The following is a 113632-nucleotide window of genomic DNA, read 5'->3' on the forward strand; positions in this document are numbered from 1 at the left end:
ATTGGGGTGTCGCCAAGCGGTAAGGCACTGGTTTCTGATACCAGCATTCCGGGGTTCGAATCCCTGCACCCCAGCCAAATTGCATAATAAAGCCCGCTTTTGCGGGCTTTATTGTTTCTGTCTGTTGCAGATCATCTTTCAATAGCCGCACACTTACCACACAGCATCGACATATCAAAAAACGCCTCTACACCCTGAACATTAAAATTCAAGAAATAGAATGTCCCTATATCCAGAGGCGCCAGATTTCAACGCGTTTCATCCTCTACGCAGATCCACCCATTATTTCGTTGTCATTACAGCCCTAATGCATAACGCAGCGCTTGACGTTTTAACACGCCGGAATGCTCTGCAGCGATCAACCCAAGGTTACGTATAAATTTAAGCGGTGGCAGATGATTGCTAAAGGCGAAATAGAATAGATCCATGCCGCTTTGCATCAACAAATTATCGTTGCGTCGTTGTCGTTGATAACGTAACAGCACGCGTTCAGAGGCCCAATCTTCTGCCTGACTACGCGATTCGCTCAACACATCAATTAAGGCGTCAATATCGCGATAACCAAGGTTTACGCCCTGTCCTGCCAGAGGATTAATGGTATGTGCTGCATCACCCACCAATGCTAACCCCGGTAGAACATAGCGAGAAGCATGACGGCGAACCAGCGGAAAACCGCCCGCAGCGTGCGCTTTAAAGCGGCCTAAACGCGCAGGGAAATGGGCAGCAATCTCTTTTTCTAGCTGTGGCAGTGCCATCGTCTGTAGTTGACGAATGCGCGTTGGCGAGTCATACCAAACCAGCGAAGCATGATTACCATAGAGCGGCAAAAAAGCACGTGGGCCTTGCGGAGTAAAGTGCTGCCATGTTGTATCGCCTGCGGGGTGTTCACAAGTTACACCAATCAATAAACATGACTGCGCATAACTCCAGCCATGAATACCAATGCCCGCCATCTGCCGCACCTGAGAATTGGCACCATCTGCCCCCACCACCAGACGCGCATGTAAAGTTTGGCCATTATCGAGATTCAGCCGCCAGCCGCCGTTTTCTTGTTGTAGATTTTCTAACGTTGCCGGTGAGATCAGCGTAACCTCCAGCTGCTGCATCCGCTCCCATAAAGCCCGCTGCAAAACACCGTTTTCCACCATAAAACCTAATTCTGGCAATCCCAGCGACACCGCATCAAAATTGACCTGCGCGGTTTGCCATTCCCAGGTTTCTAACTTGCGATACGGCGCACAGCGCATGGCCTCAATACGTGACCAGACATCAAGCTGCTTTAGCATGGCTACAGAAGAAGAACCAATGGCAGAAATACGAATATCAGGCTCGCTGTCAGCCACAAACGGTGCCGGCTCCGCGCGCTCAATCACTGCTACGCGAAATTTTTCCAGCGCCAATCCGCAAGCCAGTGCTGCTCCGACCATGCCACCGCCGACCACCACGACATCAAACTGATTATCCTGCATTGCTCATATCCTTTTACTTTTCTCCGCCAGCTTCAGCAGCGAGCGGGACCGATTAAGCAAAGTGTACCGGAAAAAATCCGGCACGATCAGAAAAGCCCTTAGGCTGGTCACAACAGCATCAAAGCATTACAATACGCGCCCTGCACTTCACTGCTCTGAATCAATGGCTAGTTCGATGACAAAAAAACTGCATATCAAAACCTGGGGATGTCAGATGAATGAGTACGATTCATCTAAGATGTCTGACCTGCTGAACAGTACGCATGGCTACACGCTGACTGAGGAAGCTGAAGAGGCGGATATCCTGCTGCTTAACACCTGCTCTATCCGAGAGAAAGCGCAGGAGAAGGTTTTCCACCAGTTGGGCCGCTGGAAAAAGTTAAAAGAGCGCAACCCTGATTTGATCATCGGCGTCGGCGGTTGCGTAGCGTCACAGGAAGGGGATCATATTCGCCAGCGCGCGCCTTGCGTGGATATCGTATTTGGTCCACAAACCCTGCATCGCCTGCCAGAAATGATTAACACCGTACGCGGAAGCAAAAGCCCGGTTGTTGATATCAGCTTTCCTGAAATTGAGAAATTTGATCGTCTGCCAGAACCGCGTGCAGAAGGCCCAACCGCCTTCGTTTCCATCATGGAAGGCTGCAATAAATATTGTACTTTCTGTGTGGTGCCTTATACCCGCGGCGAGGAAGTAAGCCGTCCGAGCGACGACATTTTGTTGGAAATTGCCCAACTGGCTGCGCAAGGTGTTCGCGAAGTCAACCTGCTGGGTCAAAATGTTAACGCCTATCGTGGCGCAGCCTTTGATGGTGATGTCTGCACTTTTGCAGAGTTATTGCGTCTGGTTGCTGCTATCGACGGCATTGACCGTATTCGCTTCACCACCAGCCATCCCATCGAATTTACCGATGACATCATCGAGGTTTATCGCGATACACCGGAACTGGTGAGCTTCCTGCATTTGCCGGTGCAAAGCGGTGCTGATCGTATTCTGACACTGATGAAACGTGCGCATACCGCACTGGAGTACAAAGCGATTATCCGTAAGCTGCGCGCGGCACGCCCGGAGATTGAGATTAGCTCTGACTTTATCATCGGCTTCCCTGGCGAAACGCAGCAGGACTTCGAGCAGACCATGAAGCTGATTGGCGACATCAACTTCGACATGAGCTATAGCTTTATTTATTCTGCACGTCCCGGCACGCCAGCAGCGGACTTGCCCGATGACGTCAGCGAAGAAGAGAAAAAGCAGCGTCTGTGGATTCTGCAAGATCGTATTAACCAGCAGGCACTGGCTATCAGCCGCCGTATGCTGGGCAGCGTGCAACGCATTCTGGTTGAAGGCATCTCGCGTAAGAACGTGATGGAACTGACGGGACGCACTGAAAACAACCGCGTGGTTAACTTCGAATGCTCGCCAGAGATGATAGGCAAATTTGTCGATGTCGAGATTGTCGACGTCTATACCAATTCGCTGCGTGGCAAACTGGTCCGCACTGAGGATGAGATGGGTCTACGCGTTGTTGAAAGCCCGGCGTCGGTCATTGCGCGTACGCGTAAAGAGAACGAAATCGGCGTAGGTACTTTCCAGCCTTGATCCCTGCTTTACTTTGCGGCAGCGCGCGCAGTGCTGCCGCCAAATTCAGTTTGTTGCACTTGGTTTCTGAAAGAGCCGCCCAAATATCTTTTCTGAAGCTTGCGTCCAGGCTTTACGACATAAATAATTTCGTTATGGCGCATTCGTTTAAGCCAAACGGTGCGTCAAACCCCCATTTCAACTGGCCCTCAGTGACCCAAAGGATTCGTTTGAATATCGAAACTCGTGAAATCGCCCTTGAACCGGCCGATAACCGCCGTCTGATGAGCCTGTGTGGTCCATTTGATGACAATATTAAACAACTGGAACGTCGTTTGGGCATTGAAATCAATCGCCGTGACAATGCCTTCAAGTTAGTTGGACGCGCGCTGTGCGTGAACGCGGCGGCAGATATCCTTAAAACGCTCTACGTTGACACGGCCCCCGTTCGCGGTGATATCCCCGATATCGAGCCAGAAAAAATTCACCTGGCGATCAAAGAGAGTCGTGTACTGGAACAAACCGCAGAAAGCGTGCCTGATTTTGGCAAAGCGGTGAACATCAAAACGAAACGTGGCGTCATTAAGCCGCGTACGCCTAATCAGGCGCAGTACATCGCGAATATCCTCGACCATGACATCACCTTCGGTGTCGGCCCGGCGGGTACCGGTAAAACCTATCTGGCGGTGGCTGCGGCAGTTGACGCGCTGGAGCGTCAGGAAATCCGTCGTATTCTGCTGACGCGCCCCGCCGTGGAAGCGGGTGAAAAACTGGGTTTTCTGCCAGGCGATCTCAGCCAAAAAGTCGATCCTTACCTGCGCCCTCTTTATGACGCGCTGTTTGAGATGCTGGGCTTTGAACGCGTTGAAAAGCTGATGGAGCGCAACGTTATCGAAGTCGCGCCGCTGGCTTACATGCGTGGCCGTACGCTCAATGATGCGTTCATCATCCTGGATGAGAGCCAGAACACCACCATCGAACAGATGAAAATGTTCCTGACGCGTATCGGCTTTAATTCAAAAGCGGTGATTACCGGCGACGTCACGCAGATAGACTTGCCGCGTCACACCAAATCTGGCCTGCGCCACGCAATTGAGGTGCTTTCAGAAGTGGAAGAGATCAGTTTCAACTTCTTCCATAGCGAAGACGTTGTCCGTCATCCCGTGGTCGCACGCATCGTTGTCGCCTATGAAGCCTGGGAAGAAGCCGATCAAAAACGTCGCGATCAACAGGCTGAAGAGCGTAAACGTGAAGCGCTGGCGGCGCATGTTGCCGCGCAGGAGAGCAAATGAGTTCGGTAATCCTTGATCTTCAACTCGCCTGCGAGCACACCACGGGCTTGCCGGAAGAAGTACAGTTCCAGCGTTGGCTGGAAGCGGCGGTTATGCCCTTTCAACCAGAAAGTGAAGTCACTATTCGTCTGGTTGATGAAGCAGAAAGTCATGAGCTTAATCTGACTTATCGCGGTAAAGATAAGCCGACCAATGTGCTGTCATTTCCGTTTGAAGCCCCACCCGGTATTGAATTGCCGCTGCTTGGCGATCTGATCATTTGTCGTCAGGTTGTCGAGCAAGAGGCTGCTGAACAAGGCAAAACTGTTGAAGCGCATTGGGCGCATATGGTGGTACACGGTACGCTGCATTTGCTGGGCTATGACCACATTGAAGACGAAGAAGCCGAAGAAATGGAAGGAATCGAGACCGAGATAATGCTTGCTCTTGGGTATCCCGATCCGTACATTTCGGAGAAAGAAGACGCTTGAGCCTTTGGTTCAGGTCATCCTGCTGTTAGCACTAACGCTGACAGTTTTATTTTCTTATCAGAGAGCTCGACAAAAACCGCCATGAGCGATGACCATTCTCAAAACAGCGATGCACCCAGTAGTAAAAAGGGATTTTTTTCCCTGTTGATCAACCAACTGTTTCACGGTGAACCAAAAAGCCGTGACGAACTGCTGGAGCTGATCCGCGATTCCAATCATAAAGACCTGATCGATCAGGATACCCGCGACATGCTCGAAGGTGTATTGGACATTGCAGAACAGCGCGTGCGTGACATCATGATTCCACGCTCGCAAATGATCACTCTCAAACGCAATCAGAACCTCGAAGAGTGCCTTGAGCTCATTATCGAATCCGCGCATTCGCGTTTTCCAGTAATCAGCGAAGACAAAGATCATGTCGAAGGCATCTTAATGGCAAAAGATTTGCTGCCATTTATGAGCAGTGAATCAGAACCGTTCAGCATGGAAAAAGTGCTGCGTCCTGCGGTTGTGGTGCCTGAGAGTAAGCGCGTTGACCGCATGCTGAAAGAATTTCGCTCGCAGCGTTATCACATGGCGATTGTCATCGATGAGTTTGGTGGTGTTTCAGGTTTAGTCACCATTGAAGACATTCTTGAGTTGATCGTGGGTGAGATTGAAGACGAGTATGACGAAGAAGAAGATCGTGATATTCGCCAGCTAAACCGTCAAACCTTCACTGTGCGTGCATTGACGCCAATAGAAGATTTTAACGAGGTGTTTGCCACGCAGTTCAGCGATGATGAAGTCGACACCATCGGTGGACTGGTGATGCAGGGATTCGGCCACCTTCCCGCACGTGGGGAAAGTATTGACATTGATGGTTACCATTTCAAAGTCGCGATGGCTGACAGCCGCCGTATCATCCAGGTTCACGTAACAATTCCGGAAAATTCGCCGCTACCTCACTTGGATGACGAATAAGTTTATGGTTTTAGCCTCTCTCTACTCGCGTCAGCGGGTACGCCTTCTGCTGGCTTTAATTATGGGTGCCTTTGGCACCCTCGCCTTTTCCCCTTATGATTTTTGGCCTGCTGCGCTGCTTTCGCTGTGTGGCCTGCAGCTCCTGACGCTCAATCGAACCAGCCCGCAGGCTACAGTCATCGGCTTCGTTTGGGGTTTTGGTCTGTTTGGTAGCGGCATAAACTGGGTTTACGTCAGCATCGCGACCTTTGGTGGCATGCCAGGACCGGTGAATATTTTCTTGGTGGTTCTGCTGGCCGCCTATTTAGCTATCTACCCCGCATTATTTGCAGGTTTGCTCAATCGATTTTGGCCGCGCGCTACATTGTGGCGTCTGGCGCTAGCCGCACCAGCATTGTGGCAAATCACTGAGTTCTTACGCGGTTGGGTGCTAACTGGCTTCCCTTGGCTGCAATTTGGTTACAGCCAGATTGATGGTCCGCTGAAAGGGCTTGCTCCGCTGGCCGGGGTAGAAACGCTGACCTTCCTGCTGATGATTATTGCTGGCCTGCTGGTGCATGCTCTGCAACAACGCAGCGGTAAAAGCCTGATTGCCGGCTTGATATTACTGGCACTGCCTTGGCCTCTACGCTACATCCAGTGGGTTCAACCGCTGCCTCAGCGCAGCGTTGAAGTGGCTTTAGTACAAGGTAATATCCCGCAGTCGATGAAGTGGGATCCTCAGCAATTACTGAATACGCTACGCGTTTACACCAGCCTGAGTCAGCCGCTGATGGGCAAAGCGCCGATCATTATTTGGCCTGAGTCTGCTATCACTGATTTAGAAAGCAACCAGCAAGCGTTTTTGCGTTCACTTGATGATGAATTACACCAGCGTGGCAGCGCATTGATTACCGGCATCGTTGATTCACGTCTGGAGCAGAACCGCTACCACGACTACAACACAGTAATCGCGTTGGGTGGAGAACAGCCTTATAACTACTTCAGCGCCAATCGTTATCAAAAAAACCATTTGGTTCCCTTTGGCGAATTCGTGCCGCTGGCTGATTTACTCCGCCCGCTAGCGCCGTTCTTTGATCTGCCAATGTCCTCTTTCAGTCGCGGTGCCTATATTCAACCGCAACTGAGCGTGGCGGGCTACCACCTTACTAGCGCGATTTGCTATGAAATTGTGCTGGGCGAACAGGTACGCGCCAATTTACGTCCCGATACTGATTTCCTGTTAACGGTATCGAATGACGCATGGTTTGGGCACTCAATCGGCCCGTGGCAGCATTTCCAGATGGCGCGAATGCGTGCACTGGAATTAGGCCGCCCGCTGTTACGTAGCACCAATAATGGCGTGACCGCAGTAGTGAATGCCAATGGCGATGTTGAGAAGATGCTGTCGCAGTTTACCCGCGGCGTATTAACTGAAAAAGTCACGCCCACTACCGGTGAAACACCTTATGCACGCGCTGGCGTTTGGCCAGTCTGGATATTAACGGCCTTAGCGGCGCTTATTGCTGTTATCTGCCGTCGGCGTTAGGTTTATCTCAACGCAAAACGGCGAAGGCTCCTTCGCCGTTTTTTCTTCTCATAATCTCTGTATCCCACCTCTTTTCGTCACCCTCCGCTACCAACGTCTCTGCATCCTCATCTACTCGATCGCGCTTTCTGGCACGATGATTGCTATTTAACTCAGGAGTTTTCGCAGACATACCATTTGATGACGCGTTGTCAGGCCGTCTGCACCAAAAGAAATCAATCCCGCGCACCGCTATCGCGCATGGATGTGTTTTTGCCTTTTTTTGGTGCGAATCGCCTCGCAAAAAAGAAACTTTTTTGTTTCATCACGTTAACAATCCGCTATGTTAGTGACTATTCTGAGCGCGCTTGCGCTGTGGGATGACCAGAAAAGCAGCAGAAAATACACACAACATCATAATCAGCACAGGATAAATTCTGTGCAATTTCCATACGAAGGAGTTGGAACATGCAGATACGCAAAGTGGCATTATCTCTTCTGCTGTTAAGCGCAGCAGCTGGAGCGGCCCAAGCGGAAGATCTCAGCGGCACCCTGAAAAAGATTAATGATAATGATGTCATTGTCGTCGGGCACCGTGAATCATCAGTTCCCTTTTCTTACTATGACAACCAGCAAAAAGTCGTCGGTTATTCTCAGGCTTATTCCAACGCCATTGTAGAAGCCATCAAAGCGAAGCTGAACAAGCCTGACCTGCAGGTCAAAATGATCCCTATCACTTCACAAAACCGTATCCCTCTGTTACAGAACGGGACTTACGATTTTGAGTGTGGATCAACCACCAACAACCTTGAGCGTCAGAAACAGGCCGCCTTCTCCGATACCATTTTTGTGATCGGCACGCGCCTGCTGGTGAAAAAAGGCGGTCCGATTAAAGATTTCACCGACCTCAAAGGCAAAACTGTGGTCGTGACATCCGGTACGACTTCTGAAGTTCTGCTGCATAAGCTGAACGATGAGAAGAAAATGGAAATGCGCATTATCAGCGCTAAAGATCACGGTGATTCTTTCCGCACGCTGGAAACCGGTCGCGCTGTGGCCTTCATGATGGACGATGCACTACTGGCAGGCGAACGTGCAAAAGCGAAGAAACCTGATAACTGGGAAATTTTAGGCACGCCGCAATCGAAAGAAGCTTATGGCTGCATGCTGCGTAAAGAAGATCCACAGTTCAAAACCTTGGTGGATGACACTATCGTTAAAGCGCAGTCTTCTGGTCAGGCAGAAAAATGGTTTGATACCTGGTTCAAGCAGCCGATCCCACCAAAGAATTTGAACATGAACTTTGCGTTGTCTGATGACATGAAAGCCCTGTTTAAAGAGCCTAACGACAAGGCACTGAATTAACAATGATAACAAGGGCAGCCGCGCTGCCCTCTCGATTGCTGAAACCGCGGCATGGACAGACAAACCTGTAACAGGTCGTTCCCCTGAAACAGGCAGTAAAAGCCGTTCATCAATCTTCAGGGTAGCTTAGCTACCCTTTTTTACCGGAGCTCGTTATGGGTATCGATTGGAACTGGGGCATTTTTCTCGAACAGGCCCCGTTCGGTAACACGACCTACCTTGGCTGGCTGTGGTCCGGTTTTCAGGTGACGATCGCCGTCTCCTGTTGTGCCTGGATTATCGCCTTCTGTGTAGGATCATTTTTCGGCATTCTGCGCACTGTACCCAATCGTCTGTTGTCGACCATTGGTACGTGCTACGTGGAACTGTTTCGTAATATCCCGCTCATCGTTCAGTTTTTCTTCTGGTACTTGGTGGCACCGGAACTGGTGGGTGAAAACTTAGGGATGTGGTTTAAAGCCGAGCTGGATCCCAACATTCAATTTTTCATCTCCTCTACGATCTGTCTTGGCCTGTTTACCGCGGCCCGCGTCTGCGAGCAGGTACGAGCGGCGATTCAGTCGCTGCCAAGCGGACAAAAAAATGCCGGTTTGGCGATGGGGCTAACCCTGCCGCAAACCTATCGTTATGTGTTACTGCCGAATGCGTATCGCGTGATTGTGCCGCCGATGACATCGGAAATGCTTAACCTGGTGAAAAACTCTGCTATCGCTTCGACCATTGGCTTGGTAGATATGGCTGCACAGGCGGGCAAACTGCTCGACTATTCCGCACACGCTTATGAATCCTTTACGGCTATTACGCTGGCCTACGTGGCGATTAACCTGGTGATCATGCTGTTGATGAGTTTTGTAGAGCGCAAAGTGCGTCTGCCTGGCAATGTAGGAGGGAAATAATGTACGAATTTGACTGGAGCTCCATTGCTCCCAGCCTGCCCTACCTGCTAAACGGTTTGGTTATCACGTTCAAAATCACTCTCACCGCGGTGATCTTCGGCATTATCTGGGGCACCTTGCTGGCAGTAATGCGTTTATCTACTTTCAAGCCCATCAGCTGGTTCGCCAAACTTTACGTCAACCTGTTCCGCTCAGTGCCGTTGGTGATGGTGCTGCTGTGGTTTTATCTGGTGGTGCCGAGCTTCTTACAGCAGGTTCTGGGAATATCGCCGAAAACCGATATTCGCCTGATTTCGGCAATGGTGGCTTTTTCACTGTTCGAAGCCGCTTATTATTCAGAAATTATCCGTGCCGGGATCATCAGTATCTCACGCGGCCAGGGTAATGCGGCGTTGGCGCTGGGCATGACGCAATGGCAGTCGATGAAACTTATCATCCTGCCGCAGGCGTTCCGCGCCATGGTACCGCTGCTGCTGACGCAAGGTATCGTGCTGTTTCAGGATACGTCGTTGGTCTATGTCTTGAGCCTGGCTGACTTCTTCCGTACCGCTTCTACCATTGGTGAGCGTGACGGTACCCAGGTTGAAATGGTTCTGTTTGCCGGTCTGGTTTACTTCGTTATCAGCCTGAGCGCGTCGTTGTTGGTCAGTTATCTAAAAAGAAAAAGGACGGTTTAAATGATTAACCTGAAAAATGTTTCTAAGTGGTATGGTCACTTTCAGGTGCTGACCGACTGCTCAACCGAAGTGAAAACCGGTGAAGTGGTGGTGGTCTGTGGACCGTCCGGTTCTGGTAAATCAACCTTGATCAAAACCGTCAATGGACTGGAGCCGATTCAGCAAGGCAACATCACGGTGAGCGGAACCGAAGTAAACAACAAGAAAACTAACCTGGCCAAGTTACGCAGCCAGATCGGCATGGTGTTTCAAAACTTCGAACTCTTTCCGCATCTCAGCATCATCGATAATTTGGTGCTGGCACAAGTCAAAGTCTTGAAACGTGACAAAGCCGCAGCGCGTGATAAAGGCCTAAAGCTGTTGACTCGCGTCGGATTGGCAGCACATGCACAAAAATTTCCAGGCCAGCTTTCTGGTGGTCAACAGCAGCGTGTGGCGATTGCCCGCGCGCTCTGCATGGATCCCATTGCCATGCTGTTTGACGAACCGACCTCAGCGCTCGATCCTGAAATGATCAATGAAGTGCTGGACGTGATGGTCGAACTGGCACAGGAAGGCATGACAATGATGGTGGTAACCCACGAAATGGGCTTTGCGCGTAAAGTGGCTAACCGCGTGATCTTTATGGATGAAGGTAAAATTATCGAAGACACCAATAAAGATGACTTCTTTAACAATCCGCAATCCGATCGCGCTAAAGACTTCCTCGCTAAAATCCTGCACTAAAAAACAGGCGGGCTGTGAGGCCCGCCTGTTTTATCAAACATTTAAATTAAGGTTCAAACGGCTGGCGTTGAAACTGATCGTGCCCGCATTCCGGGCAACGTGACAAGGTTTCGGGGGTGTAAATTGCCCGTGTAAACTGGCACTTTTCACACACCAGATTTCCTAACCCCACCACTTCACCACTTTGATATACGCCATGGTGATGCAGATCCTGAAACACCTCCCGCCACTCCAGCTGGCTCTTATCGGTGATGTCAGCCAACTCTTTCCACACGCTTTCACGAATCACTCGCATAAACACTGAATCACCTAACGGCTCCTCAACTTCAGCATAGCTGCGTGCAAACTCTTCTAAATCTCGCCGAACCGATGAAAGCGCCTGATCGACTTCACCAACGCTGAGGTCACTGCTGGCGAGCAACTGGCTACGCCGTTCCGCAACCAGCGTATCAACGTCACGATCGCCATGGCGAAGGCGCTCGGTCAAAACCGCTAACGACTCGCGATATTCCTGAGCCACTTTGTTCATTTAATTCTCCTTTATGCGCTCAATGCCTGCACTAAGTTTAGACGTTTTGGCATATTTGCCGTGTCGTCTGAGGGACGAATGACAAAAGGGTGAAGGCTCAGGCGCTTTAAGCAGAAATCACGCCAGCGAAAGTGGGAAGTGTTGTTGATACGCGGCCTTATGGGTATGCTATGCGGATCTTAAAGTAAGCAAAGTGTTATTCATTAAGGACCACAGGCAGCCATGCAAGAGCAATACCGCCCGGAAGAGATTGAATCCCGCGTGCAGCAGCACTGGGATGAAAACGAAACGTTTAAAGTGACTGAGCAGGAAGGTAAAGAGAAATATTATTGCCTCTCCATGTTGCCCTATCCTTCTGGCCGCCTACACATGGGTCACGTTCGTAACTACACCATCGGCGACGTAATCGCGCGTTATCAGCGTATGCTCGGCAAAAACGTGTTACAGCCGATTGGCTGGGATGCGTTTGGTCTGCCTGCAGAAGGTGCAGCGGTAAAAAATAACACCGCACCTGCGCCGTGGACTTACGACAACATCGCCTACATGAAAAACCAGTTAAAACTGCTGGGCTTTGGTTATGACTGGAGCCGTGAGCTAGCGACCTGCCAGCCAGAATATTATCGCTGGGAACAGTGGTTCTTCACCAAGCTGTACGAAAAAGGCCTGGTTTATAAAAAAACGTCGGCGGTGAACTGGTGCCCGAACGACCAAACAGTGCTGGCAAACGAGCAGGTTATTGATGGCTGCTGCTGGCGCTGTGACACCAAAGTTGAGCGCAAAGAAATTCCGCAGTGGTTCGTGAAGATCACCGACTACGCTGAAGAATTACTGAACGATTTGGATACGCTGGAAGATTGGCCTGAGCAGGTCAAAACCATGCAGCGTAACTGGATTGGCCGTTCGGAAGGTGTAGAAATCACTTTTGACGTGGCTAACAGTGAAGAAAAAGTCACCGTCTACACCACGCGTCCAGACACCTTTATCGGTGCAACTTACGTAGCGGTTGCCGCAGGTCACCCTTTAGCCACTCAAGCCTCCGTGAATAACCCGGCTCTGGCTGACTTTATCGCCGAATGTCGCAACACCAAAGTGGCTGAAGCCGATATGGCGACCATGGAGAAAAAAGGCATGGCTACCGGCCTGTCTGTTATCCATCCGCTGACGGGTGAGTCCCTTCCAGTATGGGTCGCTAACTTCGTGCTGATGGAATACGGCACCGGTGCGGTCATGGCCGTTCCGGGTCACGATCAGCGCGACTGGGAATTTGCGACCAAGTACGATTTGCAAATCAAGCCGGTTATCCTGAACCTTGATGGCAGCGAGCCTGACGTCAGCGCGGCAGCGATGACTGAAAAAGGCACGCTGTTCAATTCCGGTGAATTTAGCGGTCTGGATCATGCTGCCGGTTTCAATGCCATTGCTGAAGCGTTAGCAGCGAAAGGCGTTGGCGTACGCAAAGTAAACTATCGTCTGCGTGACTGGGGCGTTTCTCGTCAACGTTACTGGGGTGCGCCGATCCCAATGGTAACGCTGGAAGATGGCACCGTGATGCCAACGCCAGAAGATCAGCTGCCCGTGATTTTGCCGGAAGATGTCGTCATGGATGGCATCACCAGCCCAATCAAAGCCGACCCAGAGTGGGCAAAAACCACGGTAAACGGCCAACCTGCGCTGCGCGAAACCGACACGTTTGACACCTTCATGGAATCGTCGTGGTACTACGCACGTTATACCTGCGCTAACTACAACGAAGGCATGCTGGACCCGGCTGCTGCAAACTACTGGCTGCCGGTTGATCAGTATGTGGGTGGTATCGAACACGCCATCATGCACCTGATGTATTTCCGCTTCTTCCACAAATTGCTGCGCGATGCTGGCTTGGTTAACTCGAACGAACCGGCTAAACGCCTGCTGTGTCAAGGCATGGTACTGGCAGATGCGTTCTACTATTTGGGCGTCAATGGCGAGCGCAACTGGGTTTCTCCGGTTGATGTCACCGTTGAGCGTGATGAGAAAGGCCGCATTACTCAGGCTGTTGACAATCAGGGCCGCGAAGTGATTTACGCTGGCATGAGCAAAATGTCGAAGTCAAAAAACAACGGCATTGATCCCCAGCTGATGGTTGAGCGCTATGGTGCGGATACCGTGCGTCTGTTCATGATGTTTGCTTCGCCAGCAGAAATGACACTGGAATGGCAGGAATCAGGCGTCGAAGGTGCTAACCGCTTCCTGAAGCGTGTGTGGAAACTGGTGTTTGATCACACGCAAAAAGGTGCCACTGTGGCGCTGGATGTGGCCAGCCTGGACGATGATCAGAAAGCGCTGCGTCGCGATCTGCATAAAACCATCGCCAAGGTCGCCGATGACATTGGTCGCCGTCAGACGTTTAACACGGCGATCGCGGCTATCATGGAATTGATGAACAAACTGGCGCGCGCGCCGCAGGAGAGCGAACAAGATCGCGCCCTGATGCACGAAGCGCTGCTGGCGGTTACACGTCTGCTTTATCCTTTCACTCCGCATGCGTGCTACGTTCTGTGGCAAACGCTGGGTGGCGAAGGCTCGATTGATGATGCAGTTTGGCCAGTAGCCGATGAAGCGGCAATGGTTGAAGATTCACTGTTAGTCGTGGTCCAGGTAAACGGTAAAGTGCGTGGTAAAATCACCGTTCCAGCCGATTCAACTCAGGAGCAAGTTCAGGCACGCGCTGCGCAAGAACATTTGGTGGCGAAGTACCTTGACGGCGTGACTATTCGTAAAGTGATTTATGTACCGGGCAAACTGCTTAACCTGGTCGTAGGTTAAGTTCAGGAGGAACTGTGCGACATCCGATTATCAGGCTGTTTGTCACGCTGGCGGTGTTGATCACCGCTGGCTGTGGTTTTCATCCACGCGGCACCACGCAGGTGCCGTCTGAGTTGAAAACGCTGATTGTTAACTCTGGCGATCCTTATGGTCCGCTGACACGTACAGTGCGTCAGCAGCTGCGCCTTAATAACGTCAATATTGTTCAGGACACTAAGCAGAACCGCATCGATATCCCCACGCTGCGTCTTGGCGGAGAAAGGCAAGGTCGTGACACCGCTTCGGTATTTATCAGCGGCACCACCGCAGAATATCAGTTGGTGATGACGGTAACTGCGCAGGTCCTGTTGCCGGGTAAAGGCATCTATCCCATCAGCACCACGGTTTATCGCTCCTTCTTTGATAATCCGAATGCGGCGCTGGCAAAAGATGCCGAGCAGGACTTGATCGTTCAGGAGATGCGTCAACGTGCTGCAGAGCAGTTGGTGCGTAAGCTGCTTACCGTGCATGCTGCGCAAATCAACAACAAAGAGACATTACCTGAATCGTCCATTCCGGTGCCGGGTGAAGATTCAGCGGAAGTGCCCTCTTCCTCTGCTACCAGTTTGCAATGATCAGGATTTATCCTGAACAACTCAGCGCGCAGCTTCGTGAGGGGCTGCGCGCCTGTTATTTGTTAGCCGGTAACGAACCTTTGTTGTTGCAGGAGAGTGCCGATGCCATCCGCGTCACCGCGAATGCGCAAGGCTTTGAAGAGCATTTCAGCTTCACGCTGGATGCTCACACCGACTGGGACAGTTTGTTTGTCAGCTGCCAGTCGCTCAGCCTGTTTGCACAACGCCAAACCCTGACGCTACACTTTCCCGAAAATGGCCCCAATGCGGCGATGGCAGAGCAACTACTCAAGCTGTCTGGCCTGCTGCATGCTGATATTCTGTTGATTTGCCGTCTGGCAAAACTGACCAAAGCTCAGGAAAACAGCGCCTGGTTCAAAGCGTTGTCGGCGCACGCTGTGTTAGTACCCTGTCAGACGCCAGAGCAGGCGCAGCTGCCACGTTGGGTTGTTAACCGTGCTAAAGCGATGCAGTTAAACATCGATGACGCGGCCGTGCAGCTGCTGTGTTACTGCTATGAAGGTAATTTGCTGGCGCTGGCACAAGCGCTGGAGCGTTTATCGCTGCAGTGGCCCGACGGCAAACTCACTTTGCCGCGCGTTGAAGAAGCCGTAAGCGATGCCGCACATTTTACCCCTTTTCACTGGGTGGATGCTTTGCTGGCGGGTAAAAGCCGCCGCGCCCTGCATATCCTTCATCAGTTAGAAAAAGAAGATAGCGAAGCGGTAATTTTAATGCGCACGCTGCAACGCGATCTGCTGACATTACTGCACTTGCAGCGCCATCAGACGCAACAGCCGCTGCGCACGCTGATGGATCAACAACGCATCTGGCAAAATCGTCGCGCTTTGTTTACCGAAGCACTACAAAGACTGGATGCTGTCCGTTTACAGCGCGCCATTCATTTGCTGGCACAGATCGAGATAACCTTAAAGCAAGATTATGGTCAGCCTGTTTGGCCACAGCTCGAAACGTTGTCGTTATTGATTTCCAGCCGCGCCTTTCCAACGAGTTTTGCTCATGTCTGAACTACACGCGCTGTTTGGTGGCACCTTTGACCCGATTCACTTTGGCCATTTGCGCCCTGTTGAAGCGTTGGCGCAACAAGTTGGATTAAAACGCATTACCTTGTTACCCAATAACGTGCCGCCACATCGTCCTCAGCCAGAAGCGAGTGCCGCACAGCGCGTTGATATGCTGCGTTGCGCTACCGAAACGCTTCCGCTGTTTGAGATTGATACGCGCGAACTGCAACGTGAAACGCCATCGTGGACCGTCGCGACGCTAGAAACCCTGCGCGCTGAGCGTGGCCAACAGCAGCCGCTGGGTTTTATTATTGGCCAGGATTCTTTGCTTACGCTGGCAAAATGGCATCGCTGGCAAGATTTGTTGTCATTGTGTCACCTGCTGGTCTGTAAACGCCCTGGCTATGCCACTGAAATGGATTCGCCCGAGATGCAGGCGTGGCTTGATGACCATATCACGCAGGATGTTCAGCAACTGCATCAACGGGCAGCAGGGTGTATCTGGCTGGCTGAAACGCCGTTGTATAATATTTCCGCTACTGAAATCCGTCAGCGCCGCCATCAGAACCTCGCTTGTGATGATCTTCTGCCTGCCGCCGTTATTGCCTATATCGACCGCGCTGGCTTATATCGCGACTGATTTCCCCATGCTATACTGCGCCGCTTGATTTTTGGCTGCGTCATTCCGTACATCATTTAGTCTGTGCATCATTTATTCTGAGCACTATCCGGGCTTTCAGCCGGTCCACCATCACCAGTTTTGAGGGGAACCTTTTGCAAGGTAAAGCACTCCAAGAGTTCGTTATCGATAAAATCGATGATATTAAAGGCCAGGACATCATTGCACTTGATGTGCAAGGTAAATCCAGCATCACCGATTGCATGATTATCTGCACCGGCACCTCGACACGTCATGTCTCTTCGATTGCCGAGCACGTTGCGCAGGAATCTCGCGCAGCGGGTATGGCGCCGCTGTCGGTTGAAGGTAAAAATGCTTCCGATTGGGTCATTGTTGATCTGGGTGAAGTTATTGTGCACATCATGCAGGAAGAGAGTCGCCAGTTGTATGAACTGGAAAAACTCTGGAGCTAACGCGTGAAACTGCAGCTCGTTGCCGTTGGCACCAAAATGCCCGACTGGGTGCAGACCGGTTTCATGGAATATCTGCGTCGCTTTCCCAAAGATATGCCGCTGGAATTGATTGAGGTTCAGGCGGGTAAGCGTGGGAAAAATGCTGACATCAAACGCATTCTTGAAAAAGAAGGTGAAGCGATGTTGGCGGCGGTCGGCAAAGGCAATCGCATTGTTACGCTGGATATCCCCGGACATCCGTGGGAAACGCCACAATTAGCGCAGCAGCTGGAGCGCTGGAAGCAGGATGGACGTGATGTCAGCCTGCTGATTGGCGGCCCGGAAGGTTTAGCGCCCGCCTGCAAAGCTGCGGCCGAGCAGAGTTGGTCGCTTTCAGCATTGACGCTACCCCATCCGCTGGTGCGCGTGCTGGTTGCTGAAAGTCTTTATCGTGCATGGAGCATTACGGCAAATCACCCTTATCATCGTGAATGACCGATAAGCCCACATCAGACCTTACAAGTAGCGGATGAAATTACAAAGCAACGCCTTTCGCGATTATAGCGCCGAACAGAAACTCTTTGTCCGCCGGGCGTTGATCGCTTTCGTCGGTATTTTAGTGCTTTCCTCCGTGCTGGTGGTCAACCTGTACCACCTGCAGATTTTACGTTTCGACGATTACCGTACCCGCTCAAACGAAAACCGCATCAAACTGGTGCCGGTTGCGCCCAGTCGCGGCATCATCTATGACCGCAACGGTACGCCGCTGGCGTCGAACCGCACTATTTATCAGGCTGAGTTAGTACCAGAAAAGGTCGATGATCTTAAACAGACGTTAGAAAATTTACGTCCGGTGCTCGATCTCAGCGACGAAGATCTTGAAGCCTTTGAAAAAGAGCGCAAGCGCTCACGACGCTTTACCTCAATTCCGGTTAAAACCGGCCTGAATGATATTCAGGTTGCCCGCTTTGCTGTTAATCAATATCGCTTTCCCGGCGTCGAAGTTAAAGGCTACCAACGTCGCTACTATCCTTTTGGTCAGACGCTGACGCACGTTGTGGGTTACGTGTCGAAGATCAACGATCGCGATGTCGCTCGCCTTGATAAAGAAGGTAAATGGCCAAACTACGCAGCGACTCATGATATCGGCAAGTTGGGCATCGAAAACTTCTATGAAGATCTGCTGCACGGTAAGACAGGTTATGAAGAAGTTGAAGTAAACAACCGCGGCCGCGTGATTCGTCAGCTGCATGAGGAGTCGCCACAGGCGGGCCGCGACATCTATCTCACCATCGATCTTAAACTGCAGCAGTATATTGAAACGCTGCTGGCGGGAAGCCGTGCGGCGGTCGTGGTTAGCGATCCGCGTACCGGCGAAATATTGGCGATGGTATCAACGCCAAGCTATGACCCGAACCTGTTTGTTGATGGCATCTCGTCAAAAGATTATCGCGCCTTGTTGGCCGATGAAAACCGTCCGCTCTACAACCGTGCGATACAAGCGGCTTACCCGCCAGCGTCAACCGTTAAACCCTATGTCGCCGTCTCTGCCTTAAGTGCCGGTGTGATCAATCGTAATACCAGCCTGTTCGATCCAGGCTGGTGGCAACTTCCCGGTTCTGAAAAGCGTTACCGCGACTGGAAAAAATGGGGACATGGCCGCCTCAATGTGACCAAATCGTTGGAAGAATCCGCCGATACCTTTTTCTATCAGGTCGCTTATGACATGGGTATTGACCGCCTTTCCGAATGGATGAACAAGTTTGGTTATGGTCATCGCACCGGTATTGACCTTCCACAGGAAAGCGCGGGCAACATGCCGACGCGCGAATGGAAACAGAAGCGCTTTAAAAAACCGTGGTATCAAGGCGATACCATTCCTGTTGGTATTGGTCAGGGATACTGGACGGCCACGCCCTTGCAGATGAATAAAGCGATGATGATCCTGATTAACGATGGCGAGATTAAAGTGCCGCATATGCTGCGCGCCACACGCGAAGGCCGTACGATAGTGCCTTACCGTCAGGCACCCTCGGCCCCTATTGGTGATATCCATTCAGGTTATTGGGAAATTGCTAAAGATGGCATGTATGGTGTTGCCAATCGCCCAAACGGTACTGCACACAAAAGCTTCGCGGATGCACCTTACAAAATCGCGGCCAAATCAGGTACGGCGCAGGTATTCGGTTTGAAAGAGAACGAAACGTATAACGCGCATAAAATTGCCGAACGCTTACGTGATCACAAATTGATGACAGCCTTTGCCCCCTACGACAAACCACGCGTTGCCGTGACGATCATTCTGGAAAACGGCGGCGCTGGCCCGGCGGTCGGTACCGTGATGCGCCAGATTCTGGATCACATTATGTTAGGTGATAACAATACTGTCCTGCCGGACGCAGCGCCCACGCCGCCCGGCTATGAAGGTGAATAATCATGTCCATGAACGATAGTCCGCAAAAAAGATCGATCTGGACGCGTATCCATATCGATCCATTGTTTATGTTAGTTATTTTAGGTCTGCTGACCTACAGCGCCATCGTTATCTGGAGTGCCAGCGGGCAAGATCCTGGCATGATGGAGCGTAAAATTGGCCAGATTGTCATGGGCCTGGTAATCATGATCGTCCTGGCGCAGGTTCCACCGCGGGTTTATGAAGGCTGGGCGCCCTATCTCTATATTATTTGCGTCATCTTACTGATAGCAGTCGATGCTTTTGGTCAAATCAGTAAAGGTGCGCAACGCTGGCTGGATCTGGGCGTGGTGCGTTTTCAGCCCTCGGAAATCGCCAAAATTGCTGTACCGCTGATGGTGGCGCGTTTTATCAACCGCGACGTCTGCCCGCCTACACTGAAAAATACCGGCATCGCCTTGATTCTAATCTTTGTGCCTACGCTATTGGTCGCGGCACAGCCTGACCTTGGCACCTCAATTCTGGTGGCGGCATCAGGTTTATTTGTTCTGTTCTTATCCGGTATGAGCTGGAAATTAATTGGCGTCGCAGTATTGCTGGTGGCTGCTTTCATACCTATTTTGTGGTTCTTCCTGATGCATGACTATCAGCGCGACCGCGTGATGATGTTGCTTGATCCCGAGAGTGACCCGCTGGGAGCCGGCTATCATATAATCCAGTCCAAAATCGCCATTGGTTCTGGTGGCCTGCGTGGCAAAGGCTGGCTGGAAGGTACGCAATCACAACTCGAATTCTTACCCGAACGTCATACTGACTTCATCTTTGCGGTGCTGGCAGAAGAGTTAGGCCTTGTTGGCGTGCTGGCTTTGCTGGCGCTTTATTTGTTGTTGATCATGCGCGGTTTGATTATCGCAGCACGTGCGCAAACCACGTTTGGCCGCGTGATGGCGGGTGGTTTAATGCTGATTTTATTCGTTTATGTTTTCGTTAACATTGGCATGGTTAGTGGTATCTTACCGGTGGTTGGCGTTCCGTTGCCGTTGGTCAGTTATGGCGGCTCTGCGCTGATCGTACTTATGGCGGGATTCGGCATTGTGATGTCGATCCATACTCACCGAAAAATGTTATCTAAAAGTGTTTAAGAGGCTGCAGATGCGTAAGGATTGGCTTGGCGTTGCACTGGCATCAATGATTTTGGCTGCCTGTTCCACCCCGGAACCGCAAAATAGTGCGCCGCCGCAACCGGCTTATAATGGCCCGGTGGTTGAAATTCCTGGTGTGGAACCGCGTTATGAGCCCGTCAATCCCGGCACCAACCAGGATTACAGCGTCAATGGCAAAACCTACCGCATCAACCAAAATCCTCAGAATTTCAGCGAGGTTGGTATAGCGGCCTGGTACGGTGATGAAGCAAAAGGCAATCGTACGGCAACGGGCGAAAGCTACGATCCCGATGCCTTAACGGCAGCGCATCCAACCCTGCCGCTGCCAAGCTATGTTCGTGTGACCAATATCGCCAATGGTCGTCAAATCGTGGTACGCGTTAACGATCGTGGTCCCTATACGCCAGGTCGCGTTATTGACTTGTCGCGTGCCGCAGGAGATCGCCTCAACATTTCCAACAATTCTCGCGTACGCGTTGACTACATTAACGTGGCACCAGATGGCACTCTTTCGGGACCCGGCACCATCGGTACCGTTGTCGCTAAGCAAAGCTACTCACTTCCTGCTCGCCCTGATTTGAGCGGCGGATCGGTGATGAACGGCGGCAGCGCAGCGCAATCAGAACCCGCTCCGCAAAACGTTGAGGCTATCAGCAACAGCACATTGCAAAGCAGCGATAATATGGGCGCACCGGTTCAAAGCAGCGGCTTTCTTGGCGCCCCTCAACCGCTAGCCAATGGCGTACTGGAGGGCAGCGAGCCGCAGCCCGCTCCAGTAATCGCGACCGCTGCCGCAGCATCTGCTGCCAGCCCTGCCTCATCCAGTAACAGCGCGCATCCGGTGGTCGGCTATGTTGTACAAGTCGGTGCATTAAACGATCCCGCTCGGGCGCAGCAAATGCAAAAAAGCTTAAGCCAGCGCTTTGGCGTGCCCGGCGCCGTTGAAGCTTCAGGCAACGTTTATCGTGTGCAACTTGGCGGGTTTAAAACCCGCGCTGAAGCAGCTGCGTTACAACAGCGATTAAATACCGAGGCACAAATTACGTCGTTCATTACCAGCGCGCGTCACGAAATGTGATGTAAATCACCTTAGTCGTAACGTCTGCTAACAACCCATTCATTAAGCCAGATGCCTGTAAATCAGGCATTTGTTATGATGAGTTATCTTTTTAAACCTTAAAACCACGGATGTTGTAGTCCTATACATGAACACGCTGAAATCATCTCGTTTGCTGAAACGCCTGACAGTGGGATCACTGATCGCTTTCTCTCTCAGCCATGCCGCTATTGCTGATGATGTTAATCTCAAGACTATGATTCCGGGCGTACCGGACATTGATGCCGAAGCTTATGTGCTCATCGATTACCATTCAGGTAAGGTGTTAGCCGAAAAGAATGCTGATGCGCGTCGCGATCCCGCCAGTCTGACCAAAATGATGACCAGCTATGTGATTGGACAAGCGGTTAAATCTGGCAAAATCCATCAGGACGATATTGTTACTGTGGGTCAGGATGCCTGGGCAACCGGTAATCCCGTGTTTAAAGGCTCTTCGTTGATGTTCCTAAAGCCTGGCGATCGTGTTCCGGTTTCACAGCTGACGCGCGGCATTGTGCTGCAATCAGGTAACGATGCTTGTGTGGCGATGGCCGATTACGTTGCCGGTAGCCAGGATGCGTTCGTTAACCTGATGAACAACTACGTAAAAGCCATCGGCCTGACAAACACCCATTTCCAGACGGTTCACGGTTTGGATGCGGAAGGTCAATACAGTTCAGCACGCGATATGGCGAAGATTGGTCAAGCACTGATCCGCGATGTGCCAGATGAATACGCGGTTTATAAAGAAAAAGAATTTACCTTCAACAATATCCGTCAGATGAACCGTAATGGTCTGCTTTGGGACACTAACCTGAATGTTGATGGGATCAAAACCGGTCATACCAACGCAGCGGGCTATAACCTTGTCGCTTCTGCTACCGAAGGCCAGATGCGTTTGATCTCTGCCGTAATGGGTGGACATACCTATAAAGGTCGTGAAACCGAAAGCAAAAAGTTGCTGACATGGGGCTTCCGTTTCTTTGAAACCGTCGCGCCACTGAAAGCAGGTAAAGAGTTTGCTTCCGAGCCGGTGTGGTTTGGTAACAGCGATCGTGTTCAGCTGGGCGTAGATAAAGATGCCTACCTGACCATTCCACGTGGACGGATGAAAGATCTGAAAGCCAGCTATGTGCTGAACAATACTGAGCTGCACGCACCGCTGCAGAAAAATCAGGTTGTGGGTAGCATTAACTTCCAGCTGGACGGTAAAACCATCGATCAGCGCCCGCTGGTGGTGTTAAACGAAATCACTGAAGGTGGATTCTTCAGCCGTATCGTGGACTACATCAAACTGATGTTCCATCACTGGTTCGGCTAATCTCTGCGGGCGATTGAAAAGTCGCCACAGCGCCCCCATATCACGTTATTATGATGCTCCCGCTCAGGCGGGAGCCTTTTTTATGCACCGGAGTCAATATGAAAACCAAACTGAATGAACTGCTCGAATTTCCTACCCCATTTACCTATAAAGTAATGGGCTTGGCACAACCGGAGCTGGTTGATCAAGTGGTTGAAGTGGTGCAGCGCCATGCGCCCGGCGACTATTCTCCCGAAGTGAAGCCGAGCAGCAAGGGCAACTATCACTCCGTCAATATTACTATTACCGCCACGCACATTGAGCAGGTGGAAAAGCTGTACGAAGAGCTGGGCAAGATCGAAATCGTTCGTATGGTGCTGTAAATGATAACGTCGGCAAAGGGAGTTGGTCTTACTGTTTGCCGACGTTATACTCAGCCTTTCCCCCTTTAGCGGACCCGCGTTTTGTCAGTCGAAACTCTTCTTGTTCGCCAGTTAGGTCTTTGCAACTGGCAATCCACTTCTGAAGCTATGCATCACTATACCGATCAACGTGACGGCAGCAGCCGCGACGAGATTTGGCTGGTGGAGCATGATCCGGTTTTCACGCAAGGTCAGGCAGGCAAAGCGGAACATGTTTTAATGCCAGGCGATATTCCTGTAGTACAAAGCGATCGCGGCGGTCAGGTCACCTATCACGGTCCCGGCCAACAGGTGATGTATGTGCTGATTGACATCAAGCGACGTAAAATTGGCGTCCGCCAACTGGTTACGGCCCTGGAAGAAACAGTGATTGCAACACTCATGCACTTTGGCGTTGAAGCGCGCGCGCGCGCCGATGCACCTGGCGTCTATGTTGGTGATGAAAAAATCTGCTCGCTGGGTTTACGCATTCGCAAAGGCTGCTCATTCCATGGTCTGGCGCTTAATGTCGCCATGGATTTATCGCCTTTTTTGCGTATCAATCCTTGCGGTTATGCAGGAATGAGCATGACGCAACTGCAACATTTTAATCGTGACGTAAGCGTTATCGAGGTTCAACCTTTGCTAGTAGCGGCATTTGCCCGCCTGTTGAATTATGAAAACGTTGAGTGGCAGACTGAGCCAAACCCAGTAATGCGTTAACTGTGAATGCGTATTTACAAATATGTAACGTTTCAACGCTCAGGATGGCTGCTTCCCGGCCAATCAGATGATATAATTTTTGCACTTTTTTCAAATAAAGTTGAAAGCACCCTTCTCGATGTGTGAGAAAGCTTTCAAATCGCAATCCGACCGGAACCTGCAGATTTTATGAGTAAACCAATTCAGATGGAACGCGGCGTCAAATATCGTGACGCAGATAAAATGGCGTTGATCCCAGTTAAGACTGTGACCACCGAACGGCAAGAGATGTTGCGTAAGCCGGAATGGATGAAAATCAAGTTGCCTGCGGATTCCAGTCGTATCCAGGGCATTAAAGCGGCAATGCGTAAAAACGGTTTACACTCGGTCTGCGAAGAGGCGTCATGCCCTAACCTCGCCGAATGTTTTAACCACGGTACGGCAACCTTTATGATCCTTGGTGCCATCTGTACCCGTCGCTGCCCATTCTGCGATGTTGCTCATGGCCGCCCTAACGCGCCTGATGCTAACGAACCCGGTAAGCTGGCACAAACCATTGCTGACATGGCGCTGCGTTATGTGGTGATCACTTCCGTTGACCGCGACGATTTGCGTGATGGTGGCGCTCAACATTTTGCCGATTGCATCAGCGCTATTCGTGAAAAAAGTCCTACCATCAAAATCGAAACTCTGGTGCCTGACTTCCGTGGCCGTATGGATCGTGCGCTGGAAATTCTGACTGCAACGCCGCCAGATGTTTTTAACCACAATCTGGAAAACGTACCGCGCGTTTACCGTCAGGTGCGTCCGGGTGCTAACTACGACTGGTCGCTCAAACTGCTGGAGCGTTTTAAAGAAGCGCATCCAACTGTTCCGACCAAATCAGGATTGATGGTCGGGTTAGGCGAGACCAACGCTGAAATTGTGGAAGTGATGCGCGATTTGCGTCGCCATGGCGTGACTATGCTTACGCTGGGTCAATATTTGCAGCCTAGTCGCCATCATTTGCCGGTTCAACGTTATGTCAGCCCGGCAGAATTTGATGAGATGAAAGAAGAAGCGATGGCGATGGGCTTTACGCATGCCGCCTGTGGTCCTTTTGTTCGTTCTTCTTATCATGCCGATATGCAGGCTAAAGGCCTGGAAGTTAAGTAACGCTATACAGGTCGTGCCACCTGGTACGGCCTGATTATCCCCTGCCCTTAATCTCTTCAACTAATCTGTCGCTTTATCCGCTGAGGCTATAAGCCATTTTGTCATTTTAATCCTCAGCTGCTTTTATAGGTCAGATTATGGAACCTCATTCCACCCCTTCAGCGTTTCCAGATTGGTTCATACCGGACGATACTGATCACCTGGCTAGCGATATGTTGTCTGGCGGTTCAGACGAAAATCTTGATGCCATAAAAATTCGAACTGCGCCTGTTAATACAACTAACCCTAACCTTACAGCTCACGCGAGTTGCGGCATGGCAGCGCTGGCTACTGCGCTTCATATTGAACAGCGCTATGCTGTTGAGCTAAGCCTCAAGACGCAGACTTCTCCATTAGCGCCTGCCGCGACGACACTCCCTTTATCACTTTATCCTACCGCTGAATTCGTCAACGCCCATGCCTTATCAAATTCAGCATCAGTTTCACAGTCAGAATGGAAGAGTTGCTCTGCTGCTGAAATTGAGCCTCATTCGTCGCTTGCCGCTTTTGAGCCTGAAATGCTTAACCTCATCGGGTCCAGTTTGCTGGAAGTCCCCACACCGCTAAGCGATGTCTACAGTCATCCGATACAAAACACAGAACGTTATCAGCAAACAGTTAAGGATAATGCGAAGGATCAATCTGATGATGAGATAACACAGCCAAACCTGACGTTTGATGGCAGTTCAGAAGCTGATGCATTAATGGACATCTTTCTCAACAGCATATTGGAGGGAAGTACCGTAACAGATGCACAAGTTCACTGGATTTCCGAGCAACCTGAAAATTGGGGAGAAGGATTATATCAACTAAACGCACTGCAGAGCTCAACATCAACGCTTGCGCCGGTGAGCGGTCAATACATGTTTGAAGCGGTAACCGCCCTGTTTTCTGAAGATTTATTAATTCCAGAAGATGAATTTATTTTACTGCAATCTGAGATCGAGCAGGGCTTTACATTACCCGTTGAGGATTTGGAAATTGATCTTTCGGAGATTGTCGACACGCTACCGCTAACGCTAAGTGAGACCGGTTTTGCCTGGGATCGGGTTAGGCCGGTTGACGTTGATCTCGAACTCAACTCAGTGGTCAGCCTGCATTAAAAAACAAAAACCAGACTGATTAAGTCTGGTTTTCTCTCTTCCATCAGAAATAAAAAGTAACATTTATTGTCAACTGACGTTGATTTACTCTTTATGTGATACGCGTTCTGCTGGAATTTCTTCAGCTGTGTTCTTAGTTGCGCTGGAGTCATCATCTTTCATGGCTTTTTTGAAGCCTTTGATTGCGGATCCCAGATCGCCACCCAGTGAACGTAACTTATTGGTGCCAAAGAGCAGTACGATAAGCGCACCGATGATCAGCAGTTTGGCAATACTGATACCTTCCATAATTAACTTTTAAACCTTAGCGAAAAACGGTGAATCTTATTTAGGCGCAGTTTCTCAATCACCTCAACTGCAATCTGTAACAGAGTAAGATCGCTTTGCGCGAAATCGATTGAATCTACCCTAATCATAAACGCTTAAATAAAACGACTTAAAAAAGCCTGCGTTCGTGGATGCTGCGGATTCGCAATGACCTCATCCGGTGTTCCTTGCTCTACCACCACCCCACCATCCATGAACACCACACGATCGGCTGCTTCGCGTGCAAAACCAATTTCGTGCGTGACCACAATCATGGTTAAGCCTTGATCGGCCAGCGTGCGCATTGTGGCCAGCACTTCACCCACTAATTCAGGATCCAGCGCCGAAGTCGGTTCATCAAATAGCATTAAGGTCGGCTTAATCGCTAATGCGCGAGCAATGGCGACACGCTGTTGCTGTCCACCAGAAAGGTGTCGCGGCCAGGCATCCGCTTTGTCGCTCAACCCCACCGTTGCCAGCAGCTCTTTAGCATGCGCTAACGCTGCCTGACGGGGAAATTTATGCACACCAATCGGCGCTTCAATGATGTTTTGCAGCACTGTCATATGGGGGTAGAGATTGAACTGCTGAAACACCATGCCAATTTTCTGCCGTTGCTGGGCAATTTTTCGCGGTGACAAACGATGTAACACGCTGCGTTTTAGCTCATAACCAATCTGCTGATCGCCGACCATAATCGAGCCGCCGTTCATATCTTCCAGATGATTAATGCAGCGTAAAAAAGTAGATTTCCCCGACCCTGATGGGCCAAGAATAACCACCACTTCACCGGGATAGACATCAAGGTCGATGCCTTTGAGCACTTCATTGTCGCCATAACTTTTCTGCACGTTTCGCGCGCTGACTAAAGGTTCAGCTGTTTTCATACGTCCTCCTTACGCACCAACGACGTATTGGCAAATGGCGTAGCGGCACGTTTGGCCGTAACCGCCACGCGTTTCGTACCACGCGCGTAGTAGCGTTCAATAGCGGACTGTCCCACATTGAGAATTGAGGTGATGAGCAGATACCAAATTACCGCCACCATCAGCATTGGAATAATTTCGAAGGTGCGGTTGTAGACGGCCTGCACGGAATAAAGCAGATCGCCCATCGCGATAACGCTCACCAACGAAGTGGCTTTGATCATACTGATGAGCTGGTTGCCAGTAGGTGGAATGATGGAACGCATCGCCTGTGGAATAATAATGCGGCGCAGTGCACGCGCTCGACTCATCCCAAAGGCCTGAGTGGTTTCTACCTGACCGTTGTCGACCGAGAGCAGGCCAGCACGAATCACTTCCGCCATATAAGCCGCTTCATTCAACGCCAGTCCCGCAATTGCTGCCGTCAGCGGTGTGATGAGATCATTGGTATTCCAGCTGGCAAAAGTGATGTCGGTCCAGGGCACAGTAATCGATAAGGTCGGGAACAGCGTCGACAGGTTGTACCAAAAAATGAGTTGCACCAACAGCGGCGTACCCCGGAAGAACCAGATATAGAGACCGGAAAGACCGCTCAGTAATTTATTCTCTGACAAACGCCAGACCGCCAGAATTAAACCCAACAGGGTGCCGAGAATCATCGACACCACCGTGAGTCCGAGCGTGACCTGCAACCCTTTCAAGACTGTGCCTTCCGTGAACCATTGCAGCACCACTTTCCATTCGAAATTGGGATTGGTCGCTACCAGCCACATCAGGTTCGAGCCAATAACCAGCACCACAATCCAGGAGACCCAGCGTCCATATGAGGGCGCACTGTGGGCAAAAGCCACGTCGCGCTGTTGCACGTTGGCCTTGTCCATGGCTCGTGAATCGTTGGTGTGTAAACTCATTTAGCCGCCCCTTTCGCCAGATTAACGCCCGGTTCAGTAATCATGTTGCCGTCCAACTTCCACTTTTTCATGATTGCTGCATAAGTACCGTTTTGATACAGCGCTTTGTAACCATCCAGTACAACTTTACCCAGTTGAGAGTTTTTCGGCACAACGGTGCCCTGGAAGATATCGCCAAAACCATTTTTCTGACCTGTGCCTGCGAGTTCAAGCTGACCATTCGCCTGTTCAACAAAATAAGTCAGCGGCGCTTGTGAAGAGAAAAAGGCATCAGAGCGCTTAGAACGTACCGCCAAAATAGAGGAGGGTTGGTCGGTAAAGGATTGCACAGTGACCGCCGGTTTACCGGCAGCGGTACAAGCGGCAGATTGCTTACGAATAACTTGTTCGGCAGAGCCGGCAGCCATAACCGCAATCCGCTTGCCGCAGGTGTCGTCCAGACTATTAATTTTTGACGGATTGCCTTTTTGAACGCCAAAAACCACAAACTCTTGCACGTAATCGATAAAGTCGACTTTTTGCTGGCGGTCTGGATAATCGCCTACCGGACCGATTGCTAACTGATAGCGTCCCGAATTAATCCCAGCCAATACGCCTGATAAACCACTGACCGTTGCATGTTCAATTTTAACGCCCAGCAGCTGGCTGAGCGCTGTGGTTAAGTCAGCGGATGCGCCATCCATTGAGTGTGGGCCATTGACGATTTCATACGGAGGAAAGGAGCCGTTGTTAACTGAAATCATTTTCCCGGCTGTTTTGATCTCTTCTGGCAGACGATCGTGCAGTGCCTGATCCACTTTTTGAACCGCAATGGCATCAGCAGCATGGGCTAAAGATGCAGTCATACCTAAAGCCAGCGTGAGTGCGGTCGCTATCTTTTTCATTATTTTCCCCAATGCTGTCAGTGTGTTTTTAGTTCTGGTCGTGCAAAACGACGATTTTCAAGGACCGGTAAAACGCTGCGAGCGTACGCGATCCGCTGCGGATCGAGATCGGCAAACACCAACGCGGTGGATTCCGGCGCTTTTGCAATCGCGACGCCGAGCGGATCAATCACCAGGCTATTGCCAATATTGCGTGGTCCACATTCTCCCACCGCGACCATGTAGCAGGTGTTTTCCAGTGCCCGCGCGGTAGTGAGTAATTCCCAGTGCATCTCTTTCAGCGGCCCTTTGACCCAGGCGGCAGGCAGTACCAGCACATCGGCACCATCCAGCACCAGACGGCGCGCCAGCTCCGGGAAACGCACGTCATAACAGGTCATTAATCCCACCTTCATACCCGCCACCTCGACTAAGGGTGGAATGACATGGCCGGGATTAACGCGCTGTGATTCTTGCATGGCAAAGGCGTCATAAAGATGCAGCTTTTCGTAAGCAGCAATGATTTCACCATTGCGAATGGCGATCAGGACGTTGAGCGCCTTTTGCTCTTGCGTTGGCACATGGACACTCATCATCGTGGTGAGGTCGTTACCTTTACTGGCTGCCAAGAGTTGGGTTAAAAATGGGCCATCCAGCGGCTGCGCAGCTTTCAGAACTAAATCGGGATCGGCGATATCACGCGCCAATACGCCTTCAGGCAGTACCAGTAGATGCGCGCCACCCGCTAAGGACCGGCTCATTAAATCAAGGCAAATATCCGCGTTATCCTGCCATTCACGGCTAACGGCAAATTGCCCCATCGCGACTTTCATCATCATTCCCCCTTACCTGCCACCGGGAATAGAAGCTCCGGCGTCAGCAATGTTTTGGTCAGACCTTGTTGATACAGCTCATTGGCAAAGTCCGTGATCATCTTCTTGTTAACGGTAAAACCGTTTTCATTCCAGTTGGCTGGCAATTCCTGCGCGGTACGTCGCAAATCGTCCAGTAACCACGGCGTGGTGTCGGCATACTTTTCGCGCTTTTGCATCCAGACGTGATAGGAACGGGTAATGAGGTCACTCAACGCCTGAGGCAGCCAAGGATGCTGCTCCGCCAGCGCGGGTTTCATTGCCAAAATATGGATGCCTGGCACATATCCAACACGATTAAAGTAATCAAGCTCGGCCTGATAAAAATCGGTTTGCAGTTGACGTAAACCCGATTCCGCCAGGAAAAAACCTTCTGGCATGAAGGGGGTAAACACAGCATCCAGCTCACCCGCTTTCAGCAACTCAATCAGTGGGCGCTCTTCTGGCGCAGGTTCGATACGGCCCGGGCGGCCAAATCCTGCCAAACGGTCAACAATCGGATGGTCGGCAGTTAATCGACCGGCAAACCAATAAGCATCATCAATTTCCACTCCCGCTTCACGCAGCACTGTGCGCGTCCAGGTGTTACCTGAATCTTGCCAACCCGTAACACCAATTCTCTTTCCTTTTAGCTGTGCTGGCGAAGTGAGCGGACTTGCGGTGGTGGTGATAATGCAGCGCTGGCGAAAGCCACGCATCAAAAAGTGCGGCAGGCCAAGCAGCGAGTGATCACCTTTCGCCCGGCCTTGCGCGTAACGGCTAAAGGAGACTTCGCCTGCGTCGTAATCAGGGCTGGTTGCAATGTCATTCACTAGCGTCCCGACGCGGTCAATTTTTAAATCAAAGCCTTCCGGCTTGATGTCGCCAAGTGCCAGCGGCGTAAAATAGTCCCAGTCACGTACCGCTAGTCTGATGGTAAGCCTTTCCATTTTTTCCCCGTCTCTGCCAATGCAGTTGAGCTGCGATGATTTAATCACCAAATAGTGCTTGAATTTGATACTAGATCTGGAACACTATCCTGAACAATCTTTTCTTTGTTACTGAACAAATTATTTTCTTATGACGCAAACCGTAGATCTTCACTGGCTAAGTAGCCAAATTAATGATGCTTCCGTAAAAGGCATTGCGCTGGCTGCCTCCACGCTAATACGTGACGGCCAAATTGCGATTGGCATGCAGATGCCGTCGGTACGCGACTTAGCGGAAGTGTTAGGCGTAAGCCCAGCAACCGTTTCAGCTGCCTGGGCGCAGTTAAAGAAGCAGAAAGTGCTGGCAGGTAAAGGCCGAAGTGGCGTTTGGGTGAGTGGAAATAACGTAACGCCTCGCCCTATTCGCTTTGAGAAAATTGGTAACTATGGCGATAACATTCAAGCTGACCTGGCAATGGCATCGCCTGATACCGCTTTGCTGCCTGATTTATCGTCCGCTTTACAGGCGGCACTTAACTCTCCACAGCTCAACAGCTACTATCGTGAAGCCATTTCGCCGCAGTTGCTCAGCGCGATTCAACCTCGCTGGCCTTATCCGGCAGAAGCTTATTTAGCGACCGATGGTGGTTTTGATGCGATGAATTTAGTGGTGCAAACGCTGGTTTCGCCTGGCGATCGGGTCATCATTGAGGATCCGACAGCGACACGCTTGCTGGATATGCTCGACAACGTTGGCGCTGAAATCCTGCCTCTTGCTTGTGACAGCGAAGGCCCGTTGCCAGAGGTGCTAACAACATTGCTAGAGAAGTCGCCGGTGATGGTGATTTATCAACCGCGCACGCATTCAGCGACAGGGCACAATATCAGCCGCGGGCGTCGTCAGGCGTTGGCAGATGTATTAGCAACCAGCTCGACGCTGATTATCGAAGATGACGGCATTGGCGATCTTTCCGTGGAATCTGCCTGGAGCCTGGGGGAAGTTTTTCCCGACCGCACGATACACGTACGCTCATTCTCCAAAGCGTATGGGCCAGATTTAAGGTTGGCGGTGCTTTCTGCTACATCAAATATGGTCAAACGCATTCAGGCCTGGCGTAATTTTGGCGTTAGCTGGACCAGCCGTATTTTGCAGGATGCCGTTGCGTGGATGCTGGAGGACGCGGCGACTCAACAGCACATTAACGTCGCCCGGGAAACTTACCGCCAACGGCGGGAGAAACTCTTGCTGGCTTTAGCGAATCGTGGATTAGTACTTGAAGCGCGGGATGGATTGAGTATTTATATTCCCGTACTCTCAGAACAATTTGCGATGATCACCTTGGCGGCACGCGGTATCGCTGTGCTGCCAGGCGAACGCTGCCGCTTGGGCAACACGCAGTTTATTCGCGTCAGTATTGCCTGTATGAACGAGCAACAGTTGGAAATGATCGCCAATGCGCTGGTGATTGCTGCCGGACATGAAATCAGTTTGGGCGTAAACCTTTGACATGATAACTCGGCGATTCTTCGTAGCCTTCTCGCGCATAAAACTGATTAGCTTTTAATCGTGATACGTGACAATGCACTTCCATGCGGTCACAACCGCGTTGTGACGCCATGGCTTCAGCGTGCTGAATAAGCTGCTGACCGACACCTTTACTGCGCTCACCTTCAGCAATGCAGAAATAACTGATACGCGCAAAATCACCGGCCAACGCCAGCTGTGGAATAAAATGCATCGACAAAAAGCCCAGCACCTGCGTGCCATGCTCTGCAACTAAAAGCATTTCATTCGGATGCGTGATGAGCTGAGCAAGGCGCTGGTCGATAAAACTCTCCGTTCCGCCGTAGCCTAGCTCCGCTAACAACGCGCTCAATGCGAAACTGTCCTTTGCCTGTGCCTGACGTATATTCATTCTCTCTCCTGAATGGGGTAATTCCTGTCGTTCTGTTATATAGCGTTGAGAATGAAAAATCTGCAAGTAACGCTTGTTATGATTATGTTACGAGAACTATTTGTGACTGACACCGCAGAATGTGCGCCGTCATCCGTAAGCCATTAAATTTGCATCTTCAACGCACCTGATGCCGGTTCGTGGAAAAAGAGTGATTCAGTCACCAAGATCGGGCATTGCTACGGTGGTGGGCAGGAGGGCTAGAGGAATATCAATGCATGGCAATTGAGGAATAACAGGCATAAAAAAACCCGCCAATTGGCGGGTTTTTAGAATTCTGACTGTTAACTTACAGACTGATAACGTTAGCAGCAGATGGGCCTTTCGCGCCGTCGGTGATTTCAAACTCAACGCGCTGACCTTCAGCCAGAGTTTTGAAGCCGTTGCTCTGGATTGCAGAGAAGTGTACGAATACATCTTTGCTGCCATCTTCAGGAGTAATGAAACCGAATCCTTTAGATTCATTAAACCACTTAACGTTACCTTTGATCTTAGACATCTAATATTACCTTTACATGAAAAATGGACACTAAACTGTGTCGGCGTCTAGTACAGCAATTGCAGAGAGATTTGTCCAGCTTGAATTGATGGAAAAGTGATAAATATCGACATTCTTTAGATGCGTCACACTTTATGTTTCTTTCGCTTGCCTAAAATGCCCAACGTAGCCAGGCAAAATAGACATTTCCATTGTTATAAGTGCCCGGAATGTAAGTCATTTGAAAACTCAATGCGCCATAACCTATTGAACCCAAGGGTAATAGCCCAGGAACGGGGAAGTAATTCCAGTTATCTCGCGCTGTGGCTCCCACAGTAAAACCTACGCCCCAGTGGAATGACTGATTTTCTAACGGTCGCCAGGTCGCTTCCCAACCGTATCCACCGATCGGCTCCCATTTATTGAAAGAATCCTTAAAGGCCATGAGATACAGGCCATGCCAGTTCCCCTTTTCGTCATAACGAGAAACGCCGCCACCCGCGCCCCATGGATGTTCGTTATAGCGATCAATATGTTCCTCATCGTAGGTCCAGCGGTTATGCCAGGTTATCGCTGGCACATAGACATCCACGCTGTCTGGCTGCTGCCAGGTCTGTTGCACATTATGATAAGGTTTCCCAACCTGACTGCACTCCCTGAAGCAACGTTGCGGCCTGAAGTGAGAATGAGAGCATGAGTGCTGGAACAAGAGGCCAGATCACGAGAAGACAATACCTGTTCACTGCTTTTTCCTGCCGATTTTTTAAATGGCGAGTTCTAAACCCAGTGTTGAAGCCAAGCGGGCATCTTAATGAGGCGCTCCAAACTGGAGATAAACATGAAGTCGATTTTAAGAAATTGTGCCGCAGAAAGAGGTGAGACACCGCCAGGAACTTTCGCATCTGGTCACATTAAATGCGAAAACAGGCCATTGATGGCGAGATTATCCGCAAACAGCTAAAAAACATGATCCTTATCAATGAAAAGGATTTTTGCGGAGCTTGAATCGCTCAAAATACAGCTACGAAACAGGAAAATATTCTTAGATTCAATGCGCTAAAAGAAATGATCGCAACGTGTTATAAATTAGAAAATCTTAACTATTTTTGATGTGTTTTTGATAAGATTGGTCTTATTCAATTCCAGGAAGGAGGCGAAGATGCCATGGTGATGAAAATTCGCTGCACTGCATGTGGCAGCGCAAAGTTTACCTTTATTGATTGCAAAGCAAGTTTGAAACCTTTCCACGGCGCCTGCTGTGCATACTGTAAGAAACATCTTGCGGTAAAAGATTTGTTACCTGTAACGCGTAACAGCCCCCTCTCGCCCTGTTCACCCGTATGTCAAAACAGAGATTCAGGCAATTGAGAGGAAGTTCGGGCACCCGGTAAGGTGCCCGCTTTATTAGAAAATGAGTTTGAACACCCCTGTCAGCGTTAACAGCCCAACGATAAAAATGATGGCGATGACCCACAAAATTATTTTCATTTCCCTCTCCCTTACCTAATAAAAAAGCCTTTCCTGTAAACAGTATAGGTGAAAATTTTACCTTTGCTGCTTCGCTCTCAAAGACCAACTCTGCCCCGTTAAGCCGCTTAGTGTCCATTTTTTTTCTGCGAGACAGGTCGCAAGATAATCATTATTTCTGGGACACCGCTTCGTTTAGCGAAGCAGGGCCAGCTAAAATTTAAGCGGCAAAGGCAGGCCAGAATTGTGATGAATTTGAAATCAGTAACAAGGAGATCTTATGAGCACGATTAATACCAGCATGGGTCGCTATAGTCTTAAGGCTAAAAATAGCGGCGATCACATCAAGGGTTCTTTCGCTATCAATGATGAAGGCGGTACTCAACTTACCTTGCAAGAGTTTGATGAACCCTATTTAGACGATGTGGTAAATAACGTGATTTATCCTGTCACGGGTGGTAACCGCGAAATAGCGCGTGCACTGCGCGAACAGATGGTGAAAGCCGGTTTCGAACAACCCCATTAATCCTCAAAACTTTGGGCCGCATTTTGCGGCCCTGCTCTTAAAAAGCCCCTTGATATCTAACCAACACTTGCCGCTGGCCTACCTTTCACTGCAGGATGAAAACCCTTCATAAAAAGGAGATTAGCGTGAGTCAATTGCATCGTATTAATGCCAGTCGATTACATCAGTTTGTTCAGGCGATTTGGCTTTATGCCGGCAGCACAACAGAAGAAGCTGGCTTGGTTGCCGATCATTTAGTTGCTGCGAACCTGGCAGGACACGACTCCCACGGCGTAGGTATGATCCCCAGCTACATGGCGTCGTTGGCACAAGGTCATTTGCAGCTTAATCAGCGCCCAACGCTGACCAAAGACGCTGGTGCGGTGTTGACGCTGCATGCCAATCAGGGCTTTGGTCAGGTTGCCGCTTGGGAAGCAATGAAATTGGGCATTGAACGTGCTCAGAAATTAGGGATTGCCGCGGTCGGTTTACATCATTCACATCATATTGGTCGTATTGGTCACTGGGCAGAACAGTGTGCAGCAGCGGGTTTGGTCTCGTTCCACTTCGTTAACGTTATGGGCGATCCCATGGTGGCACCCTTTGGTGGCAGCGATCGCCGTTTTGGTACTAACCCATTTTGCGCCATTTTTCCAAGACAAAATGCTAAACCGCTGCTGCTTGATTTCGCTACCAGCGGTATTGCTTATGGCAAAACGCGGGTTGCCTGGAATAAAGGCATTGAGGTCGCGCCAGGTTATCTGATTGATCACCAAGGCCATGCCACCACGCAACCAGGCGTAATGCATCAACAGCCGTTTGGCTCTTTACTGCCTTTTGGCCTGCATAAGGGTTATGCATTAGCGGCAATGTGCGAGATTCTCGGTGGCGCGTTATCGGGTGGGCGCACCACTCACGATGCCACAGTGCAGAGCAACAGTGACGCCATCTTTAACTGCATGACCACCATTATCCTTGATCCTGCTGCTTTTGACGCGCCAGCGATGCAAGAAGAAGCCGAAGCTTTTATCGAATGGGTAAAACGCTCACCGAAAAGTGGTGATGAGGATATTCAGGTGCCAGGTGAATGGGAAGAAGCGAATCGCGAAGCGCGCGATCGTTTAGGCATTCCGTTAGATGCCACCAGCTGGCAGCAGATTTGTCAGGCAGCGGCACAGGCTGGCATGCCAGATGAAGAGCTAAACGCGTTCCGTTTGTTGGCGGTATAAGGTAAAACCGCCGCGACACGTTGTCACGGCGGTGTTTGCTTATAGGGCGTAAGAGAGCAGTAAGCAGCCGATCAAACCACATACGGAGATAATGGTTTCCAGCGCTGACCATGAACGAATCGTTTCGCCAATCGTCAGGTTAAAATACTCTTTAAACAGCCAGAATCCTGGGTCGTTTACGTGCGAGAAGATCACGCTACCGGAACCGACGGCAATCACCATAAGCTCCGGGCTGGCGCCACTGCTAACAATCAAGGGTGCCACAATCCCGCCAGCAGTAATTGCCGCCACGGTGGCAGAACCCAACGCAATACGTAACACCGCAGCAATCGACCAGGCCATGAAAATAGGTGACAGGTTGGTTTGGTTCATCATGTTGGCGATATATTTATCTACGCCGCTGTCAACCAATACCTGCTTGAATGCCCCGCCGCCGCCGATGATCAACAGCATCATTGCGATGATTTTGATCGAATCTGTCAGCGTATCCATCACCTCTTCCATGCTACGACCGCGGTTCAGGCCGAAGGTGAAGATAGCGATCAATACCGCGATCAGCGTTGCCATGACCGGATCGCCGAAGAATTCGGCGTAAGGCAGCAGTACATGCCCTTTTGGCAGTAGCATTTCCGCCACCGCACGCAAAGCCATCAACACCACTGGAATCAGCGCAGTCCAAACGCTCACGCCAAAACTTGGCATCTCCGCTTCAGTAAAGGTTTTAGGGTTGTAAAAGCTTTCTGGGATGGGTTTATCAATTTTCTTCAGGAAGCGCGCATACACCGGCCCCGCCAGAATAACGGTTGGGATCCCCAACAAGGTGCCGAACAGCAGCGTTTTACCCATATCAGCGTCAAACAGGGTCGCGATAGCGGTTGGGCCAGGGTGTGGAGGCAAAAAGCCGTGCGTAACAGAAAGTGCAGCAGCCATTGGCACACCGACGTACAGCAGCGGCACACGCGCCGATGCGGCAACACTGAACACCAACGGCAACATCAGGACGAAACCAACTTCGTAAAACAGCGCAAAACCCACAGTGAAACCGGTCAGCACCAGCGCCCATTGAATATACTTGACGCCAAACTTCTTAATCAACGTCGTCGCAATGCGCTGGGCGCCACCACAATCGGCCAACAGTTTACCGAGCATGGCACCAAAACCCATGATCAGCGCCAAACTGCCCAGTGTTCCGCCCACACCGGTTTTAATTGAAGTAATAACTTTATTGACCGGCATGCCCTGCATCACACCGACCGCCAGCGCTACCAGAATCAGCGCGATGAAACCATTGAGTTTGAAGCGGATCATAAGCAGTAGCAGTAACGCAACGCCGATCGCCACGTAAAGTAATGGCATAATTTTTCTCCACCATGCGCACTGACGAGCTGGCTCAGTGCTGGTTTGTTATCGTGGTCCCCAAAGGGTGACAGAACTTAACGTCTGTAAGATGTTTTAACACCTCGACAAACGCTGTTACCGATAACATGTTAAGGGTAACATCGCGATGAAAGCATCACCCTCTCGATAGTGAATTTCTGTTTTGCGAAGGTGATCAACTTTTTGCCAACGCGTTATCAGAAAGTTTGCAGAGGCCAGCGGCGCGCTTTTAGTTACACTCAAATCTTAGCGAAAACTTAAAAGGATGCGCAGGTGAGTGAGAATTTGAGTGAGCTGTATAGCAATCAACGAACTCTGTTTGGCCGTGGAAGCATTGATAAACTGGTGCCGCTGTTAGCGCTACAGCAGCAGCCGACCCTGCTGTTTTGTGGTCAATCATTTCTGCAAAGCCCAGCTTATGCCCGGCTAAAGTCAACGTTGAACGATCACATCATCGGCTATGAAATTGTGCGAAATGAAGCGTCGCCCGCTGATATTGATGCCTGGGTCACACGTTGGCGTGGCCATGTCGATCGCGTTGTAGCCATCGGGGGCGGCAGCGTGCTTGATGCCGCTAAGGCATTTAGTGCGATGATGCAGCATCCGCTGCCGACGGCGCGTTATTTAGAGAAAGTCGGCGACAGCGCCGTTCAGCCAGTTACCTTGCCGATGATTGCGGTGCCGACTACAGCCGGAACCGGCAGCGAAGTGACGCAGAATGCGGTCGTGACCGATCAACACGATATTCAGGTGAAAGCCTCACTGCGCCATCCGGTCTTTGTGCCTCAGGTTGCGATTCTCGATCCCGATCTGTTAAAAAATGCTCCCGATAAAGTCCTGGCAACTTGCGGCATTGACGCCTTTACCCATCTGTTTGAAGCGTATTTATCAAATAAAGGGAATCTGTTTACCCGCCAGCTGGCGTTAACGGGCTTAAAGCAGTTTGTTCAGGCGTGGCCCCAATTAAATCGTGACGATGCAGAAGGTGATAAAGCGCGTGAAGCGATGATGATGTCTTCATGGTTAGGCGGTGTTAGCTTGAGCAGCGCTGGTTTAGGTGTGATTCACGGTATCGCCTGAGAGCTAGGTGCACTCAAGCCTTTTCATCATGGCGAAGTTTGTGGGCGGCTGCTGTTTCCGTTTCTTGAGGTTTTGGCAGAAAGCCACCACATTGAGCAACAACAGTTAATGACAGCGCTTCATGCTCAGCTGTTTAGTGAAACCACGGACTCTCCGGCTCGTTACTTGAAAAACTGGCTGCAGCAGCAGGCGATCACACCATTTTGGCAAGATGGCCCTGCACTAACGCATCAGGAGGTAGAGTGGATTGTGGCGCGCGCCAACAGCAAAAATTCCTTGGTGGATTACAGCAAAGATGAGATGCGATCCATGATTGTGCAGGCATGGCCGATGCTTTGAAGCAAAGCTGGGCAGGCTTGAATCTTGCTCAGTGATAACCCACCCTTTTAAATACTGAACTCACCTGCGCCAGCTTCATCACCTGGCGCCTGAATATTGTCCGGCAATCCGCGTGTTAATTTCCTTCGCCGCCATCGCGCTGCGCCACTGCACACACTAACGAAGCGCCGCGCCCCTCCAGCTTGAGCCTATCGCTTCTACCGCGGCGTTTAACCCCGATATGATAATTTAAAAGTTGATAATGTCATTTTTGAATATCGGTAAAGCAAAGGATAAATCCAGTCAACGCGAAGGTGTAGGTGTAAAAGGTGCCTCGCCCGCTAGCATGTGCTCAATCACCTGCAATACGCCCTGCTCGTTGTTGTGCGGAGCCAGGTAGCGTGCGCTCTCTTTCACCCGCTGCGGCGCATTTTCCATCGCAAAACTGAATGCAGATTGCTTAAGCATTTCCAGGTCGTTGCCGCCATCGCCAAAAGCCAGCACTTCGTCATGCGAAATGCCCCAGCGTTTCGCCAGCAAATCGAGACCGTGCGCTTTATGGTTGCCCGGAACGATTAAATCAACAGAGCCATGCCCGCTGGAGGTCGCTGCCGCCGCGCCTTGATGTAAGCGCGTAATATCAGCCATCAAAGGTTCGACGTAATCATCAGAGAGGTTAAGTGCAAATTTGAACAGCTTGTCATCTTGTACTTCATCGAGGCTGCCGATCTTTTTCAGCCGATGGCAGTAATGACGCATTTTCGCTAGCCATTTTTCATCGGTTTCATCGAAATAATAAGCGCTGTTGCGGCCGCAGAGCAGATAGCGCAAACCCGGATAATGGCCGTTTTGCAGCGTATCGATCACCGCGTTAATGTCGCTGCGAGAAAAGGCGCCGCAAAAAAGCTCCTCATCACGATCGATGATCCATGCGCCATTTTCAGCCACAAATGCAATTTCACTGGCGATGTCAGGAAAGAAAGATTTGAGCTGGTAATACTGATTGCCGCTGGCGACGACAAATTTTATGTTGCGGGCTTTGAGTTGGTGATAAAGGGCGAGAAAGCGAGGCGAGTTGTACTGTTTTTTATCATCAAGAAAGGTGCCGTCCATATCAACCGCAACCATTTTAACCATCGTCATCATGACTCCTTAAAAAGGGAACCTCAGAATGAAGTGTCAGAATAGCCTGGTGAGAAGGAAGCGGAAAGAAGCACGGATGGCCGTAGCCATCCGTGAGGGAAATTAATGGAACGCGTTGCTCAGGATCAGTGAGGTAATCACACCAGTAGCCGCAGCGATCAGCACATAGTTACCGTCAATATAGGCCCAGTGTTCACCGCGTGGCGGCTCACGTAAACCGCGGTCATGCCAGTCATTCACGCGATAATGGTCGCCACGATATTCGTATGGCACTGAGTGACCGCGACGGAAGTCGTGGCCATTCCAGGCGAAGTGATCGCGATCATTACCGCGATCGCCATGATGGTCAACACGAGAGCCGCCACGATTGTCATGATCGCCGCGAGGGCCGCCCTGGTTGTGATGATTATCATGGCCCGCACCGCGTCCGCGGTCGTCATGACGGTCGCCACCGCCCTGCTTTTTCTGCCACGGTTGCCCATGATGATCGCCCGGGCCATCAGCCCAAGACGCGCTTGAAAACAGTGTGCTGCATGCTAAAAGTGATGCGATAAACGTTAATGTTGTTTTTTTCATGGTACTACCTCCAATGGCAACGGCTGATGTATCGCCGTTGAGATGACTATTATCCATATGGAGGGTGTTCAGCATCTCCAAAAGTCTTAAAGATCGGTAACTTACACACTATTACGCTGCCTTATCGATTCCTTAACGATTGTCATAACTTTTGATACAGATGGCGCTGAAAGTTTATTTAGCAAAGCAGACTTTCAGGCATTTAAATAACCCAGAATAAATAAGAACTTTCTGATGAAATAGCGTTAAAAAAACCAATACCTGAAATGTAACTTTTGAAGAATGAAAATAACGGCATAATGCGGGGAGAGTAAAGGTGAATAAAAACCCGATCGAAAACGATCGGGGATTAAATATCCACACCAACCAAACGGGGTAAAACCCTTACATTTTATTAAGGGAAAACTGAAGCACACAACACCACATCACTAGTGCCGCAGCGCAAGAATAGCATCTCCAGCACAGCGAATGGGTGAAAAATTGTCATGTTATACAAAATAATTTTCACTTATTAACTCAGCCGTAAATAAACATTTCCAAAAAAGATAAAATCCATAATAAGGACAAAAATTACTTTCGTAACTCAACAGAAATAGGTCTGTGCTCTGACCAGATAGCGATAAAAATTAAATCAAGACTGCCCTGATAAATATAAAAACAGGAATAAATAAAAAAACGCATGTCTCACAGCTTATATCTCATAAAACATACCGGTTCCCCGGTATAGCCGTTCTGTACTGCTGTTAAGGCACCTCAGTTAAGCATTACTCATTATTCGTTCCCTCACTCACATGCTAATAACTGAACGCTGTAACCAGCAGATAAATCAACGCTAGCGAGAACGGTTTTGATTAAGACTTCAGGAAACATTAAAGAGAAAATTTTGATCAGCGCCTGTTTGATCGGCTTCCGTGTGCGTTACAACGGCAGCGATAAAGCGCTGGTGCTGGATACCCTCGATCGCTGGCAGCGAGAAAATCGTTTAGTCGTTCACTGCCCCGAACTGGCAGCCGGTTTAGCAACGCCACGTTTACCGGCTGAAATTGTTGGCGGCTCAGGTGAGGATGTATTAGCCGGGCGGGCGATGATTGTAGAAAGCGATGGCAGCGATGTCACACAACCCTATTTACTTGGGGCATGGCTGGCGCTAAAAACGGCTCAGGATGCGGGTTGCCGCTTTGCCCTACTCAGCGATGGCAGCCCAACCTGCGGCAGCCAGAGAATTTACGATGGATCTTTCAGCGGTCAGCAGCATCCCGGCGCTGGCGTGGCGGCAACACTTCTTCGTCAGCACGGCATTACTGTTTTTGCCGAGCATCAGGCAGGTGAATTGGTATCTCATCTTGAACAACTCGCAGACCAGCGTATTGCAATCCGATTGAAGTAAAAAGAAGTTAAAAAAATGCGCCGGATTAAGCGCCGCATAGCGGCGCTAAACGTTTAACGTACCAGTGAGAAGAAAATCGCTGAAATTGCGATCAGACCAATCAGTACCACAAACACATTGCTGATCTTACCGCTGTATTTGCGCATTGCCGGGACTTTCTGGATGGCATACATCGGCATCAGAAACAGAATCACCGCAATGATCGGCCCGCCAAGCGTTTCAATCATGCTGAGTATATTGGGATCAAGTGTCGCCACCAGCCAGGTGGTAAGCAGCATAAACAGTGAAGTCAGGCGATTCAGCGTGTTCGGCGCGACCGATTTCCCCTGGCTGCGCAGCGCTTTGTTCACCAGCCCATTAAAGCCTTCACGCGCGCCCAAATAGTGCCCCAGGAACGATTTAGTAATGGCAACTATCGCGATAATGGGGCCGAGCCAGGCAATAACCGGTACGTGGAAGTGGTTGGCAAGGTAAGAAAGAATGGTGATGTTCTGCGCTTTTGCTGCATGCAAATCGTCTGGCGACAGGCTCAGTACACAGCTGAAAACAAAAAACATTACCGTCACAACCATCAACAGATGCGAATACGCCAGAATGCGTGAACATTTTTTCTCCGCCTCCTCGCCATACTCTTCACGCTTCGCCACGGCAAAAGAAGAGATGATGGGCGAATGATTAAAAGAAAACACCATCACCGGAATTGCCAGCCACAGCGTCATCCATAAACCGTTTCCGCTGCTCTGATTCACTTCCATCGTTTGCAACGCCGCACCGTGCCAGTGAGGAATCAGATAGCACGCCATTAACATTAAAACGGCCACGAAGGGATAGACCAACACGCTCATTGCCTTAACGATCATCTGCTCACCGAAGCGCACAATGGTCATCATGCCCATAATCAGCACCAGCGACAGCAGCACACGCGGCGGTGCAACCCACCCCAACTGGTTAACGATCAGGCTCTCAACCGTATTGGTAATGGCCACGCTGTACATCAATAAAATGGGATAGATTGCAAAGAAATAGAGCAGCGTAATGACATTTCCCGCGCCCGTACCGAAATGCTCTTCCACCACTTCAGTGATGTCGCCCGAAGGATTTTTGCCTGAAAGGACAAAGCGTGTTAGCGCACGGTGTGCAAAAAAAGTCAGGGGAAAGGCGAGAATCGCCATAATGATTAACGGAAGCAACCCACCAACGCCTGCGTTGATTGGCAAGAACAACACGCCGGCACCAATCGCGGTGCCGTACAATCCCAACATCCACATGGTGTCGGTTTTCTGCCAACCTTTTTCCGTTGACGTCTCAAGGGCACCCAGCGTGCCGGTTTGCGTGTTTTTCATCTGGTGATCCAATAAACGTGCAATCAACGCCGCTGCGTTTTGCGACTGCAAAATTAACGTCCACTTGCTGCTCTGCCCTGCTTCACAAGGATGAGCACAAGCGCGATGTGCCGGTGAGATCAATGACAACGGGCGCAACTTCAAGAAAATCCGCTGCCTTTGCGTTCAGGTGGTCAACAGGGACGAAGCCCCGTAAAACGCGTCTCCACCCTTTAAAACGTAATCGATTGCGCGGCATCTTTTTACACTACTTGACGGTTTAACATCAAGTTCAGCGGCAACTTAAGCGTTAAACGCGGTAGAAACGGGCAAATTTTGCACGACGTGCACTTTCTTAGCGGGTGGCTGGCAACTGTTCATGTTGTGATTTAAACCGGCCAAAATACTGGCACTCCCATTGTTGCGATGATTGTCGACCTGCTGGCGCATACCTTATCGCGCTTGGTTAGAGGTGCCCCGAACGTTTAACTGCCTGTAAATTTTCCTGCCGTCGTGACGTAATCTTTGCCAGACTTTAAACAGTCCCGTTGAATTGATTTGCACTGTTTTGAACGGCTTAACAGGAGTTAAAACATGAAAATTGCTTGCCTGGGTTGGGGATCGCTGATTTGGAAGCCTGACGTATTGCCACTTGCAGGAAACTGGCAAGCAGACGGCCCCTTGATGCAGATTGAATTTTGTCGCATCGGCGATGGCGGTGAATTAGCCACTGCGATCTGCCAGAATGCCGACCCGATTCCCGTCTTCTGGGCCTGGATGTCGACATCGTCACTTGCATTAGCCTGCAAATCACTGCGCAAGCGCGAAGGCATTCCAGACGACCGTGTGGATGGCTTAGGCATGATGTTGATCGGTGATAAAGCCGAGGGAGGAATAGAGAAATGGGCACGCAGCAAGGGCATTGAAGCCTTGATCTGGACTGGCCTGCCCGCGCGCGTGGATTTTACTGAAGGGCGCATACCCAGCGTTGAGGAGGTACTCAACTACCTTCAACAGCTGTCTGGCGATAAACGCGCCCACGCGCGAAGTTACATTGAGCAGGTCCCGGCGCAAATCGATACGCCTTACCGACGAGCCATTGCCGATACGCTTGGCTGGCAACACGCAAACCCTCAGATTCCGGCGATCACGCCAGTAAATGACGACAAAAACAGCCAATCCGCTTAAATCCTACGCTTATGCCATTTGGCCGCTCGGCTTACTTAAATTGAGCTAGCTACACTTCAATGCAGGTTGAATAACCTGGCGGAAATGTATTCTGCATTCCCCACCCTGAGTCATTCTGATATTGCCGCAACGGTGTTCCTCTTGAATAGACGGCAATTCACTGATCAAAGGAGTCGAACAGATGAAAGCATTAACCTACCATGGCCCACATAAAGTCAGCGTTGATAACGTGCCCGATCCAGGGCTTGAAGCCGCTGATGACATTATTCTGCGCGTGACTGCCACAGCAATCTGCGGTTCAGACCTGCACCTATACCGCGGCAAAATTCCCGGAACCGATCACGGCGATATTTTTGGCCATGAGTTTATGGGGGAAGTTGTGGAAACCGGTAGCGGCGTCACGGCCGTCGCTAAAGGCGATCGCGTTGTCATCCCTTTTGTCATCGCCTGTGGCGACTGCTTTTTCTGCCATCTGCATCAATATGCTGCGTGCGAAAACACCAACAGCGGCAGAGGCGCGATAATCAATCGTAAAAAAATTACGCCACCCGCTGCGCTGTTTGGTTACAGCAAACTGTATGGTGGCGTGCCGGGAGGCCAGGCCGAATATGTCCGCGTCCCTAAAGCCAACGCCGGGCCGTTTAAAGTGCCGGAGACTTTATCGGATGAAAAGGTGCTGTTCCTTTCCGATATCCTGCCTACTGCCTGGCAAGCCGTGAAAAATGCCGAAATCAAAAAAGGCTCAAGCGTAGCGATTTTTGGTGCGGGCCCAGTCGGCTTATTGAGTGCGGCTTGCGCCCGACTGGAAGGTGCCGAGCAGATTTTTATGGTCGATCATAATGATTATCGACTGACATTTGCGCGGGAACGTTACGGTGTAATCCCGATTAACTTCGACAAAAACGACGATCCTGCCGCCTTTATCATTGAAAACAGTGCCGGCAATCGGGGTGTCGATGCGGTTATTGATGCCGTTGGCTTTGAGGCTAAAGGCAGCTTGACTGAAACCGTACTCACCAATTTAAAACTGGAAGGCAGCAGCGGCAAAGCGTTGCGTCAGTGCATTGCCGCAGTACGTCGAGGTGGCATTGTCAGCGTACCGGGCGTCTACGCTGGATTCATTCACGGCTTTCTGTTTGGTGATGCGTTCGATAAAGGGCTTACCTTTAAAATGGGCCAGACGCATGTCCATGCTTACCTGCCAGATCTGTTGAATTTAATCGAGCAAGGGCATTTGACCCCGGAAGAGATCGTTACCCATCACATGCCGCTGGAGGACGCTGCACGCGGTTATGAGATTTTTGAGAAGCGCAAAGAGGATTGCCGCAAAGTGATTCTGGTACCGGGCATGGCAGCCACGCAAGCCACGCTGTAATTCCCAAGGGGCGGCTTATTTTGTCGCCCCGCCTACCTTTTAGTTCTCGACCTGCCTCACGCCCACGCTTCGACCTGCCTGTACATTGCTGCTGCAAAAACCTATGTTTATTCTCTTCAACACTTTGCAGGAACAGGCAGCGTGAACATCAATCAATATGGACAGCAAATCGGATGGGCCCTGCCTGACTGGCAACCCGTAGCAAAACCTCTTCGTCAGGCGATTGTAGGGAATTACTGCCTTTTGGCGCCGCTTGACCCTGAGCACAGTGAAGCGCTGTATCAGGCTTTTTCGTTGGCGGAAGATGATCGTGACTGGACCTGGTTGAGTACTAACAAACCCAACTCCGTTGAAGAGTTGAGGTTTTGGGTAATCGATAAAGTCGATAATCTGGAATTAGTGCCCTTTACGGTAGTAGATAAAACAACGCAGCGCCCAGTAGGCGTGGTGTGCTTTGCCAATATTGAGGTGGATAACGGTGCGATTGAGATAGGTCATGTCACCTGGTCGCCCCTGATGCAGCGCAATGTTATCGGGACAGAAGCCCTGTATTTGCTGCTGAAGACGGTCTTTTCTCTGGGCTACCGCCGCGTAGCCTGGCGCTGTGACTCGACCAATCTGGCTTCGCGTCGTGCTGCTGAAAGGCTAGGGTTTACTTTTGAGGGACGCTTTCGCCAGACGATGACGCGCAAACAGCGCAATCGGGATACCGACTGGTTATCAATGATTGACAGTGAATGGCCGCGTATCAATCAGGCGCTATCCGGCTGGCTGGCAGAGAATAATTTTGATGGCGAAGGCCAGCAAAAGAAAAAGTTAGTCACCTTTTTCTGACACGCTAACCTCGCCGTTATTCACTAATGCAGACGGCGAGTTCTTAGCGCAACCGACCATAACGTCTCTTTGCAGCGCGAACAGGTTCTGCTCTGCCCCTTTTCTATCTCTTCCGTCTGCCCGCAATGGGTGCACGCGTACAAAGCCGTGAAAGGGATCTGCGCAAAATCCTGCCGATGTTCCGGTGGCAACACGCTGAGTCCTGCACGCATTTCATCATCATCATAAAAATAAATGCTGAGTTGCCCATCGACCTCAATCAGCGCCAGTCGTACCTGACCGAGATGTTCTACCCCATCCTGACGCAGTTCCATAAAAAACTCATCTTCAGAAATATTGAGCTTGTCGAGACTTTCAAGAACATACAGGCCTTCTTTGATCAGCGTGACAACATCGCCCTGTATCCACTTAGAGAAGCGCACGCTACGCGCAGTGAGAAACGTGGTGAAGCGGTATAAGGCCAGCATCACGATAAACACTAAAACCACCGGCAATACCGGCACATCATCATAAAAAGTGACATCACCGGACGCCGATCCCAGCGTCAAAATCACTACCAGCTCAAACAGTGACAGCTGACGCACGCCCCTTCTTCCCGATACCTTAAGAAAGGTAAACACCACGACATAAGCCAGTAATACGCGCACCACCACTTCAAACAAAAACGTAGCCGGTTGGTCGTTGAGCAAAAATCGATGCCAGTCGAATGAAAGCATATAAAACATCCTGAGTGATGAGAGGTGAGCCCACTGAGCGACACCTTTCCCTGCATGCCTGATTATTTAGGCCATACCATAATCAAGCCGGTTTAAAGTTGCAAAAGAGAGTGGGAGCGGCATTTAAAGCGGAGCGCGTGTTATTAATCCTGAGATCGTATTAAACCGAAAAGGATCTTCTTCCGTTAAAAACAGATCTTGCCCCCTTCCTCTTAAAGTCTAATGTTTACAAAGAGATTTCCTGTTAAAGACCGGAACCACTTTACCGCTTTGCTTTTTCTTTTTTACTTCAATAGTTTGCTTAAAAATCGTGCTTACCTATACTTTCCAGTAAGGTTTCCTTTTTCATTTGAAATGTATGAGAAACCTATACAAATCAAAACCTCGATAGCGTTAGCGCTTCTCCCGCTATCTTCTGTTTGCCTGGGATGCATTTTCTTGCCCGCACAAACGTTCATCGTTTTTCGCATGGATCGTCTGACAAATCAGAAGGGTTAGGCCAGCCAGTCTGCATCGTATTTCTCTTCTTACCTGACTCGTCCTCCGACGACATGTCAGCGAGAGGCTTTTGCTCTTTTTTTTGTACAGGAGATGCAATGACGCCATTTTCCAGTTTTTGGCTGGCCGGCTATGAAGGTGCCGATCACGTTAATCCGCACGGTGAAGCATTGGCAATGAACCATATCAATGCTCATCAGGCGCGCTGCGCAGAGGATTACGCCGCACTCAAGCCCTTTGCAATCAACACGGCACGCGAAAGTGTCGGTTGGCGACTGTGTGAACGCGATGACAGCTATGACTTTTCATCCGTGGCGCAGCGTATGGCGATGGCAAAACAGCACGGCATTCAACTGAGCTGGACAATTTGTCATTACGGTTGGCCATCCAATGTCAGCCTGTTCGATGCTGACTTTATTCCGCGCTTCGCCGCTTTCTGCGGAGCGCTGGCGGGTTTTCTTGCGCCTTGGTATGACGACGCGCCGGTTTATTCCCCCATCAACGAAATCTCTTTTCTGAGTTGGGGTATTTCGGTTGGTCTGTTCGCGTTGCCCGATATTCCTCAAGAGGATCGGGCCGATGCCGCCAAGCAACAGTTGGTGCGCGCCACGCTGGCAGCGTGTGACGCGATCTGGCAGGCCGATCCGCGCGCGCGAATTTTGCACTGCGATCCGCTGATTCACATTGTGCCTGAAGATGAAAGCGAGGCCAGCCAGCAACAGGCGGAGAGCATGTGTGAGACGCAATATCAGGCATGGGACATGTTGAGCGGCAAGCGCAATCCCGAACTGGGGGGGGATCCACGCTATTTGGATCTCGTGGGCGTCAATTACTACCACGACAATCAATGGGAAAACACCAGCAACCGCCGACTTTATTGGCACTTGGGTGACGCACAGCGCAAACCGCTGAATGAGATGCTCTCACATGTATATCAACGCTATCGACGCCCTTTGCTGTTAGCGGAAACCAGCCACGTCGGCAGCGGACGCGGTGCGTGGATTTTACAAGTCAGCGCGCAAGTCGCGCAGGCGCAGTTGTCAGGCGTTGAGCTGCTCGGCATCTGCCTTTATCCCATCATCGACCGACCGCTGTGGGAAGATCCTGGCTTCTGGACCCGAAGTGGACTTTGGGATCTTGATCGACTCGGCCCCGATCCCTTTGCGCGCCAACTGCAGCAACCTTACGCCAGCGCCCTTCGCCAGGCACAGCATGCCTTACAAGCTCTTACCTTCTCTACCCAGCACGATCAGGAGAACACTATGAAACAACCGGTTTTAATTGTATTCAGTCATTTACGGTGGGGATTTGTCTTCCAACGGCCACAGCATTTGCTGACGCGTCTGGCACGCTATTACCGCGTGTTATTTGTTGAAGAACCGCTGTATCAGGCAGGCCCGGCAGGATTGAAACAGAGCGCCCCCGCCGCAAACATTACCGTAATCCAGCCGCATACGGATATTGAGGCACCCGGTTTTCACGATAGCCAAATCGCGCCGTTGCAACTGCTGCTGGCAAGTTTGCTGGAAGAGAATGAGCGCCCGCTGGTGTGGTTTTACACGCCGATGGCACTGCCGTTGTTGACGCCCTTCAAGCCCGCGCTGGTGATTTATGACTGCATGGATGAACTTTCCGCCTTTCATCAAGCTCCGCGCCAATTGCAGCAGCGCGAATCTGCGTTGTTAACGCGCGCTGATTTAGTTTTTACCGGCGGCACCAGTTTGTATGAAGCGAAAAAAGACAAACATCCGCAGGTACACTGTTTTCCCAGCAGCGTTGATGCAATCCATTTTGAGCAAGCGCTGGATCGCAGCAATCATCATCCTTTGCATGATGACGTTCCGCCATTGCGCCTTGGCTACTATGGCGTGCTGGATGAGCGTATCGATTTGCCGCTGATTGCCGCGCTGGCGGATAGCCATCCTGAATGGCAAATCGTGATGGTTGGGCCGGTGGTTAAAATCGATCCGGCCAATTTGCCACAGCGGCCCAATATTCACTGGCTTGGTCAGCAGCCTTATCAGGCGCTGCCGCAGTTCCTTGCGGGTTGGGATGTTTGCCTGATGCCCTTTGCCATCAATGCATCGACTCGCTATATCTCACCGACCAAAGTGCTGGAATACATGGCGGCGCAACTGCCGATTGTCAGCACCGCCATTGTCGACGTGGCACGTCATTATGCCGATTTGGTTGCGGTGGCGCATAACCCTGCGGAATTTATCCAGGCTTGTGAAGCGGCGTTGCAGCTCCCGTCTGATGAGCGATTGACGCTGGCAAAAAAAATGCAGGCAAAGGTAGCCGCCACCTCTTGGGATCGTACCGCAGAGCAGATCCACGCACTGATGCAGCAGGCGCTGATACAGGAGAACGATGCCGCGCAGCGCAGCGGTGAACCCACAGAAAACGATTCGGCAGTGCGCTGGTTAACGCCACCCACTGAAGAGTCTGAAGCGGTGCCCTGCCTGATTATTGGTGCCGGGCCGACCGGCCTGAGCGCGGGTTATCATTACGGTGAAGGCGCAGTTGTGCTGGAAAAAAATGCGTCACCCGGTGGGTGGTGCCGTTCAATTGAAGACAACGGTTTTACCTTCGATTACGCCGGGCACATTATGTTTTCGCAAGATCCTTATGTCCTGCAACTTTATGAAATGTTGCTAGGCGATAACTTACATTGGCAAGAACGCGAAGCCTGGGTTTACAACGACGGGATTTATACGCGTTACCCTTTCCAGTCAGCACTGTATGGCTTGCCTGCCGACGTGGTGAAAGAGTGTATTTTGGGCGCCATTGATGCCCGTTACGGTGAGACGGAAGCGCGCACTGTGCCGCTGGATGTGGCGCGTCAGCGCCGTGATTGTTGTGCTGACGGCGCGATACCCGATGGCGATTCCTGTGCAGTTGAAGGCGAAGAAAGCGCTGAGAATTTCGAGCAGTTTATTATGCGCACTTGGGGAAAAGGCATTGCCCGCCATTTTGCCCTGCCTTACAACAAAAAGCTCTGGAAGGTGCCGCTTTCCGAGATGGAAACCTCCTGGCTTGGCGGTCGCGTGCCATTACCGGATTTAGCACAAATCATTGATGGTGCAATCCAACCACTGGCGAAACCGGTTGGGCCGAATGCGCGTTTTGGCTATCCGCTACACGGCGGTTTTCAGGCGTTGATGTCAGGCTTTTTACCGCATCTGAAATGTACGCTGGAAACCGATGCGGCGCTGGTGAAAATCCTGCCACAGGCGCATATCGCCATGCTGGCGGATGGGCGTCATTACCGTTATGAACAGTTGATCAGCACCATGCCGTTGCCGGAATTGATCAAAATAATGGGTGATGAAGTCCCTGAAAATGTGCAGCTTGCTGCCAAAAAACTACGATACGTCTCGGTACGCTGTGTGAATTTAGGCATTGATCGCGCCAACCTGACTGAAAAGCACTGGATTTACTATCCGGGTGACACGCTGTTCCATCGTATTTTTGTCCAAGGCAATGCCAGCCCGCACTGCAATTCACCCGGCGGATTTGGCCTGACATGTGAAATGACCTACAGCAAAGAGAAGCCACTCATGCTGCAAGGTGACGCACTGATTGAACGCTGCCGTGAAGACTGCATCAAAGTGGGCATGATTCGTCCTGAAGATGCGATTATCTCTGCCACTCAGGTAGATATGCCTTATGCGTATGTGGTTTACGATCATGCTCGACAGGCGAATGTGGCCCTGATTCGCCAATGGCTGCTTACTCAGGATATTCATCTGTCGGGACGCTACAGCGAGTGGGAATATTACAATTCTGACCACGCTTTTCTTGCCGGAAAACGTGCAGCTGAAAACGTGAAAATGCAGCTGCCATCGCAAAGTACTCGCGTATAAATAACGGAATATAAATCGAGCCAGCTCATCAGAGCTGGCTTTTTTATAGACGACAGCCTGGCTTTAGGCCACGGCGGGTAGGCATTTAGTGGTTTTTAAACTTTCTAACTGATTTAGCCGCACATCCGCTTTTTTAGTGGCGGAATGTTTAGCCAACCCATTTCCCAAACCAAAGTCACCAATAAACCCCAGCACCGTCAGCACATCGAAACGGCCCGTTTCGCTGATTTCACTCTGTACGCTGTGGGCTTTAACGATTTCCTGTTCAACGGCTTTGCAATCAAAGGCGGTGGTTTCTTCTGTCGTCACCGCAGGTGCTTGCGGATATTGTTTGGTCGCGCAGCCCACCAGCATCATGGCGACGACGATTAGCCTCAGTTCTTTCATTATCTTGCTCATTTTTTGCTCGGTTACTCTCTTATCGGCAGATTCCGCTGCTTTCATTAATATTCTTAATCTACTTTTTTCAAACGAACCCGCTACGCTAATGTAGGCTTCTGTCCCGCCTGTTGCGGTAGGCACACCAACGCGCGTCGTTAAAAGGCCCAGAACCTGAGGAGAGAAGATGTCGACTTTTTCACTGCTTGCCATCCCTTTTTGGGATTGGCTCTGATCCTGCTGGCGCTGGCTGCGGTAAAAAAACAAAAAACCTTTCTTATTGTCGGTTATGTATTGATGACCTCATCGGTTGTAAATGCCGTAATCGGAATGACTTTAGGTTGACCAAGGAATGTTTTATATGAGGTTTTTCAATGCGCTTTAAAGGATTGAATATTGGGTTTTTCCTGCTGATTTTGGCGATCGTAACAGTCGCCTTCTTCGATGTGTTATCCCCTTACTTTTCTCCCATTTTGTGGGCTGCGGTATTAGCGGTAATCTTTCATCCGCTTAAATCACTGCTGCGCAACAAACTGGGCGACCGCAACGGGCTGGCTTCGCTGCTGACCTTGCTGTGTATCTGTTTGATCGTGTTCACGCCGTTGATGATTATTGCCTCTTCGTTAGCGGTAGAAATCAACGCGGTGTATACCAAATTGCAGGGTAATTCGACCCAGTTTCCAACGGTTTTTGCTGAGTTAATGCAGCATTTACCGCAGTGGGCGAAGCATTATCTAACGGAGCATAATCTGGATAATGCAGCGCAAATTCAGCAAAAACTCTCTGAGTTTGCCCTGAAAGGCGGCCAGTATGCGGCGGGCAGCGTATTTATCATCGGTAAAGGCACGTTTAGTTTTACCGTGGGCTTTGGCGTGATGCTTTACCTGCTGTTCTTCCTACTGAAAGATGGCTCTTATCTGGTGCATCTGATTTTAGAAGCGCTGCCGCTTTCGACCTACGTTAAACACCATTTGTTAGGAAAATTTGCCGCTGTCTCGCGTGCAACCGTCAAAGGTACGGTAGTCGTAGGCATTGTGCAGGGTATTTTGGGTGGACTGGCCTTCTGGTTCATCGACATTGATGGCAGCCTGTTATGGGGCGCGTTGATGGCCTTTTTATCCCTGATCCCCGCCGTGGGTTCTGCGATTATTTGGGCACCTGCCGCCATCTTCTTCTTTGCCACGGGTGCGTTGTGGAAAGGTCTGTTCCTGGTGGGCTTCTTCGTGATTGTGGTTGGCCTGGTGGATAACATTCTACGCCCACTGCTGGTGGGCAAAGACACCAAAATGCCAGACTATATGATTCTGATCGCCACGTTAGGCGGAATGGAAATTTACGGCATCAACGGCTTCGTTATTGGTCCGGTGATTGCTGCGCTGTTTATCGCCTGCTGGAATTTGCTCTCTGGGCGCGATAACCGCCAGAACATTGAAGAGCTTGATGAAGAGGTTATCGAGGAAGGCAAAAAGCAGTCGGACACCGCAGTTGAAGAAAGCAAAAAGCAGCTGGACACCCCCGCTAAAGAGTAATGCTTCCAGATTGTGAATATGCCAACCATAAAAAAACCCACCGCATTGGTGGGTTTTTCTTTTAAACAACTTGCTAAATCAATTAGTTAGTTGCTTTGTTTTTCAAATCTTCTGCACCCTGCTTGGTTTTATCCCAGCCTTTCTCAGTGCCTTCTTTGGTCTTGTTCCAGTTTTTCTGCGCGCCTTCCTCAATCTTGCTGCTGGTGGCGTTGCTTTTGCCTTCCGCTGCGTTTTTAGATTTGAGTTTCAGCTCTTCGCCCTGGTGCTGAGATTGATGCAGTTTTTCTTTCGCTGTATCGGCGCCTTTGTGCGCTTCAGCAACCGTGTTATCGGTAGTCGTTGCGGCGAAAACAGGGGACGCCAGTAAAAGTGCAGACAGTGCAATCATTGTTTTCTTCATAATTCCCTCTTTTATAAAAAGTGCCGTGTCAGGTAATTATCCTGGCATATGAGGTTGTAGAAAGATTTAAGAATAAACCAGGAATGAAGAAAGTGGCTTGAGCGCCGAAAATTTAACCAAAAAACAGCATAATTCACCGTTAAAGCAGATCGAGCTGTGGGTTGGTGTCCTGTTTTTTCACTTTGCGCGTTTTTGCTACAGGCGCAGGCTTCTGCATTTGCTGATGAATCCAGTGCAGGATGACTTCAACGGCATACGCCTGTTGCTCAGTCGTCAATGCCTGATGCTGAGGAATCGCGTGCCACTTGCGCAAACAGCCGCGACAGCAGGTGCCGGTAGCATGTTGAGCAATAAATACCGGATGACCGCGCATCGGCGTTTGCTTGCCGTCATTAGTTGGTTCGGCTGCTGCCAACCTTTGTTTGATGAAGTCAGCCGCATGTTCGCGTACCTGAACTTCGCCTTTATTTAGGCAATAATCATATTCAATTTTACCCAATGCAAAGCGCTGCCTGAATGGAGAGCGCGACAGACGCTGAAAAAGATCGTCGAGTGGCGTCATAAAACCTCAGTGAACGAATGGAAAGGCAAAATAGCGGTGAAAAGTATACTGGATTTTATTCACGTTTTTGAGTGGCTGCAGAATCGAGTGATGTCCGAATTAAAAAAACCGCCTGGAGGCGGTTTTGAGTTTTTAGATGTTTTTAGCAGGATCGGGAAAGTCATTTCCATCTTCATCTTCCAGCGGATCAATCCCTTCATCTGATCCTTCAGGTAACTCTTCATCGTCATCTTCATATGCCGGATATTCGGCATCATCAGGAACCGGTTCTTCATAATCGGGACGTTCAGACATGGTGACCTCCGTGATTGCTGTGGTTGGTCTGTTAACTGTAGTCCTCCCACCCCAACAAGGCGTGCGGCACTTCACGAAAGCGTGAGAATAGCGCGTTATCTGCGGTGATTAAGCACTCTCTTTCCTTCCCGACAGATAACGTACGCCCTGCTCGCCAAATTCCTCGCGATGCGGCACGTTGGGTTGCAGATGAAAAATCTCTCCTGCCTGATAAGTCTTTTCGCTGTGTTCCGTAAAAATGGTGATGTCGCCATGAGTAATCAGCGCCATCGCCTCAAAAGAATGCACATGGTTATCGAGTTGCGTTTCGGGAGCTCGCTCAACCCAAACCGGTTCATCAAACCCTTTATCCGCTAATAATTTTCGGAATTCTTGCTCGGTCATCTCGCCTCCTGAGTATTGGCCTGCCTTAAGCATAGACAATGATGCTTTTGCGCTACTGCGCTGGGGTGAAGAACGGGCTACCGCTGGCTCTGTTGCCGCTGAGCACGGCCAACGAGTTTGCCCCTGCGCTGGGCACTTCGACCGAGTTGGTACACAACTTAACGGCTGAATCCAAAAAACATTGGGCATTGCTGGAGCGGCGTTCGCCGCCTTTCTGCTGCTGCGACAGAGTCGCCAATTTAGGGCCAATTCAATAAAGAGAATAAAAGAAGTTCAGATCAAAATCGTCCACATTTCGGTTGGCAACGGACGCTTTTATGGGCGGCGGCATGACGGCGAAAAAATGCAGCACCGATGACGGATGACTTGATGTTTATAGTCTTGAAGTTGCGCATTGGTAGCAAATGATCTCCCTGCTTTACGACATGGTACGCAGCACCGTTGGCGCACGGTTAGAGCATGAGTACAACCTCATTACATTAACGCGGATGGCGAAATTGTGGGTTAAATTCCGACGGCTTAACAACGCGTTGAGCGTCTTTTCACCTTGCCTGAATGCGCTTACAGCGCTGCCTTTTAGGCCATAAAAAAAGCCACCCTGTCCGGTGGCTATTTCTAAAGTAAAAGCAGAATGCGTAATGTGGATTTCAGCACCAACCGCTTTTCTTAAGACTTATTCTAACAACCCGTCAATAAGATGCAAATGAAATGTAACTTTATAGAGGCGAAAAATCATCCTACTGAAACCGTAATATTTCGCTGTGTCAGGGGATTAAGCGCGTTCGATATGAGGGTAATAGCATAAGGGCTAACGCCAGAATTACATTAAAACAACCACACCGTAAATTCTCCTTCACTTAAAAGAATTCAGAGGATGTGGCTGAGATAAAGCTGCTGCTCCGGGTGCCTCCCGGTAAGCCATTGAATGGCCAAACCGGCTCATGTTCGATTACCCACAGTATTCACCGTGATGACCATTTACATCCTGCCGCTTAGGAGGATTAGCAGCAACAATGCAGCCTAACACTTGAATGGTAGATAGGCATGAGGGCAAAATCTTATATTGTATTACTAATGCACTTTTTATTATGTCGGCACTAATTTTTTGCCGTTTCGCTAATAAACGTGTTTGGTAAGAATGACAAGACATAACAGAACCACTCGCGTTACGTCTGCTGGTTCACTTCAATGGCCGCCGAGTTACAATTCAACAGCAATGATTCGCAATGCTCAGCCAACTTTTCAGGATTGGCTCTTACTGAACACATCAGGAAAATCAACATGTCGATTTTCACAAGGTGTCCCAGCCTGTAATTGACTTGAAATGGCATATTGACTCCAATAAAAAACCCGCCGAAGCGGGTTATATAAATATTTGTTTTAGTCGACTTTTTCGCAATCGTATGTGCCATGTATACGTATCTGGCTTTGGTGAGTACGAATCACCTCTACATTCAAAATCGCTTTGCCATCTCGATATATTTGTTCCATTCCCAGCATACCCGGCGCTTTAGCGTTTTTTACCCGCCACTGTAACTTAACGTTGTCATAGTCACCTTTCTCTTTCAGAAAGGTAATTTTCTGCGTCTCTGACCGTTCACCATTGACATAAATCCAACCACTTTTATTAGCCTTTAAATAGAAAGGGCCACATTGCGTTGCCGAGAAGGCGGAAGCAGTGAACATCATTAAAGAAATTAAACAGATTATTTTTTTAATCATGACCAACAAAACTCCGTTGAATTTCAATGCAGGTAAATAAATCTGACAACCGTATCGTAAAGAGCCTCGATGCTTAATTTGCTCACTTCCTTGTTCTCATAAACATGTAGCAGGATAAATGCCAAAGGGAAACTGATGCAATGGGAAACAAATAACTAAAGACAATGAGCTCTGTAAGTCGCATTGAATTCGTTTCAGCCATAACCTTCTTCATGATGGGATTTTGATTGATGTAGACTATTGGTCTCTTTGAGAATTAATAACATAAGCCTGTTTCCAGCCAGTGTCGACAATGAAACATATAGCCGTCTGGCTGGGGGATGTTGCCGGTAATGAGTAATTGGTGTTTTGGTTATAAATAATTATTTTGTTTTTGTGAGGTAAATGAGTTTTTAGATTGCATACGTATGCAACCATGAGGGTGTAGAAAGAACAGGTATCCTGCGGGATTAGGCTGGGAGTAGAACAGCCATGAAATTTGCCCGCAGGTTTAAGTTGAAATAGGTAATCACTCAATGCGAACTATGCGTCTTGTACCACCGTCTGACTGCCGGGAAGAGATCGCCCGACGACTGGAGATAGTCGAGCAGAACCTGCACCTTAACGCGATTCTCGGGGTAAACCCGGAGGCCATTTCTCAAGCAGAAAAGTGTCAGCAATTACGCCGCGAAAAGAAAAGCTTGGGGCCCTTGCATGGCATCCCCCTCATTGTAAAAGATAATATTGCCTGTGCGTCTTTGCCGCTAACGCTGGGGTGTAAGGCGCTGGAATCGGTCATCGCGGCTAAGGATGCTTTAGTGATCCAGCGTCTGCGTAAAGCAGGGGCGATTATTCTGGCAAGGGCGAATATGTCAGAGTTTGCTTTTGATGTTCGCTCGCGGAGTTCTCTGGGGGGCGATGTCCGTAACCCACTGTGCCCGGCGTTAACCGCAGGCGGATCCAGCGGGGGCAGTGCTGCTTCTGTGATTGCCGGAATGGCAGATGGTGCGCTGGGAACCGATACCGGTGGTTCGATTCGCATTCCATGCAGCTACACCGGGTTGGTCGGACTGCGTCCCGCTTTCCGGAGACAGCAGCTCGCGGGCGTTGCGCCGCTATCCGTGAGCAAGGATACCGTTGGCCCCATGGTCCACAGTGTCCGGGATGCAGCGCTGTTACATGGCATTCTGCACGGTGAAGAGGTTGCTGAATTATCGCCAACATCGCTGAAAGGCGTGCGATTAGGCGTGATTCGCGCGCTGGAGTCAGAAAATAGCGATGAGCGAACAGTCTGGAACAAGGCGCTGGAGAGATTACGCCAGGCAGGCGCAGTCATCGTAGAGATCGCTCTGCCCATTCTGGCGGAGGTTGAATCACAGTCTTGCCTGAGCATGTATGAATTCCCGGTCGCCATAAACAGCTGGCTGGCGGCACAAACAGCCGTGCCGACAACGCTGCGGGGAATTATGGATTCCGGTGAGTGCCTGGCTGAGTTTATCCCGCTGCTTGAAAAAATGCTGGAATGTCAAAGCCTGAAAAACCCGTTGTGGTTGAGTGGACGCCGCTTTCAGCGACGATTAACCCATGCACTCGGGCTGGCTGCAGAACAGAATCGTATCGAGGGTTTTCTTTATCCCACGGTTCGCCGACTGCCAGAAAGCCTCAATAAAATGCCCCCTGGCTGTGCGCCTGAACTGGCCGCCATCAGCGGTTTGCCCGCCATAACAATGCCGTGTGGCAGGACGCAAAAGGGGCTGCCGGTAGGAATGGAAATTCTGGGGAAGGAGTCGGATGAATTTTCTTTGCTCTCTCTGGCGTTGGGGTGTGAATGCGCCCTCATGAGCAATGAAATATAGGTATGGACAAAACAGACATCACGTTAAAAGTAATGTGGTCCGTAGCTGTTATCTGTTCATTGGGCCCGTGATTAAAAGGCGATCCTGCGCCATGAATATATGTTGGTCGTTGGTGAGGCGGATGGCGCGATCATGGTATCGTCAGTTGATTTTCAATCGCATCAAATATGACCAGTAAATGGTCTGCGACTGCTCTAACGCGTAGCTAACCTGCTCAGTCTGAATACATCACCAACCATAATGCCTGATCGAAACCGATATCAGGATTAACGCAATGCATATTTCTTTCGCTTGAATCGCCACGGATCATCAAGACATTTCCGAGTCGTTGATAATATTGGTTTTCTTATTCAGAAAGTGGCATCTGATTATTCGAACCATGCCGACGGCTACAGTTATAAAACATTTCGATGTAATCGAAAACATCACTGCGGGCTTCTTCCCGCGTTCCGTAGATCTTTCTCTTTATCCGTTCGCGTTTCAGTAGCGGGAAAAAGCTTTCCGCAACCGCATTGTCGTGGCAATGACGGAACCACAACAGCAAGCGTCAGGAAGATGCGCGTAGATTCCAATACCGCATGGCGGGCAGCATTAAAACGGGCAGGTATTGATGACTTCCGCTTTCATGACCTTCGGCACTCATGGGCAAGCTGGTTGATTCAGGCTGGCGTTCCGTTATCTGCTTTGCAGGAGATGGGTGGCTGGGAAAGTATAGAGATGGTACGTCGTTATGCTCACCTTGCACCGAACCATTTAACGGAGCATGCGCGCAAAATTGACTCACTTTTAGGTGATCACGACACAAATACGACACAAGGAGGAAATCAGGTAGGATTGAAGCTTGCGTAAGTGCTTGAAAGGTATTGGTACGCCCTACAGGATTCGAACCTGTGACCTACGGCTTAGAAGGCCGGTGCTCTATCCAACTGAGCTAAGGGCGCATGGAGATGGCGAGGATTATACGGGCCGACCCGAATGAGTCAACGCTTTTGACTTATCAATCAGCATGGTTGCTGAAGTTTAAGACAATGTCAGCAATTCAAAACCTGACAGCGCGTCGCGCTTCTGACAAAATAGGCACCTTCCCCGATTTAACACAACACAGTGGATTTCCTCTCTGATGGCAGCAAAAATTATTGACGGTAAAACGATTGCGCAGCAGGTGCGTCTTGAGGTTGCGGAAAAAGTGAAGCAACGTCTGGCAGCCGGAAAACGTGCACCGGGTTTGGCAGTCGTTCTGGTAGGTGAAAATCCTGCATCGCAGATTTATGTCGGCAGCAAACGCCGCGCCTGCGAGGAAGTGGGATTCATCTCCCGCTCTTACGATTTGCCCGCTACCACCAGCGAAGCCAGGTTGCTGCAGCTGATTGACGATCTCAACAATGACCCAGAAATCGATGGCATTTTGGTACAGCTGCCGCTGCCAGCGGGCATTGATAACGTCAAGGTGCTGGAAAGTATCACACCGGATAAAGACGTTGATGGCTTCCATCCTTACAACGTCGGTCGTCTGTGCCAGCGTTCGCCAAAACTGCGCCCTTGTACGCCGCGCGGCATCGTCACGTTGCTTGAGCGTTATAACATTGACACTTACGGCCTCAATGCCGTGGTCGTTGGCGCATCAAATATTGTTGGTCGCCCGATGAGCATGGAACTGCTGCTGGCGGGATGTACCACCACCGTTACCCATCGTTTTACCAAAGATTTGCGTCATCACGTTGAGCACGCCGATCTGCTGGTGGTGGCGGTCGGAAAACCGGGCTTCATTCCAGGCGACTGGATCAAGCCGGGCGCGATTGTTATTGATGTCGGCATTAACCGTTTAGAAAGCGGGAAAGTAGTAGGCGATGTTGATTTTGAAGCGGCCTCTGAGCGCGCAGCGTATATCACGCCAGTACCGGGCGGCGTAGGCCCGATGACAGTAGCAACGTTGATTCAGAATACGCTGCAGGCGTGTGAAGAATTTCACGACAATGAGGTGAAATAATGGCGAACTTTTCTCTGGGAAAATTCCCGCACGTTGATCTTTGTGATTTGCTCAAGCTGGAAGGCTGGGTTGAAAGTGGCGCAAAGGCCAAGGTCGTGATTGCTGATGGTGAAGTGCGGGTCGACGGCGCGATTGAAACCCGTAAGCGTTGTAAAATCGTTTCTGGTCAAACGGTTGAATACGCAGGTAAACGCATCACCGTGACCGCATGATGTTCTGGCGTCCCTGCGGGGACGCCTTAAACCCACGCTTCTCCCACCACGCGCGTCTCGCCTTCTATTTGCTCCAGCTCAATATGATTCAACGCCGTATGCTGACGAATCAATGTGGCCAGTTTGGGCGAGTGACTGGTAATCCACAATTGACTGAACTGGCTGGCCTCAGCAATTAACCGCGCCAGAGCGGGTAATAAATCTTCATGCAAACTGTTTTCAGGCTCATTCAGCGCCATAAATTGAGGGGGTCGCGGACTCAGCAGCGCCACGACTAAACAGAGAAAACGCAGTGTGCCATCTGAAAACTCAGCGCTCTCCAACGGCCGCAAAATACCTTTGCGCGACATCAGCATTTGAAACCGGCCATTCTGCACATCGACGTGAAACTCGCTGTCGGGAAACGCTTCACCCACCACCTCAAACAACAATTCATGATGACCACGCTCAACAATAGTGGCCCATGCCGCTGCAAGATTGCTGCCATCATGCGCCAGCACCGGCGCACGCACGCCAATTTGTGGTGCGCGAATGGGCGAACCGGGCCAGACAGCAAACTCGTGATAGAAACGCCATTGGCGCAGTCGCTCACGCAGTTGTGACAGTTCAGGATAGCGATGCGGTTCACCTAGCTGCCCGAACAGCGACTCTTCCGGGTGCAATACCGCCGGATAAGCGATGCGCTCACCGTCAATATTATGCAAAAAAGCGGTCTGATTTTTACGCTGCATAATGCAGGCTGAAGGACGTCGTTGATGACCACTCATCCACAGATGTTCTTCCTTCACCAGTGGATCAAGGTTAAACAAGCTCGTTGCAAGCGGCTCAGGAAAGCCAACCTCCAGCTGATAATCCATATCATCCATTTGCACCGCAAGAGAAAGCCGTTTGGCATCGTGTCGGCGATCGCCTTGGCGCAAACCTCCGGCCCACATCGCTTTTTGGATGCCACCCTCTTCCGCTAATGCCAAGGCCAGTTGCCCGCAGGCAGCTTCATGCAGCAGGCGCACCGCTTTATAGAGGTTGGATTTGCCGCATCCGTTTGGGCCGCTCACCACGTTTAACTGCTGCAGCGGCAGGGTCAAATCCCTTACCGAACGGAAGCCGCGAATCTGAAGCTGCTCAATCGACATAATAAAAAATCCGCATAATAAAAAAGGGCGATTTCTCGCCCTCTTCAGTTTACTTGCGTCGCCAGGTTGATCCCTGCGGGCCGTCTTCAACTATTACGCCGAGTTCGATCAGCTTGTCGCGTGCCACATCGGCTTGCGCCCAATCTTTAGCCGCTCGGGCTTCGGCGCGGGTTTTCACCCAATGCTCAATTTCCGCCACTTCTTCATCGTTCACCTGCGCGCCACTTTGCAGGAATTGCTCAGGATCCTGCTGCAGAATGCCAAGAACGTTGGCAATTTCACGCAGTTTTGCCGCCAATCCATTCGCCGATGCTGCATCTTCACCTTTCAGGCGATTCACTTCACGCGCCATGTCGAACAGCACTGAATAAGCTTCAGGGGTATTAAAATCATCATCCATCGCGGCACGGAAACGGGCCTCGAAATCATTGCCACCGCTCGCCGCCACGCTGTTATCCGTGTGGCGCAGCGCAGTATAAAGACGCTCTAAGGCGGCACGCGCCTGATTCAAGTTATCTTCACCGTAATTAAGCTGACTACGGTAGTGGCCAGACATCAGGAAGTAACGCACCGTTTCTGCATCGTAATGCTGCAGCACGTCCCGCACGGTGAAGAAATTACCCAGCGATTTGGACATCTTTTCGCGGTCTACCATCACCATACCGGAATGCATCCAGTAATTGACGTAAGGCCCGTCATGCGCGCAGGTTGACTGAGCAATCTCATTTTCATGGTGCGGGAACATCAAATCAGAACCGCCGCCGTGGATATCAAAATGCTCGCCCAGTTGCTTGCAGTTCATGGCCGAGCACTCAATGTGCCAGCCCGGACGACCATTTCCCCACGGCGAGGACCACGCCGGTTCGTCCGCTTTCGACATTTTCCACAACACGAAATCCATGGGATTACGTTTCACTTCTGCCACTTCAACACGCGCACCGGCTTGCAGTTGATCCAGATCCTGTCGCGAAAGCGCGCCGTAATCGGTGTCGCTCATGACATCGAACATCACGTCGCCGTTGTCCGCGACGTAGGCATGATCGCGTGCAATCAGCTTCTCAACCAGCTCAATAATTTCCGCAATATGACGCGTGGCGCGTGGTTCTTGATCTGGCGGAAGAATACCCAACGCCGCAAAATCCTTATGCATCTCTGCAATCATGCGGTTGGTCAGGGTTTCAATACTCTCACCGTTTTCGTTAGCACGATTGATGATCTTGTCATCAATATCGGTGATGTTGCGCACATAGTTCAGATCATAACCGGTATAACGTAAATAGCGCGCTACCACGTCAAATGCCACAAACGTCCGACCATGACCAATGTGACAGAGGTCGTACACCGTGATGCCGCATACATACATACCGATCTTACCGGCATGGATGGGTTTGAATTCCTCTTTCTGTCGACTCAGGGTGTTATAGATCTTAAGCATTGAACGTTTCCGTATTAACGTGTGCGGTTGGCACTTATTTTGGGTATTTAGACATTGTGCCGTATTTTTAACGCTCGTGCGATGCAAAGCAAGCCAACTGCGCCGCCCTGCTGACGCGTCATTGCAAATTATGATATAAGAACCGTCGAGAAAAATGGGCACGCCATTCTATGATGCGGCCTGAGTGACTGACGACAACCTTTACAGGACAACAAAAATGGTAACTTTCCAGACGAACCATGGCGATATCGTGATCAAAACCTTCGATGACAAAGCGCCGGCAACCGTACAGAACTTTCTGGATTATTGCCGTGAAGGTTTCTACGACAACACCATTTTCCATCGCGTAATTAACGGTTTCATGGTTCAGGGCGGCGGTTTTGAGCCGGGCATGAAGCAGAAAGCGACGAAAGAAGAGATTCGTAACGAAGCCAACAACGGCCTGAAGAACACCCGCGGTACTCTGGCGATGGCGCGTACTTCTGCTCCACACTCCGCGACTGCCCAGTTCTTCATTAACGTCGCTGACAACGACTTCCTGAACTTCCGTGACGAAAGCCTGCAAGGCTGGGGTTACTGCGTGTTCGCTGAAGTGGTTGAAGGCATGGACGTGGTTGAGAAAATCAAAGCGGTAGCAACGGGCCGCAGCGGCATGCACCAGGATGTGCCAAAAGATGACGTTGTCATCCAGAAAGTGACCGTTAGCGAGTAATGTCGCGCACGTTATTTATTGCAGATTTACATCTGTGCCAGGAAGAACCGGCGATTACCGCCGGTTTTCTGCATTTTTTACAGCGCGAAGCGCCGCATTGCGACGCGTTGTATATCCTTGGCGATCTGTTTGAAGCCTGGATTGGCGATGACGACCCCAATCCGCTGCATCAAAAAATCGCGAATGCACTGCGCGCCCTACCCGTACCGGTTTACTTTATTCATGGTAACCGCGATTTCCTGATTGGCCGACGCTTTGCGCGCGACAGCGGCATGACGCTACTCCCAGAAGAGCAGGTTCTTGAACTGTACGGTCATCGATTACTGATCATGCATGGCGATACATTATGTACTGACGATCAAGGCTATCAACGCTTTCGCGCTAAGGTGCATCAACGCTGGATTCAGACGCTGTTTCTCGCGCTGCCACTGTTTATTCGTAAACGCATCGCAACGCGCATGCGTGCCGACAGCAAACAAGCTAATCAGCATAAGTCGTTGACCATCATGGATGTTAATCAGCAGGCTGTTGAAGCCGCGATGCAACGCCAGCAGGTACGTCTGCTGATTCATGGACATACACATCGCCCCGCTATTCACGCTCTGACGCTGCAAGGCAAAGCTGCTGAGCGTGCCGTTTTAGGCGCTTGGCATAGCGAAGGCTCAATGATCCAATTGGACGCCAGCGGTATTCAACTGATCGAATTTAACTTTTAAAAATCGGGCTGAATTGGCCCGTTTTAGCCCGACGCAACCGTTTTCCTTGCTCTCTTCTCATGCTATTCTCTGTGCCCTTCAAAACCTGTCCGCCCGGCCAGGTCTGTTTGTTTATTCACAGGAGTTGACCGCATGTCATCCAACGCCGCCCCGGCTCGCATTGCTATTGTTATGGGTTCCAAAAGTGACTGGGCCACCATGCAGTTCGCTGAGGAAATTCTGACCAGCCTGGACGTGCCCTTCCATGTTGAAGTGGTTTCAGCGCACCGCACGCCGGATAAATTGTTTAGCTTTGCCGAAACGGCTGCTGAAAATGGCTATCAGGTGATTATCGCGGGTGCAGGTGGCGCGGCACATCTGCCTGGCATGCTGGCGGCTAAAACCTTGCTGCCCGTGTTGGGTGTTCCAGTGCAGAGTGCAGCACTCAGCGGTGTCGACAGCCTCTACTCCATTGTGCAGATGCCACGCGGTATTCCCGTTGGCACCTTAGCCATCGGCAAAGCGGGTGCTGCCAATGCGGCGCTGCTGGCGGCACAGATTCTGGCGATTCATGACGCGGCGCTGGCTTCCCGCCTCGCCATCTGGCGTCAAACGCAAACTGACGACGTGCTGAATAACCCGGACCCGCGGGTGGAAGCATGAAGCCGGTTTGTGTTTTAGGAAATGGTCAACTGGGCCGTATGCTGCGCCAGGCGGGTGAACCGCTGGGTATTGCCGTTTATCCTGTGGGTTTGGACGCTGATCCCGATGCGCTGCCGATTGCTGAAAGCGTGATTACCGCCGAGATTGAACGCTGGCCTGAAACGGCATTGACGCGCGAACTGGCGAGTCATCCGGCTTTCGTGAACCGCGATATCTTTCCTCGCCTGGCCGATCGCCTCACGCAGAAGCAGCTGCTTGACCAGCTCAATCTTGCTACCGCACCCTGGCAGTTGCTGGCCAATAAACAAGAATGGCCAGCGGTGTTTAAAACGCTGGGTGAACTGGCCATCGTGAAGCGCCGCACGGGCGGTTACGATGGCCGTGGTCAATGGCGTTTGCGTGCCAATGAAACGGACTCGTTGCCAGACGAATGCTACGGCGAATGTATTGTTGAGCAAGGCATCAACTTTTTAGGTGAGGTGTCACTGGTCGGCGCACGCGGTCAGGATGGCAACACTGTGTTCTATCCGCTGACTCATAATCTCCATCAGGATGGCATTCTCCGCACCAGCGTGGCTTTTCCGCAGGCAGACAGCGCTCAGCAGCAGCAGGCTGAAGCGATGCTCAGCGCCATCATGCATGAACTGAACTATGTTGGTGTGATGGCGATGGAGTGTTTTGTCACACCAGCAGGTTTACTGATCAACGAACTGGCTCCACGCGTGCACAACAGTGGCCACTGGACGCAAAATGGCGCTTCAATTAGCCAGTTCGAACTGCATCTGCGGGCGATATTGGGTCTGGCGCTGCCAAAACCGGTGGTTATTGCCCCTTCGGTGATGGTGAACTTGATTGGTACCGCCGTGAATCTCAACTGGCTGCAGCAGCCGCTGGTACACCTGCATTGGTACGACAAAGAAGTGCGTGCGGGTCGTAAAGTTGGCCATCTGAATTTGACCGACAACGATCAGGCACGTTTGAAAGCGTCACTGAATGCGTTGGTGTCACAGCTTCCAGAAGAGTATGTGAGCGGTATTGCCTGGGCAGTGGCTAAATTATAACGCTTTGCCTGTTGTTCCCTCTTCTCTGACAGAGGGAACAATCCATTCCATCTTTGCGCGTTAATCTCTCATCTTCATCGCAACGTGATACCACTCATTCAAATGCGTTATTTGGTAGCCGTGCGCGGTAAATAGCGTGTTCAAAGAAGCTTCAGAATAGAGGGTGATGTGGCCATTACGCGGCGCAATATACCAATTGTTCATTCCTTGATGACTGACTGAGTCATGGGTTCCGGTACTGAAATAAAACACCCCGCCTTTTTTCAAAAAGCGCGTAATTTCTGCAACGGTTTGATGCGGATCTGGCGTGTGCTCAAGCACCTCAAAGCAAGTTATAAAATCATAGGCAGCCGTTTCGGGATAATCACCTGCAATGAACGGATCCCAGGCGATCATATCGATCCCTTCTTCTCGCATTAATTTCGCCAGCGTGCCGCTGCCGCCACCGTAATCCAGCATCTTGCTGCCATGATAGCGTTTGAATAATTGCAGAATAAAATCACGGTTTTTAAGCGGGCGGTTGATCTCATAATTAGGATCGAATTGCGCATAATCCTCGTTATAAATGTGCTGCTGGTAATCTGCCGGACGCCAGTCATCCAGCGCATGGGTATAAATCAAACCACACTGCTGACACTGATGATAATAAATCGCAACCCCGGTAAGGGGATAAACATAGCGGTTCACATTGTTGGCATAACAAGCGGTATTAAAATCGGTAACGCCATAGAGCGTGGCGCGGCCCTGGCAAATTTTGCAGCAGGCAGTGTCAGTAACGGGCTTGATGGCAAGGGGGTGCGATAAAGGTGAATGTGACAATGTAAGCGACTCTTTGCGGAATAATTGACCTGATTATTTCAAACGACACGTCCAGACCAGGTCTTAAGTCTGGCCTGGACGTTTAGTGCTATCCGGCGCTAAAACTTTTGAACAGCGCCTCTCCTTTCAACAACCGCACGCCCAGCCAGCCACCACACACCGACAGCAGCAGCGCACCGCCGATCGGCAAGGCTAGCCACAGCGTCCAGTCAGGCTGCCAGGGAAAGTCGAAAATTTTACGCTGCAATCCCCACAAAGCCGCTTCCGCTCCTAATGCCGCCGCCACACCCGATACCACACCGAGCAGCGCAAATTCACACCACAGTGTGGATCGCAATAAACGTTTGCTGGCCCCCAACGTCCGATACACCACCAACTCCTGACGGCGTTGTCGCATACCGACTTGAATTTGTGCCATCAACAGCAATACGCCACAAGCCGTAACCAACACCACCATGATTTCCAGTGCCTGGCTTACCTGCGCCAGTACCTGTCCGATCTGCCGCATGATACTGCCGATATCGAGCAGACTCAGCGTGGGAAACTGGCGATTTAGCTGTGCCAGCAAAGCGGGATTGTTATCCATGCGGAAACTGGTTAACCAGGTTTGCGGCTGTGCGTCCAGTGCGCCAGGTGGAAAGATAAAGAAGAAGTTAGGTCGCAAACTCTCCCAGTCCACTTTGCGCAGGCTGGTGATTTTGGCGCTGAACTTTTGCGTATCACCCTCGAAGGTCAAGGTATCCCCGAGTTTCAGTCCCAGCCGGTCAGCCAGCTCAACCTCCATCGACACTTCACCCGTTTTTGGAGGCCAGTTGCCCGCTACCAGCGGATTGTGTTCAGGGCGCTCAGTGAGCGAGGTTAAATTGAGTTCACGGTTTAAAGCGTTATCCATTTTGGGATCCGCCTCTTTACCGTTTAACTCACTTAATCTGACCCGAGCGATAGGGTAAAAGGTTTCCGGTTTGATCTGATGCGCCTGCAAGAAATCCCGCACCTGCGGTACCTGATCTTCTGTCATGTTCAGCAGAAAGAAGTTTGGACTGTCTGCAGGGAGCTGCTGCTGCCAGCGATCCAGTAAATCGCCGCGCATGACTAACAACAGTGCTAACAACATAAATGACAGCGAAAATGCAGAAAGCTGGCTAAGCGTGATGCCGGGCTGACGCAGCAGACGATTGATTGCCAGCCTTAGCGCCAGATTACGCACCACTAAACGGCGCAGCAGCAGCAGCGTTGCCCAGCCGAGCAGCGACAGCAACGCAGCCAGCAACACCACACCCGCCAGCAGCGCCCACAGCATTTTGCTGCCGCCGACCAGCAGCGCCAGCAAGACAACGACCAGCGCACCCATGGCAGGAAGGTAGAATTTTAATGGCCAGATATTCGCCACCGCATCCCGTCGCAGGACGCGTAATGGCTGCGTCGCCAGCAGCAAGCGATAGGGCCGCAATCCCACCAGTAGCGAAATCACGAACAGTGAACCCACCGCCCACACCCACGGCCACAAGCTGGCAGCGGGCAAGCTGGCCGGCAGCACCGGTTTCAGCATCGCCATTAACAGCGCTTCAACGCCCTGCCCGACCATGCTGCCGCACACTGCCGCCAGCAGCAGCACCGCCAGCCATTGACCAATCAGCAGCTTTTGCAAGGCGCCGTGCGTGGCACCCAGCGTTTTCAACACTGCGACTAAATCGTAACGGCTGCGACAGTAATGGCTCATTGCCACCGCTACCGCCGCAATCGCCAACATCAATGTTAGCAGAGCTGAAAGCAGCAAAAATTGCTGAGCACGCTGCATCGAGCGACCTAATGCATCTTCGGAATTTTCGATACTGGACCAGCGCTGATCGGCTTTCAGCTGCGGCTGAATCCAGCGGTCATAATTCGCCAACTGCTCAGATTCACCAGAAAATTTATAGCGCCAGGTCAGCCGGCTGCCTGGTTGAATGGCACCGGTTTTTGCTGCGTCTGCCAGATTGATCAACAAGCGCGGCGCCATCTGAAACGGATTAAAGCCGCCATCCGGTTCCTGAATCACCTCCCCGACAATGCGCAGCGTGGTGTCCCCGACATCCAATCGATCGCCGACTTTTAAATTCAGCAGCGCCATTAAACGTGGGGCCGCCAGCGCTGTGCCTTCAACCGGTTTCAGACCCGGCGGATCGGTTTGCAAATCACCAAACATTGGATAGTGATTATCAACCGCTTTTACCGAGGCCAGCTGCGGCGTTTGTTCAGCAAAAGTCATGGTCATAAAGCTCAGCTGACTGCTGACTGACAATCCCTCTTCACGCGCTTTCGCTAGCCAGGCATCAGGCACCACATCGCTGCTGCGCAAGGTGCGATCACCCGCCATGAAATCCCGACTTTGCTGACTTAGCCCCTTTTCCATTCGGTCACTGATGGAACCCAATGCCAGCACGCAAGCGACCGCCAGCGTCAATGCGAGCCAAACGATCAGCAGCGAGGGCGAGCGCCACTCACGCCAAAACCAGCGCCAAATCATTGCTCCTCCCACAGCTTGCCATCGCGCAACCGTAAACGCCGATCGCAGCGCGCCGCCAATTGTTCATCATGCGTGACCAAAATCAGCGTGGTCGCAAAATCGCGGTTGAGTGAGAACAGTAAATCGGCAATACGATCGCCGGTTTTACGATCCAGATTACCGGTGGGCTCATCAGCAAACAGCAAGCCGGGCCGACCGTTAAAAGCACGTGCCAGCGCCACACGCTGCTGCTCACCACCGGAAAGTTGCGCGGGCAGATGATGCAGACGCTCACCTAATCCCAACTGATTAAGCAGTTCTCGTGCCTGCTCGCGGCTTTGGCGATCGCTGTCGCCACGTAACAGCGCGGGCAACTGCACATTTTCCTGCGCATTTAGCGTTGGGACTAACATAAATGATTGAAAAACAAAGCCGACTTGCTTAGCACGCAGCGCGGCGCGTTGCTCCTCGTTCATCTGATGCAACGGCTTGCCCATCAGATTCACCTCGCCGCTGCTGCCATCATCGAGGCCAGCTAAAATACCGAGTAACGTGGATTTTCCTGAACCTGATTCGCCAATCAACGCGATGGTTTCAGCCGGTTTGACAACTAACTCAACTCCGGTAAGGATGGTCAGCTGATGCTCTCCCTGACCGACGGACTTAGTAAGATGATGAACTTCAACAACGTTTTCCGCTGGCATTATCCCTTCCTGTTATTGTGTCTTCTGCTGGTGTCTCGTCTTGCTGCGGCTGATACCCTGATGGTATTGGGCGACAGCCTCAGCGCCGGTTACCGTATGTCGGCTTCCGCCGCCTGGCCCAGTCTGCTCAATAAACAGTGGCAACAGCAACCCAGAGTGATTAACGCCAGTATTAGCGGCGATACCGCTGCACAAGGACTGGCGCGTTTACCGTCGCTATTAAAACAGCATCAACCACAATGGGTGTTAATCGAATTGGGCGGTAATGACGGTCTGCGTGGATTTCCGCCTGATGCCATCGCCCTGAATCTGCGCAAAGTGATCGACGACGTAAAAGCAGCCAACGCGAAACCCCTGCTAATGCAGATTCGTTTACCGGCCAATTATGGACGTCGTTATACGGAAGCGTTCAGCGGGATCTATCCCGATCTGGCACAGCAGTACAACATTCCTCTGGTGCCCTTTTTCATGGAGCAGGTTTACCTGAAACCTGAGTGGATGCAGCAGGACGGCATTCATCCAAACCCTGATGCACAACCTTTTATTGCCAATTTAATGGCAAAAGAACTCGCTCCTTTAGTTAAGCAGCAGTAGCGACAATGAGCGCGAAAATGGGTAAATAAATGCAAAGAACCGTGGTAATAACCGGCTGTTCCAGCGGAATTGGGCTGGCTGCCGCCAACGATCTGCTGACACGCGGCTACAAAGTCATTGCTGCCTGTCGTAAAACAGAAGACGTTGCGCGGATGAATACGCTCGGTTTTATTGGGCTGCAATTGGATCTCGACGATCCCGCGAGCGTAGATCGTGCCGCTGATGACGTGATCGCCCTAACGGAAAACCGCCTGTTTGCTCTGTTTAACAATGGCGGCTTTGGCGTATATGGGCCGCTGCATACACTTTCTCGCCAACAGCTGGAGCAGCAATTCTCGACGAACTTTTTCGGTACGCACCAATTCACGATGCGCTTGCTGCCCGCACTGCAAGCCAGCGGGAATGGGCGCATTATTAATACCAGCTCGGTGTTAGGTCTCATTTCTACACCTGGCCGTGGTGCTTATGCCGCCAGCAAATATGCGCTGGAAGCGTGGAGCGATGCGCTTCGCCTGGAAGTTTACCGCAGCGGCGTGCGTGTCAGCCTGATTGAACCCGGTCCGATCAAAACGCAATTCACCGACAACGTAACGCAAGGTGAGCAAAATAAACCGGTGCGCAATCCCGGTATCGCCGCACGTTTTACTTTGCCGCCAGAAGCCATTCTGCCTAAATTGCGCCATGCTTTGGAGAGCAAACATCCGCGTTTGCGTTATCCAGTGACGCTGGTCGCACACATTATGGGCTTGCTGAAACGTTTGCTTCCGGGCTGGATGATGGATCGCATTTTGCGTAGCCATTAACCGCTCAACCTGAATTCAACTTGAAGCGCGGCCCGTTGGCCCCATATTCTTAGAACACTTTCTGCAAAGAGACTTATTCATGTCACCACAAGCTTCGATTATCGACATCAACGAATCCAACCTGCATCAGATTCTTGAGCAGTCGGCACAGCTGCCCGTGCTGTTTTACTTTTGGTCTGAGCGTAGCCAGCATTGTCAGGAGCTTACCCCATTACTGGAGCGCTTAGCTCAGGAATACGCGGGTCAGTTTATCCTTGCCAAACTCGATTGCGATAAAGAGCAAATGGTGGCGTCGCAGTTTGGATTGCGCTCTATCCCAACGGTTTATCTGTTCCAGAACGGTCAGCCCGTTGATGGTTTCCAGGGACCGCAACCGGAAGAGGCAGTTCGTGCCCTGCTGGAAAAAGTTTTACCACGTGAAGAAGAGCTGAAAGCGCAGCAAGCCATGGCGCTGATCGACGAAGGTAAACCGCTTGAAGCGTTGCCGCTGCTGAAAGATGCCTGGCAATTGAGCAACCAAATGAGCGAAATCGGCTTTCTGCTGGCAGAAGTATTGATTACGCTGAACCGCAGCGATGAAGCAGAAGCCGTGCTAAAAGTGGTGCCGCTTCAGGATCAGGATACCCGCTATCAAAGCCTGATCGCCCAGATCGAGTTGCTGAAGCAAGCCGCCGATACGCCAGAGATTCAGCAGTTACAATCCCAGTTAGAAAGCGATCCTTCTAACGCTGAACTGGCTGCTAAACTTTCGTTACAGCTGCATCAGGTTGGCCGCAACGAAGAAGCGCTGGAACTGCTGTTTAGCTTCCTTAAAACCGATTTGAACGCGGCTGACGGTCAGGCGCGGAAAATGCTGCAAGAAATTTTGGCTGCGCTAGGGACCGGCGATGCACTCGCCGCGCGCTATCGCCGCCAGCTTTACTCACTGCTCTACTAGGTGAGTAACAACGGGCCGAAGCGACTCGGCCCGTCAATCTGACAATCTGGAGGTTATATGTTGACTGTTATTCCGGTACTCATTGTACTGGCGCTGGTGGCTGTGTGGGCCTGTGTCAAAATTGTACCGCAAGGTTTTCAATGGACGGTGGAACGCTTTGGTCGTTACACCCGAACATTGCAACCAGGTTTAAGTCTGGTAGTGCCGTTTATGGATCGTGTGGGTCGCAAGATCAACATGATGGAACGGGTGCTGGATATCCCATCGCAAGAGATCATTTCTAAAGACAACGCTAATGTCACCATCGACGCCGTCTGTTTCATTCAGGCCGTTGATCCGGCTCGCGCCGCCTATGAAGTCAGTAACCTTGAGTTGGCGATCATTAATCTCACCATGACAAACATGCGTACTGTGCTTGGCAGCATGGAACTAGACGAAATGTTATCGCAGCGCGACAGCATCAATACGCGTTTACTGCACATCGTTGATGAAGCAACTAATCCGTGGGGCGTGAAAATTACCCGCATCGAAATTCGCGATGTGCGTCCGCCGCAAGAGTTGATTGGTGCCATGAATGCTCAGATGAAAGCAGAGCGAACCAAACGCGCTGACATCCTGACCGCTGAAGGTGTACGTCAGGCGGCTATTCTGCGCGCCGAGGGCGAAAAGCAGTCGCAAATACTCAAGGCCGAAGGCGAAAGAACTTCCGCATTTTTGCAGGCCGAAGCGCGTGAACGTCAGGCGGAAGCCGAAGCGCGTGCCACCAAAATGGTCTCCGAAGCGATTGCGGCGGGTGATATCCAGGCCATTAATTACTTCGTTGCTCAGAAATATACCGATGCATTGCAAAAAATTGGCGAGGCCAATAACAGCAAAGTGGTGATGATGCCGTTGGACGCCAGCAGCTTGCTGGGATCCGTCGCGGGTATCAGCGAGTTGCTTAAAGATTCACGTCCTGAGTCGAAACGCTGATGCTGGTCGATATTATTGCGCATCCCCACTGGTTCTGGCTGACCTTAGGTGGCCTGCTTTTAGCGGCTGAGATGCTCGGCACCAGCGGCTATTTACTGTGGAGCGGCCTGGCAGCAGTGATGGTGGGAATCATTGAGTGGTTTATTCCCTTTAGCTGGACGACCCAAGGCTCAATGTTTGCTGTGTTAACGCTGGTTTGCGTCTTCTTTTGGTATCGTTGGATCCGTTACCGTGAAGGCCAGCAGCAGCCAAACTCCCTTAATCAGCGCGGTAGCCAGATGATTGGCATGCACCTGACGCTTGATACGTCACTGATAAACGGCTTGGGTCACGTACGCATCGGCGACAGCAGTTGGCGCGTACAGGCCGAACAAGATTTAGTGGCGGGAACCCAGGTTGAAGTGATTGCCGTTGAAGGCATCACGTTGCGCATTCAGCCACGCTTTCCTGCCGTGTGAGTACAGCAGCCTGTTAGGTTATTGATGATGGGGCATTCAGCGCTGTCATCGCCCGGACAGGCTTCAGCCAGCGCTAATAATCGGGCGCGCATGGCGTGTAATTCTTCAATGTGCGCCGCAATTTCATCTGCTTTTTGTAGCGTTCTCGCTTTCACATCTGCGCTGTGGCGAGCGGGATCGTTAAACAGCATCACCAGTTCGCGGCACTCATCAAGGGTGAAGCCAACCTGTCGCGCCTGGCGCAATAAGTTGAGTTCTTCAATATGATGCGGATTATAGCTGCGGTAACCATTTTCACTGCGCAGTGGCGGCGTGACGACGCCCTTCTCTTCATAAAACCGAATCGCTTTGCTGGTCAGCCCGGTTTTGTTTGCAACATCGCTGATGTTCATTTTCTCTCCTTGACCTTCCCCTTGATGGAAGGTTTACGCTTTATAACTAATCGAAAGTGACCGCCCGGTCAAATGTCATGAAACGAGGAGTTAAGCATGTCACAGACTATTTCTTTGGCGCTGGATGGATTGACCTGCGGCCATTGCGTTAAACGCGTAAAAGAGGCGCTGGAACAGCGCAGCGATGTTAAACAGGCCGACGTCACGCAGCAGGAGGCGCAAATTGTCAGCGATGCTGATGCTGCCGAACTGATTGCGACGGTTGAAGCAGCAGGTTATCAAGCCACATTAAAAGCAGACGACAGCTACCCAAAGGCTGAACCGTTGACAGCAACAGAGCCGACGCCGAAGGCGCTGACAACGGAGTCCTTTTCTCAACCGGCAGAAAAAGTGCTACCCGCGCATTTTTTACTGATTGACGGCATGAGCTGTGCCAGTTGCGTTAGTCGGGTTGAAAAAGCGCTGCAACAGGTGAAGGGCGTGAGTCAGGCGCGCGTCAATTTAGGCGAGCGTAGCGCACTGGTGTTGGGCAACGTTGAGCCACAGCAGTTAGTGGCGGCCGTTGATGCCGCAGGCTACGGCGCGCAAGTCATTGAAGATGAGCAGGAACGCCGTGAGAAACAGCAAAACAGTGCCCGCAAAGCCATGCGACGTTTTAGCTGGCAAGCAGCTTTAGCGCTGCTGTTTGGCGTGCCGCTGATGATCTGGGGCATGGCTGGCGACATGATGCTGAGTGCCAGCAATCACTCAACCTGGCGGGTGTTGGGTATTATTACGCTGTTAGTCATGGTCATCAGCGGTAATCACTTTTATCGCAGCGCCTGGCGCAGCTTGCTTAATGGTGCTGCCACCATGGATACCTTGGTGGCACTTGGTACGGCTGCGGCATGGATCTACTCCTTCAGCGTGGTGTTGTGGCCAGACTTCTTTCCTCTACAGGCGCGCCACCTCTATTTCGAAGCCAGCGTAATGATTATCGGCCTGATCAATCTCGGGCATGCACTGGAACAGCGTGCGCGTCAGCGTTCATCCAAAGCGCTGGAGCGCCTCCTCGATCTCACTCCCGCACAAGCTCGCGTAATAACTGAAGAAGGTGAATCGCTGCTGCCGGTTAGCGCAGTGCAATCGGGTATGACGTTGCGATTAGTAACCGGCGATCGCGTCCCCGTGGATGGCGAGATTCAGGACGGCGAAGCCTGGTTAGATGAAGCGATGCTAACGGGTGAAGCCGTGCCGCAGGGTAAATCCACAGGGGATAAGATTTACGCGGGCACGCTGGTTCAGGATGGTGCGGTGCGCTTCATCGCCAGCGCCACCGGTAATCACACGGCGCTGTCGCGTATTATTCATTTAGTGCGTCAGGCGCAAAGCAGTAAACCTGACGTTGGCCGCTTAGCCGACCGCATTTCAGCCGTGTTTGTTCCTGTGGTGGTGGCGATAGCGGTGATCAGCGGTTTGATTTGGTATCTTTTCGGACCACAGCCGCAAATCGCTTACACGCTGGTTATCGCCACCACCGTGTTAATCATCGCCTGCCCTTGTGCGCTGGGTTTAGCCACGCCGATGTCGATCATCGCGGGTGTCGGTCGCGCTGCTGAGCTAGGCGTGCTGGTGCGCGATGCCGATGCACTACAACGTGCCAGCAAAGTAGACACCTTGGTGTTCGACAAAACCGGTACGCTCACAGCAGGCCGACCGCAGGTGACTGACATTATTGCCTGGGGCGATGCCGATCGTCATACCATTTTGCAGGCTGCCGCCGCACTTGAGCAATCAGCCAGTCATCCGTTGGCAAAAGCCATCGTGGCTGAAGCGGGTGAAGCTAAACGGCCTGACGTTGAGCAATTTCGTACAATACGCGGCAAAGGCATCAGCGGCATACTCAACGACAAGTCGTTACTGTTGGGTAATGTGGCGCTGATGCGCGATCACCATATCGAGTGCCATTCTGCTCAAGCTGATATTGATCGGCTTACCCAGCAAGGCGCAACGCCAGTGTTGCTGGCGCAGGACGGTAAATTAGCGGGTTTGATTGCCTTGCGCGACACCTTACGTGACAGTAGCCGTGATGCTCTCCAGCGGCTCCATCAGTCTGGATATCGTCTGATCATGTTAACCGGCGATCATGAAAAAACGGCACGCGCTATCGCCGCAGAAGCCGGTATTGATGAAGTGATCGCTGGCGTGCTGCCGGAAGGCAAAGCGGATGCGATAGCGTATCTGCAGCAGCAAGGCCGCGTGGTTGCCATGATTGGCGATGGCATCAATGATGCACCTGCGCTGGCGCAGGCGGATGTCGGCATTGCAATGGGTGGCGGCAGTGATGTGGCGGTAGAAACGGCGGCGATTACCTTAATGCGCGCCGATCTCAACAGCGTTGCGGATGCTTTAGCGCTCTCTTCAGCAACATTGCGTAATATTCGACAGAACTTATTTGGCGCCTTTATTTATAACAGTATCGGCATTCCTGTCGCCGCTGGCGTGCTTTATCCGCTAACCGGCATGCTGTTGAGTCCGATTGTGGCAGGCGCAGCGATGGCGCTCTCATCAATAACCGTAGTCAGTAATGCCAATCGCCTGCTACGTTATCGTCCGCCACGTCAGCAATAGCCGTTACGGCGCTGTTTTTCGACCGCTGAAATCGCTAGCATGGTGTTTTCAGCGAATTAAGGACAGGGAATGACAGGTAGCGTTTGGCACACTTTGCGCGGATTAATCAGTCGACTGTTTCCTACACACTATCGTTGGCCGGCAATGGACGTTCGGCTTGGCGATCGCAAATTGCATCTGGTCGGCAGCATTCATATGGGCACACGTGATATGCAGCCGTTGCCCAGCCGTTTACTGCGCCAGTTGCAGCAAGCCGATGCGTTGATCGTTGAAGCGGACATTACACAAGGCGGTTCGCCTTTTGATAACAGCGGCGAACGTGCGCCTTTAGCCGAACGTATTGATGCTGAAGCGATGGCAAAACTGGTGGCGCTGTGTAATGAACTCAACCTTGCCATCAGCATGTTTACTACACTGCCTGCGTGGCAAATCGCGCTAATGCTTCAGGCGCAACAAGCACAACGACTCGGTCTGCGCCCCGATTACGGCATCGATTATCAGCTGTTACAGGCGGCGAAAAACTGGCAAAAGCCGATCATTGAACTGGAAGGCGCGGATACGCAAATTGCGCTGTTGAAAGCGTTGCCTGATGACGGTATGGCGCTGCTGCAAGATACGCTGATCCACTGGCACACCAATGCGCGCTTGCTTCAGATGATGGTGAGCTGGTGGCTGGATACACCGCCGCGTCAGCCAGAGATTGCGTTACCGAGCACGTTTAGTCAGGCGCTGAACGATACGCTGATCAGTCAACGTAATGTGCACTGGCGTGATGCATTACAGGCATTGCCTGCGGGTAAATATGTGGTTGCGGTAGGTGCGCTGCATCTTTACGGCGAGGATAATTTGCCCGGTCTGCTTAGAGCGTCTTAAAAAAGCACTATAAAAAAAGAGAGCCGATAGTTTTATCGGCCCGTCAAAGAGGAATTTGTTTATGATTTTGGTTATCACTCAGCAATCAAGTTGCTGGCGCGGGCCAATTCTCACCTAAAGAACAAATTTTCGCCACCTTTATTCTCCTCTTTTTATAATAAGATTTTTCTGATCAGCTGATTAAAACAGGTACGACTATGACGCCCGCGGTAAATCTTCTGGAAAAACAAAAAGTCAGCTTTACGCTGCATCCTTATGAACACGATAGTCAGGAAACAAACTTTGGTGATGAGGCGGTGCGTAAACTGAATTTGGATGCACGTCAGGTCTACAAAACGTTGCTTATTGCCTTAAATGGTGACGCAAAACAGCTGGCCGTGGCGGTCACACCGGTTTCCAGCCAGCTCGATTTAAAAAAAGTCGCTAAAGCTTTGAAGGCAAAAAAAGCGGATATGGCCGATCCACACATCGCACAACGCGTTACCGGCTACCTGCTGGGCGGTATCAGTCCCTTAGGGCAAAAAAAGCGTTTGCCGACGGTGATCGATCACTCCGCTGCGACATTTACCACCCTGTTTATCTCTGGCGGCAAGCGGGGTTTAGATATCGAATTAGCGCCTCAGGATCTTGCACGCCTGCTGGATGCACCGTTCGCCGATATTGCGCGCCGCGACTAAACGCGCGGCTGGGCGCAGAGTTGATCGATCATCCATCGTCCGGCGGGACCCGGCGGATTACGGCGCGACCAAATGACTTCGATAGCAATATGCTGCGGCCAGCCCGCTAACGGCAGCTCTTGCAAAACGCCGTGACCAAACTGGCTCACTAACCAGCGCGGTAGAATGCTCCAGCCAAAACCCTGCTCAGCCATTTCCAGCAGTAAAAGATAGTTAGGTGCAGACCAAACGCGCCCCAGCGGGGATGTTTCCCGCTGATCAACCCATGTATTCAGACGTAAATGACGCACTTCCTCAAGCTGGTTTTCGCGGATGATCGCTTGCTGCGCCAAGGGATAATCGCGATGCAAGTAAATCGCCATCTGCGCTTCTACCTGCAAACGCGCCATCGCAATATCATCAGGCAGTCGTGGCTGAGCGCGAACCACACCCAAATGCACACGGCCTGTTTGCAGCAGATCGAGCACATCTTCGTCTTCCGCCATCATGCATTCCAGTTCAATGTCGGGGTAGCGCGCATCAAACTGCTTAAGAAGATGTTCGTGGTGATCGGTTTGCCAAAAATCAGAAACGGCAAAACTCAGGCGCGGTTCTACCCCTTCTGAGAGCTGAACCGCCAGCGTACTTAGCCGCTCATTGGCCGCCAAAATTTGCTGCACCTGTGGCAATGCCCGCCGGCCTTGCTGGGTCAGCTGCGGCTGCCTGCCGCTACGATCGAACAGGATAAAGCCCAGGTCATCTTCCAGATTCGCCACTGCGGTGCTAATGGTGGATTGGCTTTTACCCAACGCTCGTGCAGCGGCAGAAAATGAACCGCTGGTGACAGTTTGTACAAAAGCTTCAAGGGATTCGGGGGAATACCGCATTTCATCCATCGCTTTTATCGATAGCTATTCATTTTATCTTAGCATTTTTCCGTGAGAAACTGCGCCGCATCACCCAAAGGAGTTTTATGATGCGTACTCGCTCAATGAAAGAACGTTTTTTACATGCCGCAGGTTTTGAAACGTTAGCGATCCTCACGGTTTCGCCGCTTGCCGCCTGGGCCATGGATAAACCGCTGTTTCAAATGGGCTCGCTGGCCATCATGCTGTCGACTGTCGCCATGTTGTGGAACATGATCTATAACAGCGGATTTGACCGTTTCTATCCGCCTGGCCAGAAACGTAGCTTTGGCGTGCGTGCTTTACACGCGCTGGGCTTTGAAGGGGGATTTATAGTGATCGGTTTACCGATTGCCGCATGGATGCTGAACATCACGCTGTGGCAGGCGTTGTTGGTAGAAATTGCTTTCTTCCTGTTTTTCTTGCCCTACACCATCGGCTACAACTGGGTGTGGGACAAACTACGTCAACGCTGGATTGCACGTAAGTCTTGCGAAATCTGATAAAAAAGGAGGCGCTAGCGCCTCCTCATTTTTACCTTTCACGCTTTACTGGACGTTAGCGGTTTCCCGACCCCAAGGCCAAATCCACGCCAAAAACATTTGTGGATAGTTGCGCTTACGGGATTTTTCTGCCGCTTCATCACGCGCCTTTATTTCCGCTTCCGTCAGATGAATAATCTCACCCTTGGTGGCGTAATCGCTGGCTTTAAGCGGCGAATGCGTCTTAAACCAATTACGTAGAACCTCTGCATCAACATCGCCGCTATTCACATAACCCGCGTGATTATCGAGTCGTGGATAACCATCTCCGCCCGCTGCGTTAAAGCTGTTGGTCGCCATGCGATAGCTTTGCTTGTCGTCAATCGGTTGCCCTTTGATGCGAACCTCGCTCACCGACTTTCCGTCTGCTACCAGGCTCACATTGCTGAACTGAGCGTAACCACCAGAGTTGGGTTTAATATTGGCCACTACCGCCAGATACTTTTTGATTTCCGCACCGGTCAGCGTGACTGAAACCACCTGATTACCGAACGGTTGCACCTGCAATAAATCACGCCAGCTAATCTTGCCGGACTTCAGTGAAGTGCGTATGCCTCCGCCACTCATCACGCCAAAGTCAGCTTTGGCATGTGCCATCTGCGCACGCAATATGAGCTGCCCAAGGTTGGTCTGCTCAGCGCGCACTTTGTCGTTTTCACCCTCAAATACGCCCTCAGTACTGCCAACATTCACTATCAGCTTCGCGTCTGCACGCTTCTGATAGGGCGTTAACAACTTCATCATCGCGGTATTTTTTGGGATCTCTTCTTGCCAGGTCAGCCAGGATTCGCTGCCATCCATATTATTGATTTTATGCTTGAGATTTACCGGCACCAGCTGGTACGACGCCAGCGTGATTTCACCATTGCGGTAAGTGAAGTCACCGCGACCCACATATTTTCCCCACTTATCAGCCTGCATGATCCAGACACCGTTTTGTTGATCGGGCTGACAAGGCTGACCTGGCTGATAATTTTTGACGCTGACGTTCTCTTTTTCCATGCAAACCGCATCATGAGAATGGCCGCCGACAATCAGATCGAGGGTTCCTTTTGGCAGGCTACGCGCTAACGTTACATCGCCCGGTGCATTGCTGCCGTGTTTACCGTCTTCGTCATAACCCAGGTGCGTCAACGCGACAATCACGTCAGGCTTTTCAGTGGCGCGTAATTCAGCCACGGCTTTCTCTGTTTCGCTGATGGGATCGCGGAACTCGATATCCTTCAACGCAGCCGGATTCGCCAACTGCGCGGTTTGCGGGGTAATCAAACCGAGCACAGCAATTTTCAGCCCCATACGGTTAAATACAGCCCAAGGCTTGAACAGGCGCTGTCCGCTGCTTTTTTGATAGACATTTGCGGCTAAAAACGGGAATTTTGCCCATTTTTCCTGCTTACGTAGGATATCGAGCGGTTTATCGAACTCGTGATTGCCTAACGCCATGGCATCATAGCCAATCAGATTCATGCCACGAATATCGGGTTCGGCATCTAGCTCATCCGATTCAGGCACGCCGGTGTTGACGTCACCCGCAGACAGGATCAGCGCACCGCCGCCTTTGGCCTGCACGTCATAGCGCAGTGTATCCATCAAGGTCTTTTGCGCCGCCAGGCCATATTCGCCCTGCTCGTTAAACCAGAAATGTCCGTGCTCATCGTTGGTATGAAGGAGGCTAAAACGGTAGGTACGATCAGGCACAGCGGCCTGAGAAAGCATGGGTGTCAGCGCCAGTAACAGCGCTATTCCTTTTCCTGACCATCGTGGTATTAACAAAGCCAATCTCCTTATCACGCATCTGGCCCGTTTATCTACGGGCTCGCTCGCTAAATCGACCTCCTGTGTCGCACATTCCTCTCTTTAACTCAAGGCCAAACACGCTTAGGGTCAATTAAGCGGATGTTCTTAAAGCGCTGATTTACCTTCCTGGAATGTCTGGTCTGGCGATAACACCTTTTCTCTGGCGTATCCGTCGTGTCATACGACTTTTAGAGGGATAATTATTTTTCCTTACGTCCCTTGATTAACCGCTATTACGGCCAATATTAAAGATAATGAGTAAAAATAGAGGTTCGATTGCGTTTTCTTCGTATTTAATGAGTTTTTTCCCTTAATCCCACAAATTATTCAGCGTACCACTGCTATTTGCATTAAACTCATTTGTTACAAGCGGATACAATTGCACACAAGGAGACAGGCATGCATCACACCACACCGTTGATCACCACCATTGTCGGGGCACTGGTTCTGGCTTTTCTCCTTGGCATGCTGGCTAATCGCTTACGAATATCTCCGTTAGTCGGCTATTTAATGGCTGGCGTGCTGGCAGGCCCTTTTACGCCCGGTTTTGTCGCTGATACCAACCTCGCTCCCGAACTGGCGGAATTAGGCGTCATTTTGCTGATGTTTGGGGTGGGTCTGCATTTCTCTTTAAAAGATTTGATGTCGGTAAAACACATCGCTATTCCCGGTGCTATTGCGCAAATTGCCGTAGCAACCTTGCTGGGAATGGGTTTGTCGTGGTCGATGGGCTGGTCATTAATGACGGGCTTAGTGTTTGGGCTCTGTCTTTCAACCGCCAGTACCGTGGTGTTACTGCGCGCCTTAGAAGAACGCCAACTGATTGATAGTCAACGCGGGCAAATCGCCATTGGCTGGTTAATCGTTGAAGATTTAGTGATGGTGCTGGCGCTGGTTCTGCTGCCTGCGATCGCCGGAATGTTTGAAGAAGGCAACGCCAGCGCGAGCTTACTTGCCTGGGATCTGCTGTTGACCATAGGTAAAGTCGCTGCCTTTATGGTGTTGATGATGGTGGTAGGACGTCGCGCGGTGCCGTGGATCCTTGCCAAAAGTGCCGCAACCGGTTCGCGCGAGCTTTTCACACTCGCGGTGCTGGCGCTGGCGCTGGGCATTGCGTTTGGTGCTGTAGAATTTTTTGATGTCTCCTTTGCCTTGGGCGCGTTTTTCGCGGGCATGGTGCTGAACGAGTCTGAATTGAGCCACCGTGCCGCACATGACACGCTGCCGCTGCGCGACGCGTTTGCGGTGCTGTTCTTTGTTTCGGTAGGGATGTTGTTTGACCCGATGATTTTAGTGACACAGCCGTTAGCGGTGCTGGGTGCGCTGGTGATTGTCGTGGTGGGTAAATCGGTCGCGGCCTGGTTGCTGGTCACGCTGCTGGGTCATTCACGTCGAACAGCGTTAACCATCTCCGTGAGTCTGGCGCAGATTGGTGAGTTTGCCTTTATTCTCGCAGGGCTCGGTATTTCCCTGAATATCCTGACCGAAGAAGGGCGTAATTTGGTGCTCGCCGCCGCCATTCTGTCCATTATGCTGAATCCTATTCTCTTTACCTTGCTAGAACGTTACCTGGCAAAAACTGAAACCATGGAAGAGCAAACGCTGGAAGAGGCGATTGAAGAAGAGAAGCAAATTCCGGTCGATATCTGTAATCATGCGGTGATTGTGGGATATGGCCGCGTGGGAAGCCTGATTGGTGAGAAGTTGCTGGAGGCGAATGTGCCGCTGGTGGTGGTAGAAAATTCACGTCCTCGCGTTGAAGCGCTGCGTGAACGCGGCATCAGAGCGGTGCTGGGCAACGCCGCTCGCGCCGAAACTATGGAGCTGGCACGTTTAGACTGCGCCCGTTGGCTGCTGCTGACGATTCCCAATGGCTATGAAGCGGGCGAAGTGGTGGCAGCTGCCCGTGAAAGACACCAAAGCATTGAGATTATCGCGCGGGCACATTATGACGACGAAGTAGAGTACATCATGGAACGGGGCGCAACGCGCGTGGTGATGGGCGAGCGTGAGATTGCCAATAGCATGTTGCTGATGCTCGAACAGGAGATGGCGCAAGATCATCAGGATTTAGCCTGCGAAACTGTACGGGTCACGACCAACAGCTAATCCCCTCTTTAAGGCGAGAAGGTCATTAACAAGACCTTCTCGCACCGACCCGCTTAAATCATCGATCCCAGTAGGACTCTTCCAGGCTATCCTCACGCTCTGGTAAGCCGCGCGTCAGGCGCGGTGAATGCTGGTTCAACACTTGATAACTGACGCGGTTGGCATATTTACACACTTGCGCCAGCGAAGAGTAAGTCAGATAAGGGCGGGCGTGTTTACTGGAATTCGCCACTTTAAGACGGTGATAGTTGTTCGCCGTAATGTCATGTAGCAGGGCCGCCAAAGCACCATCACCCGCACCGTTGGTATTCATGATTTTCTCTGGACCGCCCATATAAGGTGCGATATGAGAAAAAATACGCAGCGGTTGCTGGCAATCCTGCAAACGCATTACGCGGCTGAATTCGTACTGGTTAAACTCTGCAATCGCACCGGGCAGCAACGGATGATTGGTTTTGCGCTTGAATTCGTCTTCGGTATAACCCGCCATGTATAAACCCGTCGGGCCTGCGGTACACAGCACCAGGTCTACCCATTCCAACGCCATATCAGATGCCAGCAGCGGATCCGCTTCGCCGGTTAACGCATAGGCTTCTTCTTCATTCATTGCCACGATAGAGACGTGATCGCGCAGGAAATCGCGCCAGAATTGCGGATTATCGCCAATGACGTGTTTAGTCCCTAACGTTAGCACCACCGGCACGTTATGCTTTTTTGCGTACTCAATTGCTTGTAGCGTGGCATGCGGCATCGGCTCGCCCTCTTTGCAACGAACCAGATAGGATGTCAACACCAGCGCCGAGGCACCCGCAATCACCGCTTCCGGGATGTTGGCTGGCTGCAACTGGTTCATCTGGCCGGGACTGATAGCAAAGGTGCGTTCGCCCTGCTCGCCAACTAAAGTGAAGCAGCGTCCAATCGCGCCATCAACACCCTGCAGATAGTTGAGATCCATGCGGCTGGAAGTATTGCAAAGATAGCGATAAGCGTAACCGCCAATTTGAATGTTATTACACATCACGCCCAGCAGTACCGAGCGATCATCAGCCAACACGGAAAAATTGTGCAAGGTGTTGCCAATGGTACCACCCGCAAACTGATGGCTGATCAGCTCTTCACGCATTAACTCGGTGTAGAGCGCTTCAGCAACGGCATCGTCAATCACTAAAGAATGGCCTGCGCTTAAACCGTAGCGAGCTAAAAAGTCATCATCCACTTTGGCTTCGATATCAACCAATGTCTGATCGATACCCACCACCCAGCTGCCTTCTTCAACGTCGTGTTGAGTGGGTTGCAATAAAGGATCGCGAGCGCTAACAGGGAAATAGTGTTTGGATTTTCGTTTGCCGGGAAATTTCATGAAGGCTGCCGTAGGGGGAAAACAGGCAGAGAATGATATCACACTCTCTGCCTGTGAATTAACGGCGTGCGTTGACCAGCTGCACCATCATGTCGATGTGAGCTTCATCATCGTTTAAAGCTGGGATGTACTCAAACTTCTCACCGCCTGCGTGCATGAAGAACTCGCAGTTTTGCTCGCTGATCTCTTCCAGCGTTTCCAGGCAATCTGCCGAGAAGCCAGGACTCATTACCTGAACGTGCTTGACACCTTTGGCCGGCAGGCCTTGCATCGTCTCATCGGTATAAGGCGTCAACCAAGGCTCACGACCAAAACGCGACTGGAAAGTCAGTTTAAACTGGTCGTCACGCAGGCCCAGCGCTTTAGTCAGGGCTGCGGTCGTATCCGCGCAGCGCTGCGGATAGTCATCGCCTTCATCTGCAAAACGTTGTGGAATGCCGTGATAAGACATCACCAGCAGATCGGGCTGACCATGCTTGGCAAAAGAGCGTTCAACCGAGGCTTTTAACGCAGCAATGTAAGCGGGGTGCTCAGCATAATCGCGAATGAACTCGACATCAGGCAGCGAGCGGTAATCTTTAAATACCGCGGTTAAGCCGTCCCACACTGCAGCTACGGTAGAGCAGGAAAATTGCGGGTAAAGCGGCAGCACGATCAATCGCGTTACGCCCTGCGCCATTAAACTGTCAACGGCACTTTTCAGGCTGGGATTGCCGTAACTCATGCCCAATGCAACCGGCATATCAAGCTTTGCCGCAAGCGCATCACGTTGGCGCTGGCTGAAAACCATCAACGGCGAACCGCCTTCCATCCAGACCGAAGCATACAGTTTTGAGACTTTTGGCGATCGGAATGGCAAAACGACGCCATTGAGGATCGGCCACCAAAGCCAGCGCGGCGTATCGACAACGCGCGGATCGCTCAAAAATTGTTTTAGATAACGTTTAACTGCAGGTGTGGTTGGGGCGTCTGGCGTACCTAAATTTACCAGTAACACGCCGGGCTTATCTTGCCTCATTGCTATTCCTTGACGAATACGGGGGTGCGTGAAAACGAGGGAAATTGTAGCGGAATTAGTGGGAGGTAACAGCGATTACTGCAAAAGGGGCCAGCATAACCAGCCCCAACGCATTTAGCCGAGGATGTTCGCCAGCTCTGCGCTTACTTCAGGCACTTTACGGGTGCCATCAATTTTGTGATAAGCGGTGTTGCCCGCCTCAGCTTCTTTACTGTAGTAAGCAATCAGCGGCGCGGTCATCTGATGGTATTCCACCAGGCGCTTACGCACGGTTTCTTCCTGATCATCTTTACGGGTGGTCAGCTCTTCGCCCGTCACATCATCTTTGCCTTCCACTTTTGGTGGATTAAAGTTGACGTGATAAACGCGGCCAGATGGCGCATGGACACGACGTCCCACGATGCGTTCAACAATCAGTTCATCCGGTACAGCAAACTCCAGCACGTAATCAACGTTGATGCCGGCATCTTTCATCGCGTCTGCCTGAGGAATGGTGCGTGGGAAACCGTCCAGCAGGAAACCGTTTTTGCAGTCTTCCTGTGTAATACGCTCTTTTACCAGCGCAATCACTAATTCATCGGTAACCAGCTTGCCAGCATCCATAATGGCTTTCGCCTGGTTGCCAAGGTCAGAGCCTGCTTTAACTGCTGCACGCAACATGTCGCCGGTGGAGATTTGCGGGATGCCATATTTCTCCATGATGAATTGGGCCTGAGTCCCCTTACCTGCGCCCGGAGCACCGAGCAGAATAATACGCATTGCGTAAATCCCCTTGCGAATCGCATTGATCTATCTGAGAAGGCGAAGAACATACCATTATGATCCGCGCATCACAAGAAAGGCGCGGATCCTGTCAGGTCTACTTTATTGGCTTTCCTCTTGGATACCTAGTAGCGATTCAACGTTGCGCCTTTTTCAGATTTGTTGCTAGCGGCAAACAAGTTTTGCAGCCGCTTGCACACCTGATGCGTCACATTGACGCTTTTTTTGCCACCGCCGCGCACATTGGCATTGAACTGCAAGCGTTCCAGTTTTGGCCACAACATCATCTCGTCCGAACTCTTTAATGTCGCCAGCAGCGAAGCGGGCAAATAAAAACTGGCAAACGGCAAGCCAGGCTGATGGCTGGAATTCAATATTACCGGCGAGGAGATCGAGATATTATCCACAACCGCAGCGTTATAAGGCCGCCAGTCATCATCGTCCATTCGCTTGAGGGTATGTTGAATCGCATTTTCCAGCGTTAAACCTTGTTCAAACAGGCGCAATTCGCTGCGTACTAACGTACTGAAATCCTGTGTACGCAGCGCCACCAGCACTAAATCATTCCCTAACTCAGCGTGACGATCAAAACGGGTGACAAACAGCTGAGCCTCATTGATCAGTGACTCATGCAGCATGCTGGCAAAGCTTTCACTGGCATCGGTCACACCCTGCTTTTGGCAATCGCTCAACGTTCGTATTACGCCGCGCGGCATTTCAATATGCGGAATGAGCGTGATATTGCCTGACATCAGTGGAATAGCGGGCAGTACATTGAGTTCAGTAACAGGATAATGGGAAGCGTAGCGGGTTTGATTACGTGCCTGTTCCTGGCGAAAAAAGAGTTGGGAGAGCAGTATGCGCGCAACATGTAACGACGGAGTAAAGAACAGATCGAACTGCTCTAGTTTATAGAGTCGTGACAATGTGAGGCGCAACCTATCTCGCGCCTTTGAAGCACGCTCAGATGAAGAAGATGAGGAAGCCATCGTACTTTTTTCTCGTGTTTTTGCAGTGTGATGGCGAGCGGCTCGTCTTGAGCAAGGCGGAAATAGCCGATAAAGGCACAGACAAACGCATCAGTCAACCCGCCAGAATTTGCCCTAAAGGGTAGGTCAATGCGGCTGGACTTTAAAATGATATAAACTGACAATCCCTGTTAGGTTTTTACACAGGGGATGAGTATGACCGGGCTACCACCGCTGAGGGCGCTGCACTATTTTCATCAGGCCGCTTTGAACAGCAGCTTTAGTCTGGCGGCCGAACACCTGCACGTCACACATAGCGCTATCAGTCATCAGATACGCCAGCTTGAAAACTGGATGGGCAAGCCGTTATTTGTCCGTTCTAATGGACGCGTCAAATTAACCTCACATGGTGAGCGCTTACTCATCAGTTGCCAGAAAGCCTTCAGCGAATTACACAGCACCAGTGAAAGTATTCGTACTGGCATGCGTCATCATCTTAAAGTTTCCTGTTCACCCAGTTTTCTCTCGCAATGGTTGATTCCACGTATTGCGACGTTTTATCAGCGACATCCCGAAATCGACGTTCAGTTTCAGGCGCTGGCTGACGTTGATCAGTTGCGCAGCGAACATACTGACGTGTTGATCCTCAGCTACGAGCAGCCACCGGATGGCGATATTGATGCCACCTTGGTTAGCGAAGACTATATTGGCCCGCTCTGCTCACCCCTGTTTGCCCAACGCTTTCGCAGCGAACAGGATCTGGCAGAATTGCCGCTGCTCCATGCCGATACACGCTTACATGCCTGGTCAGAGTGGGCAAAAGCCGCAGGCGTGCGCGGGAATTTTCGTCCCGGTAAGCATTTTGAAAATCTGACGTTGGGTATTCAGGCGGCACGCAATGGTCTCGGCGTGATCATGGCGCCGCGTTTGCTGGTTCGAAAGGAGCTTGAAGATGGCACGTTGATTGCGCCCGTAGGCTTTGTGCGGGTTGAACGCGCAACCTGGATGATGACCAAGCAAGCGCGGCGAAACGATGCCGAGATAAGCCTGTTTCGACATTGGCTCCGCGACGCTGCGCAGCCATAAAAAAAGCCGGTGATGTGCGTCACCGGCTTGTTAGTTTAGGCCGTCAGCAGCTGATTCATGCGACGGATAAACTGGTTCGGATCATCCAGCGTACCGCGCTCAGCCAATAGCGCCTGATCCAGCAGCAGTTCAATCCACTCGCCAAAGTGCGCTTCGTCTTGCGTATCCGCAACGCGTTTGACCAATTGGTGATCCGGGTTGATTTCGAAGATGTATTTCACCTCTGGCACTTCCTGACCCGCAGCCGCGAACAGCTTCGCCATTTGCGTGGTCATTTCATTAGCGTCAGTGGTGACAATCGCTGGCGTGTCGGTTAAGCGATGCGTTAAGCGCACCTCTTTAACACGCTCGCCCAGCAACGTTTTAATGCGCTCAACGAACGGTTCCAGCGCCTTCTCGGCTTCTTTTTGCTCTTCGGTTTCTTCATCGGCCAGCTTGCTTAGCGAATCATCCGCTTTGCTGACAGATTGGAAGGTTTTGCCGTCGAACTCGGTCAGGTAGCTCATCATCCATTCGTCGATGCGATCGGAGAGCAGCAGAACCTCAATGCCTTTTTTGCGGAACAGTTCCAGATGCGGGCTGCTCTTCGCTGCGGCATAGCTGTCGGCAGTGATGTAGTAAATCTTCTCCTGCCCTTCTACCATGCGGCTAACATAGTCTTCCAGCGAAATGGTTTGTTCTGCACCTTCGCTCTGCGTGGTTGCAAAGCGCAGCAATTTAGCGATGGTTTGCTGGTTGGTGTTGTCTTCAGCAGGGCCCTCTTTCAGCACCAGACCAAACTCTTTCCAGAAGGTCTGATATTTGTCGCTGTCCTCTTTTGCCAGTTTTTCCAGCATTTGCAGCGCACGCTTGGTCAGCGCACCGCGCAGGCTTTGGGTTACGCGGCTGTCTTGCAGAATTTCACGCGAGACGTTCAGCGGCAGATCGTTAGAATCAATCAGGCCACGAACAAAGCGCAGATAGTTCGGCATGAACTGCTCAGCGTCGTCCATGATGAACACGCGCTGTACGTAGAGTTTCAGGCCATGCTTGGTATCGCGGTTCCACATGTCGAATGGCGCACGTGCCGGGATATAGAGCAGGCTGGTGTATTCCTGCTTGCCTTCAACCCGATTATGGCTCCAAATCGCTGGATCGCTGAAGTCATGTGCGATGTGCTTATAGAACTCGGTGTATTCTTCATCGCTGATGTCAGACTTGTTACGCGTCCACAGCGCCTGAGCTTTGTTGATCTTTTCCCAGCTGGTGGTGTCGTTTTCTTCGTCTTTGGTCTCGATTTCAACCGGCAGCGCGATGTGATCAGAGTATTTACCAATGATGTTGCGCACACGCCAGGCATCAAGGAACTCATCCTCACCTTCACGTAAATGCAGCGTGATCTCGGTGCCGCGATCGTCTTTGGTGATATCCGCGAGGGTATATTCGCCTTCCCCTGCTGATTCCCAGAACACGCCTTCGTCAGCAGCTGCACCCGCTGCGCGGGTGCGCACGGAAACTTTGTCTGCCACGATAAAGGCGGAATAGAAACCGACACCAAACTGGCCGATGAGCTGGCTGTCTTTGACCTGGTCAGAACCCATGGATTCAAGAAACGCTTTGGTACCTGATTTCGCAATCGTACCGAGGTTATCAATCACCTCGTTTCGACGCATACCAATGCCGTTATCGCTCAGCGTAATGGTGCGGTTGTCCTTATCAACAGAGAGACGCACGCGCAAGTCGCCATCACCTTCGTAGAGGCTGGCATCAGACAGCGCACGAAAACGCAGCTTGTCCGCCGCATCTGAGGCGTTGGAAATCAGTTCGCGCAGGAAAATCTCTTTGTTTGAATAGAGAGAATGGATCATCAGGTGCAGAAGTTGTTTTACTTCCGACTGAAAGCCACGGGTCTCTTGTCCTTTCATGGTCATTGCTACCTCAACAAAACAGGTTGAACAAACGTTGAGGAAGATGTGGGGATAAGTACGAGGATTTCAAGCCAGTGTCTTACATAACACCGGCAAGCGTTTAAAATTTAATCTTGTGGCGACCGGCCAGCGAGTGCGACAGCGTGGTGCCATCAACCATTTCAAGTTCGCCGCCCACCGGAACGCCATGGGCGATACGGCTTGCATCGACACCATATTGCCCGCACAGCTCGGCAATATAGTTAGCAGTGGCTTCGCCTTCAACCGTTGGGTTGGTCGCGAGAATCACTTCATTGAGGGTTTCACTCTCTAAGCGCTGTTCAAGGCGATCCAGGCCAATATCCGCCGGGCCAATGCCGTCAAGCGGCGAAAGATGGCCCATCAGCACAAAGTAGCGACCGGCAAATTGCCCGGTTTGCTCAATGGCGTGGATATCTGCCGGGCTTTCCACCACACAGATTTGCCCATTTTGTTGACGCCGGGGATTGGCGCAAATGGTGCAAATTTCCTGCTCGGTGAACGTGCGGCAATCGGCGCAATGACCGATTTCCGACATGGCCCGTGTAAGCGCCTGCGCCAGCCGCATGCCACCGCTGCGATCGCGCTGCAACAGCTGGAATGCCATGCGCTGTGCCGATTTCGGCCCAACGCCAGGCAGACAGCGCAGCGATTCCATCAAAGACTCAAGCAGTGGACTGGTTTGCATTAGAACGGCATCTTGAAGCCAGGCGGCAATTGCATGCCTGAAGAGACATCCGCCATCTTCTCTTTCTGGGTTTCATCGATGCGGCGTGCTGCATCGTTGAATGCCGCAGCGATCAGATCTTCCAGCATGTCTTTGTCATCTTCCAACAGGCTTGGATCGACTTCAACGCGGCGACAGTTATGCGCACCGTTGATGGTGACTTTTACCAGACCCGCGCCTGATTCACCGGTGACTTCCAGTGCAGCGATCTCTTCCTGAACTTTGGCCATTTTGTCTTGCATCTGCTGGGCCTGTTTCATCAGGTTACCCAATCCGCCTTTACCAAACATAGTTTTCTCTCTCAGCTGTGGCCACAACGCTATCCATTGGACAGCGGCAGCGTGATCAAACGGGTCGGATACTTTCTTCATCCAGATCGGCATCGAAAAAGCGACGCAGCGTCTGAATGTGAGTATCGCTGGTGATCGACTGACGCGCTTGCGCCAGCTTCTCTTCGTAAATGGCCTGACGCCACTCCAGTGGCGTCAACACCGTAGAATTATCGTCTTCAATGACCGACAGTTCAACTGTCTGTCCGGCTGCCTGACTTAACGCTGCGCTTAATGCCTGCTGCGCAGCGGTAGAATTCAAATGGCGCTGGCTGGAACGGAGGTGCAAACAAACACCGTTCTCAGTGGTTTCCTTCCATGCATTCAAGGCTAACTGCTGTACTAGCTTAGGCAACTGCAGGGTGGCGATTTCAGCAGCCCAACTGTCACGCTGCAACGCTTCTTCCGCCAGCCGTGCCGCCAGCTCAGGGGTTTTCTCATGCTCAAGCGCAGAACGCAAGGCTTTTGGCGTAGCGATGGGTTCGGCAATTTCCACCGTCTGGTTCTGCGATTTCCAGCGATAGGCCTCTTTTTTTACCGGAGCGGCAGGTGCGCTATCTCGCATGCGCTGCTGGCTTCGCTCAGTGACTGAAGCCAGCCGCTCCAGCGCGGAGTTGGCCGGCCGCGCTCCAGGCGCCGCCGGCTCACTCTTTTTTGGTTTGTTCGCTCCCTGGCGCAACAGTTGCGTGCGCGCCTGCAGGAGCTGACTGGTGGAGCTGGATAAAGAGGGATCCGGTGCCGCCGCTGGCGACGTTTCATGATGCTGCGTCGCAGGTGCAGCATCAGGCGGTGCCATTTGTGGCTGTGCCGCCGTCGGTTGTGGCTGCGACTTTGCAGTTTGCGGCTGCGCGGGCGAACGTTGCGGCTGCAAATTGGCAGCTTGAGGCTGTGCCGGCGGATTTTGTGGCTGTACTTCTGCCGGTTGCGCCACCAAGGCTGAACGTGCTACGGGATCAGCAACCTGTGCTTTAGGGTGAAAAGCCAGCGCACGCAGCAGCGTCATTTCAACGCCCATGCGGCGATCGGGCGCAATCGGTAAATCTTTGCGTCCCATTAACAAGGTTTGGTAATAAAGCTGCACATCCGCTGGCGGCACGACGCGCGCCAGTTCACGCAAACGCTGCGCATTGCTCTCTTCATCATCATTTAATGATGTCGGCAGCAATTGCACCATGGCAATGCGATGCAGTAAACGCAGCATTTCAACCAGCAGAGCTTCCCACTCCACACCGCGCGACGCCGCCTGGTTCAACAGCGACATCACCTCTTCACCGTTGCCATCAACCACGGCCTCGATCAATCCCAACGGCTGTTCGCCATCAAGCGTGCCCAGCATGGTGCTGACGGTTGCGCTGGTTACTGCGCCTTGCCCCATCGCAATCGCCTGATCGGTTAGGCTCAGCGCATCGCGCATACTGCCATCCGCAGCGCGGGCTAAAAGCTGCAGCGCGCGCGGTTCACTTTCGATCTGTTCTTGCTGTAGAACATGGTCAAGCTGCTGGCGGATTTGATCGACATCCAGCGCCTTGAGATGAAATTGCAGACAGCGAGAAAGAATGGTCACCGGCAGTTTTTGCGGATCGGTGGTTGCCAGCAGAAATTTAACGTGTGACGGCGGCTCTTCCAGCGTTTTTAACAGCGCGTTAAAGCTGTGACGCGAAAGCATGTGGACTTCATCGATCAAATAGACTTTGAAGCGGCCACGCGCCGGTGCGTACTGAACGTTATCGAGCAGATCGCGGGTGTCTTCCACTTTGGTGCGCGAAGCCGCATCGATCTCAATCAGATCAACGAATCGGCCCTGTTCAATCTCGCGACAATTATTGCACTGGCCGCACGGCGTCGCGGTAATACCCGTTTCGCAGTTAAGACCTTTGGCCAACAGACGCGCAATGGTGGTTTTCCCTACCCCGCGCGTGCCGGAGAAGAGATAAGCATGATGGATACGTCCCAGAGACAATCCATTCGCCAGCGCCGTCAGAACATGTTCCTGACCAACAACATCAGCAAAAGCCTGGGGACGCCATTTTCGCGCAAGTACCTGATAGCTCATGTGGATTCGACGAATTTGGATGGAAAGGTGAGCGCAGAGATCTGCAACTCCTGTATATCGTTGCAGTAGTCTAACAGCGAGAAATGCATCTGCCTATCACTGGTTATCTCAGTGAAGCGTGTGAAGACCTCGCCTTGCGGCAAGGCCCGCAGAATCGTTTAGTGGCCGGGGAAGTTGACCAGACTGTAGCACTCAACGCCAAGCGCTTTTAGGCGGGTTTCGCCCGTTAAATCAAACAGGTTAATGATAAAAGCGGCATCCGTAACTTCACCACCGGCACGACGAATCAATTTCACTGTCGCTTCAATGGTGCCGCCGGTTGCCAGTAGATCATCAACCACTAACACCACATCGCCCGGTTGGATAGCATCTTTGTGCAGTTCCAGTTGGTCGGTGCCGTATTCCAGCTCATAGGTTTCGCTGTAAGTTTCGCGCGGCAGTTTGCCCGGTTTACGCACGGGGACAAATCCCACGCCCAAACCTAACGCCACTGGCGCACCAAACAGAAAACCACGCGCTTCGGTTCCTACAACTTTAGTGATGCCTTTGTTGCGATAACGCTCGACCAGCAGCGCGATTGACGCCGCATAGGCTTTTGGATCTTCCAGCAAACTGGTGACGTCACGAAACAGGATGCCCGGTTTCGGATAATCAGAAATGCTTTTGATGCTGTTTTTAATGTATTCAAGCTGCTGCGCAGTGTCGGTCATAATGTTACGCCTGGTAAAAAATTCTGTTTCGCGCAGCTTCTATAGCGCCAATACCTATTAAAAGGCTCAGCGGGAGAGTATTCACAAGGGAAAGCCACGCACGAAGACGCCCAAATCTAAGCAAATGGCCGGATAAATGCAACTTTATCGCGGTGTCTGCGGCGGATCCGCCGTTTCTGCCACCACCGGAATACGCCACATAAATGCCACCAGCAACGCTAACATCACCAATAGCATGATACGTACCCACACGATTTTCACCAAAAAAATGGAAACGCTAAAGGTAATAATTATCAGTAAGATAGCGCGACCTTTCGTGCCTGGCGGCATGGCTCGATGTTGATCCCAGTGGCGAAGATAACGGCCAAAGGGTGAGCGCCACAGCAGCCAGTGATGAAAGCGGGGTGAAGAACGGGCAAAGCACCAAGCCGCCAAGAGCATAAATGGCGTGGTAGGTAATAAAGGTAATACAATACCCAATGTGCCCAGCACAATTGCCAGCCAGCCGAGGGTTAATAACACAATGCGTTGCATGAATGCCGCCCAAAAATTCCTGAGTTCGCACACGTTAGCACAATTGGCTGGCGGATTATGAGCCTCAGTTCCGTTCATCAGCGACTGCATCATTGCATTCTTAGCTTGCGTGAAGAGATTGCCCGCCATCCCGATGGACGCTGTCGTCAACCACGCTTCGACAGTCAACTCTTCCGTGCTAAAGGCACAAGGCTGGCCGACTATCTGCAAGAAATTGAGCAAAATTTTCAGCGATTGTGTACAGAGGCAGAGGATCTGACTCGAAGTGCCTGGTTAGCTGAACGTTTGGTAGATCAAATCGCAGCCCTGCAACGAGAAGCGAGTACCCAGCAAATTCGCACCTGGCGCGAGCGACCGCAGCGGAATCTGAGAGAATCCAAATATCAGGAATATCGTGAGTATGAGCGACGATTGCAGGCCATGATCGATCAGCGCGAGCAGCGCATGGCGTTGGCTGAAACCCTGGCGGTACAGCAGCAGTTGAAAAAAGATTTGGAAATTCTTGAAGGCAGAATGGCGCGTTGTCGACAGGCTATCCGTTCTGTTGAATGGGCGTTATCGCTGCGTAGTGGCAGTGAAAGCGAATAAAACGTCACGGCAATGTCTGCTTCTATTATTAAGAGCGATACGCTGGCATAAGAGATGGGACAGTAACGACGTCCCCTGTTAAGGAGAGATTATGTCTTTGGAAAATGCCCCTGACGACGTCAAGCTGGCGGTGGATTTGATTCAACTTTTGGAAGAGCATCAGCTTCCAGTAGAAACGGTGCTCTCAGCATTGGCCATGGTACAACGCGATTTTGAAAGAAAACGCGACAACAGCCATTCTGATTAAACGTTAACGGTTAAGGTTGGGCTTAGCCGTAACATATCAATAAACGCTTCAACCAGTTGTGTGGCATCACCGGCTAAATCGAAGCTTTCCGGCGTAAATAACCAGCTTTCCATCATTCCATTAACGTAACCGCGCATAATAAGCGCTGCCTGACGCGTGTTAAGATGCGGCGACAGCTGTTCTGCTTCAATACACTGACGCAGAACGTCTTCTATTTTTTCGTAACACTCAAGCAGTAAACTCTGCTGAATGTTTTTCAGTGCCGCCATTTCACCGACGAATTCGCACTTATGGAATATGATCTCCATCAAGGCGCGGCGTTGTGGATCCTTTGCTGTTGCTTCAAAGATATAGACTAACATCGCTCTTAAAACAGAAAGTGGATCGCCCGGGTATTTTGTCTGATACTCAAGTTCCACATCATCAAGCCCGGCGTCGCATCGCAACCAGATTTCATGCAAGACATCAGCTTTATTTTTGAAATGCCAGTAAATGGCACCGCGCGTGACATTAGCGGCTGCGGCGATATCTGCTAATGAGGTGGCAGAAACACCCTGTTGTGAAAACAGAATAATGGCGGCATCAAGAATTTGATGTCGAGTTTCAAGTGCTTGCGCTTTGGTTTTTCGTGCCATAGGTAACTTTTTTTACAAACAGGCAAGTTTACATACATTTGTGAATGTATGTACCATAGCACGACCCGCGATCTGACGCAGCAATGGGTTTTTCGGTTTGTGATCCATTGATCATTTGATATCGAACTCTAGAGGTTTATTTATGAATAAAATCAGAGGATTATCGCCTCTGGCGGCCGTCCTGATGTTATCAGGCAGCTTTTTGTTAACAGGATGTGATGATGGTAAATCCCAACAAGCCGCCCAGCAACAACCTCCTGAAGTAGGTGTTGTCACGTTAAAAAACGAACCTTTAAAAATTTCTACCGAATTACCGGGCAGGACTTCCGCGTATCGCGTAGCTGAAGTTCGGCCTCAAGTTTCCGGTATTATTCTGAAGCGTAATTTTGTTGAAGGCAGTGATGTAAAAGCGGGTCAATCGCTTTATCAAATCGATCCTGCAACTTATCAAGCCGCTTATAACAGCGCCAAAGGCGATTTGTCTCAGGCTGAAGCTAATGCGCGCATTGCTCAACTCACGGTGAAACGTTACAAGCCTCTGCTGGGTACCAAGTACATCAGTCAGCAAGACTATGACACCGCGGTTGCTACTGCTGCGCAGAATGATGCTGCAGTTCAAGTGGCAAAAGCCAACGTCGAAACAGCGCGTATCAATCTCGCTTACACCAAAGTGACTTCGCCTATCAGCGGCCGTATCGGTAAATCTTCCGTTACGGAAGGTGCATTGGTGCAAAGCGCGCAAACTACCGCGCTGGCTACCGTGCAGCAGCTTGACCCGATGTATGTTGATGTCACGCAATCCAGCGACGATTTCCTGCGCCTGCGTGGAGAACTGGAGTCAGGCAAGCTGAAACAGATTGACGGTAAAGCAAACGTCACCCTGTTGATGCAAGATGGCAGCAGCTTTTCTCAACCTGGCACACTGGAATTCTCTGACGTAACCGTCGACGAAACCACTGGCTCTATCACCTTGCGTGCGATTTTCCCAAATCCACAACATTCATTGTTGCCGGGCATGTTTGTACGTGCACGTTTGGATGAAGGAACCAACCCAGAAGCCTTGCTGGTACCGCAACAAGCGGTAACGCGTACGCCAACCGGTCAGGCGACGGTAATGGTGGTGGGCTCTGACAATAAAGTCGAATCACGTACCGTGAATGCCGCTCAGGCCATTGGCGACAAATGGCTGGTGACGGACGGTGTTAAATCGGGCGAACGTGTGATTACGACAGGTCTGCAACGTGCAAAACCGGGCGCACAGGTTACGCCACAAGAAGTCTCAGACGATGCTAAAGCTGCACCTGACTCGCAATCGCAGTCTCAGTCTGAAAAATCATCGTCATAACAGGAGCCGTTGATACATGGCTAAGTTCTTTATCGATCGACCCATCTTTGCGTGGGTCCTCGCCATCATCATCATGTTGGCGGGTGTGCTATCGATTCTCAAACTGCCGATAGAGCAATATCCCAATGTTGCGCCGCCGGCAATTGAGATTCAGGCCACCTACCCAGGTGCGGATGCGAAAACGCTGCAGGATTCGGTAACGCAGGTTATCGAGCAAAATATGAACGGCATTGACGGACTGATGTATATGTCCTCAAGCAGTGATTCATCCGGTACGCTGACGCTGACAATCTCTTTCCAGTCTGGAACTGACGCAGATATTGCCCAGGTCCAGGTGCAGAACAAACTGCAACTGGCAATGCCTCTGCTTCCGCAGGAAGTGCAGCAACAAGGGATTCAGGTTAAGAAATCCTCCAGCAGCTTCCTGATGGTGGCCGGTTTCATTAGTGATGACGACAGCATGACGCAGAATGATATTTCTGATTATGTTGCCTCCAACATTAAAGATCCGATCAGCCGTACCGCAGGTGTTGGTGATACGCAGGTGTTTGGTGCGCAGTACGCTATGCGTATCTGGATGGACCCGCATAAGCTGAATAACTATCAGCTGACGCCGGTTGATGTGATCAGCGCGTTGGATACACAGAATGCTCAGGTTGCAGCAGGTCAGTTAGGTGGAACGCCACCTGCGCCAGGCCAGCAACTTAACGCATCAATCATCGCGCAAACTCGCTTAACGTCTACCGATGAGTTCGGCAAAATCCTGCTAAAAGTGAATCCCGATGGCTCGCAGGTGCGTTTACGTGATGTGGCGAAAATTGAACTCGGCGGTGAAAACTACGAGATCATCGCACGTTACAACGGCAAACCCGCATCCGGTATCGGTATCAAACTGGCAACCGGTGCTAACGCACTGGATACCGCAGATGCGGTAAAACAAGAACTGGCGAAGCTGCAACCGTTCTTCCCTGCTGGCATGAAAGTGGTTTATCCGTACGACACCACACCATTCGTTAAAATTTCCATCTTTGAAGTGGTGAAAACCCTGATGGAAGCGATCGTACTGGTGTTCCTGGTCATGTATCTGTTCCTGCAAAACTTCCGCGCCACGTTGATCCCAACGATTGCGGTGCCGGTGGTGTTGCTGGGTACATTTGCCATTATTAGTGCGTTTGGTTATTCGATAAACACCCTGACGATGTTCGGGATGGTGCTCGCCATCGGCTTGCTGGTGGATGATGCCATCGTAGTGGTTGAGAACGTTGAGCGCGTGATGGCGGAAGAGGGATTACCGCCAAAAGAAGCGACCAAACGTTCGATGGAGCAGATTCAGGGCGCGCTGGTGGGTATCGCGCTGGTACTGTCAGCGGTATTCGTACCGATGGCGTTCTTTGGCGGTTCAACCGGCGTAATTTATCGTCAGTTCTCCATTACCATCGTATCGGCTATGGCCCTTTCGGTGCTGGTGGCGTTGATTCTGACGCCTGCGCTTTGTGCCACCATGCTGAAACCCATCAAAAAAGGGGACCACGGCAAAACTACTGGTTTCTTCGGTTGGTTTAACCGTCTGTTCGACAAGAGCACCAACCACTACGTTGACAGTGTGGGTCACATCGTTCGCAGCACCGGTCGCTATTTAGTGATTTATCTGGTGATTGTGGTTGGCATGGCTTTCCTGTTCTTACGTTTACCCTCCTCCTTCCTGCCGGAAGAAGATCAGGGCTTGCTGTTAGCTCAGGCATCGTTGCCTGCGGGTGCCACGCAAGAACGTACCCAGAAAGTGCTGGATCAGGTGACGGATTACTTCCTGACCAAAGAGAAAGACAGCGTTAACTCCGTATTTACCGTCAATGGCTTTGGTTTCGCCGGCCGTGGCCAGAATACCGGTATTGCGTTTGTCAGCCTCAAGCCTTGGGATGAACGTGGAAACAGTGATTTGAAAGTCCCTGCCATCGCCGGACGTGCGATGAAAGCGTTGGGTGCGATCAAAGATGCCATGGTAATTCCGTTTAACCTGCCCGCAATTATCGAATTGGGTAACGCTACTGGCTTCGACTTTGAACTGATCGATCAGGGCAACCTGGGTCACGATAAGTTAACCGAAGCGCGTAACCAGCTGTTTGGTATGATTGCACAGCACTCTGACACGCTGGTTGGTGTGCGTCCGAACGGGTTAGAAGATACACCGCAGTACAAACTGACCATCGATCAGGAAAAAGCACAGGCGTTGGGCGTGTCGTTGAGCGACATCAACACCACACTGGCTGCATCCTGGGGCGGTTCCTACGTCAATGACTTTATTGACCGTGGCCGCGTGAAGAAAGTGTATGTGATGGGTAAAGCTGATTCACGTATGCTGCCGGATGACATCAGCAAGTGGTACGTGCGCAACAGCAGCGGAACCATGGTGCCCTTCTCGGCCTTCTCATCGGCGAAGTGGCAATACGGTTCTCCGCGTCTGGAACGCTATAACGGTCTGCCTGCGATGGAAATCCTTGGTCAGCCTGCGCCAGGTAAAAGTTCTGGTGAAGCGATGAACCTGATGGAAGAGTTAGCGTCGAAGCTGCCAACCGGCATCGGCTATGACTGGACCGGCATGTCCTACCAGGAACGTTTGTCAGGAAACCAGGCACCGGCGCTGTATGCTATCTCGCTGATTGTGGTTTTCCTCTGTCTCGCCGCCTTGTATGAGAGCTGGTCGATTCCGTTCTCAGTCATGCTGGTGGTACCGCTCGGGGTGGTGGGTGCGCTGCTCTTCACTACGCTACGTGGCTTGAGTAATGACGTCTACTTTGTAGTGGGGTTACTGACAACCGTTGGCCTCTCGGCTAAGAACGCCATCTTGATCGTCGAATTCGCGAAGGATTTGATGGATAAAGAGGGCAAAGGCTTGATTGAATCGACGCTGGAAGCATCGCGTATGCGTCTGCGTCCAATCCTGATGACCTCGCTTGCCTTTATCCTTGGCGTAATGCCTCTGGCGATCAGTACAGGCGCGGGTTCCGGCGCACAGAACGCAGTAGGTACAGGCGTAATGGGCGGCATGGTAACGGCTACCGCGCTGGCTATCTTCTTTGTTCCGGTATTCTTTGTCGTGGTGCGTCGCCGCTTTGGCAAGAACAAAGCCGAAATTGAAAAAGGCCATCCGGTCGAACATACCCAATCACACTAAGGTGTGATGCTAAAAAGGCCGCGCAAGCGGCCTTTTTTATTGCCTGCGAAACCCGCCACTTTCCGTTCTCACACGCTTCGTTAATCGTGTTTTTTTTCTTCGGTTGCATTGAGGCATCTGACGGCGCATAATATTGTTATATTATAACATTACATAAAGGTGATTTTATGAAAGCCAATATTCATCCGCAATATCGTCAGGTGGTATTCCATGACACTTCAGCTGATGCCTGGTTCAAAATCGGTTCGACGATTAAAACCGATCGCACCGTGGAGTTTAGGGGCGAGACGCTGCCCTACGTGACGCTGGATGTCTCATCTGCCTCACATGTTCATTACACCGGTAAACAGAAAGATTTCACCAAAGAAGGCAGCACAGCACGCTTTAACCAGCGTTTCGGTCGCTTTCTGGGCCGTCAATAACAGGAGATAAATCATGCAGGTATTGAGTTCGCTGCGTTCCGCTAAACATCGCCATAAAGACTGCAAAGTGGTGCGACGCAAAGGTCGTATTTATGTGATTTGTAAAACCAATCCGCGCTTTAAAGCGGTGCAGGGAAGAAAGAAAAAACACTAGGATGTGTCGTGATGATTGGCCGGGAATTCCCGGCCTTTTTTATGCTTAACGCATACTGCTCAACATGGCATTAACGTTATGTTTAAAGGCGGCCTCATAAGTTGCAGCCGGACCAGATGCGGCAGAAAGCGCTTCGGGATAAAGTTCACCGCCAGGCTGTGCGCCGGTCGCGCTGGCAATTTGTTTCACCAGACGGGGATCGGTCTGATTCTCGATAAAGTAGCTGTTGATGTGCTGCTGTTTTAATTGATCAATCAAACTGCCGACATCGCTCGCGCTGGCTTCTGCTTCCGTTGAAAATCCAACCGGGGCCAGAAAACTAACGTCATAACGCTGTCCGAAATAGCCGAAGGCATCGTGGCTGGTTAATACCTTCCGTTTCTCTAACGGAATGGCCTGAAAAGCCTTTTTTGCCCAGCTATCGAGTTTTTTAAGCTGCTGAATATAATTTTCGCCACGCTGACGAATCGCGGCGGCATCATCAGGATCGGCTTTGATTAATGCATTCATCACATTCGTTGCGTAAATCACCCCATTTTGCATGCTGTTCCATGCATGCGGATCGGTAATACTTTTGCCCTCTTCCTCCATGCTACGCGTCGTTACACCGCGAGAAGCCACGACGGGCTGACCTTTATAGCCTGATGCTGTCACCAGGCGATCCATCCATCCTTCCAGCCCTAAACCACTGACGAAAACCACATCAGCTTTTGACAGCGCCAGGCTGTCTTGTGGTGTCGGCTCAAAAGTATGAGGATCGCCATCTGGCCCTACCAGACTTTTTACTTTTACCTGATCGCCGCCAACCTGCTTAACGATGTCAGCCAGCACAGTGAAACTGGCTACGGCATTTACAGTTTTAGCCATGGAAAATGGGCTGATCGCCATCACGCCGATCGCCAGGCTAACCGGTAACTTTTTCATAAAAACCTCTTAAATTAATGGCGGTGCAAAATGCCACCGCACGGCCCTGTCAAAATAGAAATGAAAAACAGCATGGCGGCACTCAACACCACCGCCGGTCCAGCGGGTAGTGAAAAATGCCAGGAAAGAATCAATCCAATAAATGAAGCGATCACGGCTAACAGCATGGCAATGGCGAGCATGGCAACCAGATGACGACTCCAGAAACGAGCACTTGCCGCGGGTAACATCATCAATCCTACCGACATCAAGGTGCCCAACACCTGAAAGCCAGCAACCAGGTTCAGCACTACCAACATCAGAAAAAGGCCATGCACCAGCGGCGCGCTCCATTTACCCTGCGCACGTAAAAAATCGGGGTCGAACGCGTCAATCACTAAAGGCCGGTAGATCAGCGCCAACATCAGCAAGGTAAAAGCAGCAATGCCACCGACCAGCAGCAATGCCGGGTTATCTACCGCCAGCAGCGAACCAAACAGCACATGTAACAGATCGACGCTCGAGCCTCGCAGTGACACCAATGTCACCCCTAACGCCAGCGAACCAAGATAGAAACCGGCAAAACTGGCATCTTCTTTTAGCGGCGTGTAACGGCTGACTGCGCCTGATAGCAACGCCACGGCTAAGCCCGCGATCAAGCCACCAATGCCCATCGCGACTAATGAAAGTCCTGAGATCAAATAACCGATGGCTGCGCCCGGCAACACCGCATGTGATAACGCGTCACCAATCAAACTCATCCTTCGTAACGAAAGGAACACGCCGAGCGGCGTCGCGCTAACGGCTAAAGCGATGCAGGCAACCAGCGCACGGCGCATGAAACCAAATTCAAGAAAGGGTTGAAGCAGCGTCACGGTGCCACTCTCCGTAACGGCAGTGAATGTGTCGGCATTTGGCTATGGGAAGCGTCATCCATCGACAAAACATCTGTGAAATAACGCGCGACTAAGGGGCGATCGTGTAGAACCACCAGCAAGGTGGTACCCGCTTGTTGCTGCTGCTGCAGGATTGACATGAGCAAAGTAACCGTTTGGCTGTCGATACCATTAAAGGGCTCATCCAGCAGCCATAGACGACTGCGTTGTAACATCAGGCGAGCAAACAGAACGCGTTGTAATTGCCCACCTGACAAGGTCGCTGGCTGCGCATCGGCATAATCCATCATTTGTACCGCTTCAAGCGCCAGCCAAATCTCTTTACGCAAAGCACGAGTAATGCCGCCGAACCAACCACAGCGCGGCCAGCAGCCAATCGAAACCAACTCAAATACAGTTAGCGGGAAACGCGTTTCCAGCTCGGTACGTTGTGGCAGCCAACCCCTCTCTTTTCGCGGTAGCAATAGCTCGCATTGTCCTGATATAGGCGGCAGTAAACCGGCAATAGTTTTTAATAAGGTTGATTTTCCGCTGCCATTGGCACCCATTAATGCTGTCATGCTGCCTGCTAACAGCTGACCCGTGATCACGGGGGTAACGGCCTGACCCTGATAGCCTGCACGAAGCGATTTAAAAACAATCATTGATACATTCCCCACTCCATCGCACAGCTAAGCAGTGCAATCAGTGCCAACGCGATAAGCAATCGCCTGTTCAACGACAGCAGTAATCCACTGTGATTCATAATTGTACCTAAATGTTATAACATAACATTTATGATACGCGATTCTTTTGTCAGGGGAAGTGTTCAAAATGTTTCAAAAGATAACGTAGCGGGCAAATTATTGAGGGAAAGAAATCATTAAATTAGATTATAATCAACAACTTAAATAATAACCTATCTCAGCTATCGTTCGTCCGCTCAGTATCTCGCTTGCAAACTTCTTGCAGAACATTAATCATAGGTTTATCAATTGTAATTACAGACCCTGATATGCTGCATATTGAATGTGATATTGCACCTTGCGAAACAGATATCGCTAAAATAGAAACGATCATTCAGCGGAATATTCTCAAAATAGCGGAACCGCTAGCCGGAGATTTACAGTGGTATTCACACAATGCCCTGTTAGTTCCAGAGAGTTTTAAAATAAATTCAATAGAAGTTGTCGGGCCGAATAGATTTAAAATGCTTTACCATTTTGATTGGAATTTATTTAGTCCGTGTTTGGATCTAAATGAAACCATGACGCAAAAAGAGCAGGTAATGTTTCAAATCGTGCCCGGTGCGCTGGCGTTTGAGCTAATTGACAATACGCGTCCTTCTCCCGCCGACGAATTGTAATATTTAGTAATGGAGGTGAGCAAAACTAATGGTTTTACACTATATTTAAAGCACTCCGTTTATTAACAGCTCTATATAATCGCTTCCTGGCCGCTTTGCTTTATCACCCCGCATCGCGGTAACTGTGCTTGCTACGGAGGGGAAAAAGATGGACGAATACTCACCGAAACGGCATGATATTGCCCAGCTCAAATATCTGTGTGAGAGCCTGTTTGACGAAAGTATGGCAACGTTGACTGATAGCCATCATGGCTGGGTTAATGACCCCACTTCTGAAAGCAATTTACAACTCAATGATCTGATTGAGCATATCGCCTCTTTCACGATGAATTACAAAATTAAGCATGTTGAAGATGAAGCGCTGATTTCGCAAATCGATGAATATCTTGACGATACCTTTATGTTGTTCAGTAATTACGGTATCAATACGCAAGATCTCCAACGATGGCAACGTTCAGCTAAACGCTTATTTAATCTGTTCACTGAAGAGTGCGCTTTTCTCCAGCAACCAAGCCATTCGTTATAGTACTTACGTGAGAACGGTTTATTTATGAACAAAGCCCTAACTAAAACGGATTATTTGATGCGACTGCGTCGTTGTCGCTCAATCGATACCCTTGAAAGGGTCATTGAAAAAAATAAGTACGAATTACCTGACAACGAACTAGCCGTATTTTACTCTGCAGCCGATCATCGTTTAGCTGAACTGACAATGAATAAGCTTTACGACAAAGTTCCCGTTTCGGTGTGGAAATTCGTACGTTAGTCCTTCACTGCTTTACGTCTTTTCCCTACAACGCATCTATCCAGACTTAATAATCTCGCCTGCCGGCAATGGATCGGCCTCAGGCGAGTTTCGCCTGTCTGCTTTTTTTGAGCATCGTTTTTTGAGTAGAAAGAGGGGGGATAAAATTGGGTGGGGGCCCTGCCAGCTACATCCCGGCACACACGTCACCTGCTGCGGCTGCTTCCTTCCGGACCTGACCGAGTTCACAAGCTAGCATTGCGGGAGAACCAACAGGGCCCCCATTGATAGCCCTCATTACGAGAGCGCAGGCATTATCGGGGAAGCCCTTGGCAATTGCAAGCGCAGACGGGATGACCGTTGCTTTCTTGAACAACAAGCACTTCCGCGCATTCCGCTCTCGTCTGTCATGCTAAAGTTGAAGCCATTTTTTGCGACAGGACAAACAGATGGACCAACCCGACAGCTTTCAGCAACGTATCTGGCAAATTGTCGCCGCCATTCCAGCCGGTAAGGTCATCACTTACGGTGAAATTGCCCAACTTGCAGGTTCGCCCCGAGCGGCACGACAAGTCGGCGGCGTGTTAAAGCGCCTGCCTGCAGGCAGCACTTTGCCCTGGCATAGAGTGGTTAACCGTCACGGCACAATTTCATTGCAAGGTGATGACCTGTTTCGGCAACGCGATGCACTGGAAGCCGAAGGTATTGAGGTCAGCGATGAGGGAAAGATTGCGTTGGAAAAATATCGTTGGTGCTATTAATTAATAAATTTGGGGCGAACGGCGTCGCCCCAGAACAGCGTTACAGACTGGTTGGTGCGGGTACAGAAGAGGATGGTGTCACCTGCGTCGGGGAGGTTGATGGCACCGTTGTCGCTGCGCCCGGTTGGGTTGGCATTGCCATCTGTGGAACCGGAACCAACAACAGTTCCGCTTTGGTACCGCCCTGATTGATCACGGGTTTTACCGCATCCGTGATAAAGGCCATTTTGCCGTCAACAGTAATCGCTGCACTCAGCAAGATACGCGCGTTAGGCTGAATATCTGCTGGGTTGAAAGGCAGGATAAACTGGAAAGGTGCCTGTTTGCCTTCAGTACGTACTACGCGCTGTGACAACACCTTAGAGGGTGCATCTGCCATTGAAGCATCTGAAAGCGTAACGGTTAATACTGCATCCGGTGGCAACGCAATGCGTTGACGAATATAAACCGAACCGCTAACGTTTGGCTGGGTAATTGCCGCTTGCTGTCCTGCCACTGCGGAACCTAAAGTCGGCGTTGCAACCGGCTTACCTTTATCGGCACACCCTGCGACAGCCACCGCCAATGCTAATCCACTGAACACTTGCCAGAATTTCATTGATGTCGTCTCCATTTGATCAAAATGATTATCAGCAGCGAATCTGCAGTACAGCGCTTCACTCGCCGTATGTCCTTAATGTTGGCACAGAATTCGGAAATTTGCCTGGCTGGCACTCAGGCGAAAGTCTGATTGACGACAACTGGTCGGATCTTTCAAACTGAGCAGGTTACTTTTCTGAGGAAAGCGCGATGAGCCAGGCACTGCAAAATCTGCTGAATTTATTAAATTTGGAAAAACTCGAAGAGGGTTTATTCCGTGGTCAAAGCGAGGATCTCGGTTTGCGCCAGGTTTTTGGTGGTCAGGTTGTCGGGCAAGCGCTGTATGCCGCCAAACAAACGGTCCCTGAAGATCGCATCATTCATTCGTTTCATAGCTATTTTTTACGTCCCGGCGACAGTGCAAAAGCCATTATTTACGATGTCGAAACCTTACGAGATGGCAAAAGCTTCAGTGCTCGCCGCGTCAGCGCGGTGCAAAATGGTCATCCTATCTTCTATATGACCGCCTCGTTTCAGGCCCCCGAAAGTGGTTTCGAGCATCAGAATCAAATGCCTTCGGTACCCGGCCCAGATAATTTGCCCTCTGAGCAGATGATGGCGCAAAAAATGGCACATTTGCTGCCGGAAAAAGTCCGAGAAAAATTTATCGCTGAACGTCCATTGGAGATTCGCCCGGTTCAGATTCATAACCCGATAAAAGGCCATGTCGATGAGCCCGTTCGCCAGGTCTGGATCCGCGCTAATGGAGTTCTGCCCGATGATTTGCGCCTGCATCAATATGTTTTGGGATACGCTTCCGATTTAAATTTCTTGCCCGTTGCGCTTCAGCCGCACGGTAAAGGCTTTCTTGAAGCCGATATGCAAGTCGCTACCATTGATCATTCTATGTGGTTTCATCGCCCCTTCGATTTCAGCGAGTGGCTGCTTTACAGCGTGGTAAGCACCTCTGCGTCTGGCGCACGTGGTTTTGTGCGGGGTGAGTTTTATAATCAACAAGGTGTACTGGTGGCATCAACAGTGCAGGAAGGGGTAATGCGTCAGCGAAATGAATAAAAAAAGGGGCGATTGATCGCCCCTGATATTTTTTATTTTAGCGCACAGCTCTTTCTGAAGCGATTTCTTACTGGTTGTAAGCGTTTTCGCCGTGACTGTTGACGTCCAGACCTTCGCGTTCCTGCTCTTCTGGTACACGCAGACCCACAATCATGTCAGCCAGTTTGAAGCCGATGAATGCGGCCACGCCCGACCAAACAATGGTAACGCCAACGCTGAAGATCTGTACCCAAACCTGATGGCCCATGGTAACGCCCTCTGCGTAACCCACGCCGCCCAGTGAAGAGGAAGCGAAAACACCGGTCAGAATACACCCTACGATGCCACACACGCCGTGCACACCAAACACATCACACGGGTCATCAACACGCAGCCATTTCTTCAAGGTTGTGACGCCCCAAAGGCCAGCTAATCCACCCACCAGACCGATGATCAACGCACCACCGACACCGACATAACCACACGCGGGAGTAATCGCAACCAGGCCACCAATAAAGCCGGAACACGCACCCAGCAGAGAAGGTTTACCCCTAACAGCCCACTCGCCGAAGGTCCAGGACAAGACTGCGCCTGCTGTTGCTATAACAGTGTTCAGGAAGGCCAGCGCAGCGATTTCGTTAGCTGCTGAAGCTGAACCGGCGTTAAAGCCAAACCAGCCGACATAGAGAATCGCGGTACCCATGAAGACCATTGGCAGGTTATGCGGTTTAAACGCTTCTTTGCCAAAACCAGCACGTTTGCCGACCAGGTAAGCACCCACCAGACCCGCAACAGCGGCGTTGATGTGCACCACGGTACCGCCAGCAAAGTCCAGCGCGCCGTCCTGAGCCAGATAACCGCCGCCCCACACCATGTGAGCGATAGGCAGATACGCCAGCGTCAACCAAACCAGCACAAAAATCAGAACTGCAGAGAAGCGAATACGTTCAGCAATCGCACCGACAATGAGACCGACGGTGATACAGGCGAAAGAGGCCTGGAATGCAACGTGAATATACTGGTAGAAGCTGCCCATCACGGCGGTCAGCTGGATATTTTTCAGCATTGCCCACTCGAAACCGCCGAAGAACGCATTGCCTTCGCTGAAGGCCAGCGAATAGCCATAAACCATCCACAACACGCAAACCAGAGAGAACGTTACGGCAACCTGAGTCAGCATCGACAGCACGTTTTTTGCACGGATTAACCCGCCGTAAAACAAGGCAATACCTGGAATTGACATAAATAGCACCAGCGCGGTGCAAATCATCATAAATGCGTTATCAGCCTTGTCCGCAACGGCAGGTGCAGCCATCGCGAGCGATGGTAACAGTGCCAGGCTGGTCAGGCCCAACTTAGTCAAAACTTTATTCATTTTATCCATCCCATCACATTACTGAGCTTAAATTACAGAGCTGCTTCGTCGGTCTCGCCGGTACGAATACGGATTACGCGCTGCAGTTCAGCCACGAAAATTTTACCGTCGCCAATTTTACCGGTGTAAGCCGCCTTGCTGATAACGTCCACAACTTCGTCAAGCTGATCGTCAGCAATGGCGATATCAATTTTCACTTTCGGCAGAAAGTTAACGCTGTATTCAGCGCCACGATAAAGTTCGGCATGCCCTTTCTGACGACCAAAACCTTTAACTTCGGAGACGGTCAGCCCCTGAATGCCAATAGAGGATAAAGCTTCACGCACATCCTCCAGCTTGAATGGTTTAATCACTACGGTAACCAGCTTCATAGGATCCCCTCCGGGTATTAAATAGGTGAGTCTCATGGACACGCAGAGATATAAGCAAAGCGTGTGCCACAAATATCGAAAGCGATTAATCAGTGAGTCAGGCGCGCTGGAGCTAGCTTTGTTTTGTGATGGATAACACAGAGAATAGTTTAAGCGGGGGAGTTAAGAGAAACGACTGCACTTCTTTGGTGCCTTCAGCCTCAAAGAAGTGCATTTATACAGATTAATCTGATAAAAGCGCGCAAAAAAGGTGCAGATCACCCTTCTGTTGTTAAGGGCATGCCCGAAGCAAGTTCATCCCCTGCTTGCTGTAACTGATACATTTGCCAATAGCGGCCTTGCTGCGCGAGCAGTTGCTGATGATTGCCACGCTCCACTACTTGTCCATGATGCAGAACTAAAATTGTATCGGCTTCGGTGATGGTTGAAAGGCGGTGAGCAATCACCACCAATGTGCTGTGCTGCCTTAAAGTGCGCAGCGTTTGCTGAATAGCCTGCTCAGTGCCAGAGTCGATATTGGCCGTGGCCTCATCAAGAATCAGGATTTGCGGTAATTCGACCAGCACCCGCGCCAGCGCCAATAACTGTTTTTGCCCAACAGAGAGATTATTGCCCTGCTCACCCAGCCGGGTGTGAATGCCTTCGGGCATGCTGCGGGCTAAGGGTGCCAGTTGGACTTGCTCAAGCACCTGCCAGACCGCCTCTTCACTGATATCGCGGCCTAAGCGTACGTTGGACAACAAGGTGTCCGCTAACACGACCGGATCTTGCTGCACCATCGCAATACCACGTCGCAGCACCGAATGTGTCAGTTCACTTATCGGACGATCGTCGAGGCGAATCTCGCCGCGCGTCACCGGGTAATACCCCATTAATAAGTTGGCCAGCGTACTTTTTCCACTGCCGGTATGTCCCACCAATGCAACAAACCCGCGTGAAGGAACCTCAAGATTGATATTACTCAGCACATCGCGATTTTCGCGATAGGCAAAGCTCAAGTTGTTAAAGGTGATACGACCTGAAGCGAGGGGACGATCATCACTACCATATTGCTGTTGGGTGGCATCCATCAGCTCAAAAATGCGCTCACCCGATACTACCGCCTGCTGCAACATCGATTGTTGGGTGGTTAGTTCGATCAAAGGTTCGTTCAGGCGTCCCAGATAGGTAATAAAAGCGTAAAGTACGCCCACTTCAAATACGCCCGGCATGGAAAAGCTAAATAGCATCAACAAGCCACACAGCACCAAGGCCGAGAACAGGCTTAATAGAGGCCGCAGCAGGAATCCGTCCAGCCGCAGCGTTTCCATGCGCGCCAGATAGTGTGAACGGCTGGCCTCGCCCATGCGCTCACCAAAGCGCGCCTGCTGACGAAACTGCTGGATCACGCTCATGCCGCTGATCACTTCATTAAAACCGTTGTTGATTTCAGCCAGATAACTGCGTACACGGCGTGCAATAGGCGTGCTGTAGCGCTGATAAATCAACATCACCACCAGCACCATCGGGAAAATCAACATCGCCACCAGCGCCATGCGCCAGTCAAGGCTAAACATCGCGACCATCATCGCGCCGACTAACGCTGCGCTGCGCAACACTGTTGCTACCACCGTAACGTAGAGATCTTTGATCACTTCGGTATCGTTAGTAACGCGTGAGATGATTTGCCCAACCGGCTGCGTATCAAACGCGCTCAGCGGCTGACGCAGAGCCGCATTCATCACATCGCTGCGTAATCGCTGCACCACGCCTATCGCCGCGCGATTAAACAGCAGTGCCTGCCAGTAATGCAGCGCAGCAGCCAACAATTGCAGCAAAATGAAACTCACCACCAGCCCAGCCACCACAGCCCAAGGCATATGGTGTTTCGCCACTAATTTATCGATAAAGTAGCTGACCAGAACCGGGCCCGTGACTTCAGCGGCAGCGGCAATCCACAGCATTGCGACGGCTATCGACAAGGACTTACGCCAGGGTTTACCGTAGCTCAGCAGGCGTTTCAGTGTTGGCCACAAGCGTTGTGACTTAGCCATGCGGCACTCCTTTTTCATTCTCGTCGTCGTCTAGCGCGGCTTCCAATTGCTGATAACGATACATATCGCGATACCAACCTGGCTCTGCCACCAGCGTATCGTGATTGCCACGTTGCGCGACCGTACCTTGCTGTAGCACCAGAATCTCGCTGGCTTCAGTTAACGCTGACAGACGATGTGCACTGATGATCAAGGTGCGATTCTTGCCCCAGATGCGCAGGTTATGCAGTATTTCATGTTCTGTACGGCCGTCCACCGCGGACAAGGCGTCATCAAGGATCAGGATTTCTGCATTCAGCAATAATGCACGAGCAATCGAAAGGCGCTGTTTCTGCCCACCCGATAACATCACGCCGCGCTCACCCACCTCTGTTTCATACCCTTGCGGTAAACGTAAGATGTCATCATGAACGCAGGC

At 51.1% G+C, this 113632-nt stretch carries 111 protein-coding genes, 2 tRNA genes, 1 other RNA gene, 4 pseudogenes and 1 other annotated feature (1 of these 119 cut by a window edge); of the genes and pseudogenes, 65 read left to right on the forward strand and 53 right to left on the reverse strand.

What is annotated here, in order from left to right; genetic code table 11:
- Positions 1-2: 2 nt before the first annotated feature.
- Positions 3-77 (forward strand) — tRNA-Gln (locus SC127_RS03680).
- A 219-nt stretch (positions 78-296) separates the two neighbouring features.
- On the opposite strand, the gene ubiF is transcribed toward SC127_RS03680, so the two are convergent.
- Positions 297-1469: a 3-demethoxyubiquinol 3-hydroxylase gene (gene ubiF, locus SC127_RS03685; RefSeq protein WP_332625287.1), complete on the reverse strand. Its 1173-nt coding sequence runs from the start codon at positions 1467-1469 to the stop codon at positions 297-299.
- A 175-nt stretch (positions 1470-1644) separates the two neighbouring features.
- On the opposite strand from ubiF, the gene miaB reads away from it, so the two are divergent.
- The 9 genes from miaB (at position 1645) to SC127_RS03730 (ending at position 10944) form a co-directional block, all read left to right on the forward strand.
- Positions 1645-3069: a tRNA (N6-isopentenyl adenosine(37)-C2)-methylthiotransferase MiaB gene (gene miaB, locus SC127_RS03690; RefSeq protein WP_215847351.1), complete on the forward strand. Its 1425-nt coding sequence runs from the start codon at positions 1645-1647 to the stop codon at positions 3067-3069.
- Between the two features lie 209 nt (positions 3070-3278).
- A complete protein-coding gene (locus tag SC127_RS03695) occupies positions 3279-4340 on the forward strand; it encodes a PhoH family protein (protein ID WP_215847352.1) in 1062 nt (353 codons plus the stop codon).
- Positions 4337-4810: an rRNA maturation RNase YbeY gene (gene ybeY, locus SC127_RS03700; RefSeq protein ID WP_332625290.1), complete on the forward strand. Its 474-nt coding sequence runs from the start codon at positions 4337-4339 to the stop codon at positions 4808-4810. The genes SC127_RS03695 and ybeY overlap by 4 nt, the downstream gene beginning before the upstream one ends.
- Positions 4811-4891: 81 nt before the next feature.
- Positions 4892-5773, forward strand: a complete 882-nt coding sequence (corC, locus tag SC127_RS03705) for a CNNM family magnesium/cobalt transport protein CorC (protein WP_243078345.1) — start codon at positions 4892-4894, stop codon at positions 5771-5773.
- A gap of 4 nt (positions 5774-5777) precedes the next feature.
- Positions 5778-7301, forward strand: a complete 1524-nt coding sequence (lnt, locus tag SC127_RS03710; RefSeq protein ID WP_332625293.1) for an apolipoprotein N-acyltransferase — start codon at positions 5778-5780, stop codon at positions 7299-7301.
- A 447-nt stretch (positions 7302-7748) separates the two neighbouring features.
- Complete coding sequence (locus SC127_RS03715; RefSeq protein WP_215847355.1) at positions 7749-8645, forward strand: amino acid ABC transporter substrate-binding protein; 897 nt, start codon at positions 7749-7751, stop codon at positions 8643-8645.
- Between the two features lie 155 nt (positions 8646-8800).
- The gene (locus SC127_RS03720; protein WP_243078347.1) at positions 8801-9541 is read left to right on the forward strand and encodes an amino acid ABC transporter permease; all 741 of its coding nucleotides are present in this window, start codon (positions 8801-8803) and stop codon (positions 9539-9541) included.
- Positions 9541-10218: a glutamate/aspartate ABC transporter permease GltK gene (gene gltK, locus SC127_RS03725; protein WP_215847356.1), complete on the forward strand. Its 678-nt coding sequence runs from the start codon at positions 9541-9543 to the stop codon at positions 10216-10218. Before SC127_RS03720 ends, gltK begins: the two co-directional genes overlap by 1 nt.
- Complete coding sequence (locus SC127_RS03730; RefSeq protein WP_332625295.1) at positions 10219-10944, forward strand: amino acid ABC transporter ATP-binding protein; 726 nt, start codon at positions 10219-10221, stop codon at positions 10942-10944. It abuts the gene before it with no gap.
- 46 nt (positions 10945-10990) lie between these two features.
- Here the strand turns inward: SC127_RS03730 and SC127_RS03735 are convergent, their stop codons facing one another.
- Positions 10991-11473, reverse strand: a complete 483-nt coding sequence (locus SC127_RS03735; RefSeq protein WP_332625297.1) for a zinc ribbon-containing protein — start codon at positions 11471-11473, stop codon at positions 10991-10993.
- Positions 11474-11695: 222 nt separating this feature from the next.
- On the opposite strand from SC127_RS03735, the gene leuS reads away from it, so the two are divergent.
- From leuS to SC127_RS03805, 14 genes are all read left to right on the forward strand, one after another.
- Positions 11696-14278 carry a leucine--tRNA ligase gene (gene leuS / locus SC127_RS03740; RefSeq protein ID WP_243078348.1) on the forward strand — a complete coding sequence of 861 codons (2583 nt, stop codon included), beginning with the start codon at positions 11696-11698 and terminating at the stop codon, positions 14276-14278.
- A gap of 14 nt (positions 14279-14292) precedes the next feature.
- Complete coding sequence (gene lptE, locus SC127_RS03745) at positions 14293-14892, forward strand: LPS assembly lipoprotein LptE (protein WP_215847359.1); 600 nt, start codon at positions 14293-14295, stop codon at positions 14890-14892.
- Positions 14889-15920 carry a DNA polymerase III subunit delta gene (holA, locus tag SC127_RS03750; RefSeq protein WP_215847360.1) on the forward strand — a complete coding sequence of 344 codons (1032 nt, stop codon included), beginning with the start codon at positions 14889-14891 and terminating at the stop codon, positions 15918-15920. The genes lptE and holA overlap by 4 nt, the downstream gene beginning before the upstream one ends.
- Positions 15913-16557 (forward strand): nicotinate-nucleotide adenylyltransferase, encoded by a 645-nt coding sequence (gene nadD, locus SC127_RS03755; RefSeq protein ID WP_215847361.1) that lies wholly within the window; start codon positions 15913-15915, stop codon positions 16555-16557. The genes holA and nadD overlap by 8 nt, the downstream gene beginning before the upstream one ends.
- A gap of 134 nt (positions 16558-16691) precedes the next feature.
- Positions 16692-17009: a ribosome silencing factor gene (gene rsfS, locus SC127_RS03760; RefSeq protein WP_215847362.1), complete on the forward strand. Its 318-nt coding sequence runs from the start codon at positions 16692-16694 to the stop codon at positions 17007-17009.
- A gap of 3 nt (positions 17010-17012) precedes the next feature.
- Positions 17013-17483 carry a 23S rRNA (pseudouridine(1915)-N(3))-methyltransferase RlmH gene (rlmH, locus tag SC127_RS03765; RefSeq protein ID WP_215847363.1) on the forward strand — a complete coding sequence of 157 codons (471 nt, stop codon included), beginning with the start codon at positions 17013-17015 and terminating at the stop codon, positions 17481-17483.
- Between the two features lie 34 nt (positions 17484-17517).
- A complete protein-coding gene (gene mrdA, locus SC127_RS03770; protein WP_243078349.1) occupies positions 17518-19422 on the forward strand; it encodes a peptidoglycan DD-transpeptidase MrdA in 1905 nt (634 codons plus the stop codon).
- Between the two features lie 8 nt (positions 19423-19430).
- Positions 19431-20543, forward strand: a complete 1113-nt coding sequence (gene mrdB, locus SC127_RS03775) for a peptidoglycan glycosyltransferase MrdB (protein ID WP_215848319.1) — start codon at positions 19431-19433, stop codon at positions 20541-20543.
- 10 nt (positions 20544-20553) lie between these two features.
- Positions 20554-21642, forward strand: coding sequence for an endolytic peptidoglycan transglycosylase RlpA (gene rlpA / locus SC127_RS03780; protein WP_243078350.1), 1089 nt, complete (start codon positions 20554-20556; stop codon positions 21640-21642).
- A gap of 127 nt (positions 21643-21769) precedes the next feature.
- Positions 21770-22981 (forward strand): D-alanyl-D-alanine carboxypeptidase DacA, encoded by a 1212-nt coding sequence (gene dacA / locus SC127_RS03785; RefSeq protein ID WP_243078351.1) that lies wholly within the window; start codon positions 21770-21772, stop codon positions 22979-22981.
- A gap of 98 nt (positions 22982-23079) precedes the next feature.
- Positions 23080-23343, forward strand: coding sequence for a DUF493 family protein YbeD (ybeD, locus tag SC127_RS03790; RefSeq protein ID WP_215847365.1), 264 nt, complete (start codon positions 23080-23082; stop codon positions 23341-23343).
- 81 nt (positions 23344-23424) lie between these two features.
- Positions 23425-24084: a lipoyl(octanoyl) transferase LipB gene (gene lipB / locus SC127_RS03795; protein ID WP_332625303.1), complete on the forward strand. Its 660-nt coding sequence runs from the start codon at positions 23425-23427 to the stop codon at positions 24082-24084.
- Positions 24085-24252: 168 nt separating this feature from the next.
- On the forward strand, positions 24253-25218 hold the full coding sequence (gene lipA, locus SC127_RS03800) for a lipoyl synthase (RefSeq protein WP_332625305.1): 966 nt from the start codon (positions 24253-24255) through the stop codon (positions 25216-25218).
- A 137-nt stretch (positions 25219-25355) separates the two neighbouring features.
- On the forward strand, positions 25356-26360 hold the full coding sequence (locus tag SC127_RS03805; RefSeq protein ID WP_332625307.1) for a hypothetical protein: 1005 nt from the start codon (positions 25356-25358) through the stop codon (positions 26358-26360).
- Between the two features lie 84 nt (positions 26361-26444).
- Here SC127_RS03805 and tatE read toward each other — a convergent pair whose 3' ends face one another.
- The 6 genes from tatE to SC127_RS03835 form a co-directional block, all read right to left on the reverse strand.
- Positions 26445-26648 (reverse strand): twin-arginine translocase subunit TatE, encoded by a 204-nt coding sequence (gene tatE / locus SC127_RS03810; protein ID WP_215847369.1) that lies wholly within the window; start codon positions 26646-26648, stop codon positions 26445-26447.
- Positions 26649-26782: 134 nt separating this feature from the next.
- Positions 26783-27553: an amino acid ABC transporter ATP-binding protein gene (locus tag SC127_RS03815; protein WP_243078354.1), complete on the reverse strand. Its 771-nt coding sequence runs from the start codon at positions 27551-27553 to the stop codon at positions 26783-26785.
- Entirely contained in the window at positions 27550-28503 is a 954-nt protein-coding gene (locus tag SC127_RS03820; RefSeq protein WP_243078355.1) for an amino acid ABC transporter permease, read from the reverse strand. Before SC127_RS03820 ends, SC127_RS03815 begins: the two co-directional genes overlap by 4 nt.
- The gene (locus SC127_RS03825) at positions 28500-29387 is read right to left on the reverse strand and encodes an ABC transporter substrate-binding protein (protein WP_332625310.1); all 888 of its coding nucleotides are present in this window, start codon (positions 29385-29387) and stop codon (positions 28500-28502) included. Before SC127_RS03825 ends, SC127_RS03820 begins: the two co-directional genes overlap by 4 nt.
- A 17-nt stretch (positions 29388-29404) precedes the next feature.
- Positions 29405-30199 carry a deaminated glutathione amidase gene (locus tag SC127_RS03830; protein WP_215848320.1) on the reverse strand — a complete coding sequence of 265 codons (795 nt, stop codon included), beginning with the start codon at positions 30197-30199 and terminating at the stop codon, positions 29405-29407.
- 2 nt (positions 30200-30201) lie between these two features.
- Complete coding sequence (locus tag SC127_RS03835; protein WP_243078357.1) at positions 30202-31167, reverse strand: nitrate ABC transporter substrate-binding protein; 966 nt, start codon at positions 31165-31167, stop codon at positions 30202-30204.
- 130 nt (positions 31168-31297) lie between these two features.
- Here SC127_RS03835 and SC127_RS03840 point away from each other — a divergent pair, with 130 nt between their 5' ends.
- On the forward strand, positions 31298-32653 hold the full coding sequence (locus SC127_RS03840; protein WP_215847373.1) for an aminotransferase-like domain-containing protein: 1356 nt from the start codon (positions 31298-31300) through the stop codon (positions 32651-32653).
- Here SC127_RS03840 and SC127_RS03845 read toward each other — a convergent pair.
- From SC127_RS03845 to SC127_RS22550, 4 genes and pseudogenes are all read right to left on the reverse strand, one after another.
- Positions 32631-33062, reverse strand: a complete 432-nt coding sequence (locus SC127_RS03845) for a GNAT family N-acetyltransferase (protein WP_215847374.1) — start codon at positions 33060-33062, stop codon at positions 32631-32633. The genes SC127_RS03840 and SC127_RS03845 overlap by 23 nt on opposite strands.
- 328 nt (positions 33063-33390) lie before the next feature.
- Positions 33391-33600: a transcription antiterminator/RNA stability regulator CspE gene (gene cspE / locus SC127_RS03850; RefSeq protein ID WP_006118399.1), complete on the reverse strand. Its 210-nt coding sequence runs from the start codon at positions 33598-33600 to the stop codon at positions 33391-33393.
- Between the two features lie 151 nt (positions 33601-33751).
- Positions 33752-34322 (reverse strand): annotated as a pseudogene (gene pagP / locus SC127_RS03855) (lipid IV(A) palmitoyltransferase PagP).
- A gap of 661 nt (positions 34323-34983) precedes the next feature.
- Positions 34984-35067: a hypothetical protein gene (locus SC127_RS22550; protein ID WP_085982494.1), complete on the reverse strand. Its 84-nt coding sequence runs from the start codon at positions 35065-35067 to the stop codon at positions 34984-34986.
- Between the two features lie 259 nt (positions 35068-35326).
- Here SC127_RS22550 and SC127_RS03860 point away from each other — a divergent pair, with 259 nt between their 5' ends.
- Both SC127_RS03860 and SC127_RS03865 read left to right on the forward strand, forming a co-directional pair.
- Positions 35327-35572 carry a hypothetical protein gene (locus SC127_RS03860; RefSeq protein WP_215847375.1) on the forward strand — a complete coding sequence of 82 codons (246 nt, stop codon included), beginning with the start codon at positions 35327-35329 and terminating at the stop codon, positions 35570-35572.
- 125 nt (positions 35573-35697) lie between these two features.
- Entirely contained in the window at positions 35698-36780 is a 1083-nt protein-coding gene (locus SC127_RS03865) for a malate/lactate/ureidoglycolate dehydrogenase (protein ID WP_215847376.1), read from the forward strand.
- Between the two features lie 39 nt (positions 36781-36819).
- On the opposite strand, the gene gntT is transcribed toward SC127_RS03865, so the two are convergent.
- On the reverse strand, positions 36820-38136 hold the full coding sequence (gene gntT, locus SC127_RS03870; RefSeq protein ID WP_215847377.1) for a gluconate transporter: 1317 nt from the start codon (positions 38134-38136) through the stop codon (positions 36820-36822).
- Between the two features lie 294 nt (positions 38137-38430).
- On the opposite strand from gntT, the pseudogene SC127_RS03875 reads away from it, so the two are divergent.
- A pseudogene (locus tag SC127_RS03875) lies at positions 38431-39576 on the forward strand (iron-containing alcohol dehydrogenase).
- 282 nt (positions 39577-39858) lie between these two features.
- Here SC127_RS03875 and SC127_RS03880 read toward each other — a convergent pair.
- Positions 39859-40698 carry a Cof-type HAD-IIB family hydrolase gene (locus tag SC127_RS03880; protein WP_332625455.1) on the reverse strand — a complete coding sequence of 280 codons (840 nt, stop codon included), beginning with the start codon at positions 40696-40698 and terminating at the stop codon, positions 39859-39861.
- A 102-nt stretch (positions 40699-40800) separates the two neighbouring features.
- Complete coding sequence (locus SC127_RS03885) at positions 40801-41274, reverse strand: RcnB family protein (protein WP_332625314.1); 474 nt, start codon at positions 41272-41274, stop codon at positions 40801-40803.
- Positions 41275-42142: 868 nt separating this feature from the next.
- On the opposite strand from SC127_RS03885, the gene SC127_RS03890 reads away from it, so the two are divergent.
- The gene (locus SC127_RS03890) at positions 42143-42661 is read left to right on the forward strand and encodes a DUF523 domain-containing protein (protein WP_332625457.1); all 519 of its coding nucleotides are present in this window, start codon (positions 42143-42145) and stop codon (positions 42659-42661) included.
- A gap of 53 nt (positions 42662-42714) precedes the next feature.
- On the opposite strand, the gene SC127_RS03895 is transcribed toward SC127_RS03890, so the two are convergent.
- Complete coding sequence (locus SC127_RS03895; protein ID WP_332625459.1) at positions 42715-44004, reverse strand: HAAAP family serine/threonine permease; 1290 nt, start codon at positions 44002-44004, stop codon at positions 42715-42717.
- Between the two features lie 573 nt (positions 44005-44577).
- Between SC127_RS03895 and SC127_RS03900 the strand changes: the two genes are divergently transcribed.
- The 3 genes from SC127_RS03900 to SC127_RS03910 all read left to right on the forward strand — a co-directional run bounded on the left by SC127_RS03900 (position 44578) and on the right by SC127_RS03910 (position 47380).
- Entirely contained in the window at positions 44578-45171 is a 594-nt protein-coding gene (locus SC127_RS03900; protein ID WP_243078363.1) for a hypothetical protein, read from the forward strand.
- Between the two features lie 181 nt (positions 45172-45352).
- On the forward strand, positions 45353-46546 hold the full coding sequence (locus tag SC127_RS03905; RefSeq protein WP_243078364.1) for a zinc-dependent alcohol dehydrogenase: 1194 nt from the start codon (positions 45353-45355) through the stop codon (positions 46544-46546).
- Positions 46547-46687: 141 nt separating this feature from the next.
- The gene (locus SC127_RS03910) at positions 46688-47380 is read left to right on the forward strand and encodes a GNAT family N-acetyltransferase (protein ID WP_243078365.1); all 693 of its coding nucleotides are present in this window, start codon (positions 46688-46690) and stop codon (positions 47378-47380) included.
- Positions 47381-47403: 23 nt separating this feature from the next.
- Here the strand turns inward: SC127_RS03910 and SC127_RS03915 are convergent, their stop codons facing one another.
- On the reverse strand, positions 47404-48096 hold the full coding sequence (locus SC127_RS03915) for a DUF421 domain-containing protein (protein ID WP_243078366.1): 693 nt from the start codon (positions 48094-48096) through the stop codon (positions 47404-47406).
- Positions 48097-48692: 596 nt separating this feature from the next.
- On the opposite strand from SC127_RS03915, the gene SC127_RS03920 reads away from it, so the two are divergent.
- On the forward strand, positions 48693-52460 hold the full coding sequence (locus SC127_RS03920) for an NAD(P)-binding protein (RefSeq protein WP_332625318.1): 3768 nt from the start codon (positions 48693-48695) through the stop codon (positions 52458-52460).
- 63 nt (positions 52461-52523) lie between these two features.
- On the opposite strand, the gene SC127_RS03925 is transcribed toward SC127_RS03920, so the two are convergent.
- Entirely contained in the window at positions 52524-52847 is a 324-nt protein-coding gene (locus SC127_RS03925; protein WP_332625460.1) for a hypothetical protein, read from the reverse strand.
- 365 nt (positions 52848-53212) lie between these two features.
- On the opposite strand from SC127_RS03925, the gene SC127_RS03930 reads away from it, so the two are divergent.
- The gene (locus tag SC127_RS03930; protein ID WP_243078368.1) at positions 53213-54367 is read left to right on the forward strand and encodes an AI-2E family transporter; all 1155 of its coding nucleotides are present in this window, start codon (positions 53213-53215) and stop codon (positions 54365-54367) included.
- A gap of 82 nt (positions 54368-54449) precedes the next feature.
- On the opposite strand, the gene SC127_RS03935 is transcribed toward SC127_RS03930, so the two are convergent.
- The 4 genes from SC127_RS03935 to SC127_RS03950 form a co-directional block, all read right to left on the reverse strand.
- The gene (locus SC127_RS03935) at positions 54450-54767 is read right to left on the reverse strand and encodes a hypothetical protein (protein ID WP_215847385.1); all 318 of its coding nucleotides are present in this window, start codon (positions 54765-54767) and stop codon (positions 54450-54452) included.
- Between the two features lie 139 nt (positions 54768-54906).
- Positions 54907-55329, reverse strand: coding sequence for a DUF4186 domain-containing protein (locus SC127_RS03940; RefSeq protein WP_215847386.1), 423 nt, complete (start codon positions 55327-55329; stop codon positions 54907-54909).
- A gap of 132 nt (positions 55330-55461) precedes the next feature.
- Positions 55462-55623 carry a hypothetical protein gene (locus tag SC127_RS03945; RefSeq protein ID WP_215847387.1) on the reverse strand — a complete coding sequence of 54 codons (162 nt, stop codon included), beginning with the start codon at positions 55621-55623 and terminating at the stop codon, positions 55462-55464.
- A 108-nt stretch (positions 55624-55731) separates the two neighbouring features.
- Complete coding sequence (locus SC127_RS03950) at positions 55732-56007, reverse strand: cupin domain-containing protein (RefSeq protein ID WP_243078369.1); 276 nt, start codon at positions 56005-56007, stop codon at positions 55732-55734.
- A 38-nt stretch (positions 56008-56045) separates the two neighbouring features.
- Here SC127_RS03950 and SC127_RS03955 point away from each other — a divergent pair, with 38 nt between their 5' ends.
- On the forward strand, positions 56046-56264 hold the full coding sequence (locus SC127_RS03955) for a hypothetical protein (protein WP_332625323.1): 219 nt from the start codon (positions 56046-56048) through the stop codon (positions 56262-56264).
- Between the two features lie 1123 nt (positions 56265-57387).
- On the opposite strand, the gene SC127_RS03960 is transcribed toward SC127_RS03955, so the two are convergent.
- A complete protein-coding gene (locus SC127_RS03960) occupies positions 57388-57726 on the reverse strand; it encodes a hypothetical protein (RefSeq protein ID WP_332625462.1) in 339 nt (112 codons plus the stop codon).
- Positions 57727-58253: 527 nt separating this feature from the next.
- Here SC127_RS03960 and SC127_RS03965 point away from each other — a divergent pair.
- Positions 58254-59564 (forward strand): amidase, encoded by a 1311-nt coding sequence (locus SC127_RS03965; RefSeq protein WP_332625324.1) that lies wholly within the window; start codon positions 58254-58256, stop codon positions 59562-59564.
- 346 nt (positions 59565-59910) lie between these two features.
- On the opposite strand, the pseudogene SC127_RS03970 reads toward SC127_RS03965, so the two are convergent.
- A pseudogene (locus SC127_RS03970) lies at positions 59911-60090 on the reverse strand (IS3 family transposase); the annotation flags it as partial.
- On the opposite strand from SC127_RS03970, the pseudogene SC127_RS03975 reads away from it, so the two are divergent.
- Positions 60090-60413 (forward strand): annotated as a pseudogene (locus SC127_RS03975) (site-specific integrase); the annotation flags it as partial. The pseudogenes SC127_RS03970 and SC127_RS03975 overlap by 1 nt on opposite strands.
- A 15-nt stretch (positions 60414-60428) precedes the next feature.
- Here the strand turns inward: SC127_RS03975 and SC127_RS03980 are convergent.
- Positions 60429-60505, reverse strand: a tRNA-Arg gene (locus SC127_RS03980).
- Between the two features lie 179 nt (positions 60506-60684).
- Here SC127_RS03980 and folD point away from each other — a divergent pair.
- The gene (folD, locus tag SC127_RS03985; RefSeq protein WP_215847390.1) at positions 60685-61551 is read left to right on the forward strand and encodes a bifunctional methylenetetrahydrofolate dehydrogenase/methenyltetrahydrofolate cyclohydrolase FolD; all 867 of its coding nucleotides are present in this window, start codon (positions 60685-60687) and stop codon (positions 61549-61551) included.
- Positions 61551-61763, forward strand: a complete 213-nt coding sequence (gene ybcJ / locus SC127_RS03990; RefSeq protein WP_332625327.1) for a ribosome-associated protein YbcJ — start codon at positions 61551-61553, stop codon at positions 61761-61763. The genes folD and ybcJ overlap by 1 nt, the downstream gene beginning before the upstream one ends.
- A gap of 26 nt (positions 61764-61789) precedes the next feature.
- Here ybcJ and SC127_RS03995 read toward each other — a convergent pair whose 3' ends face one another.
- Positions 61790-62896 carry an AAA family ATPase gene (locus SC127_RS03995; RefSeq protein WP_332625329.1) on the reverse strand — a complete coding sequence of 369 codons (1107 nt, stop codon included), beginning with the start codon at positions 62894-62896 and terminating at the stop codon, positions 61790-61792.
- A 49-nt stretch (positions 62897-62945) separates the two neighbouring features.
- On the reverse strand, positions 62946-64331 hold the full coding sequence (cysS, locus tag SC127_RS04000) for a cysteine--tRNA ligase (RefSeq protein ID WP_332625331.1): 1386 nt from the start codon (positions 64329-64331) through the stop codon (positions 62946-62948).
- A gap of 217 nt (positions 64332-64548) precedes the next feature.
- Here cysS and ppiB point away from each other — a divergent pair, with 217 nt between their 5' ends.
- From ppiB to purK, 4 genes are all read left to right on the forward strand, one after another.
- The gene (gene ppiB / locus SC127_RS04005) at positions 64549-65043 is read left to right on the forward strand and encodes a peptidylprolyl isomerase B (protein ID WP_215847394.1); all 495 of its coding nucleotides are present in this window, start codon (positions 64549-64551) and stop codon (positions 65041-65043) included.
- Positions 65043-65759: a UDP-2,3-diacylglucosamine diphosphatase gene (gene lpxH / locus SC127_RS04010; RefSeq protein WP_243078371.1), complete on the forward strand. Its 717-nt coding sequence runs from the start codon at positions 65043-65045 to the stop codon at positions 65757-65759. Before ppiB ends, lpxH begins: the two co-directional genes overlap by 1 nt.
- A gap of 132 nt (positions 65760-65891) precedes the next feature.
- Positions 65892-66401 (forward strand): 5-(carboxyamino)imidazole ribonucleotide mutase, encoded by a 510-nt coding sequence (gene purE / locus SC127_RS04015; protein ID WP_243078372.1) that lies wholly within the window; start codon positions 65892-65894, stop codon positions 66399-66401.
- Complete coding sequence (gene purK / locus SC127_RS04020; protein WP_332625334.1) at positions 66398-67462, forward strand: 5-(carboxyamino)imidazole ribonucleotide synthase; 1065 nt, start codon at positions 66398-66400, stop codon at positions 67460-67462. The genes purE and purK overlap by 4 nt, the downstream gene beginning before the upstream one ends.
- A 60-nt stretch (positions 67463-67522) precedes the next feature.
- On the opposite strand, the gene SC127_RS04025 is transcribed toward purK, so the two are convergent.
- The 3 genes from SC127_RS04025 to ybbA all read right to left on the reverse strand — a co-directional run bounded on the left by SC127_RS04025 (position 67523) and on the right by ybbA (position 71470).
- On the reverse strand, positions 67523-68281 hold the full coding sequence (locus SC127_RS04025; RefSeq protein ID WP_332625336.1) for a class I SAM-dependent methyltransferase: 759 nt from the start codon (positions 68279-68281) through the stop codon (positions 67523-67525).
- Between the two features lie 88 nt (positions 68282-68369).
- Positions 68370-70787 carry a putative ABC transporter permease subunit YbbP gene (ybbP, locus tag SC127_RS04030; protein WP_332625338.1) on the reverse strand — a complete coding sequence of 806 codons (2418 nt, stop codon included), beginning with the start codon at positions 70785-70787 and terminating at the stop codon, positions 68370-68372.
- Positions 70784-71470 (reverse strand): putative ABC transporter ATP-binding protein YbbA, encoded by a 687-nt coding sequence (ybbA, locus tag SC127_RS04035; protein WP_215847397.1) that lies wholly within the window; start codon positions 71468-71470, stop codon positions 70784-70786. The genes ybbP and ybbA overlap by 4 nt, the downstream gene beginning before the upstream one ends.
- Between ybbA and tesA the strand changes: the two genes are divergently transcribed.
- From tesA to SC127_RS04060, 5 genes are all read left to right on the forward strand, one after another.
- Positions 71438-72064, forward strand: coding sequence for a multifunctional acyl-CoA thioesterase I/protease I/lysophospholipase L1 (tesA, locus tag SC127_RS04040; RefSeq protein WP_215847398.1), 627 nt, complete (start codon positions 71438-71440; stop codon positions 72062-72064). The genes ybbA and tesA overlap by 33 nt on opposite strands.
- 29 nt (positions 72065-72093) lie before the next feature.
- A complete protein-coding gene (locus tag SC127_RS04045; RefSeq protein WP_243078376.1) occupies positions 72094-72867 on the forward strand; it encodes an SDR family oxidoreductase in 774 nt (257 codons plus the stop codon).
- Positions 72868-72946: 79 nt separating this feature from the next.
- The gene (locus tag SC127_RS04050) at positions 72947-73804 is read left to right on the forward strand and encodes a co-chaperone YbbN (protein WP_215847400.1); all 858 of its coding nucleotides are present in this window, start codon (positions 72947-72949) and stop codon (positions 73802-73804) included.
- Between the two features lie 57 nt (positions 73805-73861).
- Positions 73862-74776 (forward strand): SPFH domain-containing protein, encoded by a 915-nt coding sequence (locus SC127_RS04055; protein ID WP_215847401.1) that lies wholly within the window; start codon positions 73862-73864, stop codon positions 74774-74776.
- Positions 74776-75234, forward strand: coding sequence for an NfeD family protein (locus tag SC127_RS04060; RefSeq protein ID WP_243078377.1), 459 nt, complete (start codon positions 74776-74778; stop codon positions 75232-75234). Before SC127_RS04055 ends, SC127_RS04060 begins: the two co-directional genes overlap by 1 nt.
- Here the strand turns inward: SC127_RS04060 and cueR are convergent.
- A complete protein-coding gene (gene cueR / locus SC127_RS04065; RefSeq protein WP_332625344.1) occupies positions 75210-75626 on the reverse strand; it encodes a Cu(I)-responsive transcriptional regulator in 417 nt (138 codons plus the stop codon). The two genes, SC127_RS04060 and cueR, sit on opposite strands and share 25 nt — an antisense overlap.
- Positions 75627-75722: 96 nt before the next feature.
- Between cueR and copA the strand changes: the two genes are divergently transcribed.
- From copA to ybaK, 3 genes are all read left to right on the forward strand, one after another.
- Positions 75723-78236 (forward strand): copper-exporting P-type ATPase CopA, encoded by a 2514-nt coding sequence (gene copA / locus SC127_RS04070; RefSeq protein ID WP_332625346.1) that lies wholly within the window; start codon positions 75723-75725, stop codon positions 78234-78236.
- Between the two features lie 69 nt (positions 78237-78305).
- Positions 78306-79109: a TraB/GumN family protein gene (locus tag SC127_RS04075; RefSeq protein WP_332625348.1), complete on the forward strand. Its 804-nt coding sequence runs from the start codon at positions 78306-78308 to the stop codon at positions 79107-79109.
- A 197-nt stretch (positions 79110-79306) separates the two neighbouring features.
- Positions 79307-79786, forward strand: a complete 480-nt coding sequence (gene ybaK / locus SC127_RS04080) for a Cys-tRNA(Pro)/Cys-tRNA(Cys) deacylase YbaK (protein WP_332625349.1) — start codon at positions 79307-79309, stop codon at positions 79784-79786.
- Here the strand turns inward: ybaK and SC127_RS04085 are convergent.
- Complete coding sequence (locus SC127_RS04085) at positions 79783-80652, reverse strand: LysR family transcriptional regulator (protein WP_243078381.1); 870 nt, start codon at positions 80650-80652, stop codon at positions 79783-79785. The two genes, ybaK and SC127_RS04085, sit on opposite strands and share 4 nt — an antisense overlap.
- Before the next feature lie 89 nt (positions 80653-80741).
- Between SC127_RS04085 and SC127_RS04090 the strand changes: the two genes are divergently transcribed.
- On the forward strand, positions 80742-81173 hold the full coding sequence (locus SC127_RS04090; protein ID WP_215848324.1) for a multidrug/biocide efflux PACE transporter: 432 nt from the start codon (positions 80742-80744) through the stop codon (positions 81171-81173).
- 45 nt (positions 81174-81218) lie between these two features.
- Here SC127_RS04090 and ushA read toward each other — a convergent pair whose 3' ends face one another.
- Positions 81219-82985 (reverse strand): bifunctional UDP-sugar hydrolase/5'-nucleotidase UshA, encoded by a 1767-nt coding sequence (ushA, locus tag SC127_RS04095; protein ID WP_332625352.1) that lies wholly within the window; start codon positions 82983-82985, stop codon positions 81219-81221.
- A 423-nt stretch (positions 82986-83408) separates the two neighbouring features.
- Here ushA and ybaL point away from each other — a divergent pair, with 423 nt between their 5' ends.
- Positions 83409-85118, forward strand: a complete 1710-nt coding sequence (gene ybaL / locus SC127_RS04100) for a YbaL family putative K(+) efflux transporter (protein ID WP_243078382.1) — start codon at positions 83409-83411, stop codon at positions 85116-85118.
- 58 nt (positions 85119-85176) lie between these two features.
- On the opposite strand, the gene SC127_RS04105 is transcribed toward ybaL, so the two are convergent.
- From SC127_RS04105 to SC127_RS04120, 4 genes are all read right to left on the reverse strand, one after another.
- The gene (locus SC127_RS04105; protein ID WP_215847407.1) at positions 85177-86478 is read right to left on the reverse strand and encodes an inosine/guanosine kinase; all 1302 of its coding nucleotides are present in this window, start codon (positions 86476-86478) and stop codon (positions 85177-85179) included.
- A 58-nt stretch (positions 86479-86536) separates the two neighbouring features.
- Positions 86537-87496 carry a ferrochelatase gene (gene hemH / locus SC127_RS04110; protein WP_332625355.1) on the reverse strand — a complete coding sequence of 320 codons (960 nt, stop codon included), beginning with the start codon at positions 87494-87496 and terminating at the stop codon, positions 86537-86539.
- 114 nt (positions 87497-87610) lie between these two features.
- On the reverse strand, positions 87611-88255 hold the full coding sequence (gene adk, locus SC127_RS04115; RefSeq protein WP_215847409.1) for an adenylate kinase: 645 nt from the start codon (positions 88253-88255) through the stop codon (positions 87611-87613).
- Positions 88256-88383: 128 nt separating this feature from the next.
- Positions 88384-89247, reverse strand: coding sequence for a DUF6024 family protein (locus SC127_RS04120; RefSeq protein ID WP_243078383.1), 864 nt, complete (start codon positions 89245-89247; stop codon positions 88384-88386).
- Positions 89248-89442: 195 nt separating this feature from the next.
- Between SC127_RS04120 and SC127_RS04125 the strand changes: the two genes are divergently transcribed.
- Positions 89443-90312: a LysR substrate-binding domain-containing protein gene (locus SC127_RS04125; protein WP_215847410.1), complete on the forward strand. Its 870-nt coding sequence runs from the start codon at positions 89443-89445 to the stop codon at positions 90310-90312.
- Between the two features lie 35 nt (positions 90313-90347).
- Here the strand turns inward: SC127_RS04125 and htpG are convergent, their stop codons facing one another.
- From htpG to SC127_RS04155, 6 genes are all read right to left on the reverse strand, one after another.
- Positions 90348-92222, reverse strand: a complete 1875-nt coding sequence (gene htpG, locus SC127_RS04130) for a molecular chaperone HtpG (protein WP_243078384.1) — start codon at positions 92220-92222, stop codon at positions 90348-90350.
- Between the two features lie 97 nt (positions 92223-92319).
- Complete coding sequence (gene recR / locus SC127_RS04135) at positions 92320-92925, reverse strand: recombination mediator RecR (protein ID WP_215847411.1); 606 nt, start codon at positions 92923-92925, stop codon at positions 92320-92322.
- Positions 92925-93254, reverse strand: a complete 330-nt coding sequence (locus SC127_RS04140) for a YbaB/EbfC family nucleoid-associated protein (RefSeq protein ID WP_215848326.1) — start codon at positions 93252-93254, stop codon at positions 92925-92927. Before SC127_RS04140 ends, recR begins: the two co-directional genes overlap by 1 nt.
- A 55-nt stretch (positions 93255-93309) precedes the next feature.
- Positions 93310-95346 (reverse strand): DNA polymerase III subunit gamma/tau, encoded by a 2037-nt coding sequence (gene dnaX / locus SC127_RS04145; RefSeq protein ID WP_243078385.1) that lies wholly within the window; start codon positions 95344-95346, stop codon positions 93310-93312.
- Positions 93907-93968: a sequence feature (DnaX frameshifting element), on the reverse strand. It overlaps the preceding gene by 62 nt.
- A gap of 158 nt (positions 95347-95504) precedes the next feature.
- On the reverse strand, positions 95505-96056 hold the full coding sequence (gene apt / locus SC127_RS04150; protein WP_215847412.1) for an adenine phosphoribosyltransferase: 552 nt from the start codon (positions 96054-96056) through the stop codon (positions 95505-95507).
- Positions 96057-96200: 144 nt separating this feature from the next.
- A complete protein-coding gene (locus tag SC127_RS04155; protein ID WP_332625360.1) occupies positions 96201-96590 on the reverse strand; it encodes a DUF454 family protein in 390 nt (129 codons plus the stop codon).
- A 57-nt stretch (positions 96591-96647) separates the two neighbouring features.
- On the opposite strand from SC127_RS04155, the gene priC reads away from it, so the two are divergent.
- Entirely contained in the window at positions 96648-97178 is a 531-nt protein-coding gene (priC, locus tag SC127_RS04160) for a primosomal replication protein PriC (RefSeq protein WP_215847414.1), read from the forward strand.
- 91 nt (positions 97179-97269) lie between these two features.
- Positions 97270-97425: a pleiotropic regulatory protein RsmS gene (gene rsmS, locus SC127_RS04165; protein ID WP_243078387.1), complete on the forward strand. Its 156-nt coding sequence runs from the start codon at positions 97270-97272 to the stop codon at positions 97423-97425.
- On the opposite strand, the gene acrR is transcribed toward rsmS, so the two are convergent.
- On the reverse strand, positions 97422-98060 hold the full coding sequence (acrR, locus tag SC127_RS04170) for a multidrug efflux transporter transcriptional repressor AcrR (protein WP_215847416.1): 639 nt from the start codon (positions 98058-98060) through the stop codon (positions 97422-97424). The genes rsmS and acrR overlap by 4 nt on opposite strands.
- A gap of 142 nt (positions 98061-98202) precedes the next feature.
- Here acrR and SC127_RS04175 point away from each other — a divergent pair, with 142 nt between their 5' ends.
- The 4 genes from SC127_RS04175 (at position 98203) to ykgO (ending at position 103153) form a co-directional block, all read left to right on the forward strand.
- Positions 98203-99405 (forward strand): efflux RND transporter periplasmic adaptor subunit, encoded by a 1203-nt coding sequence (locus SC127_RS04175; protein ID WP_215847417.1) that lies wholly within the window; start codon positions 98203-98205, stop codon positions 99403-99405.
- A 16-nt stretch (positions 99406-99421) separates the two neighbouring features.
- Positions 99422-102577 carry an efflux RND transporter permease subunit gene (locus SC127_RS04180; protein ID WP_215847418.1) on the forward strand — a complete coding sequence of 1052 codons (3156 nt, stop codon included), beginning with the start codon at positions 99422-99424 and terminating at the stop codon, positions 102575-102577.
- 167 nt (positions 102578-102744) lie between these two features.
- Positions 102745-102999 carry a type B 50S ribosomal protein L31 gene (locus SC127_RS04185; RefSeq protein ID WP_215847419.1) on the forward strand — a complete coding sequence of 85 codons (255 nt, stop codon included), beginning with the start codon at positions 102745-102747 and terminating at the stop codon, positions 102997-102999.
- A gap of 13 nt (positions 103000-103012) precedes the next feature.
- Positions 103013-103153 carry a type B 50S ribosomal protein L36 gene (ykgO, locus tag SC127_RS04190; RefSeq protein WP_215847420.1) on the forward strand — a complete coding sequence of 47 codons (141 nt, stop codon included), beginning with the start codon at positions 103013-103015 and terminating at the stop codon, positions 103151-103153.
- A gap of 45 nt (positions 103154-103198) precedes the next feature.
- Here ykgO and SC127_RS04195 read toward each other — a convergent pair whose 3' ends face one another.
- The 3 genes from SC127_RS04195 to SC127_RS04205 are packed head-to-tail and all read right to left on the reverse strand — an operon-like array spanning position 103199 to position 105596.
- Positions 103199-104077, reverse strand: coding sequence for a metal ABC transporter substrate-binding protein (locus SC127_RS04195; RefSeq protein ID WP_243078390.1), 879 nt, complete (start codon positions 104075-104077; stop codon positions 103199-103201).
- A gap of 14 nt (positions 104078-104091) precedes the next feature.
- A complete protein-coding gene (locus SC127_RS04200) occupies positions 104092-104931 on the reverse strand; it encodes a metal ABC transporter permease (RefSeq protein WP_243078391.1) in 840 nt (279 codons plus the stop codon).
- Positions 104928-105596: a metal ABC transporter ATP-binding protein gene (locus SC127_RS04205; protein ID WP_332625365.1), complete on the reverse strand. Its 669-nt coding sequence runs from the start codon at positions 105594-105596 to the stop codon at positions 104928-104930. The genes SC127_RS04200 and SC127_RS04205 overlap by 4 nt, the downstream gene beginning before the upstream one ends.
- Before the next feature lie 350 nt (positions 105597-105946).
- Here SC127_RS04205 and SC127_RS04210 point away from each other — a divergent pair, with 350 nt between their 5' ends.
- The 3 genes from SC127_RS04210 (at position 105947) to SC127_RS04220 (ending at position 107063) form a co-directional block, all read left to right on the forward strand.
- Entirely contained in the window at positions 105947-106297 is a 351-nt protein-coding gene (locus tag SC127_RS04210; RefSeq protein WP_243078393.1) for a hypothetical protein, read from the forward strand.
- A 148-nt stretch (positions 106298-106445) separates the two neighbouring features.
- A complete protein-coding gene (gene tomB / locus SC127_RS04215; RefSeq protein WP_215847425.1) occupies positions 106446-106823 on the forward strand; it encodes an Hha toxicity modulator TomB in 378 nt (125 codons plus the stop codon).
- Positions 106824-106847: 24 nt separating this feature from the next.
- Positions 106848-107063 (forward strand): HHA domain-containing protein, encoded by a 216-nt coding sequence (locus tag SC127_RS04220; RefSeq protein ID WP_243078394.1) that lies wholly within the window; start codon positions 106848-106850, stop codon positions 107061-107063.
- A gap of 157 nt (positions 107064-107220) precedes the next feature.
- On the opposite strand, the gene ffs is transcribed toward SC127_RS04220, so the two are convergent.
- Positions 107221-107317, reverse strand: an RNA gene (ffs, locus tag SC127_RS04225) — signal recognition particle sRNA small type.
- A 174-nt stretch (positions 107318-107491) separates the two neighbouring features.
- On the opposite strand from ffs, the gene SC127_RS04230 reads away from it, so the two are divergent.
- A complete protein-coding gene (locus tag SC127_RS04230; protein ID WP_215847426.1) occupies positions 107492-107803 on the forward strand; it encodes an MGMT family protein in 312 nt (103 codons plus the stop codon).
- Positions 107804-107843: 40 nt separating this feature from the next.
- On the opposite strand, the gene SC127_RS04235 is transcribed toward SC127_RS04230, so the two are convergent.
- Positions 107844-108401, reverse strand: a complete 558-nt coding sequence (locus SC127_RS04235) for a YbaY family lipoprotein (protein WP_215847427.1) — start codon at positions 108399-108401, stop codon at positions 107844-107846.
- 191 nt (positions 108402-108592) lie between these two features.
- Between SC127_RS04235 and tesB the strand changes: the two genes are divergently transcribed.
- Positions 108593-109456: an acyl-CoA thioesterase II gene (tesB, locus tag SC127_RS04240; RefSeq protein ID WP_215847428.1), complete on the forward strand. Its 864-nt coding sequence runs from the start codon at positions 108593-108595 to the stop codon at positions 109454-109456.
- Positions 109457-109523: 67 nt separating this feature from the next.
- On the opposite strand, the gene amtB is transcribed toward tesB, so the two are convergent.
- The 4 genes from amtB to SC127_RS04260 form a co-directional block, all read right to left on the reverse strand.
- Complete coding sequence (gene amtB / locus SC127_RS04245; RefSeq protein WP_215847429.1) at positions 109524-110810, reverse strand: ammonium transporter AmtB; 1287 nt, start codon at positions 110808-110810, stop codon at positions 109524-109526.
- Positions 110811-110842: 32 nt separating this feature from the next.
- Entirely contained in the window at positions 110843-111181 is a 339-nt protein-coding gene (gene glnK / locus SC127_RS04250) for a P-II family nitrogen regulator (RefSeq protein ID WP_003850469.1), read from the reverse strand.
- A gap of 257 nt (positions 111182-111438) precedes the next feature.
- Entirely contained in the window at positions 111439-113214 is a 1776-nt protein-coding gene (locus SC127_RS04255) for a SmdB family multidrug efflux ABC transporter permease/ATP-binding protein (RefSeq protein ID WP_243078396.1), read from the reverse strand.
- Positions 113207-113632, reverse strand: the end of a protein-coding gene (locus tag SC127_RS04260; RefSeq protein WP_243078397.1) for a SmdA family multidrug ABC transporter permease/ATP-binding protein. 1344 nt of this gene lie beyond the right edge of the window; only the last 426 of its 1770 coding nucleotides appear in the window; the start codon falls outside the window, past its right edge; the stop codon is at positions 113207-113209. The genes SC127_RS04255 and SC127_RS04260 overlap by 8 nt, the downstream gene beginning before the upstream one ends.

The organism is Pantoea sp. T14, assembly GCF_036663535.1.
Lineage (GTDB): Bacteria > Pseudomonadota > Gammaproteobacteria > Enterobacterales > Enterobacteriaceae > Pantoea > Pantoea phytostimulans.

What these genes read in the sequence shown, in the direction of transcription:
- purE (WP_243078372.1), top strand. Translation starts at nt 65,892, where the DNA reads ATGTCATCCAACGCCGCCCCGGCTCGCATTGCTATTGTTATGGGTTCC.
- SC127_RS04075 (WP_332625348.1), top strand. Translation starts at nt 78,306, where the DNA reads ATGACAGGTAGCGTTTGGCACACTTTGCGCGGATTAATCAGTCGACTG.
- tatE (WP_215847369.1), bottom strand. Translation starts at nt 26,648, where the DNA reads ATGGAAGGTATCAGTATTGCCAAACTGCTGATCATCGGTGCGCTTATC.
- nadD (WP_215847361.1), top strand. Translation starts at nt 15,913, where the DNA reads ATGTCTGAACTACACGCGCTGTTTGGTGGCACCTTTGACCCGATTCAC.
- acrR (WP_215847416.1), bottom strand. Translation starts at nt 98,060, where the DNA reads ATGGCACGAAAAACCAAAGCGCAAGCACTTGAAACTCGACATCAAATT.
- SC127_RS03720 (WP_243078347.1), top strand. Translation starts at nt 8,801, where the DNA reads ATGGGTATCGATTGGAACTGGGGCATTTTTCTCGAACAGGCCCCGTTC.
- copA (WP_332625346.1), top strand. Translation starts at nt 75,723, where the DNA reads ATGTCACAGACTATTTCTTTGGCGCTGGATGGATTGACCTGCGGCCAT.
- SC127_RS03840 (WP_215847373.1), top strand. Translation starts at nt 31,298, where the DNA reads ATGACGCAAACCGTAGATCTTCACTGGCTAAGTAGCCAAATTAATGAT.
- cysS (WP_332625331.1), bottom strand. Translation starts at nt 64,331, where the DNA reads ATGCTTAAGATCTATAACACCCTGAGTCGACAGAAAGAGGAATTCAAA.
- SC127_RS04230 (WP_215847426.1), top strand. Translation starts at nt 107,492, where the DNA reads ATGGACCAACCCGACAGCTTTCAGCAACGTATCTGGCAAATTGTCGCC.
- SC127_RS03735 (WP_332625297.1), bottom strand. Translation starts at nt 11,473, where the DNA reads ATGAACAAAGTGGCTCAGGAATATCGCGAGTCGTTAGCGGTTTTGACC.
- SC127_RS04060 (WP_243078377.1), top strand. Translation starts at nt 74,776, where the DNA reads ATGCTGGTCGATATTATTGCGCATCCCCACTGGTTCTGGCTGACCTTA.
- priC (WP_215847414.1), top strand. Translation starts at nt 96,648, where the DNA reads ATGAGCCTCAGTTCCGTTCATCAGCGACTGCATCATTGCATTCTTAGC.
- SC127_RS03965 (WP_332625324.1), top strand. Translation starts at nt 58,254, where the DNA reads ATGCGTCTTGTACCACCGTCTGACTGCCGGGAAGAGATCGCCCGACGA.
- mrdA (WP_243078349.1), top strand. Translation starts at nt 17,518, where the DNA reads ATGAAATTACAAAGCAACGCCTTTCGCGATTATAGCGCCGAACAGAAA.
- adk (WP_215847409.1), bottom strand. Translation starts at nt 88,255, where the DNA reads ATGCGTATTATTCTGCTCGGTGCTCCGGGCGCAGGTAAGGGGACTCAG.
- SC127_RS03940 (WP_215847386.1), bottom strand. Translation starts at nt 55,329, where the DNA reads ATGACGCCACTCGACGATCTTTTTCAGCGTCTGTCGCGCTCTCCATTC.
- SC127_RS03715 (WP_215847355.1), top strand. Translation starts at nt 7,749, where the DNA reads ATGCAGATACGCAAAGTGGCATTATCTCTTCTGCTGTTAAGCGCAGCA.
- SC127_RS03815 (WP_243078354.1), bottom strand. Translation starts at nt 27,553, where the DNA reads ATGAAAACAGCTGAACCTTTAGTCAGCGCGCGAAACGTGCAGAAAAGT.
- SC127_RS04180 (WP_215847418.1), top strand. Translation starts at nt 99,422, where the DNA reads ATGGCTAAGTTCTTTATCGATCGACCCATCTTTGCGTGGGTCCTCGCC.
- SC127_RS03825 (WP_332625310.1), bottom strand. Translation starts at nt 29,387, where the DNA reads ATGAAAAAGATAGCGACCGCACTCACGCTGGCTTTAGGTATGACTGCA.
- amtB (WP_215847429.1), bottom strand. Translation starts at nt 110,810, where the DNA reads ATGAATAAAGTTTTGACTAAGTTGGGCCTGACCAGCCTGGCACTGTTA.
- cspE (WP_006118399.1), bottom strand. Translation starts at nt 33,600, where the DNA reads ATGTCTAAGATCAAAGGTAACGTTAAGTGGTTTAATGAATCTAAAGGA.
- SC127_RS03995 (WP_332625329.1), bottom strand. Translation starts at nt 62,896, where the DNA reads ATGTCGATTGAGCAGCTTCAGATTCGCGGCTTCCGTTCGGTAAGGGAT.
- ybaK (WP_332625349.1), top strand. Translation starts at nt 79,307, where the DNA reads ATGACGCCCGCGGTAAATCTTCTGGAAAAACAAAAAGTCAGCTTTACG.
- SC127_RS03895 (WP_332625459.1), bottom strand. Translation starts at nt 44,004, where the DNA reads ATGAAAAACACGCAAACCGGCACGCTGGGTGCCCTTGAGACGTCAACG.
- SC127_RS03860 (WP_215847375.1), top strand. Translation starts at nt 35,327, where the DNA reads ATGAGCACGATTAATACCAGCATGGGTCGCTATAGTCTTAAGGCTAAA.
- cueR (WP_332625344.1), bottom strand. Translation starts at nt 75,626, where the DNA reads ATGAACATCAGCGATGTTGCAAACAAAACCGGGCTGACCAGCAAAGCG.
- rlpA (WP_243078350.1), top strand. Translation starts at nt 20,554, where the DNA reads ATGCGTAAGGATTGGCTTGGCGTTGCACTGGCATCAATGATTTTGGCT.
- apt (WP_215847412.1), bottom strand. Translation starts at nt 96,056, where the DNA reads ATGACCGACACTGCGCAGCAGCTTGAATACATTAAAAACAGCATCAAA.
- tomB (WP_215847425.1), top strand. Translation starts at nt 106,446, where the DNA reads ATGGACGAATACTCACCGAAACGGCATGATATTGCCCAGCTCAAATAT.
- glnK (WP_003850469.1), bottom strand. Translation starts at nt 111,181, where the DNA reads ATGAAGCTGGTTACCGTAGTGATTAAACCATTCAAGCTGGAGGATGTG.
- SC127_RS04210 (WP_243078393.1), top strand. Translation starts at nt 105,947, where the DNA reads ATGCTGCATATTGAATGTGATATTGCACCTTGCGAAACAGATATCGCT.
- SC127_RS04195 (WP_243078390.1), bottom strand. Translation starts at nt 104,077, where the DNA reads ATGAAAAAGTTACCGGTTAGCCTGGCGATCGGCGTGATGGCGATCAGC.
- SC127_RS03880 (WP_332625455.1), bottom strand. Translation starts at nt 40,698, where the DNA reads ATGACGATGGTTAAAATGGTTGCGGTTGATATGGACGGCACCTTTCTT.
- SC127_RS03835 (WP_243078357.1), bottom strand. Translation starts at nt 31,167, where the DNA reads ATGGAAAGGCTTACCATCAGACTAGCGGTACGTGACTGGGACTATTTT.
- SC127_RS04090 (WP_215848324.1), top strand. Translation starts at nt 80,742, where the DNA reads ATGCGTACTCGCTCAATGAAAGAACGTTTTTTACATGCCGCAGGTTTT.
- SC127_RS03845 (WP_215847374.1), bottom strand. Translation starts at nt 33,062, where the DNA reads ATGAATATACGTCAGGCACAGGCAAAGGACAGTTTCGCATTGAGCGCG.
- SC127_RS03930 (WP_243078368.1), top strand. Translation starts at nt 53,213, where the DNA reads ATGCGCTTTAAAGGATTGAATATTGGGTTTTTCCTGCTGATTTTGGCG.
- SC127_RS04120 (WP_243078383.1), bottom strand. Translation starts at nt 89,247, where the DNA reads ATGGCTTCCTCATCTTCTTCATCTGAGCGTGCTTCAAAGGCGCGAGAT.
- tesB (WP_215847428.1), top strand. Translation starts at nt 108,593, where the DNA reads ATGAGCCAGGCACTGCAAAATCTGCTGAATTTATTAAATTTGGAAAAA.
- dacA (WP_243078351.1), top strand. Translation starts at nt 21,770, where the DNA reads ATGAACACGCTGAAATCATCTCGTTTGCTGAAACGCCTGACAGTGGGA.
- SC127_RS22550 (WP_085982494.1), bottom strand. Translation starts at nt 35,067, where the DNA reads ATGAAAATAATTTTGTGGGTCATCGCCATCATTTTTATCGTTGGGCTG.
- tesA (WP_215847398.1), top strand. Translation starts at nt 71,438, where the DNA reads ATGATGAACTTCAACAACGTTTTCCGCTGGCATTATCCCTTCCTGTTA.
- gltK (WP_215847356.1), top strand. Translation starts at nt 9,541, where the DNA reads ATGTACGAATTTGACTGGAGCTCCATTGCTCCCAGCCTGCCCTACCTG.
- ybcJ (WP_332625327.1), top strand. Translation starts at nt 61,551, where the DNA reads ATGGCGAACTTTTCTCTGGGAAAATTCCCGCACGTTGATCTTTGTGAT.
- SC127_RS04205 (WP_332625365.1), bottom strand. Translation starts at nt 105,596, where the DNA reads ATGATTGTTTTTAAATCGCTTCGTGCAGGCTATCAGGGTCAGGCCGTT.
- lipA (WP_332625305.1), top strand. Translation starts at nt 24,253, where the DNA reads ATGAGTAAACCAATTCAGATGGAACGCGGCGTCAAATATCGTGACGCA.
- SC127_RS04185 (WP_215847419.1), top strand. Translation starts at nt 102,745, where the DNA reads ATGAAAGCCAATATTCATCCGCAATATCGTCAGGTGGTATTCCATGAC.
- SC127_RS04085 (WP_243078381.1), bottom strand. Translation starts at nt 80,652, where the DNA reads ATGCGGTATTCCCCCGAATCCCTTGAAGCTTTTGTACAAACTGTCACC.
- htpG (WP_243078384.1), bottom strand. Translation starts at nt 92,222, where the DNA reads ATGACCATGAAAGGACAAGAGACCCGTGGCTTTCAGTCGGAAGTAAAA.
- SC127_RS03900 (WP_243078363.1), top strand. Translation starts at nt 44,578, where the DNA reads ATGAAAATTGCTTGCCTGGGTTGGGGATCGCTGATTTGGAAGCCTGAC.
- SC127_RS03905 (WP_243078364.1), top strand. Translation starts at nt 45,353, where the DNA reads ATGAAAGCATTAACCTACCATGGCCCACATAAAGTCAGCGTTGATAAC.
- ybaL (WP_243078382.1), top strand. Translation starts at nt 83,409, where the DNA reads ATGCATCACACCACACCGTTGATCACCACCATTGTCGGGGCACTGGTT.
- SC127_RS03920 (WP_332625318.1), top strand. Translation starts at nt 48,693, where the DNA reads ATGACGCCATTTTCCAGTTTTTGGCTGGCCGGCTATGAAGGTGCCGAT.
- SC127_RS04220 (WP_243078394.1), top strand. Translation starts at nt 106,848, where the DNA reads ATGAACAAAGCCCTAACTAAAACGGATTATTTGATGCGACTGCGTCGT.
- SC127_RS04055 (WP_215847401.1), top strand. Translation starts at nt 73,862, where the DNA reads ATGTTGACTGTTATTCCGGTACTCATTGTACTGGCGCTGGTGGCTGTG.
- mrdB (WP_215848319.1), top strand. Translation starts at nt 19,431, where the DNA reads ATGAACGATAGTCCGCAAAAAAGATCGATCTGGACGCGTATCCATATC.
- SC127_RS04255 (WP_243078396.1), bottom strand. Translation starts at nt 113,214, where the DNA reads ATGGCTAAGTCACAACGCTTGTGGCCAACACTGAAACGCCTGCTGAGC.
- ppiB (WP_215847394.1), top strand. Translation starts at nt 64,549, where the DNA reads ATGGTAACTTTCCAGACGAACCATGGCGATATCGTGATCAAAACCTTC.
- dnaX (WP_243078385.1), bottom strand. Translation starts at nt 95,346, where the DNA reads ATGAGCTATCAGGTACTTGCGCGAAAATGGCGTCCCCAGGCTTTTGCT.
- holA (WP_215847360.1), top strand. Translation starts at nt 14,889, where the DNA reads ATGATCAGGATTTATCCTGAACAACTCAGCGCGCAGCTTCGTGAGGGG.
- miaB (WP_215847351.1), top strand. Translation starts at nt 1,645, where the DNA reads ATGACAAAAAAACTGCATATCAAAACCTGGGGATGTCAGATGAATGAG.
- gntT (WP_215847377.1), bottom strand. Translation starts at nt 38,136, where the DNA reads ATGCCATTACTTTACGTGGCGATCGGCGTTGCGTTACTGCTACTGCTT.
- ybbA (WP_215847397.1), bottom strand. Translation starts at nt 71,470, where the DNA reads ATGCCAGCGGAAAACGTTGTTGAAGTTCATCATCTTACTAAGTCCGTC.
- SC127_RS04045 (WP_243078376.1), top strand. Translation starts at nt 72,094, where the DNA reads ATGCAAAGAACCGTGGTAATAACCGGCTGTTCCAGCGGAATTGGGCTG.
- folD (WP_215847390.1), top strand. Translation starts at nt 60,685, where the DNA reads ATGGCAGCAAAAATTATTGACGGTAAAACGATTGCGCAGCAGGTGCGT.
- SC127_RS03805 (WP_332625307.1), top strand. Translation starts at nt 25,356, where the DNA reads ATGGAACCTCATTCCACCCCTTCAGCGTTTCCAGATTGGTTCATACCG.
- SC127_RS03830 (WP_215848320.1), bottom strand. Translation starts at nt 30,199, where the DNA reads ATGAAAGTCGCGATGGGGCAATTTGCCGTTAGCCGTGAATGGCAGGAT.
- SC127_RS03820 (WP_243078355.1), bottom strand. Translation starts at nt 28,503, where the DNA reads ATGAGTTTACACACCAACGATTCACGAGCCATGGACAAGGCCAACGTG.
- SC127_RS04175 (WP_215847417.1), top strand. Translation starts at nt 98,203, where the DNA reads ATGAATAAAATCAGAGGATTATCGCCTCTGGCGGCCGTCCTGATGTTA.
- SC127_RS03935 (WP_215847385.1), bottom strand. Translation starts at nt 54,767, where the DNA reads ATGAAGAAAACAATGATTGCACTGTCTGCACTTTTACTGGCGTCCCCT.
- lnt (WP_332625293.1), top strand. Translation starts at nt 5,778, where the DNA reads ATGGTTTTAGCCTCTCTCTACTCGCGTCAGCGGGTACGCCTTCTGCTG.
- SC127_RS03730 (WP_332625295.1), top strand. Translation starts at nt 10,219, where the DNA reads ATGATTAACCTGAAAAATGTTTCTAAGTGGTATGGTCACTTTCAGGTG.
- SC127_RS03950 (WP_243078369.1), bottom strand. Translation starts at nt 56,007, where the DNA reads ATGACCGAGCAAGAATTCCGAAAATTATTAGCGGATAAAGGGTTTGAT.
- SC127_RS04235 (WP_215847427.1), bottom strand. Translation starts at nt 108,401, where the DNA reads ATGAAATTCTGGCAAGTGTTCAGTGGATTAGCATTGGCGGTGGCTGTC.
- recR (WP_215847411.1), bottom strand. Translation starts at nt 92,925, where the DNA reads ATGCAAACCAGTCCACTGCTTGAGTCTTTGATGGAATCGCTGCGCTGT.
- SC127_RS03925 (WP_332625460.1), bottom strand. Translation starts at nt 52,847, where the DNA reads ATGAAAGAACTGAGGCTAATCGTCGTCGCCATGATGCTGGTGGGCTGC.
- SC127_RS04140 (WP_215848326.1), bottom strand. Translation starts at nt 93,254, where the DNA reads ATGTTTGGTAAAGGCGGATTGGGTAACCTGATGAAACAGGCCCAGCAG.
- ybeD (WP_215847365.1), top strand. Translation starts at nt 23,080, where the DNA reads ATGAAAACCAAACTGAATGAACTGCTCGAATTTCCTACCCCATTTACC.
- SC127_RS03955 (WP_332625323.1), top strand. Translation starts at nt 56,046, where the DNA reads ATGATGCTTTTGCGCTACTGCGCTGGGGTGAAGAACGGGCTACCGCTG.
- SC127_RS04155 (WP_332625360.1), bottom strand. Translation starts at nt 96,590, where the DNA reads ATGCAACGCATTGTGTTATTAACCCTCGGCTGGCTGGCAATTGTGCTG.
- ykgO (WP_215847420.1), top strand. Translation starts at nt 103,013, where the DNA reads ATGCAGGTATTGAGTTCGCTGCGTTCCGCTAAACATCGCCATAAAGAC.
- rsmS (WP_243078387.1), top strand. Translation starts at nt 97,270, where the DNA reads ATGTCTTTGGAAAATGCCCCTGACGACGTCAAGCTGGCGGTGGATTTG.
- leuS (WP_243078348.1), top strand. Translation starts at nt 11,696, where the DNA reads ATGCAAGAGCAATACCGCCCGGAAGAGATTGAATCCCGCGTGCAGCAG.
- purK (WP_332625334.1), top strand. Translation starts at nt 66,398, where the DNA reads ATGAAGCCGGTTTGTGTTTTAGGAAATGGTCAACTGGGCCGTATGCTG.
- SC127_RS04105 (WP_215847407.1), bottom strand. Translation starts at nt 86,478, where the DNA reads ATGAAATTTCCCGGCAAACGAAAATCCAAACACTATTTCCCTGTTAGC.
- ubiF (WP_332625287.1), bottom strand. Translation starts at nt 1,469, where the DNA reads ATGCAGGATAATCAGTTTGATGTCGTGGTGGTCGGCGGTGGCATGGTC.
- SC127_RS03945 (WP_215847387.1), bottom strand. Translation starts at nt 55,623, where the DNA reads ATGTCTGAACGTCCCGATTATGAAGAACCGGTTCCTGATGATGCCGAA.
- corC (WP_243078345.1), top strand. Translation starts at nt 4,892, where the DNA reads ATGAGCGATGACCATTCTCAAAACAGCGATGCACCCAGTAGTAAAAAG.
- ybeY (WP_332625290.1), top strand. Translation starts at nt 4,337, where the DNA reads ATGAGTTCGGTAATCCTTGATCTTCAACTCGCCTGCGAGCACACCACG.
- SC127_RS03915 (WP_243078366.1), bottom strand. Translation starts at nt 48,096, where the DNA reads ATGCTTTCATTCGACTGGCATCGATTTTTGCTCAACGACCAACCGGCT.
- hemH (WP_332625355.1), bottom strand. Translation starts at nt 87,496, where the DNA reads ATGAGGCAAGATAAGCCCGGCGTGTTACTGGTAAATTTAGGTACGCCA.
- SC127_RS04125 (WP_215847410.1), top strand. Translation starts at nt 89,443, where the DNA reads ATGACCGGGCTACCACCGCTGAGGGCGCTGCACTATTTTCATCAGGCC.
- ybbP (WP_332625338.1), bottom strand. Translation starts at nt 70,787, where the DNA reads ATGATTTGGCGCTGGTTTTGGCGTGAGTGGCGCTCGCCCTCGCTGCTG.
- SC127_RS04050 (WP_215847400.1), top strand. Translation starts at nt 72,947, where the DNA reads ATGTCACCACAAGCTTCGATTATCGACATCAACGAATCCAACCTGCAT.
- lpxH (WP_243078371.1), top strand. Translation starts at nt 65,043, where the DNA reads ATGTCGCGCACGTTATTTATTGCAGATTTACATCTGTGCCAGGAAGAA.
- SC127_RS03885 (WP_332625314.1), bottom strand. Translation starts at nt 41,274, where the DNA reads ATGAAAAAAACAACATTAACGTTTATCGCATCACTTTTAGCATGCAGC.